The organism is Cellulophaga sp. BC115SP (genome assembly GCF_009905545.1).
GTDB classification, from domain to species: Bacteria; Bacteroidota; Bacteroidia; order Cytophagales; family Spirosomataceae; genus Flectobacillus; species Flectobacillus rivi.
The window spans coordinates 1-93741 of sequence record NZ_JAAALB010000022.1 but is presented as its reverse complement, the minus strand read 5'-3'; the positions used below and the strand labels follow the sequence as shown (position 1 = coordinate 93741).

Below are 93741 nucleotides of genomic sequence, written 5' to 3'. Positions count from 1 at the left end.
CATAATACTTACCTAAAGTTAAAAAATATCACACTTTTTAAACTTTTAATCCGTACTATTTTTGGGGAAGCTTACAACAAAAAAGTCAAGCCATAGATAAAACTAACACTTTAACTACTCTTAATCCAAGCGAATACCTACATTTATATTCAGTTTTTACTCCCTGATGAACGAGTTCATGTTCTTGACATACTTTTTCTTTGGTTTTGTCTTTGCCTAAACATCCCAATATCGCTATGATTTGAGATTCACTGAATTTACTAGTTTTCATTGCCTTACCATTTTAAGTGTGGTTTCCCGCTGGGATGAAAGTTAAAAAGCTTTCTCTAATTTTAAATGGTTAAAGCAATTGAGAGCAGGATAAAACAACTTCACTTAAACTCTTTATGCAACCTATACTTATGTATAAATGTGAATATCCTTTATGTGTATGTCTAGTTAATATTGTAAATTTGTCTAAGGCTTGTCTTTGTATGGAGTGTTCGACAACAATAAAACGAAGAAATACAGGCCTGTTTTCACTATAAATACTAGCTGAGATAAGCAACTTCATTTATAAATGTTCATTTATTTAGATAATAATGCTACGACCCAAATAGCCCCAGAAGTGTTGGAGGCCATGATGCCATATTTAACTTATAATTTTGCGAATGCTTCAAGTACACATGCTTTTGGCTTAAGAGCAAGCGATGCGGTAAAAAAGGCACGTCAACAAGTTGCAGATTTGGTGAGTTGCGAAACCAATGAAATCATTTTTACCTCAGGAGCAACCGAGGCCATTAATCTGGGAATAAAGGGTGTGACTTTGGCAAATTTTGGCTTCAAAAATCATATTATTACATCACAGACTGAACATAAAGCAGTTCTTGATACTTGCAAGTACTTAGAGTCTATTGGATTTGAAATAACCTATTTACCAGTTGGAGAAGATGGACTTATTTCTATTACAAATTTAGAAAATGCTCTACGACCACAAACTTTGCTTGTGGCAATTATGTGGGTCAATAATGAAACTGGAGTCATCCAACCAATTGACGAAATAGCAGAAATTACACATAATAATGGAAGCTTATTTTTTACAGATGCAACACAAGCCGTTGGGAAAATCTCATTAAATCTGAAGAATATTGACATGCTTTCATTTTCTGCACATAAATTTCATGGGCCAAAAGGGATTGGGGGGCTTTATGTAAAGAAAGGCGTTAAATTTGAATCTCAGATACACGGAGGTGGACATGAGTTTGGGTTAAGAAGTGGTACATCTAACGTGCCAGCAATTGTTGGTTTGGGTGCTGCTTGTGAACTTTCTCAAAATTGTATGATTGAGACCAAAGAAATTGTTGAGCTTCTCAGAGATTATTTGGAATTAGAATTACTGAAAATATCTGGAACTATCCTCAATGGGAACAAAAAAAATCGGCTTTACAATGTTTCAAATCTGTCATTCCCATATATTGATGCCAATGTTTTAATTGGACAACTCAAAAATATTGCAGTTTCCAACGGTTCAGCTTGCACAGCTTCTATTGTGCAGCCATCACATGTACTCAAAGCAATGGGAAATACAGATGAACAAGCAATGGCTGCAATAAGGTTTTCTTTATGTAAGTACAATACCAAAGATGAAATTGATATTACTATTAACGAAATAAAACGAGTTATAAGAAACCAGTTTATGAGTATAACCACGGACTAATTCTATTCCAAAATATTTCAAGAATTCTTTTTGCTCGCTTCTCTACTAATGAATGATTCCATGAACCTGTTTCTGTAAGTGTTACAATTGAGGCTATGTGGTCATTATAGTTTGAATTCATTAATAAATCTATTGTATTTTGCCTCAAATTAATACCTAATGCATTTGCTTTGTCTGATAGTCTTTGAAGCTTTTCGGGGTCTTTTTCGCTTAGGTGCTTAAAATAGATAAATTTCTCTAACCAACCTCGATTACCAAGTGATGAATTGATTTTAGTTGGTAATAAAGTTAAGTTTCCGATTGACTGATATAACTCGCTATCTAGCTCATAAAGAGCATTGTCCCAAATATCTTCGCCATTTTGAGGAGCTATATGTTCTATTGTAGAAAGATCGCTTGAAAACCACTTTTGGAGATTCAAATAATTTGAACAACCTCTTGCACCTATCTTCATTAGACCAACTGTTTCTGTATCAGGAATAGTGTCATGACTACTTATAAATAAAGCTAACCTACAAACAGACTCCGCTTTATTATACTTCATCTCAATGACAGCTTTTGTTACCCATGTTTCTTTAGTTTCTCCTAACTCATTTCTTAAAAACTCTTTTAACTCTTGTATTTGAATGCTCTCAAATGGAGTTACTCTATCTTTAAAGAACTTACGATAAACATTATCAAGACCAGTATTACTTTTTGAACCTCTCCATAACGAATAAAAGGCAGCAATTGTTTTAACGGCTTGTACAAAGTTCTCTACAGCATTTTCTTCTTGATTAATTACAGATTTGTAAAATCTTCCAAGAATAGTAATTGACATTTTATGGTTTGACGAATGTAGGTATTTCAGTAACAAAGATGCTAAATCAGCCTCTGGTGAAGAGCTAATTTTGGGAATTACCTGACTATTTCTTCCATCGTAGTCTATCCAAACTTGCTTATAAAACTCAGCATAATCACCTAAAAAAGCAATAAATTTTGCTTTTTCTTCAAAGGCCTCTTCCTCACCTTGGTTCTGGTCGAAATCTTTGAACTTATCATCCAACCATTTTCGTTGATGACTAAAATGACTCGAAAGTTTAGAACCATTAAAAGCGATAGCAAATGAAGTTAAATAATCATTCGTTAATTTACTTTTTTGTGCAGCACTAATAGAGGCAGAAAATAAATCTTCGACTTTTTGAAAGTTTTTTTGATTAGTAGATTCTTTAAATGCAATCTGCCTTTTCTCGGTTGTCTGAACTACCAAGGGTTTAAATGTTTCGATTGCTGTTAGAGGTGTTCCAGTGGCATTGAGTGATTGGAACATATCAAAAGCCCAATCATCATTACTTGGTTGAATAATAGTAAAACAACATCTGTCAGTCAAATAATGGCAAACGGAAAACAGTTGTACTAACTCACAAAGTATATAGTTGAGGTTTTTTCGATTAAGTGTTTCTTTCTCATTTACTTTTTCTTGAAGATTTGGTCTATCATATAACCAAATATTCTCCTGATTGATATTATTGAGAATGTGCCAAGCGGGGCTAAATTCTTCATTTTGATTGACGTGTGCTTGCCGAATACTTTTATCTAGCCAATTGTCTATTAAACGAATATTCTTTACCAAATTAGCTCCAAGAAATTTTTGATTTGGTTTCTCAAAATTTTTTTTGAAGTGTATAGCATCAATAACAGATGCCAAATAGTTAGCCACTGGCGATAAATAATTTGCATTTATCTCTCCATCCCTTGTCCAACGGTCTTTTTGCCCTCTAATAATTTTAGGTTTCAGTTTGGGGGTTCCTCTGCCAAGGTCTAAACTAAAAACCTTCACTAATCTATCAAACCATGATTGACACGCCTCTTCTATTTCATTTTTTAGAGGCTCGTCTTTAACAATTTTTTGGGAAACTAAAGTAATATGCTTATAAAGTAAAGTAGCAAAAATAGCAATAGTAGAAAGTCTTTGTTGGCCATCTATTAGTTTATCAATTTTTACAGGAAGTGCCTGTGTATCTTGCGGTTGAATATTATTTTTATTCACCTCACCAACCGTAATGATTGTACCTAAGAAGCGTACTTCATTTTCATCTTTTTCATCAACTAATCTTTCAATACCCTTTGAAATATCTTCTAAAAGTTGTTCAATGTTATCGGTGTCCCAGCTATACTCTCGTTGGTAAAGAGGGATATAGAACCCAAGACCTGGTTGTTGGAAAAAATCAAAAACGCTGCGGTTTTCAGTAACGAATGCTTTTTCTATATTTATCATTTATAATTTACATTAATATCGGTAGCATTTTCAAATGTCAGGTTGGTAGGTGTAAGGCTTGTATCCCACTTACTACTTAAAGCATAAAAATAAGGCTTCCAATATCTATCCATAGCCTTTTTAATCAAATCTTTATAGGTATTTTGTGATGTGATTTGTGAGTGTGTCTGTGTGCTGTAAAAGTTTCTAATAATAAAATCACAAGATAATATTAAATCTAATGGAGGATGAATTATTCTTGGAGAAGGTAACAAAAGTAGCTTACCAAAATATTCATTATCATTAATTGCGAGTTTTGTCATATTACTTCCACCAAAATTTAAATGATAAAGTGGATGAAAACAACCCGTTTGATTTCCATTATGTCTATCAATATGCCAACTACAAATAGTTTCTTTTAAATCACTACCAAGACAATATTCACCTTTTATTAAAATAGAAACCCCCATATCGACAATTGGGTCTGTAACCGCATTTATTTTCATTTCTTTCTCAGAAAACTTTATACACAGTTGGACACTAAAATCTTTATCAGAATTTGGTATTTTTTCTATCCCAGAAGGAATTGAGTGCGGTTCAAGGTCTATATTCTGGAAAATTAAAGGTTTAGATACTTCTAAGTTGTACCCTATAACTCCCTTCTTATCAAAGACATCCATTTGTCCTAAGATACTTGGATTCTTAACATTTGACCATTGTTGTAAAAGCATTGACAAAGAACGAAAATCTCTTTTTATTTCATTTACCCTCATTATTGCGTGATTTAGTAAATTTTTTTTTGTAAAAGCTAACTCTTTCCCTTTCTAACGGATGAATTTGGATTGCTCCACCCTCTAAAACTGCCCAAATCGAATAATATTCATCCTCTTGCCAAGGTACATTTTCAAAATCATTTGAAGAATATAATATTCCATCCTCTATTGCTAAAGGTAAATTTGTTTCTTTACAAACTGTCCAAAACTGTTCGCTTTGGGCCATTTCCATGATTTTTGCACTTTTTAAGGACAGACCAAATTTCTCATTTAGCATTGTGATTTTTTCAGATGCCGTAACTGAGCCTAATGAAGTTTCGAAATTATGATGCCAAAAATTTAAAACTTTGGGCATCCACCATCGCTCCCATCCGTTTGAAAAAACACCATTGTACTTGGAATCAATTAAATACTCATCTTTTAAGTGATTCCAACTCTCTTTACTCTCTTTGTCTTGTATATCTATCCCAAGCCTTGAAACAAGTAAATATTCATTTATTAAAAAACAAGGAACGTTTATGATTTTTGTCAGTATGAACCTCGCTATTTCATGAACAGATTTACTTTTTAAGTTATTCATATAGTCCAAAACCCTATAGTCAATATAGTTTAACTCTTCAATCTTAAAAAGATTTTGGACGGACATATCTTCTGCAATAATTTGATACCCTTGGGCTAAATCTACAAACTTTGAGATTATTTCATTCACCTTATCATTAAAATCATCTTTTTTAACAACAAGGTCAAATAAATCATGCCCAGTTACATCCTTTGTATAAAGTTCATCAAATCGACTATCAGCAGAACACAATATTATTGGAAAGTCTTTCTTAAATTTGGTTTCAATTATGGCAGCTCTTAACTGTTGAGCTAACGCTTCTACATTATAATCAGCTTCCTCATTATTCTGGTTTGTTTTTTTTAGTTTCCAATCTAATAATAGACCGTTGAATTCAGCTTGATTATCAATTAAAAATGACACCTGTTCATTCCAAACATGATGTTGAAACGCTTCAATTTCTAGCTTGTCTGGATAAATACTAAGTCCTTTTGCAGTCTCCTGAGTAATGTTAAGTGGGTCATCATCAACATAATAATATTTAACTTTCATATACTTTAAGTTCTTTGGTTGTTATCTCTGGAATTTCAATTCGGATACAAGTCCTATAGTTATCTTCAGGGTTGGCTACATATATTTTACCATGGTAAGACGTAACAATATCCTTAACTATTTTAAGTCCTAATCCTGTGCCAATTATGTAATCATTTCTATTTGTCTCTAAATTTGGTGGTATCGATGTTGTAAAAAAGGCATCAAAAATTCGCTCTTGATTTTTTTCAGGTATACCATCACCATTATCTGAAAATTCTAAATAGATATAACCATTTTCTCGACCACCAACAATTCTAATCTTTCCTTCGTCATTATTGTGAACTCTTTTAATTGCTTTTTTTGAATTAGTATAACAATTATAAAGGATAGAAAACCATTCTGATGGATGCATTGGAACTGTCAATAAATCATATTCATAATATTCCTGAGCTACATCAATCTTTGAATCTAAAAAGTCATTTTTAAAAATATTAAAAAACTCTTTTACAACTCTCCTTAAATCTTGTGGGTATTTCTCTCTATTTACATTTTGTGTAATAGTATTATCAATAAAGGCGGTATAAGTTTTAAATCTATTAAAGTTTTCTTTTAGGTTTAATAACGAGTGTTGTGCCTCAATATTTAATTTTTGGTTAAGTAGGTAGTTTATGCTTCCATTGAAAGAGGGGATGAATTGTCTAATTTCATGAGTAAATTCGGCTATATTTAATCCCACAGTAGCTAAAACTCTAATCATTTCAACCCCTTCTAAACTTAAAATTGCTTCTTCAATAATATCATTTTCGTCAACCTTTTGAACCTTGATAGACCTCAATTTTTCAATAATATTTTTGGTCGAATCTGAATCTGTAATCGTAGTATTAGGTTTTTTACGATTTTGTTTTTCAGATAATCTTGCAGAATTAATTCTTCGAGCTGAAGCTATCAAAGAAGTATTAATAAAATCTGCTAATTGTGAAAATGCGGTATTCTCAATTAATCCTTCTCTACTTGATGTCTCATCAAAGTTTACCCCATCTTTGTCAATAATTTCAACAAACCCAAAGAAATTATTGTTGGAAAATGGCACATATGCACCTTCTTCTGTTTTTATTGCAGTTTTTTCAATATTTGCCCAATCATTACCAATCTCTCCATAGGGTAGAACTCTAAATCCATTCCTGTAAAGTTTAATACCTCCATTATCTTTAACAAAATCTTTAATTCTGTTGTATTCCATTTTAGGAATATAACTTTCATACCATTCATAATTAAGTATGAAGTAATAAACTTTAAAGTGTATTTCATCTAAAAAGTTGTATCCTTTATCTAACACAATTGTATCATTAATATTAAATCTTTTACTTACAACTTCACAGATTCCTCTACCATCTAATACATATCCTTCAATTATTGCAAGTGCATTATCTAATACCATTCTATCAATATTAGCAATTGGAATTTTAAGTCCATGTGTAATTTTGAAGAATGATACATTGAAAGTAGCTACAGTCTGTGTTGTTGGTAAGTTCAACACTAAACTTCTATCAGATAAAAAATCAGGCTGTAGCAAATCAGAAACATACCGATATATCCTTTTAATATTTACCTCACTCCATGAATCTCTTAAGTCTTCAATTACAAGTTTGGTGCCTTGAGAAAAATCTACCTCAATTTCTTGAATGGGATTGAAAATACTACTCAAATCTGTATCTGTTAAGTATTTATTCCAATCTATGGATAGCTTTAGTCCATTATTTGACTCACTTGTTTTCGAAATTATACTTAATCTTGTTCCTAATCTTTGAGTAGCAAACCGACCTATCCCTTTTTTCCCAGCTCGTTGCCTTTTATACCTTGGAGAAATAGGGTTATGGATTTTATCTGATGAAGACAGTCTCATAAAACCATTTATGAGTTGATTCATATCCATACCATTACCATCATCCTGTATAATTAATGTACCTCCTGGCGTATCCGTATCAATAAATTCTACGTTTAAGTTATTTGCATCAGCATCAAATGCATTCTTCACTAACTCAGATACTGCAGTTTCGGCTCTACCCACTAATTCATTACCTAATCTAGTAATTATGCCTGCATCAACACTAAAATTAATGCCCTTATCTAAGATTGTTGATATATTTTTTATTTCTTCCATTAATTCAAATGAAACACGCTGCACAGCCTTCCGATTCTGCTTCGCTTAGTAGGTCAAGCAAAAAAGGAGAGTTGTTTTTCTGTGCATTTCGTTCAGTTCTTTTTATATAATCTTCTTTAATTTGAGTCATTCTCTCAGGTTGAATAAGGTCATTGAGTGTTTCATCCTGATTCCATGTGTAGCCCTCTTTTTCGTATGCCTGTGCCTTGATAAATAGTTCGGGGTGTTGCTCATACAACCAAATCCATTCTATTTTCTGTTGGAAAAAGCAGAAATAGCAACCAGACCTTGAGCGAGCATATTCTCCTTTTTTCCCGTTTACTTCAAATTCTATTTTTTTATAATAGTTAGGAATTCCCACACCATTATCATCTAATAGGTTAAAGATGTCCTGTCTGACCAATACTTCATCGTTATCAATCAAAGGAAAATAATCAACTTTTGATAGCGGGTAATCTGTAGTTTTAAGGTATTTAAACGTTAAATGATTAAAGGTTTTTACATCACAATCTAACAATAGATTTAGCTTTTGGATTAGGTTAAAGCTCATCGAAATTGGCTGAGAAAGTACTTCATAAAACCTATCAGACTTGTTATTCGTAGGTAATTCTGCATACAAACTCAAAATTAATTCTCTATTCGAATTTGAAAGTACTTTAGCTGTCACATCCTCACTCCAAATATTTTTTCTAAATGGAAAAATTGATTGAATGTTAGGCTTTTTTGAAATGTAACCTTCTCGGTCTTCATCTCCACGAATACCCACATATGAAATAACAGGATCGTTACCCACAAAAGATTCAAAAGGATCTAATTTAAGTTTCTTCGTGCACCATCGTGAAATAGAAGAAGGTAAATATCCGCCATACAAGGTTAAAAAGTGGTCGAAAGGCGGTAAATCACTTTTATCTGCTGCTTGTAATTGCAAAATATTTTTACCGAGTAATGAATTTAATTTCTCGATAACCTCATAGGTTTCATCTAATTCTTTACCTGTGTCGCAAGTGTAATATTCAATGTCAATTGTGGGATATTTCTGACTCATATAAATGGCAAGAGCAGAGCTATCCTTTCCTCCCGAAATCCCTAAAACGTGTCTTACCTGTGTCATTTTTGTAAAAGTTCTTTAAGTAAATTGGCTAATACAACAATATTTATAGATTTATCATCAGACATTTGCTCTCGAATATTGTTTTCGATTTTTGTAATGGCTGGTTTCTTGTTTTTGGGTAGTCGTAATAATGTTTTATTTACACCACCGGCATAAGAGCTAATTTCGACCCCTATGGCATCTTCTTTAGACTCATCTATCTCAATATTAGAAATTGCATTTAGATTATCCAAATCTAAAATCATTTGTTTCAGTTTATTGTATAAAATACCTTCATCTTCATCCTTGAATGTATTAAGACTCCGACCAACTAGAAGTTGTGCTATTGAGCTTAACCAGCCAATTTTATCATCTAAAGGAGAGTCTAATCGTTGGATAAATGCCTTTTGATGAGTCATTAATAAAGGTTTTTGCAACTTTTGGTATCTCTTTTGCAGAATTCCTTTATACTCTTCAAAAGCAATATTTTCACCAATAAACTCACTGATTATATACTCTTCAAACCTTTTTATCAATTCATCATAGCTTACACGTAACTCTCTAATAGCACCTTCAAGTGCTGTGATGAACTCTTGCAAACTAACCCTTGATTGTTGTAATGCAACGATAGAGTAACCTAACGCTGTTGGGAAATCTTCAAAAAACGTTTTTTCAGGGTCTTTTGCTTTTACAATAGCATCTCTTACTAAAATTGCTGTATTGCTGACTCTTTTTGTATTTTTGGCATACTCAGGTAAGCGGGTATAAAAGTCTAAAAATGGCTTGATCGTTTCGATAAAGGTTCGGTTGCTTATATTTGCCTCTGTTGATTGTTGCAAGAATGCTCTGTAACTATTAAATAAATCTAATCTTACACCATCCAAATTAAATGCCTTTACTTCATAACGTTCAGGAGAACGAGCAATGAGTTCCAATATATCACCGCTCAATTCGGGCAAGTAGATTCCATCACCAAACAAAGCAGTATCGAAACGCTTAATAAACAAAAAAGTAGGAATCCATAATTCTATTAATCCTCTCTTCAGTTTAAACGGAGGCTTACTGAGTTCTTTAAATAATTCGATAATAGGAAGCCTTGATTGTTTCGATTTATTTAAAAATTGAACACAAAAGTCCCATAGCGGCTTAAAATTGGAATTTTCACTAATATCAGGTCTAAAATTCGGGTCGGTATCATAAAGTTTAATCCCATTTTCCTTTAATAATGAGAGGTATATTGTTTTCTGAGGTGGAAACTTATCTTTCTCATATCCTAAGTCTACATCTTTCCAATTTGTAACTAATTGTTTAAAAAACTCTTTCCGAGCTGTGTGAATTTGTCCAGAAACCTTGTGCTTATTTATTAACTCATTCTTAAATACTGGACAAAGGGGATACTTTGTTTTACAAACAATGGATAAAAGTTTATTAAAGTCTCTTTTATTTGTTACAGTCTGCTCCTTACCGTTAAATACCCATATAACTTCTCCAGTATAAAAGCTATCTAAAATATAGTGATTTAATAAATTTTGGTGATATTTTAGAATATTATTAAGTTCTCTGACAGCAACTTTATCTTCACTATTTTCTAAAATTACCCTCTGTGTTTTTTCGATTTCAAATAGTTGGTCCTTTACTCTGCGAGTATTTTTATAAAATCCATAAATGATTGTATGTTTCTCATTATGAGATATTTTTCGTAAACCCTCTAATGAAAGCTCTTCATCAAAAATGAGATTAATAAACCCATCTATTTCATCTAATGGCTCTTGTGATTTTGGATAATCAGAAATTATAAATTCAAACAATCGAGGAGTTCCCGATTGATAAGATTCCATTTTAGCAATAATGGGTGGTAACGAATAATATTTTTCTAACTGTGTTACAACATCCGTTATTTCAGAAATCTTACTACCTGCTTCATTTATTGCTGTATGAATGTCAAGGTCTGTGCCATCTAATAATACATATCTTCGACTATAAGCCCTTTTGATAATTATTTTTCGATTTACTAAATCGGTAATGATATTATCAACATTGTCAATTCCTAAACAAACTCTTCCATATTCGTTAAGGAAATTATCAGCAATAGATGAACCCTTAGGAGCTATTATGGATAATAAACCTATAACTTTTACTAATTTGGTATATGATTCTACAGTTGTGGCATCGTCAAAAAAACGCTCTATCCTTTCAGTTGATGAACGGATACCACCCCAAGCAGCAATATCTGGGTTATCTTTAGAATTCAGGAAGGAATAATAATTGTTGATTAAATAGTCATAAACATTCGCAATATTATAGTATGGATTAGCATCTGAAGTTTGAAATTGTTTTACTCCAGAATAATCCGTTGATTCTAAGAATGAGAATAGTGAGCGTTCATTTTGTCCGTATTTCTGTAATGAAACTGTAAGGGTATAAGCTGCTACCAAGTCCAACGGATATAACTTAGGGGCTATACCATTTACAAACTCTGCATTAGACCTGAAAATTTTGGTTTGTTCAATGCTACTCTTAATACTTTCAAATGAATTTACTAATGTATTAGGAACACCTGCATTGAGATGCTCTGCTGCTAAAAACAAAAGCTGTTCAATAGGCTCATTGAAGCCTATTTCTCTGAACCTTCCTTTAACTTTTGCCCATTCTTGTTTTTGTTCTTTATTCAGGCTATTTGCATAAGCATCAAAGTTTTGGTGTACGGTCGTAATTAGGCAAATGTTACGAGTTGAGTTATTGACAAATTCAGCTAATTCTTGAATAAAATACAATTCTTTTTCTGGCTCATGTTTAGCTGAATACTCTAAAAATTTACCAAATTCATCAATAAAAATGACCAATAGTGGGTTTTTATCTCCTAAATCATAGTACTGATTATAGATTTCTGATAGAATATGTTTGGTTTTATCTTGATTTATTGTAACTCCAAATTCATCGGCAAAAGCATCAATAATAGACTTATACTCTCCAATTAACTTTACTACTTTAAACTTAGGCTTTTTAACAAGCGTAATATCAAAAAACTTTTGTTTTCCAGTTAAGCTCTGCTCAAATGCCCAAAGTAAAGACGATTTTCCTGTACCATAAGACCCAACAATGTTGAATGCGCGAAGACTATTTTGCTTAAAATCGTTCGTTATTGTATGAATAACCTTTTCTGCATTAGGTGTCGGATGATAGATTAAGTTTCTATCACTATCACGATTAATGTTTACTGAGGTTGTATATTGAGGGTTATTTTGCATATACTGGTTCGTAATATTTTTTTAAGACTTCAAATGGATTTAATCTGTCTTCTTTAAATTGTAATAATTTTATACCTGCTTGGTCACTGAAAACAATTTGTTTGGGATATAAATTTACCATTTCTTCAATTTTTTCAATTATTCCTGTTCTATTTATAGCAAAGATATTTCCTATGCTATTATATTCCTGTTCTATCTTTGAAAAATCAATTGATACATCGTTTCCTGTGCTGATTAAAATTCCATACAATAGTATTTCGGCTGGTATTTGCGACTTTTCTGTATTGTCTATGACAAAATACTCTACATCTCCACGAAAGAAAGTATTCATAATTGTCAATTCTGATAGTACTCCAGAAAAGCTTTCTTCTTTGTCATTGTTTTGGGCGTTTGTCCGATTATATATTTTTGCCATAACATCGAAATCTGCTTTAATCGTTTTATCACTCGGCGTAGAAACTTTTAAAACATCCGATTTACGCTTCACAAACGATACGAAATTATCTTTTGTAAATTCAATTTTTCCCTTTCTGAATTCATTAAACAATAAATCATAGGTTGTGGCAAATCCTTTGGAAACTAAATGAAAATGTAAGAGCCACAAGGTGGCTTCATCTTCTAAAAATGGGTCAAAACCATACGAGTCAGAAAATATTTGATGCGCAATTTGAGTCAAATTATCATCAGTGTCCAATAAATCAAAAGCTTTCATCCAAAAACGAATAGAAGTAACCATATTTTTCCCTACACCAAGCCTTACTACAGCATCTTCGTTGTTAAATGAATTTCCTTCATTTACAAAATCATAGCCTTTTTTTAGCCATAAACTCCTACATTGAAAGGATTCATGTCCCGAAAAAGAAAAACGTTTATTATCGTTATTTATAGCCATTATTATTAAATATCATTTACTTTCCTTTAACAAACCCTGGGATATTTACATTTGCATTTCTTAAAATTCTGTATAGTGTACTTCTTGATTTAATGTTAAATGCTTGCATTATTTCCTCAGTAGTATTTTTTTCGGCGATATAAGCCTCTTTTACAAGTTCCTTTATACTTTCATATCGAGCAGATAAGCCCTTTTGTCTTCCACCAACTCTCCCTCTCGCACGTGCAGAACTTAAACCTGCTTTTGTACGTTCTCGCAAGACGTTTCTTTCATGTTCGGCAAGCACACAAAATATTTGAAAAATTATGTTACCGGAAGAGGATGCGGTATCTATTCCTTCCGAAAGAGATTTTAGGTGAATTCCTTTAGCCTTTAGCTCTTCAACTAGCTTTATGAGTTGCGTTGTTGAACAGCCCAATCTATCTAAACGCCATACTACAACAGTATCTCCACGCTGTGAGAATTGAAGTAATTTATCTAATTCAGGTTTACTTGTCTTTACTCCCGATGCATTATCTATAAAGATTTTATCTATACTATTTTTTTTGAAAGCATCTAATTGCAAATCTAAATTTAGTTCATTCCTTGAAATTCGAGCGTAAGCAATTTCCATATATCGAAAAGTTCTATTTACTGATTATTTTGTAAACTTATCGAACTTTGAAAAAGAAAACAACAAGTAGAACAAAACTTTGTAAATAAAATATTTGAGAAGAGCTTCTCAACTTGATAGTTTTGCATTAAATCTATTTCATATTTTAGTGTCCTGTCCAAAGCAATAATCCACAAAAAAGTTCTTATGATACGAATGATAAAACACTTATGTCAAACTTATCTCAAAGGATTTTAAAGATTCAAATTGTAAAAAAGATGAAACCTCTTCAGAAGCAAATTAGCAAAGATATTTCTCAAGTAGGAGTGAAAAAAGAGCATGCTTTTGCAAGGGTAAAAAGAGTAAGAATCGTCAAGGAAAAAATATGCTTAAGAAGCGATCAAATTCTAGATTGTCTCATGGATATTGCTGTCGGATTACACAATCATAGAGTTACTTTCGAATGAATAAATCGTGATAATGTCTATTGCATTTATTAAAATTTCTATTTAGTATTGTATTCGTAGGTGTAGAATTACTCTAATAGAGCCTATAAACAGCCATTTCACTACTTAGAAGTTAGTGACTACTCAATAATTTACAATGCAATACTCGCTTTTATTCAATTTTACCCTTAATATTAGCTTCGCCAATTAGCTATTGATAAAACTATGACCATTAGTAAAATATTCACTCCGCATTATGCCGATGCTTTTGTTTTACATCCACTTCCTCAAAGCTAAAGCTCTCCAGTACTTCTCCACAAATCGACTACCTAAAAACCGTTTATCAAATCTAAACCAGATAATTAGCCCTATTTGTAATCCTAAAAAGAGCGTGCCTGTCATCTTTGAGCATTCTAAATTTAGTAGTATCATTAGGTATAGAATCACATTTTGACACAGATATAAACTCAAGGTACATTTGCCTATTTCTGCTAAAAAATTGCCCAACTTAGGGAGTTTGGTCATAACTTGTACAAGCCCTAACATATACCAAATTGAGAAAAAGAGAATATGAAATAAATATCCATAATTCCCTAGTTTATTGGTTGTATTCATAAACCAAATACCTATCATTAAAACATCAAGAAACAAATACAATTGGAAGTTTTTACGCATACTTGAGCATACCCAAAATACTAATCTCTCAATACCTTGCTGGCTGGCCATATAACCTAACATTACTAACCAGAACATTTCTAAGTGATAGCATATCAAAAAGTATTTTGATTGTGTATATAATTGCAGATTGTAGGTAATGGGAGCTAACCATCCTTTGACTTTTAGGATTTGTGCAAAGTTTCCTGCCTTAGCCATGTCAAAGCCTATCCAATACAGGCTCAATAATACAAGGGCAGATACGATTACTAAACTCCACTGAGGATATTTTTTGATAGGATTTTCTAGAAAATACAGCAATAGACCTATCATAGCATAGTCCTTGAGTATATCGCCGTAAAACAAAAAACTGTTTATAAACCCCAACAGGAAAAGTAATAACATTCTTTTCAAAAAGCCCTTACTGCCTTCTTCACTTTGGAGTAAAAGTCCAAAACTATAGCCGAAGATACCACACAAACAAAACCATCCTTTGTCATTAATCAATAACAATATCCCTGCAATATAGACATTGGGACATAGTGCTTGAAGAATACTCAGAGTATTGAATATCCCAATCCAAAGAATAAAATACCCACGTAAGCCATCAAGCACCTGTAATCTTACTTTTGTTTCTTTTTCCATGCTTGATAATCTTTGAGTATTTGCACTAAATCTGATTTTGTTAATGCCTTTGCTTCCTCCTTGGTTTTCTTTAAGGGGGCTTTATTGCCTTTCTTATCTTCAATATACAAACCATAAGGTCCTTCCTTCAACGTCAATTCACCCATGGAAAGCGTAAATCTGTTTTCTAATGCTTTTACACACTCTTGTATATACGCTTGAGCTTCCAACTCATTTGGATCATTTTCACCAAGGTATTTATAAAACTGTCCTTGGTAGAGAAGATAAGCTCCTTTGTCATTTTTTCCATATTGGATAGCATGCCCTTGCCAGATACCGACCTCCATCGTTTTGCGTTCAACCACGTCTGCTAGGGCACCGCTAGCAAACAAACACTGTTGGTGAGTACTGTCAAAATCTTTCATGATTTCTTGATAGGAATACTTTCCCTGAGTAATCGTATCCAATCTCTCTTCCATCTCAGCCGTGAAGCGATAGTTAACCATCGGACTAAAATGCTCATTGAGAAAATCTATTATGGCCAGTCCTTGCTCGCTTGGCACTAATTTATCTTTGTCTCCTCCAATAGATTGTTTCTCTTGCTGTATGCTAATCTTCTGTTCATGAGTCAAAAGAATCACGTCGATTTCTCGAAGGGTAGGAGCTATCGTTTTAACAACTGCATACTGCTTATGTTCTATGATTTGATTAAGAATAGTCGCATAAGTCGAAGGGCGACCTATGCCCAACTTTTCTAATTCACTCACCAAGCCTGCTTCATCGTATCGTTTGGGAGGATTACTATAAGTTCCCTTGGCTATTATGTCATATAAAAGCAGTTTTTCTCCTTCAGCTACGAGCATGGCTTCTTGTGAGACATTTTCATCCTCGTTATCTTCTTCTGTTTTAGACTCCGTGTAAATCGTTAGGAAACCTGATTCAACCAAGCGCTTTCGTTGTTGTTTAAAAAAGAGATTGCTTGTGGTATCTCTTATCAAAATCGTTTCTTGAGCATAGATAGCAGGTATCATCTGGGAAGCTATCGCTCGACGATAAATCAAACTGTAGAGATCTTGTTGTTCTTTACCTTCTCCTGCAGTTGACAAATCAAAATTGGTCGGACGAATTGCTTCGTGAGCTTCTTGTGCATTGTCTTTAGATTGATAGATAGTTTTGGCAAACAATGCCTCTTGACCCTCTGCCTTTAACTTTGCTTCAATAGCCTTGAGCGCTTCTTCACTTAAATTGGGACTATCTGTTCGCATATAACTAATCAAACCTTGCTCGAAAAGTTGTTGAGCAATATCCATTACCTTTTTAGCTCCCCACTTAAACTTTTTAATAGCATCTTGCTGTAAAGTAGAGGTAATAAAAGCAGGACTAGGACGTCGTTGGACTTCCTGCTTTTCTACTTTTTCTACCTGAAATTCATGTTGATGAGCTCCATCTAAATAAAGTAGTAAGGTCTCTCGTTCAAATGCGTCACCCATATAATTGGCTGTCAATCGTAGTGGACTTAACTGAGCGTGATTCACTGAGGTAAAAAAGCTTGCCTTGAGCTTATAAGACGATTTTGGTTCAAAGGCAGCAATCGCTCGTTCACGTTCTACGACCAATTTTAGGGCAGGGGATTGTACTCTCCCTGCCGAGTAAGACGAAGCATTTACTTTCTTCAATTTTCGATTGAGCACTTGAGAAACCTCAAAACCTGCCAATCTATCAATTCCACGTCGAGCCTCTTGGGCTTTAACCAAGGCAAGGTTAATCACTCTTGGACTTTGCAAAGCTTGAAGTATAGCCTTGGAGGTTAGCTCATGAAATTCGATTCGACATACACTTTTCAAATCTAATCCTAACACTTTTGCCAAATGGTAAGCAATGGCTTCGCCTTCTCGGTCTGGATCTGAGGCAATAAGCACTTGATCTCTACCTACTTTCTTGGTTTCTGCTACTAATGAGGCTATTACTTGTTTTTTACTATCCTCCATTTCATATTCCAATTGATAACCCTCGTTTCGCAACACGCCGAGCGATTTTAAAGGCAGTCTTCGAATATGTCCTATTGAGGCCATTACTTTATAGGTTTCACCAACCAAGGATTGTATTTTCTTAATTTTATTAGGACTCTCAACGATAATTAGTTTCTTGTGATTCATAACTCTTGATTTGTTTACAAATTTCCTACAGAATGAATTTTCTTATTGGATTCAGGTTCTAGCATATTCTTCTGCTCAACACTCATTGAGCGTTGATAAAAAGCTGGTGTTTCTATGGTTGATTGCTCTTTAAATGACTCTATTTTGGCAGCAGAACTATCCATTACCAAACTTCTTTTGCTGGCATCAACTCGTATCACCGCATCAAAACAAGGTTCATGCTCACTGTTTTGTAAGCCTTCTAACAAGACTTCCTGACCATTTCTAAGACTAGTTTTGAGCTCTTCTGTGAGCGCTAAGCCATAGAATTGCTCTGGTAGTTTTAATTGGTTGATGGCAAGCATAAATACTTTGTTGAGCTCTGGGTCAACGGCTACATAGTGTGGCTTTACAATACCACCACTTTTATCTTGAAGATACACGATTTTAGTAAGTGGTAAATAAGCTTGGAGTTGAGCACTTTCTTCTTCTGTCAATTGCTCTTTAAGTCTATCAGGAATATGTACTTCAGGCTGTTTGATATGAAGTTCCAAGTTTAATGCGCCAGTACTTAGATTCCGTGAAATGAGTTGTACTTTGGCTTCTTTGCTGAGGTCAGGGAAATTCATTTGTTCTATTACTTTTTCTTGTAGCTCCGTTTTATAGGAAGGCTGGTTTGCCCATTCTCTATACAAGTCCAAATTTGAAGCTCGAACTTGTTGCATAACCTCGGTCATGATTTGAGTTAAAGCCAATGCCCGATTTTGAATATCAGCATTGTGAAATACTTTTACTTCAAAGCCCTCATGTGCTAAGACTTTTTGGATATAGGCATGTTCTTGATCAGTCATATTAGATTTGGGAGCGATAAGCAATCTTGACAATTTTCCTCGCATCAAATCCTGAAGCTCATCAGAGGAAAAACTGACTTGAAATCCTTCTTTACCCAGAAAACTTTGTAGTTGTTCTTGAAAAAAGAGTTGATTCTTTTTTTCTGGAAGGTGTTTTAGGAGATCGAGGGTGTCATCGAGTTGTTTCTTTACAAACTTTTCAGCGTAGGCTTTTGGATAAATCTGATAGTCATATTTCCCTTCATGATTAATCGTCTTACATTCTTGATAAGTCAAAGAGGGTAAGTTCAACAGACGATAATCTTGTGATTTAGTAGGGGGTAATACCAATACATAATCATCCGAAATAGACATAAAACTCTTTGATTGACCATTTTTAGGTATATCAATAAAGAGGCGTTGAGATGGTGAAGCATCTTGTATAAACTTGTATGCTTTCGGCAATGACTCAAAGCCTGTTTCAAACCAGTTAATCCGAAGGTCTGAAGCCGTCAATGCCTGCATAGATGCCATGACACCCTTTTGCGTAAGTCCTGTAAGTTTTTCTAAAGCAGTTTGATGTGCCTTCATACACTCATCATCGATAGACCAAAAATATAGCAACTCAGATAGCAGCACATCTTCATTTTTGTCGGCAATGGAAGAACTTGCAGAGGTACCTAAACTCTCATTAGGTGCTATGGCTAAGGTATTTCCTAATTCTTTTGTGTCAGAAATTGGCTCACTATGAAGTCTAGCAAGTACTTCCTTGAGCTTGTCTTTTGCTTCTTGAAGCTCCTCATGTTTGTTCCAAGTACGAGTAGACAGCTCTTGATAGTCGGCTATCTTTTCTTTATTGCGTTCTAGGACGGCCTGTTGAGTCTGAAGGAGTTGCTCAAAGCTCAGCATTGTTTTCTCCATCGAATTGACCATCACACCAGGAATACTGGAGTAATTGAATTGATAGTTTGTCTCTGATGGACCTGTCAACCACAAGCGAATTTCTACGCCTTTGGTGAATAACCCTTCATGCTTTTGTGCTTGTAGGGTCAATCCATACACTTGGGCAATATTCACAACCTCATTAGGCTGTTTCAAGTACAAACCATCATGAATCATTTGATGTAACACCTCTCCATATTCTTTTCGACTCTCAATAGGCGCACCATTCAAGGATAAACCTTCAAACACCACTCGATGAGTGTTTAGAATTGGATCCTCTCGCTTTTGGAGGTGCTCTTGAGCATACAAGACATCCTGAAAAGTTTTTTCGATATTTTTCTCATTTTCAGGTAATAGTGACGCTATTTTCTTGGCTTTTTCAACAGCATCAAACACCTCAGCTTCAAATGATTTTTTCGACTTCTCTAATTTATTTATCAAAGTCTCCAACCTTATTTTTTCCAGAATATCAGTATTACCCGATAAATTAGCCAATATCTCGCCATAGCTTTGTCCGCCTTCACTATCTCCATCTATCTCTCGAATAACTCTCAAAGCAGGATCTATCGAATCATTTTTAATCTGTCTGATTAAAAAGTCTTTGGTATGCAGTAATTGATATTTGAAGGTATCTAGGCTTAATTCAGAGCAATAGGTATAAATGGGTAGTTCATTGTTATAGAATTCCTTGGCAATTCTGTTCCCTTGTCTTATTCCTCTACCATTGCGCTGTTCCATATCACTAGGTCGCCACGGGGCGTCTATATGGTGCAAGGCCACAATGCGCTCTTGTACGTTGACACCTGTCCCTAGCTTTTGGGTAGAACCCAATACTACTCGAATTTCACCCTCATTGACTTTTTTGAAAAGCTCATCTTTTTTGTTTGCCGTCGCATAGTCATGGATAAACACTACTTCATTTTCAGGAATACCTTTTTCTACTAAGCGAAATTTAATTTCTTGATAAAGATTAAAACCTTCACTACTGTTTCTAGCTAGCTCGATATGTTCATCTATTTGTGAATCATCCAATAGCAATTCATCTTTTAACCTTTGACGCAACTGGGCTGGGCTTACATTATTTCCCGTAAATAGGCTTCTCATGGTTTCTACATCGAGTCCTACTTCATCTTGAAAATAATCTTGCATGAGACTTGCAAAACTCTCTTTACTTTTAGGAGTTCCTGTATCAGAAAATATCAACTGAGTCCCTTTATGGTTTGTGGATTCCTGATATTTCTCAAAAACGGTTTGTGTCAAAGTACCTACTTTTCCTTGAGGGTCATACGCTGCATTGGGGTCTATCAAACGCATATCAATGGACATTTTATTGGCTAAATTGGTCGCCAATAACATATATGCGTTTTCTTGCCCTTCTGAAAGTTTACCTAATCCTAGTACATTTCCATCTTTGGTCTTCGCAAATTCTATGATTCGCTGCCCAAAATCCTTTTGAACTTCATTCATTGACAAGGTCTTCACTTGGTATCCCTTACCAAGCATTTGAGGCTTATCTAGGACTAAATTATCATCATTGCGAATATCCGCAATCTCCGTGTAGAGAATCGCCAATTCTGGAACATTGATAAATTCTGAAAAACGAGTTTTAGGCTTGAATTCTCCTGTAATAGAAAACTCAATATCGGTTTTAGGAATGGCAAAATTGGTTGCCCATTGATCAAAAGTATCAAAACCCAAAGCCTTCATTTTATTGGGGCGTAGGTATTTGAATAGTAGATACATTTCAACCAAAGAGTTGGAAATAGGTGTCCCAGATAAGAAGGTAGTTCCTTTATCTCCTCCAAATTTATCTTGTAGCGAACGAATAGCCACCAAGAGGTTAAAGGCTCGTTTAGAACCCTCTTGTTTGGACATCCCCGCTACATTCCGAATCTTTGAGGTATAAGCTAAGTTCTTAAATTGCTGGGATTCATCTACCATCAAGTGGTCAATCCCCATTTGTTGAAAGGTCAGGGTATTATCTTTCGCTCTATCCAGTAAGCGTTCTAATCTTGCTTCAACTTTTTTGATTTGACTCATCACTCTGCCAATGAGACGTTTGCGCTCTCGATAATCCAAACCAGCATCTAATTCTATCTCATCGATTTGTCCTCGTAATTCTTCAATTTCACTTTGACTTAATTGCTCTTCATACACATTTGATTGAGGAATGGTATTGAAATTATCATGGGTCATGATTACGCAGTCCCAATCATTGATGGCTATTTTAGAAAACAATGCCAATCGGTTTTCTTTCTTAAAATCATTTTCACTTGGTGCTAAGATATTAGCTAAGGGGTATGCCTGTCGATAAGCTTCTACAATTTGAGGAACTGTTGACTTCAGGGCGATAATCATCGGTTTTTTGACAATCCCTAATTGCTTCATTTTCATAGTTCCACCCACCATAATGAAGGTTTTTCCACCTCCTACGATATGGTCTACAATACCACCATTATTTTGTAACAAGCGCCATATTGCATCTTTTTGATGGTCGTAAAAGTTGATGCCATTCAGCCCTTCAAAGTTCAAATGACTACCATCGTATTTTCTAAGCACAGTGGTATTAAATAGGTCATTGTAAATCTGACCCAATCGCTCCCTGCGTTCAGCGCTTTTCCAAATCCATTTTCCAAACTTCTCCTTCACGGAGGCTATCTTTTCAGCCGCTAGCGCAGTTTCTTCTTTATTGACTACGTATCTATCTGGGTTACTTGACACCTTATCTCTAATGACTGGTGCCTCCATTCTAAAAGCATATTCGATGATTTCGGTATCTTTCAAACGACTTGTAGAAAATACCCCTTTCGTGAGCGTATTAAAATGCTGACCCAATACGCTATAATCATCCATCGCTTTGTTGTAATGGATTGATACCAGATTTTTAGGAATCTGGAGTAATTCTCGGATAAACTCATTGTAGTCAGAAGTGGGTATCCATCGAGCGCCCAGACTTACTTCTATCAAATTAGAAGGAATATCTTTGGGTAGTACTTGCTCTAAAGACTCCAGTTGAGTTTGATATTCTGTATTTCCTTGAGCGATAACCTCTTGAATAAATCGGTGTTTTGCTTTAACATCTCCTGATAAATATTCATCTCGATGCACGTATTTATCTTGCTGTAAGTCATAAAAAATAAGTCCTTGACTTTCTGAGAGTATTTCAGGAGTACTTTTATTAGTCAGTTTCTCAATGTAAGCCAAGTCAATATAATTGCGTTCATACAAAGACAAGGTAATAGCATCATTGATATCCGATACTTGATTAACCTGATTTTGGGGAGCAATAGTCGCTTGGTGTAAAATGGTTGCCTCTCTACCTTTGTGGTCTTGCAAGCTCATGACATTATAGTAGTCCTCATCCAATCGAGCAATCTTCTTGAGAGAGACCTCATAATTACCATACTTTTCTATGAAGCTTCGGTGTAATTCTCGTGTTTGTGTGCGTAAATCATCCAGTACTGGAATGGCTAATCCATTATATTCCCCTTCAATCAAATCCATTAAACTATCTTTTATCGCTAAATAGGCTTCAATTTTTTCAATAGGTTCAGTCGCATGGATTTCAATTATATTCTCTTCATGATCCTTTTTATAGAGAACACCATCATCTACGCCAATGGACCCATTTTTTACCTTGGCAAAAATATCATCCAGATGCGTGATTTCTACCCAAGATTCCTCCAAGGTTTCGTTTTGTGAAAGCTCCACTAATTTGCCTTCGCTAATGGACTTTTGTAAGGTATTTTGAATTAGCTTAGACAAGACTTCTCCATCCAATTCCCCTAGTACTTTGTAGTCATTTTGGTCATACATGCCTCCCAACTTAATAGCTCCCAATACCTGTTCTGGGTGTTGTAAGAAATACTCGTTAATATCATAAAAAGCAGGAGTACCGTCTTGGGCTTGAGTTTCTATGCGTTTGGTTTGACTAATTACTGGATTGATTTCTTCACTGAGTTTAAGAGCAGTTCTTTGGATGAAAAGGATATCAGCATTGACTTGTGTGTTAGCGTTCTCAAAAGTTTTGTGTGGTAAACGGACAGCACCCAAAAAAGTCCCATTGCGTTCGATAAACTCTCGAATGGGTTGATTGCCTGGAGAATCCAAAAGCCGTTTCGAAACCACTAAGGCAACAATAGCGCCCTCTTTGGCAACTAACAGGGATTTAGCCACAAAGTAATTATGGATTCTTTGCTGAAATACCGACAACTCACCTTTAAAGCCTCGGTCATATACCCTTGTATCCCCAAAAGGAATATTAGACACCACAAGATCATAATTTCTGTAGGGTATTTTGGCACCTTGAAAAGGTCGATTAAAGACTTCAGTATCTTGATAAAGTTGTTGATTGATATGTGCAGAAATGGGGTCGATTTCCACTTGCGTAATCACAGAATTTTCACGCATCTCTTTTGGCATAAAACCAATAAAATTGCCGATACCTGCGGAAGGTTCTAATATTTCCCCTCCTGTAAAACCCAAGGTTTTCAATCCGTCATAGACACCCTTTATGACAGTTTCACTTGTATAAAAAGCATCTAATATGGTAGATTGTACAGATAGAAGAAGTCCGTGAAAGCCTTTGCCCTCCAACTGTTTAATCACATCATGGATAGCTCTTATGGATTCTCGATATTGTTTGTTACTTTCTCCCCAGTTGGCATCAATTGCTGGATTTAATAGAATGTCTTTTAAGCCTCCAAAACCCACATATTCACTTAGGATTTTCTTCTCAGCTTCGTTGGCTTGACGCACATCACTGAATAAATCATTCAATAAGGTTAACGCCTTCAAATTTCCTTGAAGGCGTTGAAAGGTGTTAAATTTGGCAGAGTGAACTCCCTCTAAATAAAAACGTTCATCTGACTTAGGAATAGCATCTTCAGGTATTGCTACTTCTAATGGCTCGGCATAAGAAGTGACCAGTTCGTCTCGATGGCTAGCTTCTCGTCTATCCCAGTTTGACTCAATTTCTCTACTGCTTCCATGAAGGTCTGTACTCGCTGGTTCAGATAAATCTCCAACTGGTTCTGGAGTACTAACTGGTTGTAAAAACTCTGTTGGTGCTGTTGTAGGTATTGCTCCAACACGATTTCGTAATGTAGTTTCGGCATCATCGTTTTCTTGTTTTTTATAAGTGTTATACCAATTTTTAAACTTTTCAAGACGTACATCCTTTGAGTCTTCTTGCGCTATACCAAACAATTTTTGCATGAGCTTTCGACCAGTAGGACTTTTTAGTCCTTGGCTTTCAGCAATTGATTTTAGAAAAATGGTAGCATCTTCTGATTGACTTACTAGGTCAAATATCTCGCCAAACAATGTTTTAAGCTCGACTTCTAAAAAAGCTCTACGAACTTCATCCACATACTGCTTTAAATCATCTTTAATGAGTGAAGCTATTCGCCAATTGGCAGATGAAACATAGTCTCCTTGACTATCAAGCAAGTTATACCATTCATTTTGGTCTTTGTCCGCTATCTTGCCTAAATAAACCCTTGTAATAGGTTCATCTTCTGGCGTTTCTATCGATAAGACTTGTATCTCTAATGAATGATAGATAGCTTTTTTGCCATCATTAATCGACTCCATGAGAGACACAAACTTTTCAACCACTACAGGTGGATGTTTTGCCAATAAAGCCTCAATAGTAAGAGGGGCTTCTTGATTAAAAAGCCTCTCTGTGACTAAAGCTCCTGCAAGAGGCTTCTCGTCTGGAGTTCCACCCAAACTGCTTTCTCCTGCTTTTGAAGTTCCTTGAAGCTGTTCTCCAACTCCAAACAAGGATTGTTGGCTAACTGTTGGGTCTTGATGGTCTTTTTCAGCGTCGCCATCTGAGCTCGAACCTCCTGAAGGGTGTTCTGTAATTGCTGAGTCTGAATCTCCCATACTCTCTCTTGAAGATTGAGTTCCAGTAATGGGAAGACCTTCTGGATTAGATTTCTCTCGGTTGTTTGCATGGGTTTCTGCTAGTTTTAGTCGATTGAGTACTTGTAAATTTGTATTCGAAATCAATAACATTGATTCATGAAGTTCATGAGTAGTAGCGCTCAGAGCAAGACTCTCTATAGGCTTTCGTGTAAGGTTCTCCTTTACCTGATCTATCAAAAGAGGTAATTTCCCTTCTGAAAAGAGTAAATTAATGAATATCAAACTCTCATTTGTTCGACTGTTAAAAACAGTTAACTTCTCAAATGATTCATTAATCTTTTCCAAAGCATCATCTTTGGATTTTAACCGTAAACTATGGATATAATCTAGACCACGACGAATTGGATAAATAATTTGATAGGCTGAGTTATCTAATGCTCCACTTAAACTCAGCGCTGAATAAGCCTCTATAAATCCTTCTATGTTATCCTGTATCACTTTATGGGACTGGATAACTTTTCGTTGTGATTCACTAAAATATATTTGAAGCAATTTTAAGTTTTTCTCGTTCATCTTATCATGGTCTAAAGTTTTCTACCTAGTTGTTGTCCTATTTTTTTCTCTGGGGCTTCCGTTGGACTTTGCCACACGCTGGAATTAGATACTACTATGCCTGGCGTTGGACGTAAACGACTACTCAGACTATAATCCACTTTCTCTATCTGCTTATCTTGGGTCTTATGAATAACTTCCTGTTTTTCCTCTTTGGTAATCAACTCCGTTGTAGTTTCGGGTGACCGTTTAAAATGAATACCCTTTTCTTTATTGAGTTGGATATAGGCATCAAAAAGCTCCCCATTTTTAGAAGTCAACCCACTTACAAACACTTCTTTGCCAATTCGTAACGCTTGAATTTGTTCTTGGGACAACTCTCTGCCCAGTAGATGTTTAGGGACAGAATACGGAGTAATGGCTAAACTTTCCTTATCGGGATTCAAGCTCACATAAGCATCATAGTACCTATCTTTTATACGGGAGTAAAGTCCCGTAAGCATCAGCGTTTCTCCCGACTCAAGGGCTTTTATTTGTTCAGCACTAAGTGCCTTGCCTGCCAATGTGGGTGGAATAGTATAAGGTGATTGGAAAGACAAGCCTCCTTTTGTTGCATCGATAGTTACTAGGGAGTCAAATGGTTGTTCAGGCTGTTTTGGGTTGATTAGTCCCTTCAATAGAACAGTCTCTCCAGAGAGTAATGATTCCCGTTGTTCCTTACTTAGTTTCACACCCATTACTTCCTGTTGAAGCTTGAAGCTATTGACTGGCAACAGGGCCATTTCATTGAGGTCTTGATCTAGAGACAAATAATGGGCTTTGGCAACGCCGTTTTGGTCCACATAAATAATCCGATTAAGGTGCCCTGTATCTTTTAGTAGACTCACATCTTCCTCAGACAAATGTCCTTCTAGCTTTTGAGGGATTGTTAAAACCTGCTTTTTTTCAATGAAGGATAATTCACTGGAGGGAAGTAGTTTAAACTTCCCTTCTCGATAGATTGGTTCATCTAATAAAGTGTAGTCGGTGTAGCCCAATAAAGAGCTAGATTTCCCTTTAACCAAGCGTTCGGCCTCTGACTGATAATTGATATTTTCATTAGAAGATTTTCTAGCAAGTAATCGTCCCGTTTCTCCTAAAAGTTTGAGTAGTTGGTCTGCTATTTTGGAAACATCTTCCAAATGCTTTTCTGCATTAAATTGACTCATACCATTATTTCGTTAACTACATTTTTCTATTTGTTTACTTTTTTAAAACGAAGCAAGTTTTTGATTGTACCGAAACCTACTTGTTACATCTCAATATTGGATCGATTCTCAGAAGGTTTGGGAGCACCAAAAACTTTAGGATTTGCATTTGTCTCTGGAGAAGAAACAGAGGAGCTAGTATTAGCAGGATTGGAATTACTCAATGATGAGCCATTATTGGGAGAAGAAATCATACCTCTTAAAGCTCCGATTCCTTTATAAGTCAGAGCACCAATCGCACCTGCTGCCATCGTTCCTGAAACTGGGGAAGAAGTCATGCCTCCTGATACGCCTGTGATGATATTACTTACTAGACTTGGGGTATTAATCACGGCAAAACAACCCACAATAGTGACACCTATACTTAAAAAAATAGGAACCCAGTCAATCGTTTGAATGACATCTATTCCTGTCATTCCTGTTGCATTATTGATGCTTCCAGCTACAGTTTGACCAGCACTTACGCTTGCTTTGGCAAACTTCAGTAGTATATCATAAGCATTTTGGTCTGAAATATTTTTTAATCGATAGGCAATCGCTAGGGACATATTAGCAACTGGGTACCACAATAATTTAGAGATGTAATTTGAAAAAAAGGCTTTCCAATTATCAGAGAAAGGGTGGAAGATGGAAAGACCAATGCTAATAGGTCCGAATGCAATAATGACGGCTAAATTGATATTTTGCATCACCAAAATGCCTAAATAACTCACAATCAAACAAAAGTTTACAATCTTACTGAGTAGCATCAGAAGAAGACCTAAAATATAGCTTGGAGAGGTGTATAATCGAATTTTATCGACCAAAGTACTTATACCCATAGCAACCCCTTTGAGACTATCCATCATACCATCACCCTCGTTACTATTTTCTCTTTTCTCTTCAACAGTCGCTGTCATATAGATATTTTCCAAATCCTTTTGATACTTATCTTCTATCTGTTCATTTTGTTTCATATAGCTTACTGCCCAGCCTTGAGTAGCAGCATAGGTGGGTTCCATCAAAAAGTCACAGATAGATAGTAGTGGATTATAAAGCATCAAAAGAAGTGAGATAAACAATGGCTTCAGCCAGCCTCGAAAATGGCTTGCTATTCCATCATGTTCGCCTGTTGCTAAAACTTTATATGCATCCACGGAAATCCATATTACAGCACCTAAACCCAGTGCCATTCGACCTACTGTCAAAAAGGGGCTAAATGCATCTTTTATTTCCTTGGTAACGGTATTGATTTCTACGATTAAATGATTAATATCTGCCATGTTCAATACAAGTTTTAAAATCTTGAAGTATTAAATTTCTTTGGATCAAAGACCTGTTTACTCTTTATCAAAATTCATCATCTTTTGATAGTCCATTGCACCTGAAGCATCATAGAAACCTGAAGCTGAAAACTTTGTCTCATCCACATATTTCTTCAAATCATAATCGGCTTTGATAGCTCGCAACTCGTTTTCCAAGCGTGTAATTTGTACTTCTAGCATCTCTAAGCTTTTATAGGCTTCTGTAGCATATTTAACTCTGTCAGCATCACCCATGCGACCCATTGGGGCATCTATCTCAATACGTTGACCTCGCCCTTTTTCATTGGCATTTCCTCCAAAAATACCTCCTAAGCCTCCAGTAGCACTCTCTATAGCTCCAGCCATTTGGCTTTGAAAATCATATTGCAGGTCTGTAAGTTGGTCTTGTAAACTCGTAGACTTAGCCGTCAGCTCATTATATAGCTGGGCATATTCTTTGGCTTTTCCTCCCCCAAAAAGACTCGATATTAAATTGATAGGACCTGAAAAGCCTCCCAAAGCAGTAAAATCACTCAAGGAAACTCCTTCATCTTCCAGCTTTTGTTTAAGGTCTGCTCTTGCCTTTTCTATATCTGAAATTTGTGTAGTAAGACCATTGACCTGCTTGTCATAAGCCTTTTGTAATTCCCTGGTATTCGCCTGAGCATCTAAGGACGTGCTTGTAGATACGCTGGAGTTATGACTGCCTCCTGTTTCAGTGAGACTGCTACCTAGACTTCCACCATTATCAATAGTATTCGTAAATTGACTATAGAGTAAATCTGTATCTTGGATGGCTAAAGTGATACTGTTGAATCGACCCACATAAACTTTATTGCGCTGCGGGCTCAATAACCCAATCACATTGCTTTCATAATAGCTTTTTACCTTTTGTAAATGAACCAACAGTGCGTAGTTCTTCCCACGTATGTCTAAACTTTTGTAGTAGGATTTATAGACTAAAGAAGGGGTGTTTTCGTAGTTAAAGGTTGCTACATCGAGATTCAAATTTGTTTTCACACTACTATTCATCCCGATGATGTCTGCTGTGGTTTGACTCTCGGTCTTTAACTGGGAATTCGCTATTTCTTTTTGGTCACCTGTGAGTTTCGATTCTATCTTTTGTTGAATCACTTGAATAATGTTTTGTGCCAAATTACTAGGGTCTATTACCGTAGCATAACTTATTGGATGCTGTAACAAGACCATGATAGCAACAAGCCAAAGTCTTTTCGTTTTGCTTAGTTTCATTTTTATAGGAGGTTAAATGTGAATAATAAGCCTACTAATAAATAGGCGTTTGCTGTGAAGAAAAGTAGGGGGAAGACTACAGTTTGTAGCAATAGTCTGAGTTCTCGAAGGTCTTTTGTATCTTTTAGTTCAAAGAAACAAGTTTTACTTTTAAGCATAGTTCCGATACTTAAAAGCACCTCCTTACGCTCATTTTTTAGAGGACTCGATAGCCAGATAAACAGGACTATCTCTAGCAAAAAAAAGCCAATAAAGACCTCTAGACCTGTAAATGTATTTTGCTTGATAGGAAAAAAACTAAACACACCATACCAATACATCAAACTGTAGATGCTCTGGTAATAATGTTGATGATACAGTTTTCCATAAAAAGGTAGTCCCTTCAACCATTGTCCATCTCCATTTAACAACATGGATAATAGCAGTAGCATTAGTAAACCCAAACTATCAAATATCATTTCTATCATAATGTTCGTTGGTTATTAGTGTTAAATAATTGAAAATCTATAAATTTCTATATGTATATTTTTATGGCCCGATTAGTTTTAATAATTGTGATTATCTTCTCATACCATTCTGCATCAGCTCAGAAAAACTTAGACTCTTTGCTTTGTCAGCTAGATAACCCACAAATCGTTGAGTTACTCAACTCTACAGATTCAAGTCTAAAAGCTCAGGTGTTGACTTTATATGAATTCAAACTGCCTATTTATCAACCACTTAGTAAACTCTGGCTCAACTCGAATTTCGGCTTTAGAATCCATCCTTTGACCAGACAGCTCCAATTTCATCAAGGTATCGACCTCAAAGCTTCACTAGACCAACAGGTATTTGCTACAGCCGATGGTATTATTCTCCATTCGGGTTATTCTCGTTCGCTCGGCTATTTTATCAAGATTCAACATCTAGCAGGTTTTACTTCGATTTATGGACATCTCAATCGTATCTTTGTCATTACCAACCAATCCATTTTACAAGGGCAAATCATCGGAACCTGTGGAAGGTCTGGAAAAACTACGGGGGTACATCTTCACTATGCTATCGTGAGAAATCAACAATATCTGAGTCCTTCTCTTATTTTACATAAAGATTAGTCACCATACTTTTTTCGATGGTATTCCACCATAGTGTTGTGGTTTGCACTACACTGCCTGAGGCATTAGGCATTTCTATTCTCTGTTTGAGGATGATTCGATTATTTTGCAGAGAATCGCTCAGGATTTTCACTTTATCCCCAAAACGTTTGATACCTGTCAGGCTATCTCCAGATAAGGTAAATAGTTGATATGACCCTCGTTTGCCTGTGGTAATTACTGGACTGAGGACTATCTCATGGGAATAGACCTTTTTAGTATTTGTTTCTGAAGGCTTTATATAAAGCTCATAACGATACCATTGCCCCACTTGTAAAGTATCACTCGGATAGTCCATATTAAAGAGCTGAAAGTTATAGTCAAACTCACTGGGGTTGGATACCGATATGTCTTCTTCAATGCGGCAACCTATTAAGCTTAGCATCATTAAGCCTAAGAATAATATTTGTGCTTTCATGCTTCTTAAAGTTTAAATTTGACTCCTAGGAATAGATTTGATTTGCCTTTTTGTGAGATAACACTCGTCGTTGCATCGGCATCTAATCCGATTAAAATTCCGACATTAGGCCCCAAAAACTTCTCATATCTGAGCCCCAATGTGGCGTATGGATATGCTACTGTGCTAGTCTGCTCAGTGATTGGAATATGGTTTTCTATACCGAGCCCCAAGCCATAGACTAAACCCCAATAGGATAAATGTTTTTTACCGATATGTAAGGTCTTTTCGTAGCTATAGCCAAATTGATAATTGTCATAGTGTTCACTACTACCTACAAGCTGAGAACTTACATATTCTTTGCGGTACTTAGCCGTTAGTCTATGATAATTTCCTCTAGAACTTCCTATAGCATAACTTAGTCCCAAAACGGATTCACCCGCTCGCCATGATAAGCCATTATCTGAAAACAATAAGGGTTTACCTGCCCATAATTCGAGGTAATTCGCTCCACTATTTCGTATCTGTCCATAGGAATTCCAAACGCCCATAGCCAACATTAATACAATCAATATCCTTGTCTTCATAGTTACAGTTGTTCCATTTGGTTGTAAAAGGTGGCAAAATCTGTAACTAAATGAAAGTTGCGTCCTCCATTTTTCTCTACCATATCCAAGTCAAAAGTCTTATGTTCGGCTATCGAAAATTTATTGAATAATAGTACTACACCATATTCGCCCTTGGCTTCACCAATCGTTTTAGGAGTTTTGCCTTGATTCTGCAAATACACATACACGGGCTTTACCTCCAGCTCTTGCGTGACATCTCTTTTGTAATTATCTTTGTCACGGATATATGCCTTGAGATAGTCCACTTCATAGTTGAGCGAAGACTTGTTTTTAAGCTTTAAACTCACCATTACCATATTCCCTTTGGTCAATATACTTTGGACTTCCACACTAACGTTACCCACTATACTTCGAATATGCTTAATATTCTTCTGCTCCAAGGCATAAGCTGACAGTCGCTTAAAACTTGCCTCATCCATTCCTTCTCCACTCAAGAGAATTTTACCTTTTCCTTGATTATAGGTGACGTTCTGATTAGACCAGTCTACTAAGATGGGTTCCATCACTACATTGAGTTTGCTAGGATTTTCACTGTGGTTAACTAAAAATGAATAATACTTACCACTAGCCGTTACCACGGTTACATTAGTTTCAAAGGATTCTAGATAAGCCGCTTTTAGCTTGAGCACATTGTCCAGATTTTCAGCTTTTTCTCCTATGATATTTTTTGAACCTATATCGAAATAGACAATTTTGGAATCGAAAATGATATGAGAGGTCTTGAAAAAAGCAACACTTAGGCGATAACTTCCTCGGATTTGCTCTTTTTGCAAGGGCAAAGTAAGCGACTGCAAGGTTTGAAAACTTGACAGTACTTTTTGTACACTATCTTTTATCGTAGGTTTAACACCTAGGCTATCGGGAGTTTGACCTATCACTCTTGTTTGAATTAGCCCTATCATGGCGATTAGCCATAAGCGTATCAGCCTTGTTGTTTTGTTTTTCATTCTTGTATCTGCTTTGTTTGAAAAATGGTTTGTGTTTAGCGCTTTCGTACTTGGATATACAATAATTGACCTGCCTTGATATGGGCTTTGATATCATTGAGTTTGGCGTTCAAATACTGATTAGCTCCATTGAGTGACTGGTTGACTAAACTGCCTACTACTTGGTTAGCTACAGTGGTTCCGATATTTCCAGTGGGTTGATACACCAGTAAAGGATTGACTGAACCTAAAGCACTTGAGGTATTTTGCCCCCAGGCTCGTTTGCTAAGTTTCATGTCAATAGCTGAATTGATATTTAATCCTTCCCCGCCATCTACATCTAAGACTCGTCCTTCTAATTGGTAATACATATCACCCTCAACAAACCCACTAATGCCTATTTGCAGACGGTCGCCATTTACCACACATTTACCTTGGATCACTTGACCTTTGTTAATGGAAATACCATTTACTACGCTATTTTCCAAAACCATAATTTTAACACTCGAATTATCTCGCACAGTTTTATCTTCCATCAATCGTCCTTTGATTAATTGGCTGCCTCCCGCAGTAGAATTACTTGCGATACTTTCCTTGAGACTATAGTTACCCGTTAAATCTAAGGCTCTACGACCATTGGAATAAAAGCCATTGCTTTGTTCTTGACTCAAGTCTAATCTTGTTTCTCTAGCTTGATCGATTATTAGAAATCCATTTTTATCTTTCTTAATACCTTGCTCAACTTTGATTGTCTGAACACTATCTACTTGTTGCTTTTTCTCCAGAGCACTTAGCTTTCTTCTCAACTGTTCTATCGTTGCATTCTCTCTACTGACCTCTGCATAGGAAAGTGTGGGTTGAGGACTTTCATAACGAGTAGAATAAGTCTGCTTTGAAGAGTACTGAGCTGGTCTATTATGCTGAGACACTTGTTGATAAGATGTCTCTCTTCTGAAATTACTAACTCTATTTTCAGACTCAATCTGCTTACGTCGTAAAGAATCTTCTGTGCCTAAATAGGTGTTGGGATTACTAGAGCTGGACACTTCTTCGTTAAAAAGCTTCTTTTCAGAGATAGTGGAATCTGAATTCGCTAGATTCAAATTGATGATACCCTTGCCAAAATCATCTTTATGAAGACTTTCTTCTGTTGGTGGAAACACTTTAAAGAATATACCAACTCCTAAGCCAATAATTAAGAGAGATAAGGGATATTTAAGTAGACGTAGGTTAAAAAAATTATTCATGTTCCTTCTCGGTTAGGGCGTTGATTGAATTCAATCCCGCATTTTTCGCACTCTCCTCTGAGACTAAATTGTTTTTGATAATCTTGATTTTATCCAGATAGAAACCATATAGATTATTATCCGTTCGGTCTCGCTCAATGACATCAAATTGGGTGACTAAAAATTTCTCTACGCTTTGTCCTCCTTGACCTCGGATATATTCTTTCCCATAAAACCTTCCTTTGCCTCCTGCAAATACAATCGAATCTGGTTTGATATATTGGATGGTATTGCGCTGAACGATGTTGTTGTAATAGCCTTGACTTTGATAGAACTCATACAGGGCTCGAAAATCACCTAAGTAAAAGCTCTGTTGGATATTCGAAAAAATTTGACGTTCATCGGGCTCTAATCGAAAGAATAATTCATGTCCTCTCAGTACGAGGGCTTTTTTCGATACAGTCTCATAGCCATCATTATAAATATCATAGGTCTTACGTATTTCTCCATTTTTGTCCATCACCAACGGGTTGTCTTTTTGTTTTAATATCCCGTCTCGATACACCACAAAGGCACTCACACTAATACACAAGCTGAATACAAAAGAGCCTATCATCATGAGTTGGGCGGTTCTTGTGTTGACATCTACACTTCTCAAATAGGGTATGACTAATCGCTTGGGGTCTTTTTGATTCATGATAGTTTAGGTTTTATTGCTAAAAATTTGATTAAAGAGCCTTTGAAATCCTTGTACTTCTTTCTAGGCGCTTACCTAATTAAATGGGGATTGCTCTTAATTTTTGATTGGTAGTTGAAAGTCTCATCACAATGCTCTATCACTTTATAATAGTCATAATGGTTCGCTTGTGAAAGCTCATCCAAATAGTCTAGCGTTCTGGGAAATTTCGAGTCAAACTCCATCTGCATTAAATATTTTACCAAATTCTTTTCCTTAGCTTCAGTCGTATAAGTCCAATATTCCTTGGCAGATAAAGAGAGTCCATACACGCCATACAATTCGGCAGTCCAGTAAATAAACAGCTCTCGATACTTGTCCTCTGGTTTCAAATCTCGGTTCATACTCAATATCATTGATACGTGCCTTTCTTGTAAGGATAGCACTTTGGCAATCGCTTCCATTTTAGTCGCATACTTCGCCATGCTCAAAATCAGTTTAATATCACTTTGAGAAATCACTGTATCTTTGATGATATCATTACTAATAATGTCATTGAGCTCCTGTGTTACCAAACCTATCGTACCATTGGACTTTCTAGCAGTTTTATAAACCTCCTTGATGTACTCTGCAAACATTTCTGTCATGATGGCTTTCCAAGCTTCCTCGATAACCAAATATTTGCGTTGGTTCTTTTTCTCCTTTAATACCTCTTCAAACGTTCCCATCATGTAGAGGACTATGAGCGGAAAAAGCACTTTGTTACCTTTGATATTATCTAATTCAAAGACAATTAATCGTTCATCTCGTAGGTCTATATCATAGTGTCCATTGAGTACTTCTTCATAGACTCCTCCCGTGTAAAAGATTTTCATCACGTCCAAAAAATGTTCTATTCGAAATTCTTGGGAGGTATTGAGTTGAGGAAGTTCTTTCTCTCGAAAAGGACCTAACATATATTCATAGTAGGTATCAAACCTTGCCTCAATCGCTTTTCCTATCTTTTTTTGCTTAGACAGGTAATTGTAGTAAAACATGATGGAGGATAGTAGGATGTTTTCATCAAGTTTGCTATAATCTTCTTCTCCCTTCCATGCCTTTAACAATATCTTGAGTATCATGTCTACCCGTCGTTCGCCTGGAGTATCACCATTGATTTTAAAAGGATTGATTTTCACAGGTTGACCTATGTCAAAAGAGAAATAGGAACCTTTGAAATAATGCTTACAAAGCATTTCATAGCTATGACCTACATCTACCACCATCACAAAAGCACCTGACTCAACTGCTGTGCGAATGATGGAGTTCATCGTTACGGATTTACCCGAACCAGTGGGTCCTAAACAAAAGAAGTTATAGCCTGTGATGGCTTTACGTTGTCGTGAATTCCCACTCTCAGCAAATATATCTACACAAGTCCTTGCGCCATTTCTATTCAGCATGGGAAAACCTATCGCTGTTTTGCCATCAGAAGCTGAGGTTTCTTCGAAGTTTAAAAAACAGGAGGCTACTTCATTATAGGTCAACACCATTTGGTCTGCTCCTATATTCCCTGCATTCCCTGGCATGGTGTTCATAAACACGATGGGCATTTCTGCACTTGATTCACTAGGAATTAAATCCCTTTTCTTGAACCCTGTATGGATACTTGTTTTGAGTTGTTTAAAATCTTCGATACTGCCTTCAGTCCAAAAAATCAAGTTGCTGTAAAACCGAACAGGTAAGAGACGTCCAGAACTTTCTACTAAGTTTCGTAGGAACTCTTCTGTATCTGCCATCGAGGTGCGATTCTCTTCCGAAAAAGAAAAAAGGCTGCTCTTGGTTTTTATCAACTGTCGAAGCTCTTCCTTACAAGCATCCACATCTTCTTTGTAAATCACTACATTATAGATACTTTCTCCATCTATCTTGTGGGTAAAATCTTTACAAAGGGCTGAGGGAAAGAAGCTGAATTCTGTACTAAGTTTTGGATCATTGATATATGAAGAGATACTATCGTTAATCGAATGAATGGAATCAATATTGAAGATACCACAGCGCTTTTGACCTATTTGTAGGATGTTGTCGTCAGCTCGATAGTGTATTTCTTTGATACTATCCTGGGCATCTCTCGTCAGCATCAAATAGCGCTCGCAAATGTTTAAACTCCCAGAGCTTCCTTCCAATTCTTCTAGGTTTAACTTGCGGAAGCTAAAGTTTAAACCTGAACCTAAGACCGAGAGATATTGACTTACCCCATCGACAAATTTTTCTAATTTCTCCGAATCAAAATCTCTTTTTTGAAGATTGATTATTCCACTAAAAAGCCCATTACTATACAGGTTCTTTTTTTGAGGAGAAATATTACACAAGGTGAAATACAAATAACTTTTGGTTTCTTTAAAAGATTTTTCAAAGAGTAAACGCTCATTGGCTTGACCTAAATAACTCTCTTGAGAGGCTTGTAATTCCAAGGTGTTGCTCTCGTAGGAACTTTGGGTAAAATAGGTCTGGGCATGTAAAAGCGTATTTGTAGGCAGTTGCGTAAAAGCTCGTCTAAAATTCTCATTAATCTGAGTATAGTCTTCACTACTCAAAGAATTGAGGGGCGAAAATACAGCCTCGTAACATAAGGTAATATCGCCATTTCGTGAGATAAGTACCCCTAAATTGGGCTCTATTCCAATGATGGGGAACTGTTCTGATAGATTGATATTCATATTAACTTTTCCGTTTCTTTTGTAGATAGATACGCTCTAGTCGTTTGCGTTTGAGGGATAATTTACGGATGGGTTTTACATAGCTCAAGTAGGCTTTTTCTAATCCGATGATTCCTGACCTTTTGAGATAGTAAAAGCTCTTATGAATCACAAAACCACTCAGCAGTAAGGTAAATAATACCGTCAGTAGGTAGTTGAGAAATAAACCAAATACAAAGCTGGTCATCAACAAACTCACTACTGAGACCCCTATCAAATACCCAATTAAGTTCATGGGAAAGCCCCTAAAAAAAGGAGGGTGATTTACCCCCCTGTGTGTTCTAAATTGTGCCATTCTTGTGGGTTTAAAAGAATAACACTTTGGCCAAGCCAACGCCAATGAGTACAATCAAGCTCCCCATCAAAACGCCTTGTAGGTTTTTAAAGGCTTGTTGGTCACCTGATTTATACTTAAATCCAGCATTAACAATCCCTATCAAGAAGGCCACTGCTGCGATAGCCATTAATAGAGAGGTTACAGCATCCATGACACTACTAATCGCACTTGCGCCAGCATTGGAAGCAGCACTTACTTTGGAAGCCCAAGACGATTGGCTGTATCCTTGAGTGATACTAAATAGACTCAGCAGAAAAAATATACGCTTGACTGCTTTATCAGATTTATTTTGCTTCATGATATTATTATTTTAATAAGTTATATTTTATGATTTATTTACTTTTTGGATGTGATTTTAAAAAAAACACTATGGATTCTTCAATAAAGAATCAAATGCTACCTGCTTAGTTTGGATTTGTTCTCGTGTATCAATACCACTAGTTTTATCTTGTAGAGGATTATGGTAAATATCATCGTGCTCTTTACTACCAAGAATAAAATAATCATAAAAGAAAAAGCAAGCCCAACTCACGAGCGTTAAGACGATTGTCCATTGTAGAAAATGGCTCCAAGGAAAAGAATTCATGGAATTAGAAATTTAGAATGAGTGATTTAATAACATACTGCCTTGCTTTTTTAGTAAACTTTGAGCATCCGAAGGGTAGTATTTCAACCGTCTTTTGTTATCTAGTAGAGGTTCTAAAAATAATTCTCCATCTTCAGATATGATGTAGTACTTCAATTGAGTAGGTTGTTCTCTATCTTCTGAATCTATACACACAATATCATACAAATACAAGAGTGAGCCCTCTTGGTCTTGCCCTACACCTTGCAGCACAATATATCGAGGATTCTTGTTAAAAAACTCACTTACAGGGATCTCTTCAAGGTCTTCATCGTTAAGAAATTGACCTTGTTGCTTATCAAAACAAATAAAGCTTAAAGGATAGGATGGTAGCTTTACTATATTCATACTTAACAGTTATTTAGGATTTAATCTATAGAACTTCAATGGAAATATCCCATTTTTTATCTTATTTTGTAACAAGTAAGCATACAAATATGCAAGATATATCCTACACTTGCAAAGTTTTAGTTTAATTTATCTTAACTTCTTATCACTAAATACTGATATGTCAAACACACTACTAAGAATCAAACAATATATTGATTATAAAAAGATTAGCCTTAGGTCTTTTGAAGTATCCATTGAAATATCCAATGGCTCATTTACGAGTCAATTGAAGAATGGAAAAACTATTGGAGTGGATAAATTAGAAAGAATTCTGCAAAAATATAATGATTTGAATCCAGAATGGGTACTCACAGGGAAAGGCCCTATGCTACGAAATCAAAATGAGAACCCTATTGATCAATTGGGTGAAATATATGAGTATTTAAGAAAGCATACATACCTTCTTGAAGAAAAACTGAAAGAAGCTGAACAGAAAATCCAGCAACTTGAAATTGCTTTGAATAGGGACAAGTAGAACTGCTGATAAATTTTAAATACCAATGAGCCATTTCTCATGTAGGCTTCACTGGTTTATGTTTATATGACTCATTGGTATTGTAGAATTACCCTTGAGCTCCTAATGACTCCATTCCTGTTCGACGCTTCCATTGCTCTAATTCGTATAGAATACGTGCTGGCATCAAACGACTATAGGATTGTATTTGACGAGGATTCGTATGACCCATCATCACTTGTATGACTCGCTGCTCTAGCATAAACTCATTTTCTAGCATACTCGCAAAAGTCTCTCGAAAATCAGATATTCGAAGCGGATGAAGCAAGTCATTGGCTATTCCTGCAAATTCAGCTAGATGCTTCAGCTCTTTATTCAAATCCGAGTCATCAGGTCTGGGTAATTTTTCTATACCCCCATATTTATTGATGATAGCTTTAGCTTCGGGTAAAAGAATTGGCATACTCCATACTTCAGTCTTTTGCCGCTGGACTCGCCAACATTTATCATCCATCAAATGCTCGTTCTTTAGATTCGTGTAGTCTATCCAACTAAAACCCGTGTACATAAGAAATTGTGCTATATCACGGGCTTTTACAAGTGAAGGCGCCTCAACGGTCAATAATTTTTCCCTTTGTTGAGGTAGTAAATACTGAGGGGGCTTGCTAGATTCATAGCTTAACTCTAAGGCTACTAAAGGCATTGCTTGTAAATAATCTTTTTTTACTGCAAAGGAGACTAGGTCATAAACTAAAGTTAAATGTTTGTTTCGATAATTTCGACAAAAACGAGGTTCTCCCTTCTCATTTTTTTGCTCACCAAGCCACTTTTCAAATAGGTCTAGGTCTCTGTGTCGAATCGTGTCTATGCCTTGCTTTTTACTAAAAAATTGAAAAATATTATTCATTCGTGAACGATAACTTTTCTGAGTAAGCTCTTTAATACCTTTCCTTCTCTGTTTCTCCTCAAAGAACATGTGATAGATTTGCTCTAAACTAGGAATTGTCTTACAATTTCCAGCTTTAACAATCTTAGATGAATTAGGGTCATAATGACGACGAATGTGGTCGTAGGTGATAGTCTCATCAGGGTAAAGCAAATCTAGCACATCGTAAATATTGCGTAAAGTTTGCTCTGTTTCTCTAAGCTTTTTGTTTACAAAATCAGCATTATAGTACTCGGGATCCACCCATTTCCCATCTGCTGAAGCCTGGCCAGTAAAAGTCCACCAATACTTCTTTGGTACTCTTATTTTAAGAGAAAAAGCTGTATCACGTGGTTGATCTTCCAGCATAAGCTGGCAAGTAATTACTAATTCCTTTGATGGAACTGTACATTTCCCAAACCCTCTCAGGTAAAATAGTACATTTAACATTGTTTTTTTTCATTGGACTTGAATTTTAAGGTTCAAGTATTGTAACGAAGTAAACTATAATCGGTAACTCATGTAACTGAAGTGTCAGCAACAATTTAAGTGTCAGCAGAATAGTTTGTATGATTTTAGAATGGTCGGCTTTTTGATAAGTACCTGATTATCAGGCATAAAAAAAGGTATACATTATTGATGTACACCTGTAATAGCTAATTTTTGTAGTCCGTACGGGAATCGAACCCGTGTTTCATCCGTGAAAGGGACGTGTCCTAACCCCTAGACGAACGGACCTTGTGGGGACGAAATTACAAAAGTTATTTGCTTGTTGTTTTTCGTGATGCAAAATTAGTAGGTTTAATCATACGATGCAAACATTTGTCATAAAAAAGTATAATTTTTTTTATCTTTTCACGTTAAAAACTTTCTAATCATTGTACAATTCCCTGATTTACAAAAGTATATCACCTCTAATACTACCTTATTTTCTGTGTTTCTAAGCATCCTATCAATCCATCCTTCTCAATCTTTACAATTTAACTTACACTATCATCAGACTTTGCGAATCATTTCCTTTTTTACCGAGTACTCTTAGGTATATCTTGCTGAATTTATCTACAGATTTATTCACCTAAATCTACCCTCAAATATCCCATGGTAAATCGAATGAATCAATTGGATCATCTCCCTATAGAGTATCTAAATGAAACTACAAAGAAAAAGTCCTGGATGATTACAAAATTGAGAAAGCCAAAGTCAAAGAACCTGTGTCATTGACTGAAGAAGAAATGGATAAAACGGAAGTATTAGAGCTATCACCTATCCAACGTTTATCGTTTCTATATGGATTAAACTAAGCCGTGAAATGACCGATACTAGCTGTAGTTCAATTCAAATTCATTAGCGAATGCTTGTTACATACTTTTGTTGCGAGAAAAGCGAAGAATGGATGTGAATTCCTAAAAAATGAGTGTATTATTTTTTAATAATTTTGTCTTGAGTTATTTTTTTGAGGAAAGCGTCTCGGTACACAAGTCCAATTGGTAATTCTTTAGATTCAATTTTAAGGAAATCATTGTCAAAGCTGTTAACATGATTTATGTTAACAATAAAAGACTTATTAATTCGTACTATTTTGGAGGAAGCTTACACAACAACAGTATCTAAGGATAATCGAGTCAATGATGAATAGATTCATACAAGTGTACACAGAATGGAAATCTATAGCTTTTCGAGTTTTCATTAGAGATTATCTGGACTTTACAAGCTACTAAAGTTGACTTGATAATACATTTGTCGCTGTGAAGTTTAACGTTATTGGTCACTGATTTAACTCCTGTGATTGGAAAAAAGTCGGAGGCAACGGGATTGATAGAACCCATATTATTGATGAATCTAGTACTTTCAGAGGGATTTATATTATTTTCACTAATAGAGCTTTAATTTTAAATGAGATAATTTAACATCATGAAGGTTCTAAATATCGTTCTTCTTTTTACTTTGACACTAGCTTGTACAAGTAAGAATAAATACCATAAAATGAATACTAAACTAAATTTTTATACTCAGTATCATCAATTTTACATAGCAGGGGGCATATCACCAACCGAATTGGATGACAATGGCTACGAGGAACGACTTGGTATTTATAATAATTTTTTAGTTGTTTATACTGAATGTTATGGACCTGTAAAGGGAGAAATAAGTATTTTGAAAGAGAGAAATGATTCTATTGATTACCGTCTTTATGATCATATTGTCGAAGGGGGATTGACGGTAACTAATGGAAAAATTCAAATCTTGGATTGTCCCAATGACTCAATAGAATTGGAAATTCCTGTTAAATCAAGTACTTACAGAGTCCGAATATATTCCTCAAATTTGTCAAGTGTTGATGGTGATGAAGGAGAAGACTTCTACAAGATTGAGATCTGGGAGGATGACAACTTAGAAAGAAAAGTATTTAAAAATTATAACTCAACTCTTTGAAATTAATAGACACATTCTCTGCTATCTTCAACGGTAGTACACCGTGAAGAGTCACCATTACATGCTGAAGTTTATTGCTCCGAATGGAGTGGGAGGGACACGATACTTAATTCACCAATAAGATTGTTTTCATTTGGACTTATCATACAGATAACTTTTCCAAATAAAAGCAATCTTCTAGTTTGTATAGTAATGAGTCATTTCACTCAATTATCCACCCCGTAAATCTAAAGTTTAGACTTCACTCTACTCAGTGTTTCTGGAGTCATATTTAAGTAAGATGCTATTATTTTGTTGGGTAATCTATCTACAATTTTAGGATTAACTTTTAATAACTCTTTGTAACGTTCAGTAGCGTCTTTCATCATTTCTCGTTGGTAAATAGAGATGTTGTTGAGATATGCAAATTCTAGATAGTTTCTGTAAAATTTCTCCCACGCAGGAATAACGTTTAATAAGTAATAAAAATCTTTCCGGGCAATTCGAAACAAGGTGGTTGGTTCCAGTGCCTGAAGAGATTCCTCGGAGGGTAGTTGTTGTATAAAACTGGCTAAGCCTGTGGCAAATTGATTTTCGAAAGATATGTTACGAGTTACTTCCTGACCATCCTCTCCAATAAAAAACATTCGCAAGCACCCTCTTTCGATGAAGTTCATATAAGTATTTATCTCCCCGACATCAATGATAATTTCATTTTTAACATGGGAAGTAACTTTGAAAAAACTGAGTATTAGGGCTAACTGTTCATCTGTTAGGTAAATGATATTACGAATATATCTGGCTAATTGTGATTTATCTGTTTCTTTCATGTTCAAGTTAAATTGCTTGCTTCTCTTTATTCAGTTCCAAAATGGCTATTAATAGTCCAATACAAGCGGCTAAAGCTCCAAAAAGATAAATATACTCATAATGCACACCCCCTGCCACTAATCCCGCAATAGGAGCAGTGAGTCCCATACCTAAATCGAAGAAAGCATTGTAAGCTGCCATTGCCATACCTCTATTTTCTGTAGGTATTGAGCGTATGGCAATTTTCCCAAATGAAGGAAAAATAAGTGACATTCCACATCCAGTAAGGATTGAGCCCAAAATTGCCAAGATACCATTTGGCGCCAGCCAGAGGAGACTTTGACCAATGATCTCTATCGTTAAACAAGCCACTGCAACACGAGCCCCACCAAATTTATCAGGATAATGCGCAAAGAAAAGACGCATAATGATATACCCTGCTCCAAAAGCACTTAAGGCAAGAGAGGCATTTTCCCAACCTTTTTGGGCAAAATAAAGTGTAATAAATGAAGCAATGCCACTAAATCCAATACTTGCCACTGCCAATCCTGTTCCTGAGCGCCAGACTAAACCAATGGCTTGGTAGAAAGGCAAGCGTTTTTCAAGTTGGGGTAGTGGAATTAAGGGCAATAGCTGGGCTATTAGATAACTAATTATAGGAATACAGGCGACAGTACCAAAGGTAACACCTAATCCAAGTTTGGTCGATAATAAAATACCTAGAGGAGCTCCAAGCGCCATTCCACCGTGCATGCCTAATCCGTTCCAAACCATTACTTTACCCGTATTTTTGGATCCGACCAGAACAAATCCCCAGGCAAAAATACCTATTACCAAAAAGCTTTCACCGATTCCGAGCAATATTCGTCCAATAATAATGAGTCCTAAACTTAAAGTTGGGATGGTAGCACAAAGAAATGCGAAGAGGTAAAATAACCCAGATAAGGAAGATAAAAACAAGCCAATTTTAACTGAATATACACCACCTTTAGTATCTGAGGATTTTCCAGCAAGATGGCGTGTTAGGAGCGTAGCAACATATTGAATACCCACAACAAGACCGACTGTGATATTCCCATAATGAAGTTGATTATGAACAAAATCTGGAAGGGTTCCCAAAGAGATACCCATAATTAAAAATTCAAAAAAGATGATACTAAAAATGATGAAAAGATTTCTGGAGAGTGTGTTTTCTTGGTTCAAAAGATTGATATCCATACAAATGTTATACTTTAAGTTGGTCTAAAACTCAAAGTTACAGCGTCGGAGAGCACTTGTCATTGATTCAAATCAATAGATGTTTATTTTATAACGAATTACAAATTTACATCCTTAAAATGTCCTTAAATTCAACTTAAAAATCATCTCTTCCAGCTTAAATAGATATTAAAATAGCATAAGTAGAAATTTAAAATTAAAATAGTAAAATATTGAAAATCAGATATTTATGTTTGACTTGGGTGCTTTCTTCCATATTTTATGATAAAAATGAAGATTTTCCGCTTACTCAATCATGTGAATCCAAAACAGTTTTATGGTCGTTAGTGATGTAGAAGTTCAGGTGATGAACTTTCAAAAACATCCTTACGCTGGATAGCCCTTTATCCAGTTTAATTATTCGTTAAACTATAAAACTCAAATCCTTATGAAAACGCAAGCCATAAAATTAACGACTGCTGTTTTAGCAATCTTCAGTTTTCAAGTTGCTTCAGCCCAAATCGGAGCTTCTGCTACCAGTGCCATTAAAGCCACAAGCAGTGCAGTTGCAAGTACAAATGCTGCCAGTAATGCCATCAAAGCATCTTCGCAAGCAGCAGCCAGTAGCTCTGCTGCGGTAAAAGCGAGTGTTAACGCAACTTCGGCTGTGCAGGCTACAACGCAAGCGGTAACAAAAGCCACAGGGAATGTCACTAACGCTACAAAAAATGTAGTATCGGCCACCGTTAATGCTACGAAGGACGTAGCTTCTTCTACAGCTTCTACTATCAAGGCAACTGCTAGTAAGAGTGCAAATGCTGCGTCTGATGCTAAGAATAACTTAAGTGTGGATGCCAATGTTTCGATTGAGACAGATGGTAATATCAATGTCAATAAGGCGAATGGATTAAGTAATAGCAACGGTAATGGTAATGTAAACTCTCAAGCCAGTGCAAATGCCAGCGAAACTGGTAAAGCCAATGCCAATGAAAATGCAACCCCATTGTTGAAAGAAAACCTTGTGGTAGCAAAAGAAAAAGGAGCGAGCTCTTTCAATGCTACACAGACAAAAATGACTGAAACTGGTAGCGATGTTAAATCTAAGGTAGGCACAGAGGCAAAAGCTGCTTCACAAACAAAAGCGAATACTAATATTAAATCTAGTACTTCTGTAAGCTCAAGTGCTAGTGCTGTTAAGCATTAATTTGCTAAGCTTAAAATGCCACTCTCAAGACTTGGAGTGGCATTTTAATCAACAACCAAGCCAAACCCATATTAAATTTATCTCGCCATGAAACATATAATCATCCTTACTGCTCTTTTCATCTTTTTGGGTTTTAGCCTTTCTTCTCAAGCGCAAACCGAAACTCCTAAAAAAACAATAGCAACGGTCATCAGTGGGCTTTCTTACTCTCCGAAATTACACTATTATGGCCGAACCGATGAACTAAAAAGTAGTGCCTTGATGCCAACAGTATTAGTTCAGTTTGATAGTCTTGGGTTGTATTTGACGGGTTCGACAGTTTTTACGACTAATACGGTTCAACCGCTTGAGTATGCGGCAACTGTTACTGAAATCGGCTATAAGTTTGGTAAAAAACAGGGTATTGCAGGAAGCATCTACGGTGATAAGTTCTTTTATCAAAATAAAACTTTAGTGCAATCGGCACTACAAGGTCAAGTGGGCTTGAATCTTTCTCATCTTAACAAAGTTGCTAATATAAATCTTACAAGCATTGCTGCATTTTCGGATAAAACCGATTTTTTTGCTAGTGCAGGACTTGAGCACCCAATCGTGATGCGAACAGGAAAAAGCGTATTTGTGGTTACTCCAACGGCAGTTGCCAATGCTGGTACTCAGAGCTTTACAAATACGTATTTTAAAAACAATAAATTCTTAGGTATTCCAATCTCAAATCAGTCAACAACCCAAACTACACAAGTATTCAATCTGTTGAGCTATGAATTTAGTATGCCAGTGGTATGGGTCTTTAATAATATATTCTTGGTAGCTACTCCAGGATATGTAATGCCTCAAAATGTGGTCACTACTTCAGGAAACACCGAAGTTGTTTCGCGCAACGGTACCAATCTATTTTATGTTAACCTTTCTTTGCTTTACTCGTTTAAGGTAAAAAAAGGATAAGTGTGAATGAAACAAGATATTGTTGATCAGTTGTTTAGTGAAATTGTTATTGGGCTTTTACATATGTGCAAAACCTCAATTATTCATTTTATTGATGAATAATTGAGGTTTCTTTATTTACTTTTATAGCAAAGACTTTTTAACATTGATGAATGTTGTACGTTTAATCAACAAACAACTCGCTAAATGAATTACTATTTCAAATTTATCGCCGTATAGTGAGGATAGTGTTGCGTAAAACTAACACCTTATGAAGATGCAATTAGAAAGTTATCGACGCAATTGCACTGGAAGTTCTTTTATCTAAAAAAATACCGAAGGGACGATGCGCAATAGCTTTGCACTCAACCTTCATCCAGACTGGATATTTTTGTCTTATTTTAGACCAGTCAACACCTTCTCTGTTAATTACATCATACCAAGCCATAGAACATTTAGTTTTAGATAAACCATAGTTAAATTATAAAGTTTTCAAATACGCAATTTGCTTAATTTTTTGAGGACTATTATTACTCAATAATTCTTATAGCTGTAATAATACAAATACCATTTTGCATGGATGAGCTTGAATTTTCTGACTTCGGAATAACCACTTTCTTTCATATAGATAGTTTCGAACATTGTATTATTTGAGCCTTTTTTTATGACTTTATAGTATTCTTCCTCCCAATCTTTTTTCAAGAATTTCTTGTAACTTCCGTCTAGTGTCTTTAGAAAAATCCAATCTTTCTTTTCCCAAAAATATTTTAATGGTTTTCTGGATTCTTGATCGTAAATATCCGAGTTAAAGCCTGGTAAAGGAAACACCACTCTGGAAATTTGAAAAGTACTATCTTCATAAAATCTCTTGTAAAAGGTATTAAAGCTTTCACCGTTAGCTCCATTTGAATTATTTTGAGATTTGAATTCAAAATTTAGGATACATAACAGTAAATGGATTGAAGTGTAAACAAGTATTTTCATTGAGATTTTTGGTATGGTTCAAAATTATGATGAATATTAAACTATTCAAACTAATCATACTCATTCCATCCTAAGACTATTCTTTACCTCTTTCAAAATCTCCAATTGTTCTTCTTCTTTTAGTTGATCCCATGTCTCAACTTTGATAATTTTAGTTAGTTCTTTTCCCCTTGATACAGCCAATAATGAGAATGTTAGTTCATCTTTTTTGCCCCATATATAGCGACAAATAATTATGCTTCCTTCTGAGTTATGGGTCTCGTCTAAAATTTCGAGGTTTTTATACAAGCTACTCTCTGATTTCATAGATTGAACAAGTTCTCCCATGACCTTTTCGCTTGTAACTAATTGACTGTCAGTTTTGGTGGTGTAATATTGGTTTAACTTGGTTTCAATATCAATGAAACCACCATGATCTGTTCTTTTAAACTGCCCGTGATACTTGGTAAAGCTATCTGTTGGCCCAACAATGGCTTCGAATTCCCAACTTTGAGGAATGTTCATTTGGATTTCTGCATCCTTAATGTCAAAATTTTTAGTTTTTACTTTAGTGGCTTCTCTGCAACCTAAAAGTGTGATAAATACCAAGAAAAACAATGTGATAAAACGTAATGAATGAAGTGACTTTTCCATGAGTAAAAGGTTTTAAAGGATTTGTTAAGATATTCTTTTGGATTAAAATTGTTGGTGTCAACTGTAAAGTAAGGGAACATGATTTCTTGTAGAGGATTAATCCTAAATAGTAGTTAATCACATCTGAGTTCGATAGATAAATGATTTAGTTCCGAAGAATGAAAGAATACCACAATTAAGAATAACCCTCTTTTAAATAGCTTTAAAAGAGGGCAAAAGTGATAGTTATACCTTATTGATGCTTTTCAATTGTTTCTTTAATTTTCTTCTTTTCTCAAACTCTCTTCTTTGTTTGGTGATTTCGTACAACACAATTCCTGTCGATGTTGCTAGGTTAAGACTCTCTACAATCCCAAACATTTCAATATTGATACAGGCTTCACTTCGTTCTAATGCCAAGTCACTGATACCGATAGACTCTTTGCCGAACCATACTGCCAATTTTTTCTGGGTATAGTCGCCTTCGTGTAAGATAACATTAGTACGACCTTTGACATGTGGTGATGTAACAATTGATGTAAAGTTCTTTTTCTCTAAATATGCTAAACAATCTTCGGTACTTCTAAATTTCTTTACAAATGTCCATTTGACCGACGAAACTGACGAAGCTACAATGGATTTCCTTTCTTTGAATTCATCCCAGTTATTTGGTAAAGAATTGGTACTATCTATCAGGTATAGTTTCTCAGCACCAAGTGCATTGATGTTTCTAATTACTGTTCCAACATTATTGGGGTCTTTAGGGTCTTCAAGAACTACAATTAAATTCTTACATCTAAACTCTTTAATTTTGTCAGCACGCTTTCGTAAACTGCTTTTCTCTTTACCAACTTGTGTTTCAGTCACAGTCAGGTTTTCTGTTTGATTGTTTTCCATTTTTAAGAATGATAAATAGGGCTTTGTCTTATCAGGAAAATAAAATTCCTAATACAAAGTGAATTTACAAGTTTTCAAGAGCATAGCAAAAGTATAGTTATGCGACTAAGTTTTTTTGAGGAAAACTAGTATCAATCTATTGACCTTTTGGCACTTCTTTTTACAATCCTATCTTCTAAAAATTCTATTTGTATTCTTATTTTAATTTATTCTAAATAAAAACTTGCGTAGTAAAATTACGGCATCTACATTTGTGCAATTATTTATAATAAGTCTAAATATCAATAATGAAATGAATTATATGAAAAGTGTTTTTGTACTATTGTTATGTTTATTTACGCAAATGATTTATGCGCAAACAGGGCAAATTACTGGTAAAGTATCCAATAATGATGGTCAACCAGCGGCGTTTGTTTCTGTTCAAATAAAAGGAAGTAAAAAAGGAACCACATCAGATGAACAAGGTGAGTTCACTATCTCGAATCTGAAAGGTGGGAATTACACTTTGGTTGCGTCTTTTGTAGGATATAAAACACTTGAGCAAAAGATAGTAATAGAGGAGGGTAAAACACTAAACCTTTCACTTGAATTACTTGAAAGCTCTGAAATGATTAAAGAAATTGTTGTGTCGGGTAGTTATATTGCTAATCGTACCCCCACGTTGGGAAAAGCCAATATTCGACCATTGGATTTACCACAAAGTACTGGGGTAGTTACAAGTACTGTAATTGCGGATCAGCAGGCTATCAGGCTTGGCGATGTGGTAAAAAATGTGAGTGGGGTGTCACAAACCGAAACTCGTGGTGGTGTTGCTGAAACGTTTTCGTCACGTGGATATAGCGTAGGGATTGCGGGAGCAGGAGGAAGTATTTTTAAAAATGGAACCATTAGTAATACAATGGGTTTCCCAGATGCCAGTACCCTAGAGTCAGTTGAAGTAATGAAAGGTAGCTCGGCCTTGTTATACGGCAACGTTTCAGGTGGTTTGATTATCAATATGGTTACTAAAAAACCTCGTTTCGACTGGGGTGGACAGGCTTCTATGCTTTTTGGAAGCTATAACCAATACAAACCTACGCTTGATGTGTATGGACCAATCAGTAAAAATCTTGCGTTCAGAGTAGTAGGAACTTACGAAAATGCAAAAAGTTATCGTGATGTTGTAAAAACTGACAGAACTTATGTTACACCATCTTTGCTATATAAAATTAATGACAAAACGGATGTTTTGTTACAAGTAGATTATTTGAAAAGTAATATTGTTCCAGATGCTGGGGTAGGGACTCCAAACAGCAGAGTTACGATTACAGAATTGCCTGATGCGCCTCGAAATCGTTTCATCAACACCAACTGGGCATATAATAACACAGAGCAAACATCAAGCTATTTGACAATTAATCACAAATTTGATGCAAACTGGAAATTAACTGCTATTGGATCGATTCAGAATACAGAAGTTAAAGGCTTTGGAGTAGGAGTGCCTAGTGCAATTGCTACTAACGGTGATTATACACGTACATTGAGTGCCGTTCATACAAACGAGAAAGATTATACGGCACAAGTTAATTTGAATGGTGCTTTTAAGACAGGCGCTATTGGTCATCAATTATTGGTAGGGGCTGATTTCTTAAGAATTTCAAATGTGAGTCATAGCTTTAAATTTACTTCAGCGGCCGGCGTAGTGGGTACTGCGTATGACAAAATCAATATCTTTGATTTCTCGAAATATGTAGCACGTACCGATATTCCTACGATTGCAGATACGGCTCGTACAACAACTCCACAGAATCGCTATGGCGTTTATGTTCAGGATTTGTTAACTATTACTTCCAAATTTAAGGTGCTAGCAGGTTTGAGATATTCGTATCAAACAGCGTTTCAATCAACTATCTTGAACCTTGAGAAAAATGTTGAGCGTCGTGGTGCTACTGCTGATAAATCGGATGGTGCTCTTTCTCCGAAATTAGCATTGATTTACCAACCATTGAAAACAACCTCGATATATTCATCTTATAGCAATAGTTTTACGATTAATACTGGTACCGATATTAATGGTGACAACCTTAAGCCTTCGATTATCGACAACTATGAAATTGGCGTGAAAAATGAGTTTTTAGACGGTAAATTGTCCGCTAACTTAAGTGTGTACAAAATCATTAATAGCAATTTTGCTCAAACAGCGCTTTTTGATAAAAATGGAAATCCAAATACCAATACGAATATCAAAGAATTATCAGGCGAAACAACAAGTGATGGTTTTGAAGTAGATTTCAATGGTGTTTTGTCTAAAAACTTTTACTTTTTACTTGGTTACGGATATAACTATATGCGCTACACGAACACTACAGGTGCGGTTGGTTCACAAGTAGAAGGCGAGCAACTCATTAGAAGTCCAAGAAGTACAGCCAATGGTTCGATTTTCTATACTTTTGATAATACGAAGTTGAAAGGAGTGAAGCTTGGCTTATCTGCCTTTTATACTGGAAATCGCTTTGCAGGGAATAACAACGTAGTTGGTTTGAATGGTGGCTTGAATAATACTACCGCCTCATTGAGTTCATACAATGCTTTGATTCCATTATCAGGTTTCGCAACGGTTGATTTCTCTGTTGGCTATACCTTTAGCAAAGTGTCTGTTTTAGGAAAAGTTTCGAACATATTCAATGAAATGAATTACATCGTTCACGACCGTTATAGTATTAACCCTATCGCACCTCGCCAATTAGCGTTAACAGTGAATTATAGATTTTAATTTGATGAATCTGTAATTTAGTGAGTGGTGATTTATTGATTATTTTTAGTATCAAAAAAGGCGTTCGAAAATCTAATTTCGAACGCCTTTTTTTACTCACTAAGTGAATAATCTTATTCTCAAAATTTGGGTTATTTCATATTTTGCCCACTAACTTAAGAAATTGCTCAAAATTAAGTTAGTAGGCAAAATTAAAATAAATTTTACCCGCATTAAGCTCTAGGCTTTATGCTGTAGGCTAAAAGTTGAAAAGAATCTCTCATGAAATAATTTAAGCTCTTTTGCTTAATGCCTACGGCTTACAGCTTAAAGCATATTAATGCAATTTTATTTTGCATTAATACTTAAGTTGTGTAAATTATTTAGATAAAGTATCAGTAATCATAAAATTACACTCGAAACTCATCACTAACAATTCAGAACTCATACTATCCCTCAATATGCAAATCATATTTATGTAAAAGTCCAGAAAGACCATGTACTGAAAACTTGGCTTTTTTTATTCGGTTGTTTTCTAGGTCTATCGCATAATTGTATGAAGTTCGAAAATCTGCTTTTTCAAGTATTGTTCTGTTAAAAATAGCTTGCTCCATATTACAGTTATCGAAAATAGCATTAGTCAAGTCTGCTTCAGCAAAGTCGGTGCCTTGTAGTTGTGTATCTTTGAAAGTAGTTTTCTTGAGTTTTATTTTGAAAAAAGAAGCATGGTTTAGCTGACAACCCTCAAAAGAAACTTCAAAGCCAAATGGATTACAAGTATCAAATCGAAGCCCTAAAATTTTACAGTCTTTAAAAGTAACTCCTTGAAAAGCAACACCACTGATTGCTGCCAAGCTCAGGTTGCAACCTACGAAACGACAGTCTGTAAATTTAAATCCAGAGAGGTTTTTGTTTGACAAATCACAATTGGTAAAACTACAGTTTTCGTATTCACCTTTGGCTAGCTCATTAATTTTATCAAATATTTGGTCGGTAAGATATTGGTTTGGCATGTATATTTAAGATAATAGAATATTAAATGGAAAAGAGTCTTTGATGCAATTGCTAGAAATATCACAAGAAACGAAAATTTCTAGGTATCATTTTCAGCATATTGTATTAATCGCTTTACCCATTTTTCCTGTTGATTGATTCTTTGATTAGCTTTCAAATCTCCCCAAAAATCTTGGATGATATTCATTTCCAAGAAATAGTCAAACCCTGGGCAATGGGTATTGGTATAATCTGCTATTTCGATTTCAAAATCTTGATGCGTCAACAGTAAAATACGCGCTTCAGAAGAAGGCTCAAAAGCGTTGTTAGTTTTTCGGGCGAATACTACATACATTCCTTCATCTGGATCAACATAATTTTGATTTTCTAGGATAGCGTCTCTTAAGGTCATCATGATTCTTTATTTTATAGATTCAAAATTAGATAAAACATTCAATATGTCTTTATCTCAAAGCTGAATAAACTTGTAGAAGTTTAATCACAAAACCCAGCCTACACGCTTTTTCCATTCTTCCATTTCTTGTTTTCTTTGCTCAAAATTCTTTGGTGGGATGAGATTATCTTGGCGGGCATGAAAGCGTATTAGTTCCGTTTGTTCTTCAATGCTCAACAGTCCTACAGATTTTCTTCTTTCGTTTACATTGGTTTTATCCTCCACAGGATTGGGGCTAAGTTGTCCATTTTCGTCCCAGTCGAATTGGGTGCCAAATATTTGTGGTTTACCCCCAAGAACAGCGATTCGGTCTGTTAGATGAGCATAATTTGTAGGGGTCTCTTTGTGTTCGTCGACAGCCTTTTTTAAAAGCGAGGCACATCGTTTCATAAAATTTGGTAAAGCAATCGAATGCTGAATAACCAACCAAGCGGCTTCACTGGCTTCTTTTCCAACTTTTTCAACCGTTGGATACCCAATCTCTTCAATGATTTCGCTAAGAATATTGGCATTGTGGATATGTAAAGCACTCATTTCTTCGTCATAGCCATCGCTCAAGCGCCCCTCTTTTGCTAACCGATCTCTCAGAGCAAGGTCATTGTTTTTGAGTTCAATGATTCTGTGGGTGATGGTGGAATGTTGCATTTTTGAAGGTAGAGGGTTTAGTATCGTTGTGACTGAAGAATTCCAATTTAGCCATAACTTATTAGTTTTCTTACAAATTAAGGTTTATATAACTAGAGTTATTCAGTATTAATGCAAAATAAAATTACATTAATACGTTTTAGGCTGTAAGCCGTAAGCATTAAGAAAAAAAGCCTCAATTGTTTTATGAGAATTACTATTTAACTTTTAGCCTACAGCATAAAGCCTAGAGCTTAATGCGGGTAAAATTAAAATAATTTTACCCGCTAACTTAAAAGCGCCGTAGGTGAGGAAGTGTTCAAGATACTTGGTTTGCTTTAGCTCCTACGGCGCTGAGCTTTATGCTTAGTATCTGATGTTAAGTGATTACCAATAACGAATATACAAATAACAGATACACAAATAACCAATAACCAATAACATCCATTTACTCAATCATTACTTTGCGGGTTATAGTTCGGTTTCCTTGTATAATTTTCAAGAAATACATACCTCTGCTGAGCATTTCTGTATGAATTTGGTTATCGTTGAAAGTCAGGGGATAGGAGCGTCCGATACTATCAAATAGTTGTAACTCGGCATTTTTGAGGGTGTTTGGTAGAACAACTGTGAAGTCTCCATAGCTGGGATTTGGGTAGATTTTCACCTGCTCAGATCCAAAATCCGCTTCTGTTCCAAGTGGAATAGCAATGCTTATTTTTAAAGGTGAAGATAGTTGACTACAGCCTTCTTTTGTTACCTTAACACGATACTCTCCGGATACTTGAGCTTCGTATATGGAGCTGCTTGCACTAACTATTAATGAGTCATTTCTCAACCATTGATAGGTTAATCCGCTTCCTGTGTTGGCATTCATTTTTACCTTGAATGGTTCATAGACTGTACCCTTTATATCGGTGGTAATACTTGCCTCAGGCGTAGGCTTAATGGTAACTTTGACAGGATTTGAAATAGATGTGCTCTGACAAAGAGGGTCTTGGATAATGACCGAATATGAGCCTGAAAGGTCAACCTTGTAAATATTACTATTGGCGGAGGCTATATTTTGTCCATCTTTTTGCCATTGATAGCTGGAGCCATCTTGTTGGACTACAGATAATTGAACTTGTGTGCCCGAACATACTTCTGCTGCACCACTTACATCGATGGAAGCGTTGGCATGATAGAAGCATTTTGTAGCGTATTTTCGTAAGCGGTGCATGGTGATAGTGTCATCCTCACCAGAGGTAATGGTGGTTAATGTTTTGTTTTGAGAATCGATGAAATAGTTCGAACGTAGTGGATAATAGTTCTTTGGATACTCAAAGAATAATGTAGTTGCAAGTGTCGATTTTGAGATAAAGTCAATCTTTGTCTCTACGCCATAATCTTTCGAATAAATCCAATAGTCATTGCCTTCTTTATCGTTTACAAAAAAATGATACGCATTGTGACTATTGGTAGGTTTGGATTTTTTCCAAATTAAGCCACCATCACTCAATCGAATTTTTGAATAAAATGCCCCATGATTGATATACATCAAATCAGCCAGAACTTGTGGATAGGTAATGGTCTCATCTTTAAATGACCATTTTACGGTACCATCCAAATCATAGCCAATAACCTCGTTGAATGCCAGATTGTCGATAGGGCTCACTTTGGTTTTTTCTTTTAACACAGAAAATACATTGCCCGAAAAACCAGAGAAATAATCCGTGCTGGTGAGTTGTTTAACCCAATTGGCATTGGCAGCTTTGAAATTACCAAATCCAATAAATTTTCCACCTGAATTGCCGTTGATTTGAAACATCACCCTATCGTCATCAATTCGATAAGTAGATGGTTCGTAAGCGCCATACAAGTTGCTATCTTTAAAACTCAAAGTTTGATATTGACCAGATTTGTCTATTTTGATGAGGTAAAATCCATCCTGTTTTTGATGAACCAACACAATGGAATTGGTGCTTACTTCCTCATTATTAGAAGTGACAATACTACCTTTTTGACTGAAATAGGGATTTGAATCTATTTTTTCTTTCACAAAATCCACATAGCCTATCCGAATTCCTGTGGAGTCGTAACGATAAACTTCTTTGCTTCCTATTAACCAAAAGCCAGCATCTGGCGATTTAATGACTGACATGGCACCACCGCCAAAGCCTGCACCGCTCGCACCCATCGTTGGGACTTTTACTTTTTCTTTACCAAAGCTGTCTAAATAGAGATATTCGCCTCCTTCAAGTCTAAATAGCGTGAGTTTGCTATTAGCAAAACCTTCGATTTTTTGATTAGCGTTATATTGCCAAAGCAGAGCGCCCGCAAAATTGTATTTGTAAATCGTTTTTTCAGCATAAAAAACTAACCCATCAGTCACTTCTGTAGAAGCCAGTACGCTTGCCATAGAATGTTTAACTGCTTTTATTAGCGATAATTCTTTATCAAAAATCAGGAGACTGTCCTGCGTGGTAATCCAACTGACCCTATTGCCTCTTTTTAGCTTAGAAAGTACTTTTCCATACGGAAAATTGAGTTCATTTCCGTCTTTATCAAATATCCGATATCCCATCGTTTGCCCTGTGAAACCACTTAAAACTGTCACGATGGTTTTGCCAGAGGCGGTGACATCTAATAGGGTATAGGGTACGTCATTTTCGAGGTAAAGGTCTTGTCGTTCCCATAGCAATTTCGGGGATGTTTGTCCAAAAGCTGTGCCACACATCGCTAGTAGAATAGCGAATAAACAGGTAATTTTTTTCATATAATGGAATGTTTGAAATGCCTAAATAAGCCTCTATAGATTTAGTGAATGAAGTTTTAAGGATTAACTCTATGTTGAGAATGTGAGTTTTTAGTTTAGCCTAGGGCATAAAGCTTATTGCCTGAAGCAGGTAAAATTACTGTATTTTATAACTGAGCCCTATCTTAAGTCCAAGGTTGTACGCACTTGTTTGAATAAAATTACTTGAGTGGTTGATATTATTGAGCATGTAGCTTGCTGTCGGCTCTAGCGTCAAAAAGCAATGTGCATTAATTGTATGTTGCACGCCACCCGAAACTTGCAGAAAAGTATTGAGTTGACCATTGGTGTGCTGATACATCACATCAGTACCTGTAGACAAAAAATAGCGGTTTCGTCCAGTAATGTGCAACAATCGTTGTATGTCGGCATGAAGCCCAAACATCTCCAGATTTTCACTTTCTACTTTATTTTGAGTGATTTGCTCAATCGTGCCTTGGTTGGTGTTTTTTACCAAATATTTATCTGTATTTATTTTATATTCAGCCCATTGTCGCATTTTTAAGAACGAAATGCCTCCTCTAAAATTCCAAGAATTACTGATGGGTTTAGTAATTCCTATGGTGGCTTCAAAACCGTTTCGTTCGGGGTCGAGTAACTTATTTCTTTGTAAACTTACTATTTCAGGATTGTCTATTTTCAATATTCGATAGGTCTGTAAAGGAGTAATACTCATACTCAAATAGGCAGATTTTAACACTGGTTTTCGAGGTTTACCTAAAATAATATTGGCAAAAATTGGTAATTCAACCCTAGGCTGGTTAACCAAAATATTTTTGCTTTTTAGAGACTCGATTTTATCAATTTTGATTCCCAATTCAGGCGTTTCAATAGACGCTGAAAAATGATTTTTGATGGTAAGATTGTTAAGCGCTTCTGTACTTGCCGATGGTGATGAAAGTAAGCCAGAATCAGTATTATTATCTCCTTCGGTTCTTGAAGTTTGTGCCTGAATGAGTTGTTTTGTTGAAACCTTTTTTTGATGATGCGAATAAGAAGAACTCTCAAATACAGGATTATTTATACTTGGTATCGAATGACTATTTTGACTTTCTTTTTTGAAGATAGCGACCTCTCTAGTTGTTGCTAAAGAAGATTTTTTGTGTTCTGTATAGTCTTTATTTTTTTCTAAAAGACTGACTTGAAAATCACTTTTTTGAGAATTCCGTTTAAGCATAAAAATAACGCCAGTGCTTATCAAGAGTAACAACGCAATGGCTGCTACTGCCAGTCTTTTAGCAAACTTAGCAGCAAATGGCTGATGTGGATGAATGGATGCATCTATGTATTCCCAAGTTTGTTCGGACGGCTCAGGCTCATAATCCGAGAAGGTATCTTGGAGCAAGCGTTTGAGTTTATCTTCTTCTGGATTTTGCATTTCTATATCCTTTTGTATTGCATTAACTGATTGATATGTAGTTGTTAAGCTTTCTGATAGCCAATTTTTAAAAGTTCTCTTTTTAATAAATTGCGAGCCCTTGATAATTGCGACTTTGAGGTTCCCTCGGTGATATTCAACATCTCGGCAATTTCCAAATGATTGTAGCCATCTATCAAATATAAGTTTACCACAAGCCTGTAACCATCGGGTAAAGCATTGATAATTTGTAAAATCTGATCTCTAGCAAGGTTGGAGAACAAATCTTCCTCATTTTCGGTCACTTCGGCAATCAACTCGTATCCTACGAGGGAACGTTCATGAACGGCGTGTCGGTAATGGTCAATGGCAGTTCGAATAACGGTTGATTTTACCCAAGAGTTGATAGAGTCTATGTTTTCGAGCGTATGAATATTTTTGAAAATTTTAATAAAAGCTTCCTGAAAAATGTCCTCGGCTTCGCTCACAGTACGTGCATAACGCCTACATACCCCCAAAAGTCGACCTTTGTATAAATTATAAAAGTCGGTTTGTGCTTTGGGGTTGTTGCGTTTGCAAGCAATCACTAAATCTTTTTCGTTTTGAGGCATTTATAAGTCTTAATATTCAGAAATCATGAAGCGATGTTTGAATTTTTTAGGCTAGATAGTACGATTTATTGTATTTGATACTGATAAATAATTTTTCCATCGGCCGCCAAACGTACGGAATATCTGACAGCTCCCTGTTTTATTTCAACTTGAAAGTGATCAGGTTCTGTAGCAGCGGCATTATTTGGATCAGATGGTTGATAGACCATGCGGGCATTAACAAAAATCCAATTGGGGAAAGTCGAGCTCAGTGTACTTTTGATAGCATCTGGTAACTTGTTTTCGGCTAAAACTTGTGCGTGTATAATTGTTAGATTGTGCTCGTTAGTTTGTTCTTCAGTAATGATATAACTATCTTCTTGTCCTGTTTTTAGTGCTACAAAATTGGTTTTATTTTGTCCAAAAATGGTTTTTACAATACCGTAATCAAATTGCCAATTGGAAAAATTAGCTTGCAAATAGCTCTTCGTTTTCGAAGAAACATTTGAAGAGTTTAATACTTTATACGCATAATTATTTTCGATAGAAGAGACCCATTCTAGCACTTGACCTGTTTCTGAAAGTACTATTTCAAAAGTTTGTAAAGCACCATTGGATAATTCTCTAAAATTAACAAACAACTTATAGGATTTATCTGATAACTGATAAATTACCATACTTGCATTTTTGAGCTGATTATTACTAACAAATTGCTTCACAACAACTGGTACCTGTGTGTCATAGTTGATTTGGTCTGTACTGGTAAAAATAATAGATAATGCTTTTTCGCTTGAAAGAGTTTGCGCTCTAACAAAAGCATTTGCCGAGTCATAATACAAATGCAAAGTTGTATTGTTGGCGGTTTTAATAACCAGTTTATATCCCTCCGTAAGCGTAGTGGATTTCATCAAATCATACACGGCAAGGATTTCTGCTGAAGGATATTGACTATTAAAATGCTGTTTAATGGCTTCGGGGAGAGTTTTGGGAATGCCCACCAAATTATTTGCATCGATGATTTCTCCTTGATAATCTACCAAACAAAAAACTTTGCCGACGGTAGTCACGAATTCCGTTTGCCAAGTTTTATCTTTTTCGAGAGGTTCAAATATAAAGGAGCCAACCTCTGGATATTTTTGCTTGAATACTTCTGTACTTGCTTGAGGAATACCTGAAGACGAAACTGGCATTGTCGCCTCCACTACGGTATCACAGCTTTGCAATACGACAGCGCTCAGAATACCAGCAAGTATTCGACATGGGAGTATAGAAATATGTAAGTTAAATGTTGTCATGTGGTCATAAAAAGCATCACATAATCGCCTTTTCAACAACACAGACGTAAGTGGTTATAAGAAGGGTTGCATGACAAATTGAAAAAAACAAAAATAATTTAATCTCTCATCTCTGCGCTTTTTAATTTCAGATACTTTATATGCTGAAGACATTTACTTTTTTAATAAAAACTCAAAAGGCAAATGGAGTCTTTTGGCCCAAGCTTTTTCGCTATGATCTTCGCCTTCAAATTGGAGAGTTTCCCAGTTATTTGAGGTAAATCCTTTTTTTCGCATCAACTCATCGACCTTGGCTTGATGTTTAGGATAAAAAGCATCTAGCGTTGCTGTCCCAAAATCAAAATAGATTTTGTGCGTTTGAGGCTGAGGAAGGTGAGAATCCATATATTTCAAAAATGCCTCAGGAATTGGATTATTGGTGTCCGAGAAGATACCAATCCAATGGGTAGAAAGACAAGCCGCACCCCCAAAAATCTCGGGGTATTCACAAATCGCATACATCGAAATCAGCCCGCCCATGCTACTGCCAGCGATAAAGGTGTTAGCACGGTCTTTTTTTACCGAAAAGTGCTGGTCAATATAAGGTTTTAATTCTTTGACCAAAAATCTTAAATAATTGTCAGAAACTGGCTGAAAGTTTTCCTCTGTTCTTCCTATTTTCTTTAGTTCGTTGGTGACAAAAACTTTCTGATTTGGGCTGAGTGATTCGTAAGGCTTTTGAGGAAAATAATCAGGATGGCGTGTTGCGCCGCCATTCCAGATTCCAACTATAATAAAATCTTTGGTTTTATGAGCATTCATCAACTTTGTGGCTACGTCATCCGCCTGCCAATCCTGCTTATTCCAAGTAGTGGTACTGTCAAACAACATTTGACCATCGTGCATATAGAGCACAGCATACTTTTTTTGACTACTATAACCCTCTGGAAGCCATATATCTATATTTCGAGAGGAAATGAATTTAGAAGAGAAATTCTCTATCCGAACAATTTTGCCAGATGAAACATGTGGTGCAGGAGTTTGAGACATAACTGAAAGAATGCTCGATAAGAAAGGCAATAAGAGGTAAAAGTTTTTGAGTATCATATCTTGAGTTGTTTTCTGTAAAGGAAATCAATTTTTTCGCTGATGATGTTCCACTTTATAATTATAGGTGTCACTTTCTGAAGGGTGAACCCTTTATGATTGCTTTAGTCCCTCAAAGCCTGTTATTTGTCGTAAAAAGCAGAATTTGTTTGTCTTCTTTTTAGTCAGCGATTATTTTTAATAGACAATCAACAAAACACATTTTTCATGAAAAATACTTTACGAATTGGAATCGCTATCATGTTGCTTTGTACCAAATCCTTCGGACAAGCCTTTAATAATCTTCCTGTACTTACACAAAAACCTCCATTACACGGAAAACATTGGATGGCAGTTACAGGAAAACCCCTCGCCGCCACCGCAGGAGCCATGACTTTTTCGAAAGGTGGAAATGCCATTGATGCTGCTTGTGCCATGCTCGCCGCTACTTGTACCATGTGGGATGTACTGAGCTGGGGTGGCGAAACACAAGCCTTGATATACAATCCTAAAACTAAAAAAGTCATTGCCATCAATGCGCTTGGAGTAGCACCGACAGGAGCAACTGCTGATTTTTTCAAAAATAAGGGCATGAAATATCCGCCTGAATTTGGTCCTTTGGCAGCAGTTACGCCTGGCACGCCTGGAGGATTGATGACCATCTTGGCAGAATATGGTACGATGTCGCTCAAGGAAGTATTGGCACCAGCTATGCAAATGGCAGAAGGGTACCCAATTGAAGCACAAACTGCCAATTCAATCGAAAAAGCGAAGGAGCAAATCAAACAATGGCCGTATTCAAAAAAGGTATTTTTACCTCATTTGGGCTCAAAATATGAAGCTCCAGAAGCTGGTGAAATATTTGTACAAAAGGATTTACTTGAAACTTTGGGTAAACTAGTAAAGGCAGAACAGCAGGCGCTGGCAAAGGGAAAATCTCGTAAAGATGCCATTTATGCTGCCTATGATGTTTTTTATAAGGGTGAAATAGCCAAAGAATTTGTGAGAGGTTGTCAGGAGCAAGGTGGTTTGATTACTGAACAGGATTTGGCTAATTGGAAAGTGAAAATCGAAGAACCAACCATGACGACCTACAGAGGTATTGAGGTGTACAAATTACAGCAATGGACTCAAGGACCAGCGATGCTTCAAACCTTGAATATCCTAGAAAACTTCGATTTGAAAAGTATGGGCTATAACTCCACTCGCTATATTCATACTTTGTATCAGGCGATGAATTTGGCTTTTGCTGACCGTGATTTCTATTATGGCGACCCAGCTTTTGCACCCGAAGAACCGATGAAAGGCTTGCTTTCGAAAGAATATGCCAAAGAGCGTAGTAAGCTTATCAATCCAGAAGCCAATGACCCTAAAATTGGTCCTGGCGATCCCTATCCATTTGAAGGGAAGATTAATCCTTATCAGGATATTTTGAAAACTTGGATGGGAGCAAGCACTTTTTCTCCTAAAAATAATGCCGTTTATAATACCCAATTCGAGGAGGATTTTACGGCTGGAACAACATCTGTAGAAGCAGCTGATGAAGAAGGTTGGGTAATTTCGATGACGCCAAGTGGGGGATGGGTTCCTGCGTGTATTGCGGGTAATACAGGTGTTGGTATGAGTCAACGTATGCAGGCATTCGTGCTAGACCCGAAGGAAAATCCCTTTAATGTGGTTGAGCCTGGCAAGCGTCCTCGCGTGACTTTGACGCCAAGTATGGCTTTGAAAGACGGGAAGCCCTATCTGTCATTTGCCAAACAAGCGGGTGATGAACAAGATCAGTTGTTATTACAGTTTTTCTTGAATATGGCAGAATTTGATATGACCGTTCAGGAGGCTTGTGAAGCGCCTAGTTTTAAAACTCTACAGATGTATTCTAGTTTTGGGAAACATGAACGTATCAACGGAGGCTTGACGCTCAATGAAGCAACTCCAAGCTGGACTCGCAAAGACTTAGGACGAATGGGCTATAAAATCAATTACCAAGAGCGCACGAGTGGTCCTATCAATGCCATTTATTTCGACTGGAAACATAAAAGTTTCTGGGGAGGCTCAAGTAATCATGGCGAAGATTATGGTATAGGTTGGTAGGTGTGAATGATGAGTTGTGATTTTGAGTGTAAAGTTCTTATAATTAACGATTTATATTTAAAAGATTAATTGAATATCCGTTAAATTCTTTATGTTTTAACGGATGTTTTTTGTTTGTTATCCTGAAGATAAATTGAAATTATGTTATCATTGGCGTATCTAACCCTTTAACAATGAAGCTGTTTAAGCTTTTAAAAAACAGTTTTATTGATTAATTATTAGCCTTACTTTTTGTCTTGAAACAAAAAGTAACCGCAGCGGCGGCCGCAAAAAATTCAAGAATTTATAAACTCGCTTCGCTCAAACAGTATAAATTCATTGCTGACGCAAGCAATTTTAAGAAAGTTTAAACAGGTCCAATGATAGAAATAGCACTAGGATTGACTAACTTACTCTACACTCAATTTTTATCTTTATATATTCACAAATGTTCGCAGTCTTTATTCAAACCCGTATTCAATTTCTTTGTTGGAAAAAGAGAAATATTATCCTTTTTTTCATAATTCTCGGAGGCGTATCAATTTCTCATAGAATTTTCTCGCAAACTACTTATGCTCACTGGAATCAAACAGAGCTAGTTTTGAACAATGGCATAGTCAAACGAACAATTCATTTACCTCAAGGAACAAATTCTGTCGGCACAACAGAATATAAACCTTTGCGTGGAGCGTATAATTATTTTGAAAATATCAATCCCGAATTCAGTTTTGAGTTGAATCACAAACTTTACACAGGGTCTGATTTATGGACTTTGTTAGAGATTCTTCCTGTGACTGATACAAAACAAGGCAAAGGTGCTATTATTAAGTTAATTAGTGCCGACAAGCTTGTAGAGGTCGGTTTACAATATTTACTGTATCCTAATTTACCTATCATTCGGAAAAATATTACGGTTAAAAATCTATCCGATAATACACTTACTTTAGAATCTGTCGACGTAGAAAAATTGATAGTGACGCCATATTATGCCACAACCTATAGCTGGATTTGTCACGATTACGGGCGTAGACGCTCACTTGGACCTTATAATGGTGATATGCAAGATGCACTCGTGACGATTCATAACAGTGATTGGCAACAAGGCGTCGTGATAGGAAATGAAGCCTCTGGTATTCTAAAACATACCTCCGCCTTTTGGGAAGATAGAACCGTCTGTGCGGGTCTGACGCATAGAGATGGACGTTATCCATTTAGGAAATATCTTAAAACTGGAGAAAGTTTTGTTTCTCCCCAAGTATTTACGTCAGTGTACAACCAACAAAAAGACCCAGATGAAATCCTGAATACCGTAGTGCCCGATTTTGTAAGAAAACACATGGGAATTCGTCTTTCAGAGTTGGTACAAAAACCTACTTTTGTGTACAACACTTGGGAGCCTTTCAATAAAGCCATCAACGAAAAGTTGGTAAAAGGACTCGCCAAAAGTGCCGCTGATGCAGGTATGAAGGAGTTTATTATCGACGATGGCTGGAGTGATAATTATGGAGATTGGACTATTGATAAAGTTAAATTTCCCAACGGATTAAAGCCACTTTTTGACTATATCAAATCTTTGGGAATGAAGCCAGGTCTTTGGGTCAGTGTGGGAAGTGCTTCTACCGAAAGCAAGGTTTATAAACAGCATCCTGAGTGGTTTGTCTTGGACAAAAACCAGCAACCTTATAACCTACATTGGGAAGATTCGACCATGGTAACAGCTTGTTTTAGCACAGGTTGGAAAGACTACATCAAAGAAGTTTTGATGAAAATGGCTTTAGATTATGGCTTGGAATATATGAAACTAGATTTTACGGTAGTGACAAGCCCCTATAAGTTCGGCAATCAAAATGCAGGATGTTTTGCCCAAAATCACCCGAGTCATCAGGATAGAGAGGAATCGTTCTTTGTAAATTATGAGGCTGTTTGGAACTTGTTTGATGAGCTACACAAAGCCAAATCAGACCTGTTTATAGACTGTACCTTCGAAACAATGGGAGGCCTACAACTGATTGACTATGCCATGCTCAAGCATGCAGAAGGCAACTGGCTGTCAAACTTTGCAGGTCCGCCTGACGAAAATGTTGATTTAAGAGTCAGAAATATGGCTTGGTGGAGGTCGCCTGCGATGCCCGCAGCAGCACTCGTCATAGGAAATCCAGCTATGCAAGACAAGGGTTGGGAGACGCATATTCAGTCGTTGGCAGGAGCGTTGCCCATTATGCTTGGAGACCCACGCCAATTGTCTACTGAAGATTTTAAAAAGTATCGTAAATATGCTGATTGGTTGAATAAAATGGAAAATAAGTACCATTTTATGAGTTTTCGACAAGATTTAAAAGGATATGGAGAACCTAAAGAGGGTTTTTGGGACGGTTTTCAACGAATAAATACAGATACGCATGAAGGAGGAATCGTTGGTGTGTTCAGACATGGAAGTCAGGAATCTGATCGAAAGATATATGTTAACTTTTTGACATCTGAAAAAAACTACGAAATTAGCGAAGCTATTTCAGGAAAGAAATTAGGAGTATTTTCTGGAAAAGATTTAGCACAATTGGGTGTCAGCATAAAACTACATCAAAAATACGACGGAATGCTTTTGGAGGTCAAGCAGGTAATGGGTAAGTAGATGATAAGAGCTTATTAAGTGATTCAGATTTTTGTAATCAGATTCAGATAAGATACCTTTACAAAATAGGCTTTCAGGCGTAATTGTGAATTGAACTGTATTTTATGGAAAATTATACCGTCATATTATTTGTTTTAGGGTTAATCATTTTGCTGACGGCACTTGCCGAGCGACTCAATTGGTCTAGCCCGATTTTTTTGATAATTGCGGGTCTATTATTGAGTTTGGTACCAGGTTTTAAGCCTATTCCCATAGACCCAGAAATCATATTTCTCTTATTTCTGCCACCACTTTTATATGATGCAGCTTTCAAAATACCTCAAAAGGATTTTTGGGAACATTATTCCACCATTAGTTCATTGGCGTTTGGTTTAGTGTTTTTGACTAACGTCGGTATTGCGGTGCTCTCACATTATATGATTCCGAATATGAATTGGCCTCTATCATTTTTGTTAGGAGCCATTCTGGCTGCAACCGATGCGGTGGCTGCCATCGGAATTACCAAAAATCTAGGATTATCACATCGAACGACTGTAATTTTGGAAGGAGAAAGTCTGCTGAATGATGCCTCAGCGCTTGTGGCGTATAAATTTGCGTTAGCTTCAGTAGCTGGTGCAGCTTTTATCTGGTGGCAAGCTGGCGGGACATTTCTTATGCTTATTGCTGGTGGCGTTTTGATTGGCTGGAGCATGGCATTAGTATTAGGTTTTTTGCTCAGAGCTGTCAAAAATAACCCCACTGCTGTCAATAGCTTTCTGTTACTTTTCCCTTTTGTTACCTATTTATTGGCAGAAGATTTTCATGTTTCAGGCGTAATTGCAGTGGTAGTTTTAGGATTTATTGTTTCGAAAAAAGGTAAAATATACTTTTCAGAAAGAATCAAAAAACAATCTGAACACGTGTGGGATATGGTGATATTTCTATTAAACGGGCTTGTCTTTATTTTGATAGGGCTAGAGTTAGAGGAGGTATTGCCAGAATTAGATACCCACGAAATGATCGTATTCAGTCTTTACGCCTTGGCAATTACTCTCTTGGCGATTGTCATCCGAATGCTGAGGATATTTTTACAAAGAAAAAAACTGAAAAAAGGGCTTCAGAAATCTCAAAAAGATAACAAAAGGAACATCTCCGAAAATGTGTTAATCAATATTCAAGAGAGTCTTGTCATCAGCCTTTCGGGTATGCGCGGGATTGTTTCCTTGGCTATTGCTTTGGCACTACCCGAAACACTTGAGAATAACAGCCCGTTTCCGATGCGAGCCGAAATTCTCTTTATTACCTTTATGGTTATCTTATATAGCGTAGTCGGACAAGGAATGCTATTACCAATTATTCTAAAAAAAGATAACTCCAAGGAGGTACAAAGTACAGAGGGTTAAACAATAAGGAATTTAATCTTCCATTCCCTTGCCTTCCATAATCTTAGGAAGATATTTTTCAATTCTTGCTATGCGAGTTTTGGCTTGTTTGGCCGACGAAAAATGTAATAAATACCCTCTTTGTCGACCTGAGGTAAGTTGTTCAAAGGCTGTTTTGATGGCTTCGTCATGATCCAATAGTTCTTTGAACTCCTCTGGCATGGTAAATTCTGAGGTAGGTTTGTATTCGACTTTCAAACCTGCTTTCTCTATTTCAATTGCCTCCAAGATATATGCTTTAATCAAGGTACGATTTTGAATGATTTCTTCTAGATGAACAAATCTGATTTGGCGTCTATCTTGAACATTTTCGGTTTGTTGAATCAACAGTTTGGCAGGATCTTTCATCAAAACACCTTTGAAAAAAAGTAAAGCACAGTAATCCTTAAAGCTGTGAATCAAGACTATATTGCTGTTTTGATAGGTATAGCATGGGTGCATCCACTTGACTTCCTCCTCTAGGTCGCACTCCAAAACAATTTCTCGGAGTGTTTCCATTTCTAACTGCCACTTTTGGTCTTTTTCAAAAAAACGATCTGCTTTCATTTTTAAATAGGATTTTATTAAGAGGAAAATTGTATGTTTAGTCAAAAATATCCTTATTTTTGTTTAATTAAAAATTATTCGAATGAACTTATTATTCTCTGCTAATACGCCTCCACCAGTTGCCTAATCGGCTAAACAACTGGATGATAATTTTCTCTCACAAAATTTGTGGGAGCTGTTTTTTGTATCCATTCTCAAGCAAGGTTGTTTTGCCATTTATATCAATTTGGTTTTACTGAAAATTTTATAACAACCTTTTAATGAAAAACTTACCGTATATTTTAATGGTGCTTCTTGGCGGAGTACTCTACGGCATGATGTCGTCTTTTGTCAAATTATTTTATACTTATGGATACAATGCTGCCGAATTATCGTTTGGACAGGCACTTGGCTCTGCTATTGTATTGGCACCAACGATTCTATTGGTAAAAGATAAAAAATCCTCTCCGTTAGATAGAAAAGGGGGGATCTCTTTACTATTGACTGGTGCAGCGATTGGAATGTCCAATTTTTTGTACTACCAATCGGTAAGTTATATCCCTGCCTCACTTGCCATCGTAATTTTAATGCAGTTTACATGGATAAGCTTGCTATTGGATTGGCTATTTTATCAAGTACAACCAAGCAAGATGGAGCTCCTGACCGTACTATTAATTTTGATTGGGACTTTATTTGCAAGTGGCGTTTTCGAACAAGAAATACAGTCTTTTTCATGGGTAGGTATTGCCTTTGCATTAGCCACGTCATTTACTTATGCCAGCTATATTGTTGCCAATAGTCGTATAAAAAACGCAACTGCTTGGCAAGTGAAGAGTACGTTGATTATGACTGGTTCAGCCATTTGTATTTTTATTGTCAATGCCAAAACTATAATAACGAGTCAGCATTTTGATTTGAATTATGGATATATGATTTTGTTTTTGAGCATACTTGGCACAACGATTCCAACCGTTTTGTTTGTCAAAAGTATTCCTAAAATAGGCGCAGGTATCAGTTCTATTTTGATGACCATCGAACTACCTATTGCCGTGATTTGTGCGCATTTGGTGCTTGGAGAATCGCTAAGCAAGATTCAATTGCTGGGGATTGTAACAATGTTAGGAGCGATTGTTTGGATGAATTATGTAAAGACTAAAAAACAGGTAGCTTAAAAAAATCCTACTGACATACGGCTGTCATATCGTCGTCGTAGCTTTGTGACAGTCGTATGAACAAATCACTTGAAACCATGCAAGAAGTAGAAACCTTTTATCCTCAAAATATAGCCGAATGGCGAGATTGGCTAGAAAAACATCATCACTCACATCAGTCTATTTGGGTAGTATTTTATAAAAAATCTTCAGGGGTTTCCACTATTACATGGTCTGAAGCTGTAGATATGGCGTTATGTTTTGGTTGGATTGATAGTAAAAAAGTGTCAGTGGATGCGGTACAATCTTTACAGTTTTTTAGCAAAAGAAAAGCAAAAAGTACGTGGTCAAAAATTAATAAAGATAAGATCGAAAAATTGATAGAGGCAGAATTGATGGCTCCTGCTGGATTAGAGTCGATTCGTATCGCCAAAGAAAATGGCTCTTGGACGGTGTTAGATGACATTGAAGCATTGGTTATTCCATCAGATTTTATGGAAAGCCTACAATTAGAAGAAGGTTTGTCTGAAAAATTTGAAAGTCTCAGTAAATCTGCAAAAAAGGAAATACTGTATAAATTGTTATCAGCCAAGCGACCTGAAACCCGCCAGAAGCGTATAGAAGAAATTGTTTCGCTATTGCAGAAAGGTAAATGACGAAAAACAAAATTTATTCACTCTTCGACAGAATCCGTCAATCGACAACTTATTTTTGGTTCAATACTTCAAAATTGAATAAACCCGCTATTTTTGTTGATTACATCTTGCAAATTGCATCAATATAGAACCCAAACGATTCATCACATGACAAAAAAATCTTTGCTTATTTGTAGTATTTCCGCCCTATTATTTGTCCAATGTCGAACAAGCAAAATAGTCGAGGTTGCGGAGATTAAAGAACAAAATTGTATCTCGTGCTTCCAACCCGAATTGGTCAATAGTAAAGCTACTTGCGAAACTTCTGCGATTGTTTTTGATGGTACCAAAATCTTGATTGCCAACGATAAGGATATGCCAGATGGACGTACCTCTGTTTTTGCTATCCTAAGCAATACGATCACGACAGATACTTCTAAAATTGTATATCTCAAAAATCCAATATTCAAAGCCGCTAAGAAATACGAAGACTTTGCTATTACGCCAAATCAAGGTTTGATATTTTTGTCTACGGGCTTTGACAGGGTAAAAGATAATAGCGCCGAATGGGATGGTTTTAATACCATTTTGTATTGGGAAAAAGGGCAGGATGAATCGCCAAAAGTACTTTCAGAAGACGGAAAGGCAACAAGTTCTGTAGGTTTGAGAAAACAAATTTCGAAGGTATTAGCCAATGAAAAATTCCCTGAAGGTGTGCCATATTTCAAAGTAGAAGGTTTTGCGGCTACAAATACGCACTTGTATTTGGGGGTAAGAGAGATTGGTGAAAGTTTTCAAAATCCGATTTATGTAGTAAAGGTTATCGAGGTGCCATATACTTTCAAAAATGGTGTGGTTTCTTTATCAGGAGCGATGAAGATCGTTGCTGATTTTCAGCCAGACAAGCAATTGGTGGGCGATGTGAAATTGGGTCTTTCGAGTATCGAATATGACAGATTTAACAAGCGTTTTGTGATTCTAACTTCATACGAAACGCCAGAAAATGTAGGCGCATATCTTTGGACGGCCTCTTTGAATGACTTAAGAAGTAATAAAATTTCGATTGTAAAATCATCAAATGGAGAAGTGCTAAAACTTAACACGAAGGCTGAGGATGTAACAGTGGTAGACAAATCTACCTTGTATATCATCAACGATGATGACCGTTTGAAAACAAAAGTAAATGGACAAACTCGTCAATTGAACCAAGCTTTTTATCAAGTGATAAGTTTGAAATAGAGCAATTTATTGAGTGGTTGAGTGATTTAGCGAATTAGTGATTTTTAAAATTACATATTTTAGTAGAGACGCAATGCTTTGCGTCTAAAGATGTATCATTTGAAATATAATATCGAAGCTGTTTAAACTTTTCAAAAGACATATATTATTGATTAATTCTTCGTCTTACTTTTTGTCTTGATACAAAAAGTAACAAAAAAATCAAGAATTTATAAACTCGCTTCGCTCAAACAGTATAAATTCATTGCTTACGCCAGCAATTTTACAAAAGTTTAAACAGCTTCATCAGAAACATGAGTCATCCCAAATTTTTAGGATTGGGATGACTCTACAAGTTTTTATCAGAAAAAGCGTTCGAAAAATAACTTTCGAACGCTTTTTCTGATACTATGTTAGACATGACTTGGCTTAAAACGCAATCATTGCGTCTCTACTGTTGGAATATAAATTTTACATAATCACTCAAACACTCAATCACCAATCACTAAATCTATCTCGGTCCACTGCCTGGTCTTGGTTTGATATAGGGTTTGAGTGATGAATACCAGCCTTCCCATGCTTTTTGCATTTCAGCGGTTTTACTTGGATCTTTTTCTGCTAAGTTTTCTGTTTCATTTCGGTCAGCAGAAAGGTTATATAGTTCCCATTGGTTGCTACGGGTTTTCTGTACCAATTTCCAGTCGCCTTTGATATACGCCTTGCCTGACTCATGTTCAAAGAAAATATCCTCACGTCCTTTTTGTGTTTTTCCTTGTAAAACAGGCAGAAAACTTTTGCCATCCAATGGTGTTAAGGCATTGCCTTTGTAGGAGGCAGGATACGGTGTTTGGGTTATGTCCAAGATAGTTGGCAAAATATCAAAAACGTGTGCCAAGGCAGGTGCTTTTGAACCTTTGGCTGTTTTCAAACCTGCCCAATGGACAATCATCGGTGTATGGATTCCTCCTTCAAATGATTCTAATTTCCAGAAACGATAGGGTGTATTGGCAGCATTAGCCCAGTTTGAACCAATTCCAGTATAACTAATTTCTGAACCGATTTCATTTGGAGATAACTCTTTGTCATATTTCATAGGAATGCCAGCACGTGTATTCCCCGGACGGTCATAGCCCGGATTTGTTGGAATTTCGGGCGACGCCCCGTTATCAGCCAAGAAGAAAATTAGAGTATTGTCTAGCGTATGGGTTCTTTCTAATTCTGCCAAAATTTGCCCAACACCTGTATCTACCTTTTCAATCATAGCGGCATGAGTTGCCATTTTATTGGCGTGAAACTCTTTTTCTTGTGCAGTCAATTTTTCCCATTTAGGGTTACGACCGTCTACGTCTATCAACTTGGTAACTTTTGGGTTGATTAAGCCTAGTTTAACCATTCTAGCATAACGTTGTTTACGAAGTTCGTCCCAACCCATATCATATTTACCTTTGTACTTGGCAATATCCTCAGGTCGTGCGTGCAAAGGCCAGTGCGGGGCGGTATGTGCCACATACATGAAGTAAGGGTCTTTCTTTTTCGAAAATTCTTGAATATACTCAACCGATTTTTGATTGATAGCCTCAGTGATATAATAATCCTTAGGCACTTCTTGCACATTTTTTTCTCCGTCAACTAACGAAAAAGGGTCGAAGTAATCGATTACGCCCCAAATAATACCGTAGTGTTTTTGAAAACCACGATTAATCGGATAACTCTCCACAGAAGCAAAGTTGTCGTTGGGATAGGCTTGGTGACTCAACCATTTGAGTTGTTCGGTGGTGCTTGGCTTTGTGATATCGTCGCTCAAGTGCCATTTGCCAACCATACCCGTTTGGTAGCCATTTTCCTTTAAAATTTCAGCGATTGTAGCACCATTTTTGGTGAGGGCATTTCCATTGATTGACAAACCTACTTTATGGGCATATTGTCCAGTGAGTAAACTGGCACGAGTAGGACAACAACGCGCATTATTGTAAAAATTGGTCATGCGAAGCCCGTTTTTGGCGAGCCGATCAATATTAGGTGTATTGATTTCGCCACCAAAGCAACCAATGTCAGAATACCCCAAGTCATCTGCCATAATAATGATGATATTGGGTTTCTTAGCAGGTGTTTTTTGTGCCAAAATCTCAAAATTTGCCAATATGATAGTGAAGAGTGTAAATGCTAGACTCCAATGCTTGAATGTTTTTTTCATAAAAAAAGGGAGAAAGGACTTTGAATAATCGGCTGTCAGCTTTGAAAGATGGTGTTTAATTTTTCCGAAAGCTGACAACCGATACAAAGAGTGTTTAGATCTACTTTACATGTGCTTTGATGGCATCAATTTCTTCTTTGCTGTAAACGCTACCATCTTTTCTGAAGATATCATGAAACCAAATTTTCGGTTCGCTGCCATCAGGCATAGGTTGTGACCACGCATATATCGTATTAGTTTTGCCTGCCACTAAGCCCCAGTTAATAGCGCCAACTTTGTATTTTTTGAAAACTGGTAAACAAGTTTGGAAAAAACTATTATCACGGCGTGCCATATACTCTGAACAAATCAAAGGGCGACCATATTTTTGAAGTCGTTTGATTTCATTCTCAAGGTTTTGAGCATCATGGTAATTGTGAAAAGTAATAATGTCAGAATTGTCAAACATGATTTGATTACTCAATTCGTGATTATTCCAAACGGCTGCTGTTACAGGTTGCGAAGGGCGTACTTCCAAGGCCCATTCGAAAGTCTTTTTCAACAAAGGCAAACAAGCATCCATATAACCACTGTTGGATGGTTCGTTGAATAAATCCCAAGCCAACACTCGTGAGTCATTGGCAAAATGCGTTAATGTGCCTTTTACATATTCCTCCAAACGCCCCCATTTTCTGGAATCAAACAACACCTTTGTGCCCGGACTTCTTGCCCAACCTGAGTTATGAACTCCCGGTTTTGGGTCAGGTTGTTTGCCCAATTTTGGATCATCATTCCAACAAGAGTCAAAGAAAACGAATAGAATTTTGATATGGTGTTTATCTGCGATTTTCAAGAAGTCATCCATACGCTTCAAAAAGCCATCTTTATTTTCTTGGTAAACTAAATCGTGCAAATACACACGCATTACGTTCATACCGATGGATTCTGCCCAGCCCAGTTCACGGTCGATGGTCATTGGGTCGAAAGTATCTGCTTGCCACATTTCGAGCTGATTGATGGCGGTGCTTGGGATAAAATTGGCTCCCACCAAAGTGCCTTGTTTGGCATACCATTCATTAGCTTTTTCGGCAGTCCATTTTTGCGCAAAGGATTTTGAAAAAGTCAAAAGCACTAAAAGCGCTAATAGTTTTATTTTTTGATACATGATTATAGATTGTTTTGGGTAAGAATATAGAAAATTTAGGTGAAATACTTATTTTAATTCTACGCCTTTTCCTGTTGATTGGTAAGAATCTCCGACGGCTTTTTGCATATCCTTTTTGAGTTTCTGCAAAATATCTGTAAATGAACTTGCCAAATTATGACGCTGAAAAGGATCTTTGCTGAGATCATAGAGTTGAAAATCAGGCGATATGCCAAGCTCTATGTTTACTTCTTTCAACAAAGGAGCCCCTTTGTAAGGAGGAATCATGACATAATTACCTTGACGATAGGCTAAATTTCCTGAAGCTTCCAGTACTAACTCTTTGCGACCTTTGTTAGATTTTCCGAGAAAAACATTCATAAAATCTAATCCATCATTTTGAGGTATTGACACATGAAGCATATTGCTCAAACTTCTTAAAAAATCAAGTTGACAAACTAAGGCATTTGACACCGCTGGTTGAATAGTGCCTTTCCAATAGGCGAGGAGGGGGACTTTCGCACCTCCCTCAAACAAGCTGTATTTTCCTCCTCTCAATCCTGCAAAAGGGTCATGTTTTCCTAATTTCTCCACGGCTTCATCATGATAGCCATCATTGAGTACGGGACCATTGTCACTCGAAAACAAGATAAGCGTATTTTTGTCCATCCCAGTAGCTTCTAATTTTTTCAATACCTCACCAACTGCCCAATCGGCTTCGAGGATAGCATCGCCACGTGGTCCCATGCCCGATTTTCCAACAAAAGCAGGATTAGGAACTCTTGGAACGTGCGGTTGCTGAAGGGCATAGTACAAGAAAAAAGGTTGATTAGCTTGATGATTTTGCTCGATAAAATTCAAGGTTTTTTCCAGAAAAACATTTGTCATTTCTTCATCTACCCACAAGGCTGATTTTCCACCTTTCATAAATCCAATTCTAGGAATGCCATTGTGAACACTTTGGTTATGTCCATGATGCCACTTTTGCTTGGTCATCAATTCGGGATTGGATAGGGCAGTTGGCTGATTGGGAAAGTTTTTCTCATAACTAACATACAATGGGTCGGAAGCTTGCAAACCTACCACTTGGCGATTCTGGATATAAACCGTTGGTACACGGTCGGTAGTGGCAGCCATAATAAAGGACTCGTCAAAGCCCACATCGTTGGGGTTTTCTTGAATGGCTGTATTCCAATCAATTGTTCCATTACCTAATCCCAAATGCCATTTGCCAACTACTGCGGTTTTGTAGCCAGCCTTTTTAAACATTTTGGGCAAAGTCATACTCGCAGTGTCGATAATCAATGGCGCATCGCCAGCCAAGATTTTTGCTTTGGGATTGCGCCACGGATATTTGCCTGTCAGTAGCGCAAATCTACTTGGGGTACACGTGGCTGAGGTCGCATAAGCGTTGGTAAATCGCACGCCACCTTTGGCGATTTTATCAAAATTGGGCGTTTTGAGCGTTCCTTTTTGATAAGCACCAACATCTCCAACGCCCAAATCATCGAGGTAAATTAGGATGATATTTGGTTTGTTTTGTCCATGAGAGTGGAACAGAATGGTGCTCAATAATAGTATGCTAATCAGTTTTTTCATAGAAAAAGCGTGTGAGGTAAGTCGTATTAGTGCTGAATGATGAGTTTTGAATTTTGAGTGTAAGTATTACTGTCAATATTTTATATTCAAAAAAGATGAAAACTCATTTTGTACTGATGCTTAATTTTAGGTAACAGGAAAGGTTTCATTAATCATACATCTGATTATGAGTCTATTCCAATAACTGATATACTATTAACTAATAACGTACACTTGGTTTTATCTATAAAAATAACTAAATAATGAAAATTGAGAGTTATGACCTATAGGCTATGCTAGCTTGAATAGGTGGTATTTACTTATGTCCATAAAACTTTTTAGCTCTTGCATGGTCTGGTTGTAGCTTTTTGTTGACCCATTTGACAGGTACCAAGCCAGGACGACACGTGATTTTGAATTCTTTCCCCATTTCTCCTCTTGGATTAAAAAAAGTAGTGCTCCACCAATCTCCTTTTTTATCAACAAACAAATTATTATGTCCTCCTTGTAAAATAGCAGGGTAACGCTCGCTAAAAGGTCCATAAGGACTATCTGCTTCCGAAATAACCACATCATAGCTATGAAGTGCGTTGCCAGTTTTTTTGTCTACAGGTAAATAAGTGAACTCGTTTTCTCCCGTTCTTACAGACCAAACCGTTTGCATCAAAATATACTTTCCGTGATGTTTAGTCATAAAAATGCCCTCTATATAAGGCTCTGGATTGTAGGGAGTTTCCTTGATTTTTTGATAAGGTTCCTCCAAATCGCTTAGGTCTTTATTCATTTTGGCGATAAAGTGATTGTGCGCTACTACATAAACTTCACCGTTGTCGTCTTCAAACAAGCTTGCATCTATATTGCCATAAATAGGCTTTGTGGTGTTTCCTACAATATTCTTATAAGGACCTTCGGGTTTTCCAGAAATACTTTCAAGAATAAAAGAACCAGCGCCACCATTGATACAAGTCACAATCATCCATTTTTTTTGACTCTTGATATAATGCAGTTCGGGTGCCCATAAGGCACGATATTGCCCTTCAAGTGGGTCATTATTCAGTGATTTGGCTCCTTCTTTGATGGGTTTACCTTGTTTTTGCCAATCAGCGGCATCTTTTTCAAAAGACCAAATCAGACCCATAGGCGTCCAATTCTTTAGGTCTTTGGATTTCCACATATAAAGACCATCGTTGTAATCCCAACAATGTATGTTACCATTGGGGAAAATTCTATTGGGCGTGGCGGTCGTCCCAGTGAGATAATACATTCCATCTGGACCTAGCATGATATATGTATCACGAAGCCAATAGTCAAATATCGGTTTTACTTCTTTGGGAACAGTTAACTCGATATTGGTAACAGGTGCCATGGGGTTGCTAAATTTTGCTTCCTGCGCTACCACCTGCCAACTTATCGCCAATAGGAGGAAAAATGTTTTTTTCATCTATGGAAAATTAAAAAGGTATTAGGCTTTATGCTTTACGTAAAAAGAATCAAAGTATTTCTTACGAAATGATTAATGCATTTTGCCTAATGCCTATTGATAATGAGTTGTGAATTAAAAATTTACATTCACAACTCTCAACTCATCATTCATAACTAATACCTAGTATCCTTGATTTTGCGCGCAAAGTTTGTTGGCATCCGTTTCCGCCTGAGGAATAGGGAAAATCAGCCTATCATTGACAGGATTTTGGACTTTTCTGTCTGCGGCAGCCGAAATAAATACCCCATGACGGATATAATCCTCACGACTTTTTCCTTCTGAATAAAATTCCCAAGAACGTTCTTTCAAGATATGCGCACGCAATTCCTCTTTAGTTTTGAAATTACTCAACTGTAATTCGGCTACTTTTGCTCTTTTTCTTACGTCATTAATCAAACTAATTGCCTCTTGCGAAGGACCGTTGAGTTCGTTGAGCGCTTCGGCTCTTGACAAAAGTATATCGGCGTATCTAAAGACAGGAACGTCGTTACCACTGTTGTTCCCTAATGTTGCATTATCCCAATATTTCAAACTGCGGGCGTCGTCAGTGCCTAGGGTAATTTGTGCACCACTGGTATTGGTATAATTTCTGATAATCAGACCTAAACGAGCATCTTGTGGGTCGAATGAACTGGTAAATTTTGTTCTCAAGCGATATTGTGTCGCAAAATTTGCCATAGAGGTAGTCCATACAAATTCAGGGATAGTCGAAGAGGTTTTGAACCCAGGGGGCAATGCCCCTGCCGAAAACCAGTTGCCATAACCGTTTTCATTGCGAGCGGGTTTGACCAAAATCATTTCTTTGTTTCCTTCATTTTCTACTCTAAACATTTTGGTATAATCTGAGAAAAGCGAGTAATATCCCAAATCCATCACTGATTTGGCAGCGTCAGCCGCTTTTTGCCATTGTTTAGTATTGAGATAAAATTTGGTCAACATGGCATACACAACACCTTTGTTGATGCGACTGTAAGCTTCCTCTTTCCCTGGAGCTGGTAGGTCAGCGATGGAAGCAAGATATTCCGACTCGATGAATTGCTTCATTTCATCATCTGTGGCTCTAGCCTTTTGGGCTTCGTCGGCACTAGATTTACGAAGTGGCACGCCACCAAACCAAAGTCTTAAAACATCATAGGAGAATGCTCGCAGCGTTTTGGCTTCGGCAATGTATAGCTTTTTGCTTGCATCGCTTAAGCCTTGTACATTATTGACATTTTCCAAAACTAGGTTCGCATCACGAATAGCACGGTAATGGGGCGCCCAAACATCATCTCTAAAATTGCCCGTTGAAGGTGACCATGTAAAATTGACAAATTCCTGTAGATATAAGTTTTCGGCACCACCTGTGTTATATGCCATATCGGTACTTACCTCAGAAATATTAATCAAAATGCGAGAGGCTGTGGTATTTTGGATAGAAGCATGTGCAGAGTAAAGCACAGCTTTCAAGCCCTTTTCGTTGGTCAGGACATTGCTTGGCGCAAATTCAGAATAAGGCGTTAGCTCAAACTGACTTTGGCAGGCAACAAGACTTAAAATGGTAAAAAATAAGATACTGTATTGTTGGATTTTCATTCTGCTAAATAATTAAAATTGAACATTGATTCCCCCTGTGAATGTGCGTGTAAGCGGATAGGTACTGTAATCAATTTTAAGGATGTCGTCGCCTACAGCATTGGTAGCCGGGTCTGTTCCTTTGTAGTTGGTAAAAGTTTTAAGGTTTTGACCAGTTACAAAAATGTTGACACTGCGAACGAATTTGTTTTTGGGAATAGGGACTTCATAACTCAAACGAATCGCCTGAATACGCAAATAAGAGGCATCTTCTACGGTTTTTGAGTTGATGGTTCTTTGTCCTTGTGAGGTAGGGTTTACAAAAGAAGGATACTCGTTGGTTGGGTTTGAAGGTGTCCAGCGATTGAGATATACATCTGCTAGTTTATTTCGTCTAAAACTTACTGGAAAATACGAATCCACCATCATTTGATTAAGAATACTACTTCCTTGATTTCCTTCGATAAATACCTCAAATGAAAATCCTTTGTAAGTCATTTTGCTGGTTGCACCATAAATAAAATCAGGGAAAGCCTTTCCAATAATTGTTCTGTCGGCATCATTGATGACTTTATCGCCATTCAAATCACGGTATTTTACATCACCTGCTTTTACTCCAGCCTGTGTCTTAGAGAAATCATCGGTAGTTTGCCAAACACCATCTACAATAAATCCATAATAAGAAGCCAATGGTTTGCCCACTTGAATAATCGCTGCGTTGGAAATAAATCCTGCGGCTCCATAGATAATTTGTGGAGACGATCCCAACGAAATAACCTCATTACTTAGCGTAGAGAAGTTGCCGTTCAAGTTCCACGTAAATCCACCAGTTTTGATTACATCACCACCCAAGGTTAATTCAATACCAGTATTTCTCATACTTCCTACGTTTTCTGTTCTAGACCCAAAACCAGAACTTAGCGGTTGTGGAACACTCAGTAGAAGGTCAGAAGTAGTACGATTATAATATTCAATGGTTCCTCTGATTTTGTTTTTAAATAAACCAAAATCAACTCCAATATCCATTTGCTTTGCAGATTCCCATTTTAGGTCTGGATTAGGGTTTCTTGAAGGTTGAATAGTGGTATTTCTGACACCGCCAAAAATGGCATCTCCACCTATACCAAAAGTAGGAAGAAACAAAAAGTTGCCGATAGATTGGTTTCCTATTACCCCATAACTAGCTCTTAGTTTTAATTCAGAAAGGGCAGGAATATCTTTCATAAATGCTTCTTCGTGGGCTTTCCAAGCAAATGCTGCTGAAGGAAAAAATCCATAGCGGTTGTTAGGGCCAAATCTTGATGAACCATCTGCACGAATAGATGCTGTAATCAAATATTTATCATTGAAAGAATAATTAACACGCCCTAAGAAGGAAATCAGCTGCGTTTCGGCACGTCCGCTACCAATGGTATTCAAGGATTGAGTTCCGCTACCGATAGCATCATACTTAAGGTCGGGAAGGGTATATCCTTTTCCTGTACCTGAAAATGAATTAGAACCGAAATGTTCATTGGTTGCTCCAGCTACAGCGCTAATAAAATGCTTGGCGATTTGCTTGGTATAATTCATGGTAAACTCGCCCATATAATAGCTACGAGTACCCGTCAAAATACTAGCAATGCCGTTGTTTTGAACACCATTGAGAGTCATTGGGTCAATCCAAACATTGCGCTGACTGGTATTAATATCACCGCCAATTTTTACTTTTGCCGATAGTGCAGGCATGAAGAAATACTCTGCAAACATAGTTCCGAAGGTTCGGTATGAGTCACTATTGGCGATTTGACCATTAATCAAAGCCACGGGGTGATCCATAGTCATATAGATAGAACGATTATAGCTTCCATCTTCTTTGTATGGGGCGATTGTGGGGTCATAAAAAATAGCGGCATACAGCGCACTAGCATTTTCGTTGACACCAATACCGACAGAGTTATATAAATCTTTGATATAAGAAGTATTGAGATTGATACCAAAAGTATATTTGTCTTTGATACGATTTTCAAGGTTAAATCTTGCCGAATAACGTGTCGAACCTGAGTTTTTTACAACACCTGCTTGGTCCATATAGCCCAAGGATACGTAGTATTTGGTGTTGTTATTGCCTCCTTGAAACGATAAATCATAGTTTTGTACAGTAGCTTGTTGGAACAGCATACTTTGCCAATCAGTGTTTGTAACGCTTCCTGTTATACGTTCGTTGGCATTACCTCCACCTGCATCTATGATGCCATTGAGTACATCTCTGTACTGCTCGCCTGTTAGCATTTTAGGTGAATTAGCGACAGTTTGTACACCATAGCTACCACTATAATTCACACGCAAACCTCCTTCATTCCCTTTTTTTGTCGTAATCAAAACTACCCCATTCGACCCACGAGCACCGTAAATAGCAGTAGCGGAGGCATCCTTCAAAATTTCAATAGACTCAATGTCATTTGGATTTAGACTATTGAGTGGGTTTCTAGGATTGGGATTTGACACAAAGCTGTCACCAGTACCAGTAACAGGAGCACCGTCGTTGATCGGCATACCATCGATTACATACAAGGGGTCATTGCCCGCTGTGATAGAACTCGCTCCACGGATTTTTACACTCATGGCAGACCCTGGTTCACCGCTTTTTTGATAGACTTGTACCCCAGCGGCACGACCGATTAGTGATTGCTGGAAGTTTTGATTAAGCCCCGCAGTTAATTCTTTTGATTTCAAGGAAACAACCGAACCTGTTAAATCACTTTTTTTAACAGAACCATATCCTACAACTACCACTTCGTTGAGTGTTTTTACATCAGTTTCCAATACCATATTAATGGTACTTCTACGTCCAACAGTGGTTTCTTGAGTTACAAAACCAATAGAACTAAAAACTAACACTGCTTTTTCGTCTGGTACCGAAATCGAGTAATAGCCATTTTGGTCGGTATTGGTACCTTTGGTAGTTCCTTTTATCTGAATATTGACTCCCATAACTCCTTCACCTTTGTCATCCACGACTTTTCCTGTGATGGCAATGAGGGCGGGTGGTTCGAGCCGAAAGTCCGCATTTTTGTGATTAATGGACTTTAAATCAACACTTTTTCGATTGAGAATAATATAATTGCCTGCCACTTCATAGCTGATGCCCATTGGAACAAAAAGACTTTCTAAAATTGTTGAAAGCTTTTCTTTACGAAGATTTACAGAAACCTTTTTGTCTAGTTGTATCAAATTTTTGGTATAAGTAAAACGAATATCAGCGTTTTTCTCAATGCTTTTAAGCACAGATTTAAACTCTCGGTCTTCTAATTGAAGAGAGATTTCCTTTTCTAATACCGATTGAGCGATGCCGTTGGCAAAAGACATACTCATAAAGACAATTGCCAGTATAATTTGCTGGATGGATAGGTACATAATTTTCTGAAAAATCTTAGAAATTTTCCGTTTTTTTTCCATAGTTTTGGACTGTTTTTGTTTGTATTGTTAGAAAATTAGACAAAACATTTTCACCCTTGTTGGAGCAATCAACATGGTGAGCTATTCGAAAGTCGGTTGATGCTGGTACCATCGCCGACTTTTTTGTTGGGTAAGAAGTCGTATTATTTTATATCATTTCAAAATGGGGTTAAATAGTTTCCCTTGCACAAAATGTCCAAGGCATTGGGTTCGATTTTATATTCAAATGTTTCCAACAACACTGGTACTGTTGCTGGAGTATTAGTATGCTTATTCTAAAACTTTTAATTACAACCACGACTTGTAACAACAATTTGTCCGTCAAATACTTCGTAGGTTGCACCTGTAGTTTTACAGATTACCTTGAGTTTGTCAAATAACGGCTCGTTGCCCAAAGGAGCGGTCAGAAAACAATTTTTCATCAACTCTTCATCATATACAATCGACACACCGTAAGCTTTTTCGAGTCGGGCAAAAACTTCGGCGATGGGCGTATTGTCAAAATCAAAACTTATGACTGATTTTTTCGAAAGTAACTCTGGTTTTTCAACCAAGGTTTTACTTAAGACCTCTTCACTTTTCAAATACACCACTTGCTGATTGGGCTTGAGAATAACACCTTTGTTATTTTGTGCCACTATATTTTCGTTTTCTTGAAAATCTTTCTTCTTAAAAACAGATACTTTTCCAGTTTTTACCGCAACGACAATTTTTTGGTCTGTATCGCGTGCTTTTATCCTAAAGCTTGTGCCTAATACTCGGGTCACCACATCGTTGGCATATACAATAAAAGGTTTATTTGGATTTTTTGTTACTTCAAAAAAAGCTTCTCCTTCCAAGTAAACTTCCCTCTTTTGTTCTTCAAAATGAGTCCTGTAACTGATTTTGGAATCAGGGTCAAGGCTCACTGTAGAGCCATCTGCAAGTCTTACTTTTAAGACTTCTTGCGTATCATTTTGCTGTTCAATCATCGGGTTATCACTAGCAAAATAGCGTAATGAATGCTGTAGCTTATCAGTATATTGAAAAAACACAGCACCTAAACACAACAGAATGGCTACCGAAGCTGCTATTTTACTCAAACTCCAATGATGCCAGAAATTTTGACTTTCTAGCGTTTCTTCATTTTCGATATGCTCATTGATTGTACTCCATAATCTCGATACAGTCGCTTCCGAAGGCACTTGATGAGCTGCACTGCGAATACCCAAAATGAGATTTCGTGCCAGTTCAATCTTGTGTGCTTGGTGCGGATGATTTTGTATATAATTCTCCCAAAAAAAATTACTTTTCGGACTGGGGTGTAGTACCCAATTTTTAAAAGAATCGTTTGATGCAAAATCTTCTATATCAAAATGTTCATAGTCTGTAATCATGATTTATCTAATGCTTTTATATACTAATGCAGGGAATGCGATATTTTAGTCCATTTTTTTTAAGAAAAAAATAGAAAATTTTTCAACTAGCTGATTAACAGGTAGAAAAATGTAGGAATAATGATGTTTTCTTTTAAAAAACGAAGACCTGTGTAAATAAATTTACAAGCAGATTGATAGTTGACGCCCATAATTTGAGCGACTTCTTCATTACTAAAATCGTGATAATAGCGGAGGTTTATAGCTTCTTGTTGGCGTTTGGGGAGTTTTTGAAGAGAGGTTTGAAGCTGCGAAATTTGTAGTTGATAAACTTCTTCATCAATCATCAACGTTTCGTTGGATACATCAAATAGGTGAGAGGGCTCGACTGAAAAGTCGTTTAATACTTCGATTTCAACTTTGGCTTTATTGCGAAGAATTTTGTTGCGAAGCGCTCTGAATAAGTAAAACTTCACCGAATCAGTGGCAGAAAGATTTGTACGACTATGCCAAAGTTCAATGAACAAATCCTGAATACTATCTTCCACCAAAGTGTTGTCAGAAGTTACCTTGTAACCATAACTCAAAAGTGGTCGTGCGTACAACTGGTAAATGCAGGCAAAGGCTTCTTTGTCCCCCTCTCGAAAGGAGTTCCACAAAGTGACTTCATCGTGTAAGGCAGTTGTTTGTTGCTTTACCATATTTTGGGCTAGTTAAGTATTAATGCAAAAGTAGAAGATATTTTACGGTATATTTCCATTGAAATATTTGTTTCAGCTAAATAATTCTTTGATAAGTTCATTTTTAAACGAAAGGATTTTGGATAAAATAGAGATTTATGAATGATTGAAATTCTCATTTTGGATGTCCTTTACTTTTATCGCTCAAATGTATAATCAATTTTAAGTGTGTAAATATATAAAATCTATGGTTTTTGTAGTTTATTATTTTTCTAATTTTGCTTTTTTATTTGTAAAAGAGAGTATTTTCCTTAAAAATGCTCAATAAACAAGTAATGGGCAATAATAGAGGGAGTAAAAAAAAGTTTTTAACGACAAATAGATAGGACGAAACTAATGTGATAATGTGCAGTAATATAGCGCAGAAATGCGAAATGAAACCTGAAATATAGCGGTAATAGAAGGGTTTCTAATGAAAAGATAAAAGGTTCACCTATCAAGAGGAGGTAATCATCAGGAATAAAAGTTTTGTATTAAAATGATTTTGTCAAATAGGAGTAAGTTCAGTGCAATCATTTGTACTAAAATACAGAAGACTATTTAGTGAATTGGGATTGAGTGGTTGAGTGATTGTTTTCTTTTAGCTTGAACCTTCTTTTAATATCTCCCAAATAGACGGTCTACAAGTAAAGTTATATCGAAAATAATCACTAAATCACTCATTCGCTCAATCACTCAATTCAATTATACCTATTTAGTTTTTTTCGCTTTTACAGGTTTTCCGCTACCAGCCCAAAGTAATCCTCCCCAGATATGGTTCATTGGGATTTCGTCTGAGAAAGTTTCGTGCGTATGTCCCCAGTTAGTGTAGAAAGCACGACCGCCATCGTATAAATGATACCAAGCCATTGGGTGGAAATCGCCCATTGTACCTTCCTGATATGATTTCTCATCAACAGTCATTAGGACTTTAACGTCTTTGTTAAACTGTTTGAAGTTATAAAACTCATCTTTACGTTCGAAGCTTGCAGGAAGTTTGTCGGTTGAAGGATGGTTGGCATCAGTAACGTTAAATTTACCCATTTGTACGTTAGAGACGTGTTTGCCAGGGTGACCGTCGAAGTATCCACCCATCATTTTACCATACCAAGCCCAATCATATTCTGTATCAGAGGCTGCGTGAATACCCACAAAACCGCCACCTGCTTGGATATAGTGTTCGAATGCTGTTTGTTGCTGAGCGTCCAATACATCACCAGTGGTATTATTGAATACCACAACCTTGTATTGTTTGAGGTTATCTTCATTGAAAAGACTTGCATTTTGCGTGGTATCTACTGCGAAACCATACTTTTTACCAAGCTCAAACATCGCAGAAATACCATAAGGAATAGAACTGTGGCGGAAGCCTGCTGTTTTTGAGAAAACCAAAATTTTCTTGCCTTTCAAAGGGTTTGCTACTTGTGCAGTCATATTAAAAATGACCCCAGCAACAAGCATCAATGCAAAACATACTTTTTTCATGTTTAAATCAATTGGGATAAGTTGAAAAATTGAGTGCCAAAATATAGGTAAATCAGGAAAATCTATCCTTTTTTCATCTAAAAAGCCTCTCCACTGAAAAGGAGAAGCTTTTTAGACTATACTCAAAATACGCCTAGAAATCCTATTTCTTTTTCAAAAACTTATCAAAAAAGCTTGCGGTTGCTTTGTAGGCACTTAACCAATTTTGATACAAAAGAAAACTATGCACTTCGTCTGGAAAAATGAGTTGCTCCATGTAAACATCATTTTTTCGCAAAGCTTCAGCAATAGTTACTGTTTCCGAAAAAGGGACATTGCGGTCGTCGTCGCCATGAATTAATAAAACAGGGGACTTCCAAGAATTAACATATGGCATTGGCGAAGATTGATAAGCCACTTTAGCCCACTCAGCTCTTTTGTTTGCATCATAATTCGGAATAAAGTTTTTCACGACGACATTCCAATCATGCACGCCATGAATATCGACACCTGCTGTAAATAGATCTGAGGCTTTGGCTAATCCCAAAGCTGTCAAATAACCACCATAAGAGCCTCCCCATAGTCCAATCTTAGAGCCGTCTATGTCTTCACGGGATTTAAGGAACAGACCTGCCCCCACAACATCATTATATTCTGAAGCGCCAGTAGCCCCATAGTTTTCAGCTTCTCTGAACTCCATACCATAACCAATACCCGAACGATAGTTTACCGAAAGCACTACATATCCCTGGCTGACGAGATATTGATTCAAGGAATAGGCTTTGTGGTAATATTCGCCATAATTAAATCCTAACAACATTTGTCGTCTAGAACCACCATGAAAGAAAATAGCGGCTGGGTGTTTTTCACCTGCTTTATGATTTTTAGGTAAAAACAATTGTGCAGGAATTTGCATACCATCGGTCGCAGTAATCATGACGGCTTGTGGTACTACTAATTGATTGCTTGGAAAATCATTAGGAATAAATTCGGGGGCAATATCTTTAAGTTTTCCATCCGAAGTTACTATGCTTGGACGAGCAGGGACTTTGGCATCTGAGCGAAGAATTGCTAGCTGTCCATCTGAGGTTTGAACAGGCGACCATTCAATGCCTTGTCCAGTCGTAATTGGCTTGGGGGTTCCAGACGCTGTAACTGACCAAATATGTCTACGGTCAATATCCCCTATATTGGTATTATAAATGACGGTCTTTTTATCATTTGCTAGAAAAGCATATTCCACTTCGCCTTTGTCTGGCGTAAGCAATTTGGCATTTCCTCCCGAAGCACTCACACTGTAAAGATGATGCCAACCATCACCTTCGTAGGGAAAAATAATCATATTGTCCGAAGTCCAGAATAAATGATTCTCTGCCACAAGTCCACCAGCGAAGAAGTTACTACCCACACCTTTTTGAGCTTTCCAAATCTCTTTTGCTAGTCCAGTAGTTAAATCCACGACGCGAATAGACCAAGGAAGACTTGCTCTTTCTGGACCGAATATCAGTGCATCTTTGGTAAAAGGGATTCTGATAAAGGCAATAGATTTTCCGTCTGGCGACCAAGTTGGGTCAATATCGCCATCTACTCCTGGGTCGATGTATTTGATTTGTTGTGTGGCAATATCACAAATCCCAATAAAATTATGGTCTCCACGACTACTCGCAAAGGCAATTTTGCTACCATCAGGAGACCATCGGATAGAGCCTTGCGAGCCACGAGAATGGAATAGTTTTTTAGGAGAAATGTTGGCACTATCCAGATTCAATGTCCAAATCTGCCCGCCATAGATATACGCAAGCGTACTTCCATTTGGTGAAATTTTGGGATAAGCACCATTAACTATTTTCTTCAGGTTATTTCCATCAAGGTCAATCTTGTAAATAGCTCTTTCTACAGTGCCTTGTAGCTCAGCAGGATTTGGGATTTCACCTGCGCTATTGTTGGCGCCACCTCGAATAAACAGCAAAGACTTTCCATTCGGGAGAAATGTAATACTATTGATTTCTTGACCATTATCACCTTCGTAATTGGTAAGCTTTCGGGGTTTAAAATCAGGAGCTTCGGCAAGAAAAATGTTGCGTGAACCTGTTTGGTTAAAGACCCAAGCAATTTGATTTTTGACAGGAGATGCTTTTAATTCGGAAGGAAAAGCACTGCTAAGTACTTGTTCGAGAGAAAATTGTGCAAAGATAGGACTGGCTAACAACAGCCCAAGACAGGTAAGTAAGACTTTCTTCATGAAATGAATAGATATTAGTTGATGACTATTCAAGATACGAAAAATGAGGAAGAATATCAACAAAGGAGGGGGGGAGGGGGGCAACTGAAAATGATTTTGACTTATAACTTGAGCAGTAATCTATTAGTACAAAATTAACCTTGAAATTATTTAAACCTTGATTCCACTTAGTGGGTGAATTTATTCACCCGTTATGAGAAAGGTTAAACTGCTTTCTGATTAATCTAATCGTGGAATATAGATATGCCTATTTATTAAACCGTTTTTTTAGAAACCAATCTTTACCATCAGCTCAGTTGGAGCGACAGTTTGGTAGTCCTTGATTTATTCTCTGACCTATTAAAAGAGCGCCGTAGGTGCGACAGACTTCAAGGTTTGGGGTTTCTGTCGCACCTACGGTGCTCAAAAAGGGTTTTTCTTAAGAATTCTGCTACCAAACTGTCGCTCCTACGGAGCTCACACAAGAATACTAAACGATATTGTGGTAATGAGTTATGCGACTACAGCAAGTAAATCGATTGTTGTATCGCAGATTTCGAGAGTTTCAGTCATGTCGATCAAATTACATTTTTATTGTTACCTTCACTCGACAATCGCCATATCAACAACCCCAAGCCCAATATCACAAATGGTAAACTTAAGAGTTGTCCCATGTTAAATGCCATTTGGTTTTCAAATGCAACCTGATTTTCTTTAAAGAACTCAATGAAAAATCTTGAAGAGAAAACTAATATGAGGAAAATACCAAATATGACCCCTGACTTTTTCAGGATTTTAGTTTTTTGATAAATAATCCATAAAATCAAAAAGATTATTAGATATGCTATTGCCTCGTATAATTGAGTCGGATGACGAGGAATGGTATCGTCTCTTAGGAATACAAATCCCCATGTCCCATTTGTGGGAATACCATAAATTTCTGAATTCATTAAATTACCTAATCTAATAAAGGTGCCTGCTATTGGTGCAGCAATTGCTAGTCGATCTAGCACGGTCAATAGAGGTTTCTGGAACTTCATACAATAAAACACAATAGCTAACAACACACCAATTGTACCACCATGGCTCGCCAGCCCTTGAAAACCAATGTATTGATAACTGCCATCAATTTTCTTAATTGGAAGTAAGATTTCTAAGGGGTGTCGGAAAAAATACTCAGGCTCATAGAAAAGGCAATGCCCAAGTCTAGCGCCGATGACAGTTCCTAGCACAATATAAATGAGAAGGCTATCTAAATCGTGAACGGAACTTCCTTCTTTTTGATAAATTTTTTTCACTGTCAAAAACGCAACTGTTATTCCCAAAGCAAAAAGAAGCCCATAATATTTGATAGGGAAAGTAGCGCTTAGCATGAATATAACTGGGTCGATATTCCAAGGAATGATAGGAAACATAATGGGTGTGCTAGATGTAAATGGGTGTTAGATTTTAAATTACAACAACAAGATAGCTTAATTAAAACAGTTAATCAAGAGCATAAGCTTGTTCTTGCATACGGCAACTTTTAGACGCAAAAATCTTACTTGAGGTATTCTTACTAAAAAACCAAATACCACTCAGAGAATCAGCTATTATTCACTAATTTTGCAAATTGAAGTAAAATTACCGAATCTCACCCTTGTTATGGATTCGAAAATATAGGATTGAAATGAAAAGGAAAATTGAAATTCTTGCGCCTGCCAAAAACCTTTATCAAGGTATGGCTGCGGTCAACGCTGGTGCAGACGCAGTATATATGGGAGCGCACCAATTTGGCGCACGTTCGAACGCCACCAACTCGGTGGAGGACGTGGCAGAAATGGTGAAATACGCCCACTTGTTCAAAGCTAAAGTCTTTGTAGTAATCAACACCATTTTGTACGATAACGAGTTAGAGGCTTGTCGTAAATTGATTTATGAATTGTACGATATTGGCGTTGATGCCTTGATTATTCAAGACATGGCTATCATGGAAATGGAATTGCCGCCTATCGTAATTCATGCGAGTACGCAGGCGAACAACCGTGATGCCAACCACGTGAAGTTTTTGGCGGATGCTGGTATGAAGCGTGTGGTATTGGCTCGTGAGCTCAATCTTGACCAAATCCAAGAGATTCATAAGGCTACCGATGTTGAATTGGAATTCTTTGTATCGGGTGCACTTTGTGTTTCATTTAGTGGTAACTGTTACATGAGCGTAGCCAATGGCGAACGTAGTGCCAACCGTGGTTCTTGTGCTCAAAACTGCCGTTTGCCATATCGTTTGGAAGATGGAACAGGTAAAACGTTGATTGAAAATAGTCACTTGTTGTCTATCAAAGATTTGGATTTGAGTGATCAATTACCAAACCTGATTGAAGCAGGTATCTCTTCATTCAAAATTGAGGGTCGTTTGAAGGATATTGTTTATGTAAAAAACAATACCTCTTTCTTACGTAAAAAATTGGATTCTTTCTTAGAAGAAAATTCGGACAGATTCGAAAAAGCCTCTTCGGGTAGAACTTTCTATAACTTCGAACCAGAAATGGATAGAAGCTTCAACCGTGGATATACTGATTATTTCTTGAATAAAAGAAAAGAAAAAATTGGTTCATGGGAAAGTCCAAAATCGAAAGGTCAGTATATCGGTAAAGTGCTTGAAATTAAAGCAAACGGCTATGTCATTGAGAATTATGAGAAGTTGAATAATGGAGATGGTTTGTATTTCCAAAATGAAGCTGGAGAAGCCGATGGAGCACAAATCAATATTATTTTTAACAATATTGTTATTCCAAATACTTTCAAACCATTGGCGATTGGTACTGAGATTTACAGAAACTCAGATGCTGAATTCAATAAAATGGTGGAGAAAGAAAACAGTGCTGTTCGTAAAATTGGCGTAAAATTGGAGTTTACCGAAACAGAAAAGGGTTTCCAATTATTGGCGATCGACGAAGACGGTCATCAGTCTGTTGGTACTATCGAAGTAGCCAAAGAGCTAGCGAAGAGCCAAGATTCAGTTATTCCGAATATCAAGAAAAACTTAGCCAAAACGGGCAATACACCATTTATTGTTGACGAATTGGAAGTTGAGTTTTCTGAAAACTGGTTCTTGCCAATTTCAAAAGTAAACGAAATTAGAAGAGATGTGTTAGAGCGTTTGGTTGATATTCGTGTGAATGAATATCATAGAGAAGAGCATAAACTAGAAAAAACAACGCATCCTTATCCAGTTGAAAAACTAGATTTTATGTACAATGTTTCTAACAAAATGGCTAGAACATTTTATCAGAGACACGGCGTTACCGAAATCGAAAAAGCCTTCGAGTTGCAATGGGACCCGGGCAAATCTCGTGTAATGACGACCAAATATTGCGTAAAATACGAATTAGGAAAATGTGCGAGATACCAACGTCAAACCATGGGCGAAAAAGTGGTAGAACCATTAACCCTAAAACATGGCGAAGTAGAATACAAATTGAAGTTTAATTGCAAGCCATGCGAAATGGAAATTTGGGAAAAAGACGCCGAGCTTGAATACGAAGATGAAGACGAACAATTAGGCTATATTGCCAAATGGTAGAGTGTGATTTGGTGATTTGTAGAGACGCAATGTTTGGCGTCTAAAGATGAGTCATAAAGCATCAAAAAAGCTGTCGGAAAATATTTCCTGACAGCTTTTTTGATGAATATACAATTCTGAAATTTTGGTTTGCTTATGGTTGAGGAAGTTGATTTTATCCTCAGACAATATGTTTTTGAACCAATTCTTTCACTTTCAAAATCTTCTTAAGTGGCATGGAAGATGCCAACTAGTAGCAAACCATACATATTATTGCTTTTTATTTTTTAAATTGAAATAGACAATTGTAAATGCGACACCTATGTAAGTATAGGGTATTTTGTAATTATCAAGAGTCTGAGAAAAAGTATAGCCTTTAAAGAGGTTAAAACCTGCCCCCATAAACCAGTCAATTAAAACAATTACTAAAAATGCTAAAACTGAATTTGTGTAGAGTTCTTTTTGTTTAAAAATGTTCATTTTCTGTTTTTAGATTAGTTTATTTCATTTATTATCCTTTCAGTTACCAAATTGTTTGATACTAAATAATCCTTTACTATTTTCAAAAATCTCTTTGCTTCCGTTAAATAGTCTTTATCAAATTGCTCAGAGCCAATTGTTTCTAGATTAACGTATGCTCTTCTTATAAATAGTGCAGCAGCTTTAAACTGCTTACTTACAAATAGTGTCCCAACCATAGAAACATAAGAGACGAATTGGTATTGAATATGATTTCTTTTCAAATAGTCGATTGGTAGCTTGTTATTCATACTTTGAAAGTGCGAAATTATTTCTATGTCCTTTAAGTATTTTTCTTTTTCAATTACAAAACAATTGTCTACTACTTCTCCATTCAAATTTGATTCGAGTTCGTAATATCCTATAGGTTCTAAATTATCAGTCCAGTTTTGGTTTTCAATATAAAGTCCAATTCTTGTTTTAATTACAGAATCACGGTGCTGTCTGTCGATGTGGTATTCGAATCTCTCGAAAATAGGTTTTATATCAACTTGTTGAAAACTACCCCAAAAGTCTCTATCATTAGTATGCTCCAAAAATATCTTATTTAGAGTTTCAAACGCATTCTTTTTTAAATCGAATGTTTTAGTTCTTTTTGATAGTAATATTTCAAGTTCTTGTTCGGTCATAAAATTGATGTTAACGAGTAGGACTTTTGCTAGTCAGGAATTAGAGTTTCGTTTGCTTAGAAGTACTGTGGATTAAAAAACTAAAATTGAATTTTACTACTAAAGTTGAGATTTATTCAACTTCCCCAAACCACAGTTAGGATTTGGAATGAGCCTATTTTAGAGTGTTCATCTCAACACATACAAAAGCCACTTTTGATAATGTCTGAACTTTTTCCCATTCTAAGGAATTCATCTATGTTGCCATTAAAATCGTGATAAATTCGAAGTATGTCTATGTTTATTAACGTCGTCATAAAATTAGAGGTAGCTTACAGTGATTGGCGATGATGGAGAATTGGATACTGTCAGCCAAAATCTTGTAAAAATGTTCAATAGTGTTATTAAAATTGAATTTTGGACGTCAAGCCCGACTATCGCCAAATAAGTTGATTGCAGTAGATTTTAGCTAATCACTTTTTTATAATTCTCAAGAATGTCTATAAATTCTTTTAGTTTTAAATCAAATTTTCTTTTTGACATTTCTATTGCAGCAATAGTGTTTGTGTCGTCATTCCAATTTTGAGGAAATTTAGTCGATGCCTTAATTTCATAAATAATTCCTTGCCCTTTTTTTCTATTCCCATCAAACATTGGGTTAATAATAAAGCACAAGTAGAAACAAATTGATGAGTTAAATCTATATTGAATCTTCCAATTCTCGTCATCCCACCACTCTTCGCTAAACCCTATTTCTACTATGTCCCAATTTTTGCTAAGTAATGCTTGTTCGATTTGATATTTGTATGACATCCTATTACAAAAAACTATTTAGTTCTTACTCTGCCATACGAATATGGTTTGACAAAACTGTTACTAAAGAATATATTCTCACAATATAATCAAATTTTTAAAGCGTCTCTTCAATCAATTTCGAGTATAACCGAAGGGCTGAATTTTATTAACCAAAGTCAATATTATTGGTAAAAGGTATCTAAAGCCCTAAAATCAAAAAGCAGGGGAATACCTGATTTGTGAAGTTATCATTCAATTTGAATGATAGCTTCACAAAAAAACTAATTAAGCCGTTTTGAAGTCTAGTTTATATATTGAGTTATGAGAGTTATGTTGTGTAAGCTTCCCCAAAAATAGTACGGATTAAAAGTTTAAAAAGTGTGATATTTTTTAACTTTAGGTAAGTATTATGAAAAGCAGCAAATTTAGTCCGACCGAAATTGCAAAGATTCTTAAGGAATTTGAATCTGGCAAGTCCT

70 protein-coding genes and 1 tRNA gene are annotated in these 93741 nt (G+C 36.5%); 15 read left to right on the top strand and 56 right to left on the bottom strand.

Annotation, left to right across the window (positions count from 1 at the left end):
* The first annotated feature begins 559 nt into the window (after positions 1-559).
* Positions 560-1696, top strand: a complete 1137-nt coding sequence (locus GVN22_RS16555) for a cysteine desulfurase family protein (protein WP_166552125.1) — start codon at positions 560-562, stop codon at positions 1694-1696.
* On the opposite strand, the gene GVN22_RS16550 is transcribed toward GVN22_RS16555, so the two are convergent.
* Genes GVN22_RS16550 through GVN22_RS16515 form a run of 8 tightly spaced genes read right to left on the bottom strand, consistent with a single transcriptional unit; the run spans position 1674 to position 13802 of the window.
* On the bottom strand, positions 1674-3953 hold the full coding sequence (locus GVN22_RS16550) for a DUF262 domain-containing HNH endonuclease family protein (RefSeq protein ID WP_166552124.1): 2280 nt from the start codon (positions 3951-3953) through the stop codon (positions 1674-1676). The two genes, GVN22_RS16555 and GVN22_RS16550, sit on opposite strands and share 23 nt — an antisense overlap.
* Positions 3950-4705 (bottom strand): hypothetical protein, encoded by a 756-nt coding sequence (locus GVN22_RS16545; RefSeq protein WP_166552123.1) that lies wholly within the window; start codon positions 4703-4705, stop codon positions 3950-3952. The genes GVN22_RS16550 and GVN22_RS16545 overlap by 4 nt, the downstream gene beginning before the upstream one ends.
* On the bottom strand, positions 4692-5816 hold the full coding sequence (locus GVN22_RS16540; RefSeq protein ID WP_166552122.1) for a hypothetical protein: 1125 nt from the start codon (positions 5814-5816) through the stop codon (positions 4692-4694). Before GVN22_RS16540 ends, GVN22_RS16545 begins: the two co-directional genes overlap by 14 nt.
* The gene (locus GVN22_RS16535; protein ID WP_166552121.1) at positions 5806-7959 is read right to left on the bottom strand and encodes an ATP-binding protein; all 2154 of its coding nucleotides are present in this window, start codon (positions 7957-7959) and stop codon (positions 5806-5808) included. The genes GVN22_RS16540 and GVN22_RS16535 overlap by 11 nt, the downstream gene beginning before the upstream one ends.
* A 4-nt stretch (positions 7960-7963) precedes the next feature.
* Complete coding sequence (locus GVN22_RS16530) at positions 7964-9070, bottom strand: phosphoadenosine phosphosulfate reductase family protein (protein ID WP_166552120.1); 1107 nt, start codon at positions 9068-9070, stop codon at positions 7964-7966.
* A complete protein-coding gene (locus GVN22_RS16525; protein ID WP_166552119.1) occupies positions 9067-12297 on the bottom strand; it encodes a hypothetical protein in 3231 nt (1076 codons plus the stop codon). The genes GVN22_RS16530 and GVN22_RS16525 overlap by 4 nt, the downstream gene beginning before the upstream one ends.
* Positions 12287-13189 carry a DUF4007 family protein gene (locus GVN22_RS16520; protein ID WP_166552118.1) on the bottom strand — a complete coding sequence of 301 codons (903 nt, stop codon included), beginning with the start codon at positions 13187-13189 and terminating at the stop codon, positions 12287-12289. Before GVN22_RS16520 ends, GVN22_RS16525 begins: the two co-directional genes overlap by 11 nt.
* 16 nt (positions 13190-13205) lie before the next feature.
* Positions 13206-13802, bottom strand: a complete 597-nt coding sequence (locus GVN22_RS16515) for a recombinase family protein (RefSeq protein ID WP_166552117.1) — start codon at positions 13800-13802, stop codon at positions 13206-13208.
* Between the two features lie 209 nt (positions 13803-14011).
* On the opposite strand from GVN22_RS16515, the gene GVN22_RS16510 reads away from it, so the two are divergent.
* Positions 14012-14248 carry a hypothetical protein gene (locus GVN22_RS16510; RefSeq protein WP_166552116.1) on the top strand — a complete coding sequence of 79 codons (237 nt, stop codon included), beginning with the start codon at positions 14012-14014 and terminating at the stop codon, positions 14246-14248.
* A gap of 252 nt (positions 14249-14500) precedes the next feature.
* Here the strand turns inward: GVN22_RS16510 and GVN22_RS16505 are convergent, their stop codons facing one another.
* The 7 genes from GVN22_RS16505 to GVN22_RS16475 all read right to left on the bottom strand — a co-directional run bounded on the left by GVN22_RS16505 (position 14501) and on the right by GVN22_RS16475 (position 30086).
* Positions 14501-15526: a hypothetical protein gene (locus tag GVN22_RS16505; RefSeq protein WP_166552115.1), complete on the bottom strand. Its 1026-nt coding sequence runs from the start codon at positions 15524-15526 to the stop codon at positions 14501-14503.
* Entirely contained in the window at positions 15505-17661 is a 2157-nt protein-coding gene (gene topA / locus GVN22_RS16500; RefSeq protein ID WP_166552114.1) for a type I DNA topoisomerase, read from the bottom strand. The genes GVN22_RS16505 and topA overlap by 22 nt, the downstream gene beginning before the upstream one ends.
* Before the next feature lie 14 nt (positions 17662-17675).
* Positions 17676-25859: a helicase-related protein gene (locus GVN22_RS16495; RefSeq protein ID WP_166552113.1), complete on the bottom strand. Its 8184-nt coding sequence runs from the start codon at positions 25857-25859 to the stop codon at positions 17676-17678.
* An 11-nt stretch (positions 25860-25870) separates the two neighbouring features.
* Complete coding sequence (locus GVN22_RS16490; RefSeq protein WP_166552112.1) at positions 25871-27046, bottom strand: topoisomerase C-terminal repeat-containing protein; 1176 nt, start codon at positions 27044-27046, stop codon at positions 25871-25873.
* Positions 27047-27129: 83 nt separating this feature from the next.
* Positions 27130-28347: a hypothetical protein gene (locus GVN22_RS16485; protein ID WP_166552111.1), complete on the bottom strand. Its 1218-nt coding sequence runs from the start codon at positions 28345-28347 to the stop codon at positions 27130-27132.
* A gap of 57 nt (positions 28348-28404) precedes the next feature.
* Positions 28405-29619, bottom strand: coding sequence for a hypothetical protein (locus tag GVN22_RS16480; RefSeq protein WP_166552110.1), 1215 nt, complete (start codon positions 29617-29619; stop codon positions 28405-28407).
* Between the two features lie 2 nt (positions 29620-29621).
* On the bottom strand, positions 29622-30086 hold the full coding sequence (locus GVN22_RS16475; RefSeq protein WP_166552109.1) for a hypothetical protein: 465 nt from the start codon (positions 30084-30086) through the stop codon (positions 29622-29624).
* 63 nt (positions 30087-30149) lie between these two features.
* Here GVN22_RS16475 and GVN22_RS16470 point away from each other — a divergent pair, with 63 nt between their 5' ends.
* Positions 30150-30713 carry a M23 family metallopeptidase gene (locus GVN22_RS16470; RefSeq protein ID WP_166552108.1) on the top strand — a complete coding sequence of 188 codons (564 nt, stop codon included), beginning with the start codon at positions 30150-30152 and terminating at the stop codon, positions 30711-30713.
* On the opposite strand, the gene GVN22_RS16465 is transcribed toward GVN22_RS16470, so the two are convergent.
* From GVN22_RS16465 to GVN22_RS16420, 10 genes are all read right to left on the bottom strand, one after another.
* Positions 30694-31170: a hypothetical protein gene (locus GVN22_RS16465; RefSeq protein ID WP_166552107.1), complete on the bottom strand. Its 477-nt coding sequence runs from the start codon at positions 31168-31170 to the stop codon at positions 30694-30696. The genes GVN22_RS16470 and GVN22_RS16465 overlap by 20 nt on opposite strands.
* 5 nt (positions 31171-31175) lie before the next feature.
* Entirely contained in the window at positions 31176-31736 is a 561-nt protein-coding gene (locus GVN22_RS16460) for a hypothetical protein (RefSeq protein WP_166552106.1), read from the bottom strand.
* A gap of 2 nt (positions 31737-31738) precedes the next feature.
* The gene (gene traN, locus GVN22_RS16455; RefSeq protein WP_166552105.1) at positions 31739-32725 is read right to left on the bottom strand and encodes a conjugative transposon protein TraN; all 987 of its coding nucleotides are present in this window, start codon (positions 32723-32725) and stop codon (positions 31739-31741) included.
* Between the two features lie 35 nt (positions 32726-32760).
* A complete protein-coding gene (gene traM, locus GVN22_RS16450) occupies positions 32761-33951 on the bottom strand; it encodes a conjugative transposon protein TraM (protein ID WP_166552104.1) in 1191 nt (396 codons plus the stop codon).
* Entirely contained in the window at positions 33944-34627 is a 684-nt protein-coding gene (locus tag GVN22_RS16445; RefSeq protein WP_166552103.1) for a hypothetical protein, read from the bottom strand. The genes traM and GVN22_RS16445 overlap by 8 nt, the downstream gene beginning before the upstream one ends.
* A 71-nt stretch (positions 34628-34698) precedes the next feature.
* Positions 34699-37305 (bottom strand): TraG family conjugative transposon ATPase, encoded by a 2607-nt coding sequence (locus GVN22_RS16440; protein WP_166552102.1) that lies wholly within the window; start codon positions 37303-37305, stop codon positions 34699-34701.
* 1 nt (position 37306) lies between these two features.
* On the bottom strand, positions 37307-37639 hold the full coding sequence (locus GVN22_RS16435) for a DUF4133 domain-containing protein (protein ID WP_166552101.1): 333 nt from the start codon (positions 37637-37639) through the stop codon (positions 37307-37309).
* A gap of 10 nt (positions 37640-37649) precedes the next feature.
* On the bottom strand, positions 37650-37979 hold the full coding sequence (locus GVN22_RS16430; RefSeq protein ID WP_166552100.1) for a DUF4134 family protein: 330 nt from the start codon (positions 37977-37979) through the stop codon (positions 37650-37652).
* A 69-nt stretch (positions 37980-38048) separates the two neighbouring features.
* Entirely contained in the window at positions 38049-38267 is a 219-nt protein-coding gene (locus GVN22_RS16425; RefSeq protein WP_166552099.1) for a hypothetical protein, read from the bottom strand.
* A gap of 12 nt (positions 38268-38279) precedes the next feature.
* On the bottom strand, positions 38280-38654 hold the full coding sequence (locus GVN22_RS16420) for a hypothetical protein (RefSeq protein WP_166552098.1): 375 nt from the start codon (positions 38652-38654) through the stop codon (positions 38280-38282).
* 160 nt (positions 38655-38814) lie between these two features.
* Here GVN22_RS16420 and GVN22_RS16415 point away from each other — a divergent pair, with 160 nt between their 5' ends.
* Positions 38815-39171, top strand: coding sequence for a hypothetical protein (locus GVN22_RS16415; RefSeq protein WP_166552097.1), 357 nt, complete (start codon positions 38815-38817; stop codon positions 39169-39171).
* Between the two features lie 88 nt (positions 39172-39259).
* Here GVN22_RS16415 and GVN22_RS16410 read toward each other — a convergent pair whose 3' ends face one another.
* The 3 genes from GVN22_RS16410 to GVN22_RS28420 form a co-directional block, all read right to left on the bottom strand.
* Positions 39260-40525: a hypothetical protein gene (locus tag GVN22_RS16410; protein ID WP_166552096.1), complete on the bottom strand. Its 1266-nt coding sequence runs from the start codon at positions 40523-40525 to the stop codon at positions 39260-39262.
* Positions 40526-40741: 216 nt separating this feature from the next.
* Positions 40742-40813, bottom strand: a tRNA-Glu gene (locus GVN22_RS16405).
* Between the two features lie 681 nt (positions 40814-41494).
* Positions 41495-41653 (bottom strand): hypothetical protein, encoded by a 159-nt coding sequence (locus tag GVN22_RS28420; RefSeq protein WP_370520426.1) that lies wholly within the window; start codon positions 41651-41653, stop codon positions 41495-41497.
* A gap of 405 nt (positions 41654-42058) precedes the next feature.
* Here GVN22_RS28420 and GVN22_RS16400 point away from each other — a divergent pair, with 405 nt between their 5' ends.
* Entirely contained in the window at positions 42059-42508 is a 450-nt protein-coding gene (locus GVN22_RS16400; RefSeq protein ID WP_166552095.1) for a hypothetical protein, read from the top strand.
* A 227-nt stretch (positions 42509-42735) separates the two neighbouring features.
* On the opposite strand, the gene GVN22_RS16395 is transcribed toward GVN22_RS16400, so the two are convergent.
* Both GVN22_RS16395 and GVN22_RS16390 read right to left on the bottom strand, forming a co-directional pair.
* A complete protein-coding gene (locus tag GVN22_RS16395) occupies positions 42736-43317 on the bottom strand; it encodes a Crp/Fnr family transcriptional regulator (protein ID WP_166552094.1) in 582 nt (193 codons plus the stop codon).
* A gap of 7 nt (positions 43318-43324) precedes the next feature.
* Positions 43325-44515, bottom strand: a complete 1191-nt coding sequence (locus GVN22_RS16390) for an MFS transporter (RefSeq protein WP_166552093.1) — start codon at positions 44513-44515, stop codon at positions 43325-43327.
* A gap of 427 nt (positions 44516-44942) precedes the next feature.
* Here GVN22_RS16390 and GVN22_RS16385 point away from each other — a divergent pair, with 427 nt between their 5' ends.
* Positions 44943-45698, top strand: coding sequence for a hypothetical protein (locus tag GVN22_RS16385; protein ID WP_166552092.1), 756 nt, complete (start codon positions 44943-44945; stop codon positions 45696-45698).
* Between the two features lie 87 nt (positions 45699-45785).
* A complete protein-coding gene (locus GVN22_RS16380) occupies positions 45786-46640 on the top strand; it encodes a hypothetical protein (protein WP_166552091.1) in 855 nt (284 codons plus the stop codon).
* A 513-nt stretch (positions 46641-47153) separates the two neighbouring features.
* Here GVN22_RS16380 and GVN22_RS16375 read toward each other — a convergent pair.
* The 3 genes from GVN22_RS16375 to GVN22_RS16365 form a co-directional block, all read right to left on the bottom strand.
* Positions 47154-47603, bottom strand: coding sequence for a hypothetical protein (locus GVN22_RS16375; RefSeq protein WP_166552090.1), 450 nt, complete (start codon positions 47601-47603; stop codon positions 47154-47156).
* A 60-nt stretch (positions 47604-47663) separates the two neighbouring features.
* On the bottom strand, positions 47664-48236 hold the full coding sequence (locus tag GVN22_RS16370) for a hypothetical protein (protein ID WP_166552089.1): 573 nt from the start codon (positions 48234-48236) through the stop codon (positions 47664-47666).
* Positions 48237-48461: 225 nt separating this feature from the next.
* Positions 48462-49112 (bottom strand): RNA methyltransferase, encoded by a 651-nt coding sequence (locus GVN22_RS16365; protein ID WP_166552088.1) that lies wholly within the window; start codon positions 49110-49112, stop codon positions 48462-48464.
* Between the two features lie 301 nt (positions 49113-49413).
* On the opposite strand from GVN22_RS16365, the gene GVN22_RS16360 reads away from it, so the two are divergent.
* Positions 49414-51864, top strand: a complete 2451-nt coding sequence (locus GVN22_RS16360; RefSeq protein WP_166552087.1) for a TonB-dependent receptor — start codon at positions 49414-49416, stop codon at positions 51862-51864.
* 428 nt (positions 51865-52292) lie between these two features.
* Here GVN22_RS16360 and GVN22_RS16355 read toward each other — a convergent pair whose 3' ends face one another.
* The 8 genes from GVN22_RS16355 to GVN22_RS16320 form a co-directional block, all read right to left on the bottom strand.
* Positions 52293-52856, bottom strand: coding sequence for a pentapeptide repeat-containing protein (locus tag GVN22_RS16355; protein WP_166552086.1), 564 nt, complete (start codon positions 52854-52856; stop codon positions 52293-52295).
* A gap of 80 nt (positions 52857-52936) precedes the next feature.
* Complete coding sequence (locus GVN22_RS16350; protein ID WP_166552085.1) at positions 52937-53251, bottom strand: hypothetical protein; 315 nt, start codon at positions 53249-53251, stop codon at positions 52937-52939.
* Between the two features lie 84 nt (positions 53252-53335).
* Entirely contained in the window at positions 53336-53935 is a 600-nt protein-coding gene (locus GVN22_RS16345) for a DUF6624 domain-containing protein (RefSeq protein WP_166552084.1), read from the bottom strand.
* A 427-nt stretch (positions 53936-54362) separates the two neighbouring features.
* Entirely contained in the window at positions 54363-56672 is a 2310-nt protein-coding gene (locus GVN22_RS16340; RefSeq protein ID WP_166552083.1) for a T9SS type A sorting domain-containing protein, read from the bottom strand.
* A 136-nt stretch (positions 56673-56808) separates the two neighbouring features.
* Entirely contained in the window at positions 56809-58089 is a 1281-nt protein-coding gene (locus tag GVN22_RS16335) for a hypothetical protein (RefSeq protein WP_166552082.1), read from the bottom strand.
* A gap of 44 nt (positions 58090-58133) precedes the next feature.
* Entirely contained in the window at positions 58134-58679 is a 546-nt protein-coding gene (locus GVN22_RS16330) for an RNA polymerase sigma factor (protein WP_166552081.1), read from the bottom strand.
* Between the two features lie 65 nt (positions 58680-58744).
* Positions 58745-59953, bottom strand: coding sequence for a hypothetical protein (locus GVN22_RS16325; RefSeq protein WP_166552080.1), 1209 nt, complete (start codon positions 59951-59953; stop codon positions 58745-58747).
* 153 nt (positions 59954-60106) lie between these two features.
* Positions 60107-61039 (bottom strand): alpha/beta hydrolase, encoded by a 933-nt coding sequence (locus tag GVN22_RS16320; RefSeq protein WP_166552079.1) that lies wholly within the window; start codon positions 61037-61039, stop codon positions 60107-60109.
* Between the two features lie 207 nt (positions 61040-61246).
* Here GVN22_RS16320 and GVN22_RS16315 point away from each other — a divergent pair, with 207 nt between their 5' ends.
* The 3 genes from GVN22_RS16315 to GVN22_RS16305 all read left to right on the top strand — a co-directional run bounded on the left by GVN22_RS16315 (position 61247) and on the right by GVN22_RS16305 (position 67102).
* Positions 61247-63112: a gamma-glutamyltransferase family protein gene (locus tag GVN22_RS16315; protein ID WP_205690933.1), complete on the top strand. Its 1866-nt coding sequence runs from the start codon at positions 61247-61249 to the stop codon at positions 63110-63112.
* 580 nt (positions 63113-63692) lie between these two features.
* A complete protein-coding gene (locus GVN22_RS16310) occupies positions 63693-65720 on the top strand; it encodes a glycoside hydrolase family 36 protein (protein WP_205690932.1) in 2028 nt (675 codons plus the stop codon).
* Positions 65721-65824: 104 nt separating this feature from the next.
* Positions 65825-67102 (top strand): Na+/H+ antiporter, encoded by a 1278-nt coding sequence (locus GVN22_RS16305; protein WP_166552077.1) that lies wholly within the window; start codon positions 65825-65827, stop codon positions 67100-67102.
* A gap of 12 nt (positions 67103-67114) precedes the next feature.
* On the opposite strand, the gene GVN22_RS16300 is transcribed toward GVN22_RS16305, so the two are convergent.
* Positions 67115-67687 carry a YdeI family protein gene (locus tag GVN22_RS16300; protein WP_166552076.1) on the bottom strand — a complete coding sequence of 191 codons (573 nt, stop codon included), beginning with the start codon at positions 67685-67687 and terminating at the stop codon, positions 67115-67117.
* Positions 67688-67947: 260 nt separating this feature from the next.
* Here GVN22_RS16300 and GVN22_RS16295 point away from each other — a divergent pair, with 260 nt between their 5' ends.
* The 3 genes from GVN22_RS16295 to GVN22_RS16285 all read left to right on the top strand — a co-directional run bounded on the left by GVN22_RS16295 (position 67948) and on the right by GVN22_RS16285 (position 70691).
* Positions 67948-68838, top strand: coding sequence for a DMT family transporter (locus tag GVN22_RS16295; RefSeq protein WP_166552075.1), 891 nt, complete (start codon positions 67948-67950; stop codon positions 68836-68838).
* 56 nt (positions 68839-68894) lie between these two features.
* Positions 68895-69473 carry a YdeI family protein gene (locus tag GVN22_RS16290; protein WP_240915683.1) on the top strand — a complete coding sequence of 193 codons (579 nt, stop codon included), beginning with the start codon at positions 68895-68897 and terminating at the stop codon, positions 69471-69473.
* A 147-nt stretch (positions 69474-69620) separates the two neighbouring features.
* Entirely contained in the window at positions 69621-70691 is a 1071-nt protein-coding gene (locus tag GVN22_RS16285; protein ID WP_166552074.1) for a hypothetical protein, read from the top strand.
* Positions 70692-71181: 490 nt separating this feature from the next.
* Here the strand turns inward: GVN22_RS16285 and GVN22_RS16280 are convergent, their stop codons facing one another.
* The 11 genes from GVN22_RS16280 to lgt form a co-directional block, all read right to left on the bottom strand.
* The gene (locus tag GVN22_RS16280) at positions 71182-72864 is read right to left on the bottom strand and encodes an arylsulfatase (protein WP_166552073.1); all 1683 of its coding nucleotides are present in this window, start codon (positions 72862-72864) and stop codon (positions 71182-71184) included.
* Between the two features lie 100 nt (positions 72865-72964).
* On the bottom strand, positions 72965-74008 hold the full coding sequence (locus GVN22_RS16275) for a glycoside hydrolase family 2 TIM barrel-domain containing protein (RefSeq protein ID WP_166552072.1): 1044 nt from the start codon (positions 74006-74008) through the stop codon (positions 72965-72967).
* A 48-nt stretch (positions 74009-74056) separates the two neighbouring features.
* Positions 74057-75586, bottom strand: a complete 1530-nt coding sequence (locus GVN22_RS16270; RefSeq protein WP_166552071.1) for an arylsulfatase — start codon at positions 75584-75586, stop codon at positions 74057-74059.
* A gap of 295 nt (positions 75587-75881) precedes the next feature.
* On the bottom strand, positions 75882-77006 hold the full coding sequence (locus GVN22_RS16265) for a family 43 glycosylhydrolase (RefSeq protein ID WP_166552070.1): 1125 nt from the start codon (positions 77004-77006) through the stop codon (positions 75882-75884).
* A gap of 162 nt (positions 77007-77168) precedes the next feature.
* The gene (locus GVN22_RS16260; RefSeq protein ID WP_166552069.1) at positions 77169-78623 is read right to left on the bottom strand and encodes a RagB/SusD family nutrient uptake outer membrane protein; all 1455 of its coding nucleotides are present in this window, start codon (positions 78621-78623) and stop codon (positions 77169-77171) included.
* Between the two features lie 12 nt (positions 78624-78635).
* Positions 78636-82040, bottom strand: coding sequence for a TonB-dependent receptor (locus GVN22_RS16255; RefSeq protein ID WP_205690931.1), 3405 nt, complete (start codon positions 82038-82040; stop codon positions 78636-78638).
* A gap of 284 nt (positions 82041-82324) precedes the next feature.
* On the bottom strand, positions 82325-83416 hold the full coding sequence (locus tag GVN22_RS16250; RefSeq protein WP_166552068.1) for a FecR family protein: 1092 nt from the start codon (positions 83414-83416) through the stop codon (positions 82325-82327).
* Positions 83417-83502: 86 nt separating this feature from the next.
* Positions 83503-84096, bottom strand: coding sequence for an RNA polymerase sigma factor (locus GVN22_RS16245; protein WP_166552067.1), 594 nt, complete (start codon positions 84094-84096; stop codon positions 83503-83505).
* A gap of 729 nt (positions 84097-84825) precedes the next feature.
* Positions 84826-85599 carry a ThuA domain-containing protein gene (locus GVN22_RS16240; protein WP_205690930.1) on the bottom strand — a complete coding sequence of 258 codons (774 nt, stop codon included), beginning with the start codon at positions 85597-85599 and terminating at the stop codon, positions 84826-84828.
* 142 nt (positions 85600-85741) lie between these two features.
* Positions 85742-87820 carry a prolyl oligopeptidase family serine peptidase gene (locus tag GVN22_RS16235; RefSeq protein ID WP_166552066.1) on the bottom strand — a complete coding sequence of 693 codons (2079 nt, stop codon included), beginning with the start codon at positions 87818-87820 and terminating at the stop codon, positions 85742-85744.
* Positions 87821-88377: 557 nt separating this feature from the next.
* Complete coding sequence (gene lgt, locus GVN22_RS16230) at positions 88378-89214, bottom strand: prolipoprotein diacylglyceryl transferase (RefSeq protein WP_205690929.1); 837 nt, start codon at positions 89212-89214, stop codon at positions 88378-88380.
* Positions 89215-89468: 254 nt separating this feature from the next.
* On the opposite strand from lgt, the gene GVN22_RS16225 reads away from it, so the two are divergent.
* A complete protein-coding gene (locus GVN22_RS16225; protein WP_166552065.1) occupies positions 89469-91361 on the top strand; it encodes a U32 family peptidase in 1893 nt (630 codons plus the stop codon).
* Between the two features lie 249 nt (positions 91362-91610).
* On the opposite strand, the gene GVN22_RS16220 is transcribed toward GVN22_RS16225, so the two are convergent.
* The 3 genes from GVN22_RS16220 to GVN22_RS16210 form a co-directional block, all read right to left on the bottom strand.
* Positions 91611-91820 (bottom strand): hypothetical protein, encoded by a 210-nt coding sequence (locus GVN22_RS16220; RefSeq protein ID WP_166552064.1) that lies wholly within the window; start codon positions 91818-91820, stop codon positions 91611-91613.
* Between the two features lie 14 nt (positions 91821-91834).
* Positions 91835-92488: a hypothetical protein gene (locus GVN22_RS16215; RefSeq protein WP_166552063.1), complete on the bottom strand. Its 654-nt coding sequence runs from the start codon at positions 92486-92488 to the stop codon at positions 91835-91837.
* Positions 92489-92932: 444 nt separating this feature from the next.
* Positions 92933-93280: a hypothetical protein gene (locus GVN22_RS16210; RefSeq protein ID WP_166552062.1), complete on the bottom strand. Its 348-nt coding sequence runs from the start codon at positions 93278-93280 to the stop codon at positions 92933-92935.
* Positions 93281-93741 lie beyond the last annotated feature (461 nt).

What these genes read in the sequence shown, in the direction of transcription:
- GVN22_RS16435 (WP_166552101.1), bottom strand. Translation starts at nt 37,639, where the DNA reads ATGGCACAATTTAGAACACACAGGGGGGTAAATCACCCTCCTTTTTTT.
- GVN22_RS16235 (WP_166552066.1), bottom strand. Translation starts at nt 87,820, where the DNA reads ATGAAGAAAGTCTTACTTACCTGTCTTGGGCTGTTGTTAGCCAGTCCT.
- GVN22_RS16470 (WP_166552108.1), top strand. Translation starts at nt 30,150, where the DNA reads ATGGCCCGATTAGTTTTAATAATTGTGATTATCTTCTCATACCATTCT.
- GVN22_RS16255 (WP_205690931.1), bottom strand. Translation starts at nt 82,040, where the DNA reads ATGGAAAAAAAACGGAAAATTTCTAAGATTTTTCAGAAAATTATGTAC.
- GVN22_RS16355 (WP_166552086.1), bottom strand. Translation starts at nt 52,856, where the DNA reads ATGCCAAACCAATATCTTACCGACCAAATATTTGATAAAATTAATGAG.
- GVN22_RS16530 (WP_166552120.1), bottom strand. Translation starts at nt 9,070, where the DNA reads ATGACACAGGTAAGACACGTTTTAGGGATTTCGGGAGGAAAGGATAGC.
- GVN22_RS16375 (WP_166552090.1), bottom strand. Translation starts at nt 47,603, where the DNA reads ATGAAAATACTTGTTTACACTTCAATCCATTTACTGTTATGTATCCTA.
- GVN22_RS16350 (WP_166552085.1), bottom strand. Translation starts at nt 53,251, where the DNA reads ATGATGACCTTAAGAGACGCTATCCTAGAAAATCAAAATTATGTTGAT.
- GVN22_RS16345 (WP_166552084.1), bottom strand. Translation starts at nt 53,935, where the DNA reads ATGCAACATTCCACCATCACCCACAGAATCATTGAACTCAAAAACAAT.
- GVN22_RS16270 (WP_166552071.1), bottom strand. Translation starts at nt 75,586, where the DNA reads ATGAAAAAACTGATTAGCATACTATTATTGAGCACCATTCTGTTCCAC.
- GVN22_RS16460 (WP_166552106.1), bottom strand. Translation starts at nt 31,736, where the DNA reads ATGAAGACAAGGATATTGATTGTATTAATGTTGGCTATGGGCGTTTGG.
- GVN22_RS16225 (WP_166552065.1), top strand. Translation starts at nt 89,469, where the DNA reads ATGAAAAGGAAAATTGAAATTCTTGCGCCTGCCAAAAACCTTTATCAA.
- GVN22_RS16430 (WP_166552100.1), bottom strand. Translation starts at nt 37,979, where the DNA reads ATGAAGCAAAATAAATCTGATAAAGCAGTCAAGCGTATATTTTTTCTG.
- GVN22_RS16245 (WP_166552067.1), bottom strand. Translation starts at nt 84,096, where the DNA reads ATGGTAAAGCAACAAACAACTGCCTTACACGATGAAGTCACTTTGTGG.
- GVN22_RS16280 (WP_166552073.1), bottom strand. Translation starts at nt 72,864, where the DNA reads ATGAAAAAAACATTCAAGCATTGGAGTCTAGCATTTACACTCTTCACT.
- GVN22_RS16335 (WP_166552082.1), bottom strand. Translation starts at nt 58,089, where the DNA reads ATGCAAAATCCAGAAGAAGATAAACTCAAACGCTTGCTCCAAGATACC.
- traN (WP_166552105.1), bottom strand. Translation starts at nt 32,725, where the DNA reads ATGAAAAACAAAACAACAAGGCTGATACGCTTATGGCTAATCGCCATG.
- GVN22_RS16210 (WP_166552062.1), bottom strand. Translation starts at nt 93,280, where the DNA reads ATGTCATACAAATATCAAATCGAACAAGCATTACTTAGCAAAAATTGG.
- GVN22_RS16550 (WP_166552124.1), bottom strand. Translation starts at nt 3,953, where the DNA reads ATGATAAATATAGAAAAAGCATTCGTTACTGAAAACCGCAGCGTTTTT.
- GVN22_RS16440 (WP_166552102.1), bottom strand. Translation starts at nt 37,305, where the DNA reads ATGAATATCAATCTATCAGAACAGTTCCCCATCATTGGAATAGAGCCC.
- GVN22_RS16415 (WP_166552097.1), top strand. Translation starts at nt 38,815, where the DNA reads ATGTCAAACACACTACTAAGAATCAAACAATATATTGATTATAAAAAG.
- GVN22_RS16520 (WP_166552118.1), bottom strand. Translation starts at nt 13,189, where the DNA reads ATGGCTATAAATAACGATAATAAACGTTTTTCTTTTTCGGGACATGAA.
- topA (WP_166552114.1), bottom strand. Translation starts at nt 17,661, where the DNA reads ATGAATCACAAGAAACTAATTATCGTTGAGAGTCCTAATAAAATTAAG.
- GVN22_RS16265 (WP_166552070.1), bottom strand. Translation starts at nt 77,006, where the DNA reads ATGAAAAAAACATTTTTCCTCCTATTGGCGATAAGTTGGCAGGTGGTA.
- GVN22_RS16445 (WP_166552103.1), bottom strand. Translation starts at nt 34,627, where the DNA reads ATGAATCAAAAAGACCCCAAGCGATTAGTCATACCCTATTTGAGAAGT.
- GVN22_RS16365 (WP_166552088.1), bottom strand. Translation starts at nt 49,112, where the DNA reads ATGGAAAACAATCAAACAGAAAACCTGACTGTGACTGAAACACAAGTT.
- GVN22_RS16465 (WP_166552107.1), bottom strand. Translation starts at nt 31,170, where the DNA reads ATGAAAGCACAAATATTATTCTTAGGCTTAATGATGCTAAGCTTAATA.
- GVN22_RS16275 (WP_166552072.1), bottom strand. Translation starts at nt 74,008, where the DNA reads ATGTATCAAAAAATAAAACTATTAGCGCTTTTAGTGCTTTTGACTTTT.
- GVN22_RS16540 (WP_166552122.1), bottom strand. Translation starts at nt 5,816, where the DNA reads ATGAAAGTTAAATATTATTATGTTGATGATGACCCACTTAACATTACT.
- GVN22_RS16545 (WP_166552123.1), bottom strand. Translation starts at nt 4,705, where the DNA reads ATGAGGGTAAATGAAATAAAAAGAGATTTTCGTTCTTTGTCAATGCTT.
- GVN22_RS16400 (WP_166552095.1), top strand. Translation starts at nt 42,059, where the DNA reads ATGAATACTAAACTAAATTTTTATACTCAGTATCATCAATTTTACATA.
- GVN22_RS16295 (WP_166552075.1), top strand. Translation starts at nt 67,948, where the DNA reads ATGAAAAACTTACCGTATATTTTAATGGTGCTTCTTGGCGGAGTACTC.
- GVN22_RS16390 (WP_166552093.1), bottom strand. Translation starts at nt 44,515, where the DNA reads ATGGATATCAATCTTTTGAACCAAGAAAACACACTCTCCAGAAATCTT.
- GVN22_RS16515 (WP_166552117.1), bottom strand. Translation starts at nt 13,802, where the DNA reads ATGGAAATTGCTTACGCTCGAATTTCAAGGAATGAACTAAATTTAGAT.
- GVN22_RS16285 (WP_166552074.1), top strand. Translation starts at nt 69,621, where the DNA reads ATGACAAAAAAATCTTTGCTTATTTGTAGTATTTCCGCCCTATTATTT.
- GVN22_RS16320 (WP_166552079.1), bottom strand. Translation starts at nt 61,039, where the DNA reads ATGATACTCAAAAACTTTTACCTCTTATTGCCTTTCTTATCGAGCATT.
- GVN22_RS16300 (WP_166552076.1), bottom strand. Translation starts at nt 67,687, where the DNA reads ATGAAAGCAGATCGTTTTTTTGAAAAAGACCAAAAGTGGCAGTTAGAA.
- GVN22_RS16475 (WP_166552109.1), bottom strand. Translation starts at nt 30,086, where the DNA reads ATGATAGAAATGATATTTGATAGTTTGGGTTTACTAATGCTACTGCTA.
- GVN22_RS16290 (WP_240915683.1), top strand. Translation starts at nt 68,895, where the DNA reads ATGAACAAATCACTTGAAACCATGCAAGAAGTAGAAACCTTTTATCCT.
- GVN22_RS16325 (WP_166552080.1), bottom strand. Translation starts at nt 59,953, where the DNA reads ATGACAACATTTAACTTACATATTTCTATACTCCCATGTCGAATACTT.
- traM (WP_166552104.1), bottom strand. Translation starts at nt 33,951, where the DNA reads ATGAATAATTTTTTTAACCTACGTCTACTTAAATATCCCTTATCTCTC.
- GVN22_RS16395 (WP_166552094.1), bottom strand. Translation starts at nt 43,317, where the DNA reads ATGAAAGAAACAGATAAATCACAATTAGCCAGATATATTCGTAATATC.
- GVN22_RS16535 (WP_166552121.1), bottom strand. Translation starts at nt 7,959, where the DNA reads ATGGAAGAAATAAAAAATATATCAACAATCTTAGATAAGGGCATTAAT.
- GVN22_RS16240 (WP_205690930.1), bottom strand. Translation starts at nt 85,599, where the DNA reads ATGAAAAAAGTATGTTTTGCATTGATGCTTGTTGCTGGGGTCATTTTT.
- GVN22_RS16525 (WP_166552119.1), bottom strand. Translation starts at nt 12,297, where the DNA reads ATGCAAAATAACCCTCAATATACAACCTCAGTAAACATTAATCGTGAT.
- GVN22_RS16370 (WP_166552089.1), bottom strand. Translation starts at nt 48,236, where the DNA reads ATGGAAAAGTCACTTCATTCATTACGTTTTATCACATTGTTTTTCTTG.
- GVN22_RS16305 (WP_166552077.1), top strand. Translation starts at nt 65,825, where the DNA reads ATGGAAAATTATACCGTCATATTATTTGTTTTAGGGTTAATCATTTTG.
- GVN22_RS16220 (WP_166552064.1), bottom strand. Translation starts at nt 91,820, where the DNA reads ATGAACATTTTTAAACAAAAAGAACTCTACACAAATTCAGTTTTAGCA.
- GVN22_RS16495 (WP_166552113.1), bottom strand. Translation starts at nt 25,859, where the DNA reads ATGAACGAGAAAAACTTAAAATTGCTTCAAATATATTTTAGTGAATCA.
- GVN22_RS16260 (WP_166552069.1), bottom strand. Translation starts at nt 78,623, where the DNA reads ATGAAAATCCAACAATACAGTATCTTATTTTTTACCATTTTAAGTCTT.
- GVN22_RS16480 (WP_166552110.1), bottom strand. Translation starts at nt 29,619, where the DNA reads ATGAAACTAAGCAAAACGAAAAGACTTTGGCTTGTTGCTATCATGGTC.
- lgt (WP_205690929.1), bottom strand. Translation starts at nt 89,214, where the DNA reads ATGTTTCCTATCATTCCTTGGAATATCGACCCAGTTATATTCATGCTA.
- GVN22_RS16380 (WP_166552091.1), top strand. Translation starts at nt 45,786, where the DNA reads ATGAAACATATAATCATCCTTACTGCTCTTTTCATCTTTTTGGGTTTT.
- GVN22_RS16360 (WP_166552087.1), top strand. Translation starts at nt 49,414, where the DNA reads ATGAAAAGTGTTTTTGTACTATTGTTATGTTTATTTACGCAAATGATT.
- GVN22_RS16410 (WP_166552096.1), bottom strand. Translation starts at nt 40,525, where the DNA reads ATGTTAAATGTACTATTTTACCTGAGAGGGTTTGGGAAATGTACAGTT.
- GVN22_RS16490 (WP_166552112.1), bottom strand. Translation starts at nt 27,046, where the DNA reads ATGAGTCAATTTAATGCAGAAAAGCATTTGGAAGATGTTTCCAAAATA.
- GVN22_RS16505 (WP_166552115.1), bottom strand. Translation starts at nt 15,526, where the DNA reads ATGGAAAAAGAAACAAAAGTAAGATTACAGGTGCTTGATGGCTTACGT.
- GVN22_RS16385 (WP_166552092.1), top strand. Translation starts at nt 44,943, where the DNA reads ATGAAAACGCAAGCCATAAAATTAACGACTGCTGTTTTAGCAATCTTC.
- GVN22_RS16425 (WP_166552099.1), bottom strand. Translation starts at nt 38,267, where the DNA reads ATGAATTCTTTTCCTTGGAGCCATTTTCTACAATGGACAATCGTCTTA.
- GVN22_RS16555 (WP_166552125.1), top strand. Translation starts at nt 560, where the DNA reads ATGTTCATTTATTTAGATAATAATGCTACGACCCAAATAGCCCCAGAA.
- GVN22_RS16420 (WP_166552098.1), bottom strand. Translation starts at nt 38,654, where the DNA reads ATGAATATAGTAAAGCTACCATCCTATCCTTTAAGCTTTATTTGTTTT.
- GVN22_RS16485 (WP_166552111.1), bottom strand. Translation starts at nt 28,347, where the DNA reads ATGGCAGATATTAATCATTTAATCGTAGAAATCAATACCGTTACCAAG.
- GVN22_RS16510 (WP_166552116.1), top strand. Translation starts at nt 14,012, where the DNA reads ATGTCAAACTTATCTCAAAGGATTTTAAAGATTCAAATTGTAAAAAAG.
- GVN22_RS16215 (WP_166552063.1), bottom strand. Translation starts at nt 92,488, where the DNA reads ATGACCGAACAAGAACTTGAAATATTACTATCAAAAAGAACTAAAACA.
- GVN22_RS16340 (WP_166552083.1), bottom strand. Translation starts at nt 56,672, where the DNA reads ATGAAAAAAATTACCTGTTTATTCGCTATTCTACTAGCGATGTGTGGC.
- GVN22_RS16315 (WP_205690933.1), top strand. Translation starts at nt 61,247, where the DNA reads ATGAAAAATACTTTACGAATTGGAATCGCTATCATGTTGCTTTGTACC.
- GVN22_RS16330 (WP_166552081.1), bottom strand. Translation starts at nt 58,679, where the DNA reads ATGCCTCAAAACGAAAAAGATTTAGTGATTGCTTGCAAACGCAACAAC.
- GVN22_RS16250 (WP_166552068.1), bottom strand. Translation starts at nt 83,416, where the DNA reads ATGATTACAGACTATGAACATTTTGATATAGAAGATTTTGCATCAAAC.